Source organism: Alcaligenes sp. GCM10023179 (genome assembly GCF_042653705.1).
Lineage (GTDB): Bacteria > Pseudomonadota > Gammaproteobacteria > Burkholderiales > Burkholderiaceae_B > Alcaligenes > Alcaligenes phenolicus.
The window spans coordinates 1785271-1900613 of the sequence record NZ_JBHSIQ010000001.1 but is presented as its reverse complement, the minus strand read 5'-3'; the positions used below and the strand labels follow the sequence as shown (position 1 = coordinate 1900613).

The 115343-nt window shown below is 56.4% G+C and carries 106 protein-coding genes and 1 tRNA gene (2 of these 107 only partly in view); 34 read left to right on the top strand and 73 right to left on the bottom strand.

Annotated elements, in window-relative coordinates; genetic code table 11:
- Positions 1-591 carry the 3' portion of an RsiV family protein gene (locus tag ACFPDR_RS08580; RefSeq protein ID WP_035271694.1) on the top strand. The gene continues 201 nt to the left of window position 1, outside the view, so 591 of the gene's 792 nt are visible here — the last part of the coding sequence; its start codon lies off the left edge, out of view; its stop codon occupies positions 589-591.
- Between the two features lie 167 nt (positions 592-758).
- Positions 759-1598, top strand: a complete 840-nt coding sequence (locus tag ACFPDR_RS08575) for a DUF2789 family protein (protein WP_336974367.1) — start codon at positions 759-761, stop codon at positions 1596-1598.
- A 163-nt stretch (positions 1599-1761) separates the two neighbouring features.
- Here the strand turns inward: ACFPDR_RS08575 and ACFPDR_RS08570 are convergent, their stop codons facing one another.
- From ACFPDR_RS08570 to holB, 3 genes are all read right to left on the bottom strand, one after another.
- Positions 1762-2658: an ankyrin repeat domain-containing protein gene (locus tag ACFPDR_RS08570; RefSeq protein ID WP_239054276.1), complete on the bottom strand. Its 897-nt coding sequence runs from the start codon at positions 2656-2658 to the stop codon at positions 1762-1764.
- 349 nt (positions 2659-3007) lie between these two features.
- The gene (locus ACFPDR_RS08565) at positions 3008-3778 is read right to left on the bottom strand and encodes a TatD family hydrolase (RefSeq protein ID WP_376910989.1); all 771 of its coding nucleotides are present in this window, start codon (positions 3776-3778) and stop codon (positions 3008-3010) included.
- Between the two features lie 17 nt (positions 3779-3795).
- On the bottom strand, positions 3796-4845 hold the full coding sequence (holB, locus tag ACFPDR_RS08560) for a DNA polymerase III subunit delta' (protein ID WP_060185098.1): 1050 nt from the start codon (positions 4843-4845) through the stop codon (positions 3796-3798).
- A gap of 136 nt (positions 4846-4981) precedes the next feature.
- Here holB and ACFPDR_RS08555 point away from each other — a divergent pair, with 136 nt between their 5' ends.
- Positions 4982-5791 carry a deoxynucleotide monophosphate kinase gene (locus tag ACFPDR_RS08555; protein WP_035271701.1) on the top strand — a complete coding sequence of 270 codons (810 nt, stop codon included), beginning with the start codon at positions 4982-4984 and terminating at the stop codon, positions 5789-5791.
- An 87-nt stretch (positions 5792-5878) separates the two neighbouring features.
- Here ACFPDR_RS08555 and mltG read toward each other — a convergent pair whose 3' ends face one another.
- The gene (mltG, locus tag ACFPDR_RS08550; RefSeq protein WP_060185099.1) at positions 5879-6886 is read right to left on the bottom strand and encodes an endolytic transglycosylase MltG; all 1008 of its coding nucleotides are present in this window, start codon (positions 6884-6886) and stop codon (positions 5879-5881) included.
- A 269-nt stretch (positions 6887-7155) separates the two neighbouring features.
- Between mltG and ACFPDR_RS08545 the strand changes: the two genes are divergently transcribed.
- The gene (locus ACFPDR_RS08545; RefSeq protein WP_230940537.1) at positions 7156-8007 is read left to right on the top strand and encodes a YgfZ/GcvT domain-containing protein; all 852 of its coding nucleotides are present in this window, start codon (positions 7156-7158) and stop codon (positions 8005-8007) included.
- On the opposite strand, the gene mmsB is transcribed toward ACFPDR_RS08545, so the two are convergent.
- The 5 genes from mmsB to ACFPDR_RS08520 all read right to left on the bottom strand — a co-directional run bounded on the left by mmsB (position 7982) and on the right by ACFPDR_RS08520 (position 12139).
- Entirely contained in the window at positions 7982-8878 is an 897-nt protein-coding gene (mmsB, locus tag ACFPDR_RS08540; RefSeq protein WP_060185101.1) for a 3-hydroxyisobutyrate dehydrogenase, read from the bottom strand. The genes ACFPDR_RS08545 and mmsB overlap by 26 nt on opposite strands.
- A gap of 58 nt (positions 8879-8936) precedes the next feature.
- The gene (locus tag ACFPDR_RS08535; RefSeq protein WP_376910988.1) at positions 8937-10064 is read right to left on the bottom strand and encodes an enoyl-CoA hydratase/isomerase family protein; all 1128 of its coding nucleotides are present in this window, start codon (positions 10062-10064) and stop codon (positions 8937-8939) included.
- On the bottom strand, positions 10061-11209 hold the full coding sequence (locus tag ACFPDR_RS08530) for an acyl-CoA dehydrogenase family protein (RefSeq protein WP_021446562.1): 1149 nt from the start codon (positions 11207-11209) through the stop codon (positions 10061-10063). Before ACFPDR_RS08530 ends, ACFPDR_RS08535 begins: the two co-directional genes overlap by 4 nt.
- 149 nt (positions 11210-11358) lie before the next feature.
- Entirely contained in the window at positions 11359-11712 is a 354-nt protein-coding gene (locus ACFPDR_RS08525; protein ID WP_060185103.1) for an RnfH family protein, read from the bottom strand.
- A complete protein-coding gene (locus ACFPDR_RS08520) occupies positions 11705-12139 on the bottom strand; it encodes a type II toxin-antitoxin system RatA family toxin (protein ID WP_009454121.1) in 435 nt (144 codons plus the stop codon). Before ACFPDR_RS08520 ends, ACFPDR_RS08525 begins: the two co-directional genes overlap by 8 nt.
- 59 nt (positions 12140-12198) lie before the next feature.
- Between ACFPDR_RS08520 and smpB the strand changes: the two genes are divergently transcribed.
- Complete coding sequence (smpB, locus tag ACFPDR_RS08515) at positions 12199-12663, top strand: SsrA-binding protein SmpB (RefSeq protein ID WP_003799781.1); 465 nt, start codon at positions 12199-12201, stop codon at positions 12661-12663.
- Positions 12664-12695: 32 nt separating this feature from the next.
- Here the strand turns inward: smpB and ACFPDR_RS08510 are convergent, their stop codons facing one another.
- Complete coding sequence (locus ACFPDR_RS08510) at positions 12696-14006, bottom strand: NAD(P)/FAD-dependent oxidoreductase (RefSeq protein WP_009454122.1); 1311 nt, start codon at positions 14004-14006, stop codon at positions 12696-12698.
- 341 nt (positions 14007-14347) lie between these two features.
- Between ACFPDR_RS08510 and ACFPDR_RS08505 the strand changes: the two genes are divergently transcribed.
- Positions 14348-14989, top strand: coding sequence for a TetR/AcrR family transcriptional regulator (locus ACFPDR_RS08505; protein ID WP_226349376.1), 642 nt, complete (start codon positions 14348-14350; stop codon positions 14987-14989).
- Between the two features lie 490 nt (positions 14990-15479).
- On the opposite strand, the gene ppsA is transcribed toward ACFPDR_RS08505, so the two are convergent.
- Positions 15480-17846, bottom strand: a complete 2367-nt coding sequence (gene ppsA / locus ACFPDR_RS08500) for a phosphoenolpyruvate synthase (protein WP_021446560.1) — start codon at positions 17844-17846, stop codon at positions 15480-15482.
- A 169-nt stretch (positions 17847-18015) separates the two neighbouring features.
- On the opposite strand from ppsA, the gene ACFPDR_RS08495 reads away from it, so the two are divergent.
- Positions 18016-18849 carry a pyruvate, water dikinase regulatory protein gene (locus tag ACFPDR_RS08495; RefSeq protein ID WP_035271714.1) on the top strand — a complete coding sequence of 278 codons (834 nt, stop codon included), beginning with the start codon at positions 18016-18018 and terminating at the stop codon, positions 18847-18849.
- Positions 18850-19048: 199 nt separating this feature from the next.
- On the opposite strand, the gene ACFPDR_RS08490 is transcribed toward ACFPDR_RS08495, so the two are convergent.
- The 17 genes from ACFPDR_RS08490 to rpsB form a co-directional block, all read right to left on the bottom strand.
- Positions 19049-20497: an amidase gene (locus ACFPDR_RS08490; RefSeq protein ID WP_203144564.1), complete on the bottom strand. Its 1449-nt coding sequence runs from the start codon at positions 20495-20497 to the stop codon at positions 19049-19051.
- Between the two features lie 258 nt (positions 20498-20755).
- Positions 20756-21538 (bottom strand): TrmH family RNA methyltransferase, encoded by a 783-nt coding sequence (locus ACFPDR_RS08485; protein WP_060185106.1) that lies wholly within the window; start codon positions 21536-21538, stop codon positions 20756-20758.
- A gap of 10 nt (positions 21539-21548) precedes the next feature.
- A complete protein-coding gene (gene rnhB / locus ACFPDR_RS08480) occupies positions 21549-22154 on the bottom strand; it encodes a ribonuclease HII (protein WP_137430328.1) in 606 nt (201 codons plus the stop codon).
- The gene (lpxB, locus tag ACFPDR_RS08475) at positions 22151-23332 is read right to left on the bottom strand and encodes a lipid-A-disaccharide synthase (RefSeq protein ID WP_060185108.1); all 1182 of its coding nucleotides are present in this window, start codon (positions 23330-23332) and stop codon (positions 22151-22153) included. The genes rnhB and lpxB overlap by 4 nt, the downstream gene beginning before the upstream one ends.
- 77 nt (positions 23333-23409) lie before the next feature.
- On the bottom strand, positions 23410-24198 hold the full coding sequence (gene lpxA / locus ACFPDR_RS08470) for an acyl-ACP--UDP-N-acetylglucosamine O-acyltransferase (protein WP_203144562.1): 789 nt from the start codon (positions 24196-24198) through the stop codon (positions 23410-23412).
- A 3-nt stretch (positions 24199-24201) separates the two neighbouring features.
- Positions 24202-24657 carry a 3-hydroxyacyl-ACP dehydratase FabZ gene (fabZ, locus tag ACFPDR_RS08465; RefSeq protein ID WP_003799758.1) on the bottom strand — a complete coding sequence of 152 codons (456 nt, stop codon included), beginning with the start codon at positions 24655-24657 and terminating at the stop codon, positions 24202-24204.
- A 12-nt stretch (positions 24658-24669) separates the two neighbouring features.
- Positions 24670-25803: a UDP-3-O-(3-hydroxymyristoyl)glucosamine N-acyltransferase gene (gene lpxD / locus ACFPDR_RS08460; protein WP_247966787.1), complete on the bottom strand. Its 1134-nt coding sequence runs from the start codon at positions 25801-25803 to the stop codon at positions 24670-24672.
- Between the two features lie 6 nt (positions 25804-25809).
- Positions 25810-26364 (bottom strand): OmpH family outer membrane protein, encoded by a 555-nt coding sequence (locus ACFPDR_RS08455; RefSeq protein WP_003799754.1) that lies wholly within the window; start codon positions 26362-26364, stop codon positions 25810-25812.
- Positions 26365-26425: 61 nt separating this feature from the next.
- Positions 26426-28768 (bottom strand): outer membrane protein assembly factor BamA, encoded by a 2343-nt coding sequence (gene bamA, locus ACFPDR_RS08450; protein WP_088450081.1) that lies wholly within the window; start codon positions 28766-28768, stop codon positions 26426-26428.
- 52 nt (positions 28769-28820) lie between these two features.
- On the bottom strand, positions 28821-30143 hold the full coding sequence (gene rseP / locus ACFPDR_RS08445) for an RIP metalloprotease RseP (protein ID WP_115633732.1): 1323 nt from the start codon (positions 30141-30143) through the stop codon (positions 28821-28823).
- An 11-nt stretch (positions 30144-30154) separates the two neighbouring features.
- The gene (locus ACFPDR_RS08440; RefSeq protein ID WP_302356827.1) at positions 30155-31357 is read right to left on the bottom strand and encodes a 1-deoxy-D-xylulose-5-phosphate reductoisomerase; all 1203 of its coding nucleotides are present in this window, start codon (positions 31355-31357) and stop codon (positions 30155-30157) included.
- 40 nt (positions 31358-31397) lie between these two features.
- A complete protein-coding gene (locus ACFPDR_RS08435; protein ID WP_035271728.1) occupies positions 31398-32252 on the bottom strand; it encodes a phosphatidate cytidylyltransferase in 855 nt (284 codons plus the stop codon).
- A gap of 13 nt (positions 32253-32265) precedes the next feature.
- Positions 32266-33030, bottom strand: coding sequence for a polyprenyl diphosphate synthase (gene uppS, locus ACFPDR_RS08430; RefSeq protein ID WP_247966872.1), 765 nt, complete (start codon positions 33028-33030; stop codon positions 32266-32268).
- Positions 33031-33055: 25 nt separating this feature from the next.
- The gene (gene frr, locus ACFPDR_RS08425; protein ID WP_009457015.1) at positions 33056-33616 is read right to left on the bottom strand and encodes a ribosome recycling factor; all 561 of its coding nucleotides are present in this window, start codon (positions 33614-33616) and stop codon (positions 33056-33058) included.
- 19 nt (positions 33617-33635) lie between these two features.
- Complete coding sequence (gene pyrH, locus ACFPDR_RS08420) at positions 33636-34352, bottom strand: UMP kinase (RefSeq protein WP_003799741.1); 717 nt, start codon at positions 34350-34352, stop codon at positions 33636-33638.
- Positions 34353-34445: 93 nt separating this feature from the next.
- Positions 34446-35324, bottom strand: coding sequence for a translation elongation factor Ts (gene tsf, locus ACFPDR_RS08415; protein WP_009457016.1), 879 nt, complete (start codon positions 35322-35324; stop codon positions 34446-34448).
- A 111-nt stretch (positions 35325-35435) separates the two neighbouring features.
- Complete coding sequence (gene rpsB / locus ACFPDR_RS08410; RefSeq protein WP_021446553.1) at positions 35436-36185, bottom strand: 30S ribosomal protein S2; 750 nt, start codon at positions 36183-36185, stop codon at positions 35436-35438.
- Between the two features lie 609 nt (positions 36186-36794).
- On the opposite strand from rpsB, the gene map reads away from it, so the two are divergent.
- The 4 genes from map to ACFPDR_RS08390 are packed head-to-tail and all read left to right on the top strand — an operon-like array spanning position 36795 to position 41399.
- A complete protein-coding gene (gene map, locus ACFPDR_RS08405; RefSeq protein ID WP_009457018.1) occupies positions 36795-37598 on the top strand; it encodes a type I methionyl aminopeptidase in 804 nt (267 codons plus the stop codon).
- 3 nt (positions 37599-37601) lie between these two features.
- Entirely contained in the window at positions 37602-40181 is a 2580-nt protein-coding gene (locus tag ACFPDR_RS08400) for a [protein-PII] uridylyltransferase (RefSeq protein WP_268378430.1), read from the top strand.
- Positions 40181-40894: a MarC family protein gene (locus tag ACFPDR_RS08395; protein ID WP_035271732.1), complete on the top strand. Its 714-nt coding sequence runs from the start codon at positions 40181-40183 to the stop codon at positions 40892-40894. Before ACFPDR_RS08400 ends, ACFPDR_RS08395 begins: the two co-directional genes overlap by 1 nt.
- A gap of 4 nt (positions 40895-40898) precedes the next feature.
- Positions 40899-41399: a disulfide bond formation protein B gene (locus ACFPDR_RS08390; RefSeq protein WP_052159392.1), complete on the top strand. Its 501-nt coding sequence runs from the start codon at positions 40899-40901 to the stop codon at positions 41397-41399.
- A gap of 66 nt (positions 41400-41465) precedes the next feature.
- Here the strand turns inward: ACFPDR_RS08390 and ACFPDR_RS08385 are convergent, their stop codons facing one another.
- From ACFPDR_RS08385 to aceE, 8 genes are all read right to left on the bottom strand, one after another.
- Complete coding sequence (locus ACFPDR_RS08385) at positions 41466-42683, bottom strand: serine hydrolase domain-containing protein (protein ID WP_321216445.1); 1218 nt, start codon at positions 42681-42683, stop codon at positions 41466-41468.
- 262 nt (positions 42684-42945) lie between these two features.
- On the bottom strand, positions 42946-44430 hold the full coding sequence (gene purF, locus ACFPDR_RS08380) for an amidophosphoribosyltransferase (RefSeq protein ID WP_009457026.1): 1485 nt from the start codon (positions 44428-44430) through the stop codon (positions 42946-42948).
- Positions 44431-44453: 23 nt separating this feature from the next.
- The gene (locus ACFPDR_RS08375) at positions 44454-44942 is read right to left on the bottom strand and encodes a CvpA family protein (RefSeq protein ID WP_009457028.1); all 489 of its coding nucleotides are present in this window, start codon (positions 44940-44942) and stop codon (positions 44454-44456) included.
- Positions 44939-45784, bottom strand: coding sequence for an SPOR domain-containing protein (locus ACFPDR_RS08370; RefSeq protein ID WP_035271734.1), 846 nt, complete (start codon positions 45782-45784; stop codon positions 44939-44941). The genes ACFPDR_RS08375 and ACFPDR_RS08370 overlap by 4 nt, the downstream gene beginning before the upstream one ends.
- Before the next feature lie 38 nt (positions 45785-45822).
- Complete coding sequence (folC, locus tag ACFPDR_RS08365; RefSeq protein ID WP_088450091.1) at positions 45823-47214, bottom strand: bifunctional tetrahydrofolate synthase/dihydrofolate synthase; 1392 nt, start codon at positions 47212-47214, stop codon at positions 45823-45825.
- Positions 47215-47306: 92 nt separating this feature from the next.
- Positions 47307-49085: a dihydrolipoyl dehydrogenase gene (gene lpdA, locus ACFPDR_RS08360; RefSeq protein WP_009457034.1), complete on the bottom strand. Its 1779-nt coding sequence runs from the start codon at positions 49083-49085 to the stop codon at positions 47307-47309.
- Between the two features lie 9 nt (positions 49086-49094).
- Positions 49095-50795 (bottom strand): dihydrolipoyllysine-residue acetyltransferase, encoded by a 1701-nt coding sequence (gene aceF, locus ACFPDR_RS08355; RefSeq protein ID WP_268378432.1) that lies wholly within the window; start codon positions 50793-50795, stop codon positions 49095-49097.
- A gap of 11 nt (positions 50796-50806) precedes the next feature.
- The gene (gene aceE / locus ACFPDR_RS08350) at positions 50807-53515 is read right to left on the bottom strand and encodes a pyruvate dehydrogenase (acetyl-transferring), homodimeric type (RefSeq protein ID WP_060185117.1); all 2709 of its coding nucleotides are present in this window, start codon (positions 53513-53515) and stop codon (positions 50807-50809) included.
- A 267-nt stretch (positions 53516-53782) separates the two neighbouring features.
- Between aceE and ACFPDR_RS08345 the strand changes: the two genes are divergently transcribed.
- From ACFPDR_RS08345 to ACFPDR_RS08325, 5 genes are read left to right on the top strand one after another with little or no spacing between them, the layout of a single operon-like run.
- Positions 53783-55540 carry a PAS domain-containing sensor histidine kinase gene (locus ACFPDR_RS08345; protein WP_035271741.1) on the top strand — a complete coding sequence of 586 codons (1758 nt, stop codon included), beginning with the start codon at positions 53783-53785 and terminating at the stop codon, positions 55538-55540.
- Positions 55537-56160, top strand: coding sequence for a response regulator transcription factor (locus tag ACFPDR_RS08340; protein WP_042480818.1), 624 nt, complete (start codon positions 55537-55539; stop codon positions 56158-56160). Before ACFPDR_RS08345 ends, ACFPDR_RS08340 begins: the two co-directional genes overlap by 4 nt.
- Complete coding sequence (gene folD / locus ACFPDR_RS08335; RefSeq protein WP_137430319.1) at positions 56161-57024, top strand: bifunctional methylenetetrahydrofolate dehydrogenase/methenyltetrahydrofolate cyclohydrolase FolD; 864 nt, start codon at positions 56161-56163, stop codon at positions 57022-57024.
- Between the two features lie 15 nt (positions 57025-57039).
- A complete protein-coding gene (locus ACFPDR_RS08330; protein WP_035271744.1) occupies positions 57040-59112 on the top strand; it encodes a M3 family metallopeptidase in 2073 nt (690 codons plus the stop codon).
- Between the two features lie 15 nt (positions 59113-59127).
- Positions 59128-59739 (top strand): SCO family protein, encoded by a 612-nt coding sequence (locus ACFPDR_RS08325; RefSeq protein ID WP_239054290.1) that lies wholly within the window; start codon positions 59128-59130, stop codon positions 59737-59739.
- A gap of 192 nt (positions 59740-59931) precedes the next feature.
- Here ACFPDR_RS08325 and fusA read toward each other — a convergent pair whose 3' ends face one another.
- Entirely contained in the window at positions 59932-62049 is a 2118-nt protein-coding gene (fusA, locus tag ACFPDR_RS08320) for an elongation factor G (protein ID WP_060185120.1), read from the bottom strand.
- Between the two features lie 204 nt (positions 62050-62253).
- On the opposite strand from fusA, the gene ACFPDR_RS08315 reads away from it, so the two are divergent.
- Entirely contained in the window at positions 62254-62607 is a 354-nt protein-coding gene (locus ACFPDR_RS08315; protein ID WP_035271750.1) for an ArsR/SmtB family transcription factor, read from the top strand.
- A gap of 133 nt (positions 62608-62740) precedes the next feature.
- Here ACFPDR_RS08315 and ACFPDR_RS08310 read toward each other — a convergent pair whose 3' ends face one another.
- The gene (locus ACFPDR_RS08310) at positions 62741-64126 is read right to left on the bottom strand and encodes a dihydrolipoyl dehydrogenase (protein WP_268379842.1); all 1386 of its coding nucleotides are present in this window, start codon (positions 64124-64126) and stop codon (positions 62741-62743) included.
- A 128-nt stretch (positions 64127-64254) separates the two neighbouring features.
- Between ACFPDR_RS08310 and ACFPDR_RS08305 the strand changes: the two genes are divergently transcribed.
- Positions 64255-64671, top strand: coding sequence for a MerR family transcriptional regulator (locus ACFPDR_RS08305; RefSeq protein WP_088450105.1), 417 nt, complete (start codon positions 64255-64257; stop codon positions 64669-64671).
- A 138-nt stretch (positions 64672-64809) separates the two neighbouring features.
- On the opposite strand, the gene ACFPDR_RS08300 is transcribed toward ACFPDR_RS08305, so the two are convergent.
- From ACFPDR_RS08300 to ACFPDR_RS08190, 23 genes are all read right to left on the bottom strand, one after another.
- Entirely contained in the window at positions 64810-66096 is a 1287-nt protein-coding gene (locus ACFPDR_RS08300; RefSeq protein WP_088450107.1) for a TRAP transporter large permease, read from the bottom strand.
- Positions 66097-66114: 18 nt separating this feature from the next.
- Positions 66115-66645 (bottom strand): TRAP transporter small permease, encoded by a 531-nt coding sequence (locus ACFPDR_RS08295; protein ID WP_045929918.1) that lies wholly within the window; start codon positions 66643-66645, stop codon positions 66115-66117.
- A 54-nt stretch (positions 66646-66699) separates the two neighbouring features.
- On the bottom strand, positions 66700-67677 hold the full coding sequence (locus ACFPDR_RS08290) for a TRAP transporter substrate-binding protein (protein WP_045929919.1): 978 nt from the start codon (positions 67675-67677) through the stop codon (positions 66700-66702).
- A 39-nt stretch (positions 67678-67716) separates the two neighbouring features.
- Positions 67717-68250: a type II 3-dehydroquinate dehydratase gene (locus ACFPDR_RS08285; protein WP_060185124.1), complete on the bottom strand. Its 534-nt coding sequence runs from the start codon at positions 68248-68250 to the stop codon at positions 67717-67719.
- A 26-nt stretch (positions 68251-68276) separates the two neighbouring features.
- Positions 68277-69032: an SDR family NAD(P)-dependent oxidoreductase gene (locus ACFPDR_RS08280; RefSeq protein ID WP_042480846.1), complete on the bottom strand. Its 756-nt coding sequence runs from the start codon at positions 69030-69032 to the stop codon at positions 68277-68279.
- 33 nt (positions 69033-69065) lie between these two features.
- A complete protein-coding gene (locus tag ACFPDR_RS08275; RefSeq protein ID WP_125304422.1) occupies positions 69066-69812 on the bottom strand; it encodes an SDR family NAD(P)-dependent oxidoreductase in 747 nt (248 codons plus the stop codon).
- Positions 69813-69820: 8 nt separating this feature from the next.
- Entirely contained in the window at positions 69821-70654 is an 834-nt protein-coding gene (locus ACFPDR_RS08270; protein WP_268379849.1) for an alpha/beta fold hydrolase, read from the bottom strand.
- A complete protein-coding gene (locus ACFPDR_RS08265) occupies positions 70651-71877 on the bottom strand; it encodes a CaiB/BaiF CoA transferase family protein (RefSeq protein ID WP_060185127.1) in 1227 nt (408 codons plus the stop codon). Before ACFPDR_RS08265 ends, ACFPDR_RS08270 begins: the two co-directional genes overlap by 4 nt.
- Complete coding sequence (locus tag ACFPDR_RS08260) at positions 71874-72680, bottom strand: IclR family transcriptional regulator (RefSeq protein WP_080723684.1); 807 nt, start codon at positions 72678-72680, stop codon at positions 71874-71876. Before ACFPDR_RS08260 ends, ACFPDR_RS08265 begins: the two co-directional genes overlap by 4 nt.
- Positions 72677-73822 carry a thiolase family protein gene (locus ACFPDR_RS08255; RefSeq protein ID WP_060185128.1) on the bottom strand — a complete coding sequence of 382 codons (1146 nt, stop codon included), beginning with the start codon at positions 73820-73822 and terminating at the stop codon, positions 72677-72679. The genes ACFPDR_RS08260 and ACFPDR_RS08255 overlap by 4 nt, the downstream gene beginning before the upstream one ends.
- 1 nt (position 73823) lies before the next feature.
- Positions 73824-74261: a Zn-ribbon domain-containing OB-fold protein gene (locus ACFPDR_RS08250; RefSeq protein ID WP_374698115.1), complete on the bottom strand. Its 438-nt coding sequence runs from the start codon at positions 74259-74261 to the stop codon at positions 73824-73826.
- A gap of 18 nt (positions 74262-74279) precedes the next feature.
- Positions 74280-75110: an alpha/beta fold hydrolase gene (locus tag ACFPDR_RS08245; RefSeq protein WP_374698116.1), complete on the bottom strand. Its 831-nt coding sequence runs from the start codon at positions 75108-75110 to the stop codon at positions 74280-74282.
- A gap of 219 nt (positions 75111-75329) precedes the next feature.
- Positions 75330-75899 carry a nitroreductase family protein gene (locus ACFPDR_RS08240; protein ID WP_042480868.1) on the bottom strand — a complete coding sequence of 190 codons (570 nt, stop codon included), beginning with the start codon at positions 75897-75899 and terminating at the stop codon, positions 75330-75332.
- A gap of 50 nt (positions 75900-75949) precedes the next feature.
- Entirely contained in the window at positions 75950-76687 is a 738-nt protein-coding gene (gene pdxJ / locus ACFPDR_RS08235; RefSeq protein WP_009457072.1) for a pyridoxine 5'-phosphate synthase, read from the bottom strand.
- A 55-nt stretch (positions 76688-76742) separates the two neighbouring features.
- Positions 76743-78206 (bottom strand): efflux transporter outer membrane subunit, encoded by a 1464-nt coding sequence (locus ACFPDR_RS08230; RefSeq protein WP_060185131.1) that lies wholly within the window; start codon positions 78204-78206, stop codon positions 76743-76745.
- Positions 78206-81400 (bottom strand): efflux RND transporter permease subunit, encoded by a 3195-nt coding sequence (locus ACFPDR_RS08225; RefSeq protein ID WP_060185132.1) that lies wholly within the window; start codon positions 81398-81400, stop codon positions 78206-78208. The genes ACFPDR_RS08230 and ACFPDR_RS08225 overlap by 1 nt, the downstream gene beginning before the upstream one ends.
- 5 nt (positions 81401-81405) lie before the next feature.
- Positions 81406-82644, bottom strand: a complete 1239-nt coding sequence (locus ACFPDR_RS08220) for an efflux RND transporter periplasmic adaptor subunit (protein WP_060185133.1) — start codon at positions 82642-82644, stop codon at positions 81406-81408.
- 307 nt (positions 82645-82951) lie between these two features.
- Entirely contained in the window at positions 82952-83746 is a 795-nt protein-coding gene (locus tag ACFPDR_RS08215; RefSeq protein ID WP_009457077.1) for an ABC transporter ATP-binding protein, read from the bottom strand.
- Positions 83746-84642: an ABC transporter permease gene (locus ACFPDR_RS08210; RefSeq protein WP_009457079.1), complete on the bottom strand. Its 897-nt coding sequence runs from the start codon at positions 84640-84642 to the stop codon at positions 83746-83748. Before ACFPDR_RS08210 ends, ACFPDR_RS08215 begins: the two co-directional genes overlap by 1 nt.
- Positions 84643-84721: 79 nt before the next feature.
- Positions 84722-85690 (bottom strand): ABC transporter substrate-binding protein, encoded by a 969-nt coding sequence (locus ACFPDR_RS08205; RefSeq protein WP_009457081.1) that lies wholly within the window; start codon positions 85688-85690, stop codon positions 84722-84724.
- Between the two features lie 98 nt (positions 85691-85788).
- Positions 85789-86550, bottom strand: coding sequence for a spermidine synthase (locus ACFPDR_RS08200; RefSeq protein WP_035271766.1), 762 nt, complete (start codon positions 86548-86550; stop codon positions 85789-85791).
- Between the two features lie 186 nt (positions 86551-86736).
- The gene (gene bktB, locus ACFPDR_RS08195; RefSeq protein ID WP_060185135.1) at positions 86737-87909 is read right to left on the bottom strand and encodes a beta-ketothiolase BktB; all 1173 of its coding nucleotides are present in this window, start codon (positions 87907-87909) and stop codon (positions 86737-86739) included.
- A 258-nt stretch (positions 87910-88167) separates the two neighbouring features.
- A complete protein-coding gene (locus ACFPDR_RS08190) occupies positions 88168-89349 on the bottom strand; it encodes an acetyl-CoA C-acyltransferase family protein (RefSeq protein WP_060185136.1) in 1182 nt (393 codons plus the stop codon).
- 193 nt (positions 89350-89542) lie between these two features.
- On the opposite strand from ACFPDR_RS08190, the gene ACFPDR_RS08185 reads away from it, so the two are divergent.
- The gene (locus ACFPDR_RS08185) at positions 89543-90004 is read left to right on the top strand and encodes a universal stress protein (RefSeq protein WP_009457090.1); all 462 of its coding nucleotides are present in this window, start codon (positions 89543-89545) and stop codon (positions 90002-90004) included.
- 61 nt (positions 90005-90065) lie between these two features.
- Complete coding sequence (locus ACFPDR_RS08180) at positions 90066-90851, top strand: isocitrate lyase/PEP mutase family protein (RefSeq protein WP_376910985.1); 786 nt, start codon at positions 90066-90068, stop codon at positions 90849-90851.
- Between the two features lie 69 nt (positions 90852-90920).
- Here the strand turns inward: ACFPDR_RS08180 and ACFPDR_RS08175 are convergent, their stop codons facing one another.
- Positions 90921-91061 carry a hypothetical protein gene (locus ACFPDR_RS08175; protein ID WP_021446543.1) on the bottom strand — a complete coding sequence of 47 codons (141 nt, stop codon included), beginning with the start codon at positions 91059-91061 and terminating at the stop codon, positions 90921-90923.
- A gap of 285 nt (positions 91062-91346) precedes the next feature.
- Between ACFPDR_RS08175 and ACFPDR_RS08170 the strand changes: the two genes are divergently transcribed.
- Entirely contained in the window at positions 91347-92240 is an 894-nt protein-coding gene (locus ACFPDR_RS08170) for a LysR family transcriptional regulator (protein WP_376910984.1), read from the top strand.
- 191 nt (positions 92241-92431) lie between these two features.
- Here the strand turns inward: ACFPDR_RS08170 and ACFPDR_RS08165 are convergent, their stop codons facing one another.
- Entirely contained in the window at positions 92432-94699 is a 2268-nt protein-coding gene (locus tag ACFPDR_RS08165; protein WP_021446542.1) for an arginine/lysine/ornithine decarboxylase, read from the bottom strand.
- Between the two features lie 165 nt (positions 94700-94864).
- Between ACFPDR_RS08165 and ACFPDR_RS08160 the strand changes: the two genes are divergently transcribed.
- The 6 genes from ACFPDR_RS08160 to ACFPDR_RS08135 all read left to right on the top strand — a co-directional run bounded on the left by ACFPDR_RS08160 (position 94865) and on the right by ACFPDR_RS08135 (position 99852).
- Positions 94865-94938 (top strand) — tRNA-Cys (locus ACFPDR_RS08160).
- A 564-nt stretch (positions 94939-95502) separates the two neighbouring features.
- Positions 95503-96285, top strand: a complete 783-nt coding sequence (gene xth, locus ACFPDR_RS08155) for an exodeoxyribonuclease III (RefSeq protein WP_115633750.1) — start codon at positions 95503-95505, stop codon at positions 96283-96285.
- 15 nt (positions 96286-96300) lie between these two features.
- Positions 96301-96630 carry a hypothetical protein gene (locus ACFPDR_RS08150; RefSeq protein WP_009457104.1) on the top strand — a complete coding sequence of 110 codons (330 nt, stop codon included), beginning with the start codon at positions 96301-96303 and terminating at the stop codon, positions 96628-96630.
- 37 nt (positions 96631-96667) lie between these two features.
- Positions 96668-97312, top strand: a complete 645-nt coding sequence (gene gmk / locus ACFPDR_RS08145) for a guanylate kinase (RefSeq protein WP_021446541.1) — start codon at positions 96668-96670, stop codon at positions 97310-97312.
- 35 nt (positions 97313-97347) lie between these two features.
- Positions 97348-97551: a DNA-directed RNA polymerase subunit omega gene (gene rpoZ / locus ACFPDR_RS08140; protein ID WP_003799665.1), complete on the top strand. Its 204-nt coding sequence runs from the start codon at positions 97348-97350 to the stop codon at positions 97549-97551.
- Between the two features lie 21 nt (positions 97552-97572).
- Entirely contained in the window at positions 97573-99852 is a 2280-nt protein-coding gene (locus ACFPDR_RS08135) for a RelA/SpoT family protein (protein ID WP_009457108.1), read from the top strand.
- Between the two features lie 90 nt (positions 99853-99942).
- Here the strand turns inward: ACFPDR_RS08135 and ACFPDR_RS08130 are convergent, their stop codons facing one another.
- Both ACFPDR_RS08130 and ACFPDR_RS08125 read right to left on the bottom strand, forming a co-directional pair.
- Entirely contained in the window at positions 99943-100896 is a 954-nt protein-coding gene (locus tag ACFPDR_RS08130; RefSeq protein ID WP_179136421.1) for a LysR substrate-binding domain-containing protein, read from the bottom strand.
- A gap of 4 nt (positions 100897-100900) precedes the next feature.
- Positions 100901-101908 (bottom strand): LysR family transcriptional regulator, encoded by a 1008-nt coding sequence (locus ACFPDR_RS08125; protein ID WP_115633752.1) that lies wholly within the window; start codon positions 101906-101908, stop codon positions 100901-100903.
- Between the two features lie 39 nt (positions 101909-101947).
- Here ACFPDR_RS08125 and ACFPDR_RS08120 point away from each other — a divergent pair, with 39 nt between their 5' ends.
- The 3 genes from ACFPDR_RS08120 to ACFPDR_RS08110 are packed head-to-tail and all read left to right on the top strand — an operon-like array spanning position 101948 to position 104234.
- Positions 101948-102844 carry a fumarylacetoacetate hydrolase family protein gene (locus ACFPDR_RS08120; RefSeq protein ID WP_376910983.1) on the top strand — a complete coding sequence of 299 codons (897 nt, stop codon included), beginning with the start codon at positions 101948-101950 and terminating at the stop codon, positions 102842-102844.
- 29 nt (positions 102845-102873) lie between these two features.
- Complete coding sequence (locus ACFPDR_RS08115; RefSeq protein ID WP_115633753.1) at positions 102874-103221, top strand: RidA family protein; 348 nt, start codon at positions 102874-102876, stop codon at positions 103219-103221.
- A 32-nt stretch (positions 103222-103253) separates the two neighbouring features.
- A complete protein-coding gene (locus ACFPDR_RS08110) occupies positions 103254-104234 on the top strand; it encodes a tripartite tricarboxylate transporter substrate-binding protein (protein ID WP_376910982.1) in 981 nt (326 codons plus the stop codon).
- A 112-nt stretch (positions 104235-104346) separates the two neighbouring features.
- Here ACFPDR_RS08110 and ACFPDR_RS08105 read toward each other — a convergent pair whose 3' ends face one another.
- From ACFPDR_RS08105 to ACFPDR_RS08090, 4 genes are all read right to left on the bottom strand, one after another.
- Positions 104347-104691, bottom strand: a complete 345-nt coding sequence (locus tag ACFPDR_RS08105) for an AzlD domain-containing protein (protein WP_009457110.1) — start codon at positions 104689-104691, stop codon at positions 104347-104349.
- Between the two features lie 9 nt (positions 104692-104700).
- Positions 104701-105384, bottom strand: coding sequence for an AzlC family ABC transporter permease (locus ACFPDR_RS08100; RefSeq protein WP_009457111.1), 684 nt, complete (start codon positions 105382-105384; stop codon positions 104701-104703).
- Positions 105385-105405: 21 nt separating this feature from the next.
- The gene (locus ACFPDR_RS08095; RefSeq protein ID WP_203145790.1) at positions 105406-106278 is read right to left on the bottom strand and encodes a M23 family metallopeptidase; all 873 of its coding nucleotides are present in this window, start codon (positions 106276-106278) and stop codon (positions 105406-105408) included.
- Positions 106279-106348: 70 nt separating this feature from the next.
- Complete coding sequence (locus tag ACFPDR_RS08090) at positions 106349-108307, bottom strand: SurA N-terminal domain-containing protein (protein ID WP_035271790.1); 1959 nt, start codon at positions 108305-108307, stop codon at positions 106349-106351.
- Between the two features lie 170 nt (positions 108308-108477).
- Between ACFPDR_RS08090 and ugpQ the strand changes: the two genes are divergently transcribed.
- Together ugpQ and ACFPDR_RS08080 are read left to right on the top strand one after the other, a co-directional pair.
- Positions 108478-109224 (top strand): glycerophosphodiester phosphodiesterase, encoded by a 747-nt coding sequence (ugpQ, locus tag ACFPDR_RS08085; protein WP_257113636.1) that lies wholly within the window; start codon positions 108478-108480, stop codon positions 109222-109224.
- A 25-nt stretch (positions 109225-109249) separates the two neighbouring features.
- Complete coding sequence (locus tag ACFPDR_RS08080) at positions 109250-110104, top strand: 23S rRNA (adenine(2030)-N(6))-methyltransferase RlmJ (RefSeq protein WP_009457117.1); 855 nt, start codon at positions 109250-109252, stop codon at positions 110102-110104.
- 15 nt (positions 110105-110119) lie between these two features.
- Here ACFPDR_RS08080 and ACFPDR_RS08075 read toward each other — a convergent pair whose 3' ends face one another.
- Positions 110120-110854, bottom strand: a complete 735-nt coding sequence (locus ACFPDR_RS08075; RefSeq protein ID WP_009457119.1) for a pseudouridine synthase — start codon at positions 110852-110854, stop codon at positions 110120-110122.
- 36 nt (positions 110855-110890) lie between these two features.
- Between ACFPDR_RS08075 and ACFPDR_RS08070 the strand changes: the two genes are divergently transcribed.
- Together ACFPDR_RS08070 and ACFPDR_RS08065 are read left to right on the top strand one after the other, a co-directional pair.
- The gene (locus ACFPDR_RS08070; protein ID WP_060185146.1) at positions 110891-111466 is read left to right on the top strand and encodes a chorismate--pyruvate lyase family protein; all 576 of its coding nucleotides are present in this window, start codon (positions 110891-110893) and stop codon (positions 111464-111466) included.
- A gap of 50 nt (positions 111467-111516) precedes the next feature.
- On the top strand, positions 111517-112725 hold the full coding sequence (locus ACFPDR_RS08065; protein WP_060185147.1) for an MFS transporter: 1209 nt from the start codon (positions 111517-111519) through the stop codon (positions 112723-112725).
- An 89-nt stretch (positions 112726-112814) separates the two neighbouring features.
- Here ACFPDR_RS08065 and ACFPDR_RS08060 read toward each other — a convergent pair whose 3' ends face one another.
- The 3 genes in view from ACFPDR_RS08060 to ACFPDR_RS08050 are tightly spaced (at most 50 nt apart) and all read right to left on the bottom strand, a layout consistent with a single transcriptional unit that may run on beyond the window.
- Positions 112815-113657, bottom strand: a complete 843-nt coding sequence (locus ACFPDR_RS08060) for an aldo/keto reductase (RefSeq protein ID WP_088450131.1) — start codon at positions 113655-113657, stop codon at positions 112815-112817.
- Between the two features lie 50 nt (positions 113658-113707).
- Complete coding sequence (locus ACFPDR_RS08055; protein WP_003799650.1) at positions 113708-114046, bottom strand: P-II family nitrogen regulator; 339 nt, start codon at positions 114044-114046, stop codon at positions 113708-113710.
- A gap of 19 nt (positions 114047-114065) precedes the next feature.
- Positions 114066-115343 carry the 3' portion of a mechanosensitive ion channel family protein gene (locus tag ACFPDR_RS08050; RefSeq protein WP_060185150.1) on the bottom strand. 33 nt of this gene lie beyond the right edge of the window, so the window shows 1278 of its 1311 coding nt (coding positions 34-1311); the start codon falls outside the window, past its right edge; its stop codon occupies positions 114066-114068.

Genomic DNA, 115343 nt, shown 5'->3' with positions numbered 1-115343 from the left:
GTGAAATCTCTGATTTTCCCCGGCAATGCCGAGCTGACCAAGCTGGTCGATGAAAGCCTGGCTCATATGACGGTTATCTCTGAGCGCCATCCTGGTTATCGCGGTTTGAAGGAATTCGAGAACTACTACTGGGCCACCGCCAATAATCGTGACGAAGTGCATTTATCCGCCCGTACGCGCTACCGGAACCGGGATCTGACGGTCGTAGAGCTAAGCTCGGGCATCTACATGACAGGTGCGGCTCACGGCATTACAGCAACCCAGTTCATCAACTGGGACAATCGCCTGAAGACCGCTTTGCCTCTGGACCGCATTATTGCCCCCGGCAAGATCAAGCCTTTCCAGGAACTGGTACGCCAGGCGCACAACAACTGGGTTTCCAGCCTGAGTGAGGCACGTGAAGACCGAGCCGGTTGGGACAGAATGTGGCCCTTCCAGCCCGCCCAGAACATTGCTCTGACCGATCAGGGCTTGCTGGTGAAGTACAACCCGTACGAGGTCGCCCCGTATTCCTTCGGTCAGCCAGAGCTACTGCTGCCCTACTCGGAACTGCGTGGCATTCTGCGTCCTGACTACCTGCCCGCCAATTAGGCGTTTGGGTCACCGTAAATAGACAGGCAGCCTATATCAGGCTGCCTGTTAATAAAAACAGTATTTTTTTGTACGCTACTCAAAGCCCGGAACCTTTAGCCATACATACTGGAGCCGCGCCCGCCCTTAGCGTCCGATCATCCCCTCTTCCAAGCTCCCCTACCACCATGTCTGATAACTTGTTCCGCTTTCACGACCTATTTGCTCAACTGGGTCTGCCCAACACCCCCGAGGCGATTGCCAGCTTTCTGGAAAAACACCGCCCTTTGCCTAATGACGTGCTGCTGGCTGACGCTCCCTTCTGGAACGAGTCTCAAGCCGAGTTCATTCGGGAAAAACGACTCCAGGATTCCCCGGAATGGATCCAGATCATTGACCAGTTAAGCGAGGCCCTGCGTCAAACGACCGGCGTGGTGAATCTGTCCGGCCCTTGCCGCGTTCTGGCTTTATCAGGCAGCCTGCGCCAAAGCTCCTTCAACACCGCTTTGGCACACGCCGCTCAAGCCCTGGCCCCCCAAGGCATGGCGATTGAAGTCGCCACCCTACACGGCATCCCCCTGTATGACGGCGATCTCGAAAGCAAGGACGGCATTCCAGAAGCCGTACTGGCCTTGAAAGAAAAGATCCTGAACGCCGATGCTCTCTTGCTGGTTACCCCGGAATACAACAATGGCGTACCCGGTGTGTTCAAGAACGGGATCGACTGGCTCTCTCGCACAGACATGAAAGCCATCTTCTCGGGCCGTATCACCGGGCTGATTGGCGCTTCCATGGGGGGCTTTGGCACGATCTCCTCCCAGGCAGCCTGGTTACCTACGCTGAAAATGCTGGGTGTGTCCCTGTACAGCGGCGGCTCGTTGCTGGTGTCTCGTGCGCAGAATTCCTTTGATGCGGAAGGCAAACTGCAAGATGAGAATATCCAGAGAATGCTCAGCAACTACCTGCAAGGTTTCCAGACCTTTGTGCATGCCTCCCATATGGCCAAGGCGCAAGAAAAGGGCAATTAAGCGGCAATAGATAAAAAGGGTTTTGGTTTCCTGCCTGTAGAAATACTGAGTCACCACAGCTGCGAACGCAGTGCAGGACGTCAGTATCACTACAACCATTCCCGATTATTGCCGTAACAAAAAAGGAGCCCTCAAGGCTCCTTTTTACATCCTGCCCCCAGACTTAAGGCTGTACAGGCTTGTCGAAACGATCCAGGTCAAAATAGCGACTGGTACTGCTGGACGAAGCCGGTTTCGAACTGGAGCTGTCTTCTGCAGGAGCTGGCTCGGGCTCTACCGTCACCGTTTGCACCCGATTCAGATCAGGCTGCTCTACCCGCTCTGGCACACCATAAGTCTGTACCGCTCCACCGGAGTGAGTCCCCGCTGCGGCTGGTGCAGCGGCCGCTTTACGAGCGACAGCTTGATCCAGATAACTGGCCAATTGTTCATGATTGGCTGAACGCGCCCAGTCTGCCGGACTCAAACCTTGGGCATTTTGCATACTCGGATCCGCTCCGGCAGCCAATAGCACATCCACCACCGCCCGTTTGCCCGACAAAGCCGCCATCATCAAGGGGCTGGTTCCGTCTGGTGCAGGTGCATTCACAATCGCTTTCTGAGACAGCAGATAGCGCACCGTCTCTTCATGTCCTTTGGAAGCGGCATAGTGCAAAGGTGACCAGCCCACCCGATTCACCTGCCCCCCTCGTGCTTGCAGATCACGCAAACGAGCGGTCTCCCCCATCAGGGCCAGATACATCATGGGAGTTTCGCGGGCCTCGTTCTCGATGTTCACATTGGTTTGTCGGTTAGCCAGCAAAGTGTCCACCACTTTCCAGGACTTGTTGCGGATCGCCAGCATCAAGGAAGGATTGCCCTTGGAATCGACTGCGTTGGGGTTCGCCCCCTTGATGAACTCCTGCTCGATGATGTTGGGTCGGTCATTTTCCAGCGCCAAATACCAATTTCGGCTTTCAAGCTCCGGTTCCTGCGCCGACACAGGGGCTGACAGCAGAAAGGCCAAAGGAAGCACCACAGAAAGGATGGTTTTATTGGGTATTTTTCTTTTAAAAATCATGCTGTTAAATCCTTTTCATAAAGTGCTTTATCAGGTTATGAAAGTACAGATAGATGCCGCTTCAGAAATTGCTTCTCTCTATCCAAGCAGGAAGCATTTAACTATAAACAGGTTTAAGAATAATCAATAAACCTTTGATTACTAACAAAAATTGAATATTTTAAGTGAATCCCAACCAAGCCCGAAAGACGGAGAAAATACCATAAAATTCTATTTTTACGCTTAAAATCAAATAGTTAAATCATCTTCTTAAAGTTTTAAATCAACTTTAAACCGCCCTTGTGCAAGATCCTGAATATTGGCTCAAACAGTCACAAAAGCCTTACCAGAACCTCTAAACGAGATTAACTTAAAGCTGTACCTTACTGAATAATTTGATGAAATTCTCTGCGCTAGCCTCTTCCACTTCCTTTACCGATATCCCACGAAGCTCCGCAATCTTCTCAGCCACATGAATGACCAGAGAAGGATTATTGGTTTTGCCTCGATACGGCACAGGAGCCAAAAACGGCGAGTCCGTTTCGATCAACAAACGATCCAGCGGCACGCGTTGCGCCACATCCTGCAGCTGGGTAGCGTTCTTGAAGGTCACAATCCCGGAGAAGGAAATGTAGAAATTCAGATCCAAGGCCGCTTGTGCCACTTCCCAGGTTTCAGTGAAACAGTGCATCACGCCCCCGGCAATCTGCGCCTGCTCTTCACGCATGATGGCAATGGTGTCCTCACTGGCCGAGCGAGTATGGATGATCAAAGGCAGGCCCGACTCGCGACTGGCACGGATGTGGGTGCGGAAACGCTCACGCTGCCAATCCAGGGGCTCTTGCAAACGGTAATAGTCCAGACCCGTTTCGCCAATAGCCACCACTTTGGGATCTTGAGCATGTTTGATCAGCTCCTGGACGGTAGGCTCGGTGACTTTCTCATAATCCGGATGCACGCCAACCGAGGCAAACAAATGGCCGTGGGGACGCACCAGCTCCATCAAACCGGGCCAGTCGTCCATATCCACGCTGACCACCAGCGCACAGCCCACCTGGTTCTGGCGCATCTTGTCCAGGATGTCGTCCAGATTTTCAGCAAGTTCAGGGAAATTAAGATGGCAATGCGAATCAACAAACATGATTAGACGGTACTTTTTTAAACACGACGACATGCCTGGTGCAAACGGTCCAGGGCATGATGAATAAACAATTTAGCATTGAGCGGATGATTCCCCAGCCGCTTTTGCTGCACCAGCCACTTCAGAGCTTCCGTCACCGCTGTGGTGTTGGATTGGGCTGCCAAGGCATCAATGCGCTTTTGCAGGGAAGGATAGTAACGCGCCGGTTGGGCAAAACCACCCAGCTGAATATCGACAAACAAGCGTTGCCAATGGTCAATCCACTCTTGAGCAGGCAGTTTTTCCAGCGTATCGGCCAAGGACAAATCCGCCTCACGGCCTGCTTTCAATACCCCATCCATCCAGACGCTTAACCAATCGGGGCACGGCGCATTCATATCCTGGCTGGCGCTTAACGCTTTTAGTGGGGCACCACCCCAGGCAGCCAACCAGTCCGAGGCTTGATCCACCCCTTGTTGCTCCAGCCATTGCACCGATTGCTGAGCATCCGGTGCGGGCAAAGGCAAACGGCGGCAACGCGATACCAGTGTAGGCAACAGCCGATCTGGCGCATCGGCTACCAGCAGAAAAACCGTGCGGTCCGCAGGTTCTTCCAGCACCTTCAGCAAGGCATTGGCCGATACCAGATTCAGAGCCTGAGCCGGATAGAGCACCGCCACTCGCCACCCGCCTCTATGAGTGGCCGTATTGAACCAGTGCTGCAACTGCCGTAATTGCTCCACCCGGATTTCCCGGGAAGGATTTTTGCGGGCAGCCGACTCTTTGGCCAAGTCCCCTTCCTGGGTGTCTGGCCCCTGCTCTTCCAGCGCAACCGCATCCGGGCGCAGCAGGCGCAAGTCCGGGTGATTTCCCCCCCGCACCCACTGACAGGCCTGACAGTGGCCACAAGCCAGACCCTGCACCGGCTGGTCGCACAATAAACTGGCGGCGGCCGCGCGGGCGAATTGCGTCTTGCCGATGCCCGGCAGACCGTGGATCAGCCAGGCATGGGCAAAACGCTCCTGATTGCCCAGCCAATTTTTGGCGGTCGCGATTTGCCAAGGTAGAAAAGTCAAACTATCAGACACCGTATTGCCTCAAGGTTGCACATCAAAAGGCCTGATTCACGCAGGAAAGACCAGGCAATCGCCCCCGCTTGAACAGCTCAGCGCACATTGTAATATGAACCGGTAAAATGCCTGCTCCACTACCAAGGATGATGAAGTGAGCTTATTGATCGGGCTGGCCGCCAAAGCGCGTTCAGGCAAAGATACCGTCGCCAATCTACTACTGGCACAAAACCCTTTATTGGCCGCCTATGCCTTGGCCGACCCCGTGAAAATGGGCTGTGAAGTGCTGTTTGGTCTAAGTCCGGCTCAAGCCTGGACAGACGACAGCCTGAAAGAAGTGCCTATTGCCCTGTGGCAGCGCTCCCCCAGACAGTGTTTCCAGCTACTGGGAACAGACTGGATGCGCCAGCGCGATCCCGATCATTGGCTACGCCGCGCCCAACATGTGCTGGAGTTTGGACCGGGCTCCCCCCTTGCCAGGAGCATTCAGGACTACTCGGTCTGGGCGCTGGCTCTGGCCGCGATTTACGGCATGGTGCCTGAGCACCTGGATGATGAGCGGGCGGATCATGTGGATGCCTTTTGGGGTTTGAGTCCGCGTCAGGCGGCCGAACATCTACGCAATCAGGTTCTGGCCGAATACCCGGATTACGAGCAGCGTCGCCAAACCTTGCCCCTGTTCCTGCCCAGCCACCAGCTTCCTGATATGAGTCAGGCCCGTTGTCTGCTGATTAAAGACATTCGTTACGAAAACGAGGCCAATTTCATCCGTGAACATGGTGGAGAGATCTGGCATATCGAACGCCCTGGCAATCCAGTGATCAGCCAGCACTCTTCCGAATGGGGTGTAGAACGCGCCCCCCAGGACTATCTGATTCGCAATGACGCAGGCTTGGAAGAACTGGCCAGCAAGGTCCATGATTTGTGGACGGGCTTCACGCAACGGCACGGCTTGAAGCTTTGACTCCCTGGCCTTGGATAGCGCTCAGCCATACAAGTGTCACCAAACCGCCCCCAAAAACCATTCAGGCCCCGTTAGGGCCTGAATGGTTTAGCGTTTCAGAATATATTTGGCGACGGCCCGGTTATGTGCAGCCAGATTCGTCGAGAACTCGCTGGTTCCATCGCCACGCGATACAAAATAATAGAAATTATGCTTTTCGGGATGCAAAGTCGCCATCAAGGAAGCCTTGCCAGGACTGGCTATCGGCGTGGGAGGCAATCCATTGCGCGTGTACGTGTTCCAAGGGGTATCCGTCGTCAAATCGCGCTTGCGAATACGGCCGTCATAGGCTGAACCCATGCCATAAATAACCGTTGGGTCTGTCTGCAATGGCATGCCTACGCGCAAACGGTTCATGAACACCCCGGCTACACGCGCTCGATCCTGACTGTGGCCCGTCTCACGCTCCACGATGGAAGCCATGATCAAGGCTTCATACGGGGTCTTCAAGGGCAAATCTGCATCCCGATCCGCCCATAGCTGCTCCAGCAGTTCCTGCTGAGCCTGAAACCCGCGCCGCAGGATATCCACATCTGCCGTACCCGGTACAAAAACGTAGGTATCGGGATAGAACAGACCTTCAGGATGTACAGCGTCCAAGCCAAAACGCTGCAGCAAGTCTGCATCACTGATATCACTCAAGGTTTGGCGAACCTGGGGATTGCTCGCCAACGTCTCGCGAATGCGTTGATAGGTCCAGCCTTCAGGAATGGTCAGGCGGGTTTGCAGCATATTGCCGCTGGACATGCGCTCCATCACCATCCATGGCGTATCACCACGCACGGCCTCGTAGGCCCCCGCTTGCAAGGAGGTATCCAGGCCAGAGAGACGCGCCATCCAGACAAACGCATCTTCCTGAATATCAATCCCGGCCTGCTGCATGCTGCGTGCAATCGCACGGGGGCCTGAGCCTGCAGGCACCACATAGTCGATGCGTTCAGCACTCATCGTCACGGGCTGCTTCTTGGCCCAATACCAGGCGCCACCCGCTATCACACAGGCGACGACCACCAGAAGGCCCAACAGGGCAGAGAAGATCTTGACAGTTTTTTTCATGCGAGCGCTATTGTAATCAGAATAAGGCGGCATATTCCTGAATATGTGTCACAGTCAAACACAGAAACCGGGACAGGCCCGCGCTACCGGATTGCGCTATCCAGCTCATGCCCTGATCCCAGCGGGGATATGCCCCTGAAACCGGCCTCACACACGGTATCATTGATGTTTAAATTTATTTTTTTCGCTCAGCCATGACCGGAATGCCAGCCCCCTCCTCTTTCGCCCTGCCTGATTTGTGCGTCCTCCAGTTTCAGGGAGCCGATGCCGTGTCCTTTCTCCATGCTCAAGTCAGCAATGATTTGGAGCATCTGGCAGCCGACCGCGCCTGCATCGCGGCCTATTGCACCGCCAAAGGTCGCAGTTTGGCGACCATGGTCTTGTGGCGCGAACAGGACGAGACCGTCTATGCCCTGGTGCGCCGTGACCTGAGCGAGGCCCTGATCAAGCGCCTGCGCATGTTCGTGCTACGCAGCAAAGTGACGATCAGTCTGGCCGAGTTGCAGGTTTACGGTGTGGCAGATCAATCCGCTGCCCAAGCGGTCTGGAATTTGCAGCGCGATGGTGACGACACCTTAATCCAAGCCCCCGGCGAGCTGGACGGCTTGAATCGCTACTGGCGGATTTCTCCCCAGCAGGACACGAACGCTCAGGCTTCTGAGGGCCGTTGGGAAACGGCGGATATTTTGGCGGGCTTGCCCTGGATCAGCGCCGACACGCAGGATCTGTTCATTCCCCAGACTCTGAACTTGGACCTGATCGACGGCATCAACTTCAAGAAAGGCTGCTATCCCGGCCAGGAAGTGGTGGCGCGCAGCCACTATCGAGGCACGATCAAGCGCCGCATGATGGCCGCCCGCAGCGCCATTCTGGACACGGCACCACAGGTGCAAGAAGCCGCCGATGTGCTCCTGGTCTCGCAAGGCGCAGAGCCGGTTGCGGCTGCGCGCATTATCAACCGCGCCTGGCAAGCCGAGCAGCAGCGTCTGTATGTCTTGATGGAAGTGGTACTGGCGGACCTGGAACAAGGCCAGTTTCAACTGGAGCAAGGACAGGCGCTGGAATTGCAGCCCCTGCCCTATGCTCTGCCAGAACTTAGCTCTTCTGACGGTACAAATTAAGAATGCTGGAGAAATCCAGCCCGGCATTCTGACCCTGTGCGGCATGCAAGGCGAACAGGTTACGGGCCAGTTCGCCTAAGGGTGTCGCACTGTTTTGGCTCACGGCTGCATCGGCCGCCAAACCCAGATCTTTCAGCATCAAACCTGTTGCAAACCCACCCTGATAATCACGCGAAGCCGGTACATCCGGCATCACGCCAGGCCAGGGGTTGTACAGCTCGGTCGCCCAGTTACGGCCAGAGCTGCGCGCCATGATGGACGATAGCACTGCCGGGTCCAGACCGTGAGCAACGCCCAGAGCCAGGGCCTCGGCGGTACCCGCCATCAAAATCCCCAAGAGCATATTGTTGCAAATCTTGGCAACCTGGCCCGCACCGGCTTTACCAGCATGAAAAATGTTCTTGCCCATGGCTTCCAGGTAAGGACGCGCCTTTTCCAGCGCTGGATCCTCGCCCCCGACCATAAAGGTCAAGGTGCCGGCCATTGCGCCACCAGTACCACCGGAAACAGGCGCATCCAGCATCAACAGACCCAGCTTGGCCGCCTTGGCCGCCAGATCCTGGCTGGTTTGAGCATCAATCGTGCTGCAATCGACCAGCACTGTGCCGGGGGCCACGGCCTGCAACAAGCCGTTCTCGCCCTCGTAAACCTGACGAACGTGGCGGCCAGCAGGCAGCATGGTAAAGACCATCTGCGCGTCTTTGGCGACCTGCACCGCCGACTCGCCCACTTGCGCCCCCGCTGCCTGCAGCTCCTTCATGGCTTCTGCATTCAGGTCAAAGACCTTCAGGCTATGGCCGGCTTTGAGCAGATTCAGCGCCATGGGTTTGCCCATATGGCCCAGCCCGATAAATGCAATTGTGTTACTCATTTTGTCTCCTCGTCATTATGAAAACGGCGCCGTCAGGCGCCGCAGCGGTCTGCCTGGATCACAGGTCAGCCAAGGGATGAGTCGTTTCTGCAGGCCAGGCGGGAACAAAAAAACGTTCCACCCAGCGGGCATCAGCCTGTTCCAGCGAGGCCGGATTCCAACGTGGCTGTTTGTCTTTATCAATCAGCAGTGCGCGTATGCCTTCCTGGAAGTCACCCTGTACGCCACATTGCAGCGACACAATGTATTCCAGGCGGAAGACATCAGCCAAAGACAGGTGGTGTACACGCTCCAGCAGTTCAAAGGACAAACGAGCCGAACCTGGAGCACCTTTGGCGAAGGTCTGTGCGGCACGGGACAGCCAGGGGTCGGCACTGTCCTGCCACTGCTGCAGAGCCTGTGTAATGCGTTCAAACTCACGACTGGCGCAGACATCACGCAGCATGGCGTAGTTTTGCTCCAGCGGGCCGGTATCGGGGCGAGCGCCCTCTGCCAGACTACGCAGGACCTGATGCACGCTGCTATCACGAGCGTCACGTTCATCAGACCAGTTCGTGGCTTGCAAGGCCTTGAGCAAGGCATCGAAATGCACCCGTGGCAAGTAGGCATCGGCCAAGCCCAGGAACAAGCAATCCGAGGCGTTGATTTGCGCGCCGCTCAGCGCCAGGAAATGGCCGATACCCGCAGGCAGATGTGACAGCATCCAGGTGCCACCCACATCGGGGAACAGGCCAATGGAGATTTCGGGCATGGCAAAACGCGTGGTATCGGTCACCACACGATGGCTGGCGCCGTTGAACAAGCCCACGCCCCCACCCATTACAATCCCGTCACCCCAGCACAGGATAGGTTTTGGGAAGGTGTGGATCAGATAATCCAGGCGGTATTCCACATCGAAGAATTCGCGGGCGTACTCGTTATCCCAGGCCGAACCACCCTGGTTCTTTTGCATGGAGGCATACAGCGAATGCAGATCGCCCCCGGCACACAGGGCCTTTTCGCCGGCGCCATGCAACACGATAATGGCAATACTGGAATCCTGCGCCCATTCCTGAAACTGCTTGAACAGCAGCTGGCACATCTCCAAATTAAGCCCATTCAGGGCTTGCGGGCGGTTCAGCGTAGCAACACCAATCGCCTTTCCGTTCTGGCCGGGCAGGCGATCAAACAAAACAGAATCCGTCATCGAATATCAGCTCCAAGATCTATGATTTGTCGTGCAATGATGACACGCATGATCTCGTTTGTGCCTTCCAGAATCTGGTGCACCCGAGTATCGCGCACCAATCGCTCAACAGGATAATCCTTCAGGTAACCATAACCGCCAAAGAGCTGTTGTGCATCCACGCAGGCCTGAAAACCCAGATCCGTGGCCATACGCTTTGCCATGGCGCAGTAGGTGCTGGCCTGACTGCTACCGGCGTCCAGGTGCGAAGCGGCCAGGCGCACCATTTGGCGGGCGGCAACCACGCTGGTCAGAATGTCGGACAACTTGAATTGCAGAGCCTGGAACTGGTCCAGATGCTTGCCGAACTGGCGGCGCTCCTGCATATATTGACGGGCAGCATCATAAGCACCCTGGGCGGCTCCTACCGAGCAGCAGGCAATATTGATGCGCCCACCGTCCAGGCCCTTCATGGCCAGTTTGAAGCCCTCGCCCTCCTGGCCCAGCATGGCCGAGGCAGGAACGCGTACGCGCTCAAAGGTAATGCCCCGTGTGGACTGGCTATTCCAGCCCATCTTCAACTCTTTACGGCCGTAAGTGATACCGGCGGCATCGGCAGGTACGGCAAAAGCGGAAATCCCCTTTGCGCCATCCCCTCCGGTACGAGCCATAACCACCAACAAGTCCGTGTCCCCGGCACCGGAAATAAAGGCTTTGCTGCCGCTGATCAGGTAGTCGTCGCCATCACGCTCGGCACGTGTCCGCAGCGAGGCGGCATCCGAGCCTGCGCCCGGTTCGGTCAAACAGTAAGAGCCTAGTTTCTGGCCGCTGCTCAGCAGCTCGCCCCATTGGGATTTGACTTCGTCCGTACCCCAGGTGCCGACCATCCAGGTAACCATATTGTGGATAGTCAGAAACGCGGTGGTTGAGGGATCAACTGCCGCCATTTCTTCGAACACCAGGCTGGACTCCAGACGCCCCAGGCCCAGGCCGCCGATGGATTCCGGGGCATACAAGCCGCAAAAACCCAACTCGCCGGCTTTACGGAACGCCTCGATCGGGAAAATCTGTTCCTCATCCCAACGTGCCGCATGCGGTGCCAGTTCCCCTTGTGCAAACTCGCGAGCCGCTTGCGCAAAAGCGTTCTGATCGTCTGTCAGTATCATGTCTGTCTCCTTATTTTTACCCACCATAATGTGAGCCGCCCCCTTTAGTTGTCGTGCTGATGACAATCAGCCGTTTCATAGGGGGCAGTGCAAGGCAGGAGGCGACAGTCTAGCTGAAAGTAGCAGCCTGATGATCAGGCGCAGACGAACTAGGCGCGGGCGGGTTTGCGGCGGGGTCTGGCGGCAGCGCGGGCGGCCAGCTTGTGCGCATAACGGCGACGGCGGGAATCCATGGGGTCAAAGACCAGCTCGCGATAGACTTCTACCCGGTCCTGATCCTGCAAGAGTTGGTCCAGCTGGCAGCGCTGGCCGTAGACACCGACGTGCAGCCCGTCCAGGCCCTGTTCATCGTCCAGCGTCGGCAAGCCGCATTCACGCAGGCCTTCGGCAATGCCAGCTTTTAACAGGGCATCACGTACACAACTGCCCGCAGGCAAACGCAGGGCGGCTTTCCAGACCTGCGCCTGGGTAGCGACAATCACGCTGACGGATAATTCAGTCACCGTAGACCTCTTGGGCGCGGCGGGTGAAGGAATCGATAAAGCTGTTGGCAACGCGGTTAAAGATGGGACCGACCACCATTTCCAGCGCGCGGCTGGAGAACTCGTACTCCATGGTGAAGACGATCTTGCAACCGTCTTCGCCCAAAGGAGTAAACTGCCAATCCCCCGTCAAGGCCGAGAATGGCCCTTTGACCAGGCGCAAGACAATACGATTGGGATAATCGTGTTCGTTACGTGTGGTGAAGGTTTGACGAATACCCGCAATGCTGATGGTAACCGAGGCTTCCATCCCCTTTTCGTCGCGCTGGTTGACACTGGCGCCACCACACCACGGCATGAATTCAGGGTATTTTTCCACCTCTGCAACCAGGTCAAACATCTGTTCGCAGCTATAAGGAAGGAGGACGGAGCGTTTTACTGTATGCATCAGGTCTGGTTAATAGATAGAATGTTCTGATTTTACAATCTATGGTTGGCAATTAATTCATGAGTATTGTTGATAATCGCAAGGCTACCCACGAATATTTTATCGAAGAGCGCTTTGAGGCCGGTCTGGTCTTGGAGGGTTGGGAGGTCAAGGCGATCCGAGCTGGGCATGTTCAGCTCAAAGAAAGCTATGTCATCGTACGCGAGGGCGAGCTGTTTATTTTAGGGATGCACGTCAGCGCTTTGCCGACAGCGTCCACTCATATCCGGCCCGATGCCACTCGTACACGTAAACTGCTGCTCAAAGCCGAAGAAATCAGCAAGCTGATCGGCAAGGTTGAACAACGTGGTTACGCCCTGGTTCCCCTGAACCTCCACTACAAGAAAGGTCGTATCAAGCTGGACTTCGGTCTGGGACGCGGTAAAAAACTGCACGATAAACGTGATGTTTCCCGCGACAAAGACTGGAAGCGCGAACAAGAACGCTTGATGAAACACGACACCCGCCGTAAGACGAATGAATAAAACGGGCTAAAAAGCCCGTTTTGTTCCAAATCTCAATGTAATTTAACACGAGGGGCGGCCCGTTTGCTGAGCAAGCGGCCCAAAGCCAAGGTTGCCGTTCGCGCAACCCCTAAAATCGCCATGTGGTGCATCAGGTGCAGACTCATGTACATGATGCGAGCCAGCAAACCTTCCACAAACCAGCTCTTGCCGGACAAGACCCCCATCAGGCTCCCTACCCCACGGCTGTGGCCCACGGAAACCAGCGAGCCGTAATCCTTATAGACAAAGGGTGCTTCATCCACAGGCTTGCCCTGGATGCGAGCGGCCAGACGTTTGCGCAAGTAACTGGCTTGCTGGTGCGCGACCTGGGCACGTGCAGGCAGGAACTGACCTTCCTTGTCCCAGGGCACTTGTGCGCAGTCGCCCAAGGCCCAGATATAAGGGTCGGGCGTGGACAGACAGGAATCCAGCACCAGCTGATTGATGCGGTTGACGGGCAAACCCAACTGCCCCAAAAAGGCAGGGGCTTCAATCCCCGCCGCCCAAACGCACAAATCGTTGGGATATTGGCCGCCGTTCGCGTCCTCGATATGATCCGCCGCCAGACGGCTGACCCGCACCGAGGTCCGTACCGCTACGCCACGCTGCTCTAGCAGACTTTGAGCGGTAGCGGACAGCTTGGGCGGCAGAGCAGACAGAATGCGATCGGCGCCTTCCAGCAAGGTAATGCGCACTTCGCGGTCCGAACTGCTGCCCGGAATGCTGTAAATGCTTAAATCGGCACGGGCTTCCAGCAACTCGGCAGCCAGTTCCACCCCCGTTGCCCCGCCCCCGACAATATTGATGTACAGCGGTGCCCCCGGTTCACGCTGCGCGCGGCGTGTCACACTGATCAGTTCATTGAGCAATTTCAAACGGAAACGCTCTGCCTGATGGGTCGAGTCCAAGGCCAGTGCGTGTTCATGGGTACCAGGCGTATTGAAAAAATTGGATTTGCTGCCCACGGCCATCACCAGGGTGCCATAGGACAGGCTGCGTTCCGGAAAGACTTCTTCATGATCGGGCCCCAGGACAGGAGCCAGCGTAATGCTGCGCTGCTCGCGATCTATACCGGTCATTTCACCTTGAATAAAAGTGAAACCACAGTCTCGTGCCAGCATGAAATATGACAGCCCTTCGCGGTGAATATCCAAGGTGCCGGCGGCCACCTCGTGCAAGGACGGTTTCCAGATATGGTCACTGTCTTTGTCGACCAGAAAGATATGCTGACGCCCGAACTGACGTCCTAATTTGGCAGCCAGCTCCAGGCCACCTGCCCCGCCCCCCACGATCACCACTTGATACGACTGCGTAGTAGACATCCAGAACTCCTTGGGACTTGTCTTGAGCAAAGAGAGTATCAGAACCGCCACCTTATACTTTAAATCAAAACAGATAAGGACTATAGCGATCTGTAGACGCCGCCAGGCGCGCCCAGAAGCGCCCGCCTGTGCTACCACCCGAATATGTGGCTCTTTTGCGCTTTAATAGGCCTTAGATCAAAGACCGGCGCAAACAAATAGGTCCAGCAGCAGTGCATGTCGTAAAATCAAGGGGTTTGGTCTTGCTTCCCCTTAACGATCGAAATAGAGCAGCAGCACAGCAGCTATTGATACGGTATGATGCTGACTTTGTCCTATTCACTTATTTTTTGCCTGCCATTATGCACGACGATGTTCCCCGAAAATCCCAACGCGCGACTCGAAAAGGGCGCGAACGCCGCGACAAAATCCTGGAAGTGGCTTCCGAGGTTTTTCGCGAGAATGGTTTTGAGGCCACATCCATGTCCCAAATCGCTGCATTGGCAGGCGGCTCCAAGGGCACACTCTACAACTACTTCCCCTCCAAAGAAGACCTCTTGCTGGCTGTCCTGCTGACAGGCGCCCAGGAATTTACCGAACAGGTCTTGACCAAGCTGGACTGCGAAGGCGATATTCGCGAAGAACTGAAGCGCTTTTTGCTGCCCATGCTGCGCAATCTTTACTCCAAGCAAACCGCCCAATTGTTGCGTATCGTCGTCTCTGTAGGTGGCCACAGCGATATCGGCAAGCGTTTCATGGAGATGCTGGATGACCAGATCTGGGACGGCGTAAAGTGCTTTTTTGCCCGCCACATCGAACGCGGCACCTTGCGCAAGCTGGACCCGGCATTGATGGTGGAACACTTCCGCTGCCTGAGCGAAGGCGAAATTATTCTCCTGCTAATGGGTGCTATGGAACCCTGGAGCGAAGAACACATTCAAAGCGAAACCGAACATATTCTGGATATGTTCTTGCACGTTTATCAAAACGACACAGCAAACTAAGGCTGTATCAATCGGCGGCAAGCGCTGATTGCCATCTTCCTACGGTTCCCGGCTTTTATGCTCTACAGCTGACAGCGAACCCTTCAAGACAATCTGAATCCATGCCGCCCGATCCAGGGCGGTGACGACGATTCCCTTTTCCCCATCACTACCTTTCACCAGCTCCCTGCCCCTGATCGGTGCCGATCGTCAGGATTGAACCTGTGCTTCTCCCTGCCCTACACCACGAGCACTCGGCGATACCTGTACAAGCTCGCACACCGACTCCAGCCTGCCAATACGGCAACATAGTCGCACTATCAGGCTAAAAGAACCACAAAACGAAATCGCCTGAGCACGGGCAAGAGCCAGAACAGAAGCGCAGGCAAAAGATGCGCCCGAAAACGACAACACCCCGACATGGAAGCTCCATGTCGGGGTGTTGAGTTTTGACTGGCTTGACCAGCGTACTGCCAGAGACGTTTCCCTGGCAGTGGCTTAGGTCTTGGTCTTAGGCCTTGGCCAGACGCTGCCAGGTGTCCACAACCGTGTCAGGGTTCAGCGACAGCGAAATAATGCCTTCTTCGCTCAGCCACTTGGCCAGATCGGGGTGGTCGCTAGGGCCTTGGCCACAAATACCGACGTATTTGTTTTGTGCCAGACATGCCTTGATGGCACGGCTCAACATGAACTTCACGGCTTCGTCGCGCTCGTCGAAGTCAGCAGCCAACAGTTCCATACCGGAGTCACGATCCAGACCCAGGGTCAGCTGAGTCATGTCGTTGGAACCGATGGAGAAGCCGTCAAAGTACTGCAGGAACTTCTCGGCCAAAATAGCGTTGGAAGGCACTTCGCACATCATGATCAGGCGCAGGCCGTTTTCGCCACGAGCCAGACCGTGGGAAGCCAGCAGCTCAACCACACGCTCTGCCTGACCCAGGGTACGCACGAATGGCACCATGATTTCGACGTTGGTCAGACCCATTTCGTCGCGCACTTTCTTCAGGGCTTCGCATTCCATCTTGAAGCATTCTGCGAAGTCTTCGGACAGGTAGCGAGCCACACCGCGGAAGCCCAGCATTGGGTTCTCTTCCTCGGGCTCGTAACGCGAACCACCCACCAGTTTGCGGTATTCGTTGGACTTGAAGTCCGACAAACGCACAATGACGGGCTTGGGGTAGAAGGAAGCGGCCAGAGTCGCAATACCTTCAGCCAGTTTTTCCACGAAGAAAGCACGTGGGCTGGCGTAGCCACGAGCCGCCGATTCCACCGCCTTTTTCAGGTCGCTATCCACATTGGGGTAGTCCAGAACGGCTTTGGGGTGAATCGCGATGTTGTTGTTGATGATGAATTCCAGACGGGCCAGACCCACACCATCGTTCGGGATTTGCGAGAAGTCGAAAGCCAGTTGTGGGTTACCCACGTTCATCATGACTTTCAGGCCGATCTCGGGCATTTGGCCCCAGCTGACTTCTTCGATCTCGGTTTCCAGCAGACCGTCGTAAATACGGCCTTCGTCGCCTTCAGCACACGATACCGTCACTTCCTGGCCTTCTTTCAGCACGTCTGTGGCGTTGTTGCAACCGACCACGGCAGGGATGCCCAGTTCGCGAGCAATAATCGCCGCGTGGCAGGTACGGCCGCCACGGTTGGTGACAATAGCCGAAGCCAGCTTCATGATGGGTTCCCAGTTAGGGTCCGTCATGTCGGTCACCAGCACGTCGCCGGGTTTGACCAGATCCATCTCGGAGGCATCCGCCACAATACGGACTTTGCCCGAACCGATCTTCTGGCCAATGGCACGGCCTGTGACCAGCACGTCGCCGGTGGCTTTCAGGCGGTAACGCTCTTGCACATCGTTGCTGCCTTGCTGGGACTTAACCGTCTCAGGACGGGCTTGCAGAATGTAGATCTTGCCGTCGATACCATCACGACCCCACTCAATGTCCATGGGACGCTGGTAGTGTTTTTCAATAATGGTGGCGTAGCGAGCCAGTTCGATCACTTCTTCGTCGCTCAGGGAGTAACGATTGCGCTCGGACACAGGCACGTCCACGGTACGTACAGCGTGATCGGTGGTACGACCTTCGTCAAACTCCATCTTGATCAGCTTGGAGCCGATACGGCGGCTGATGATGGGGTAGTGACCGGAAGCCAGCGTTGGCTTGTAAACGTAGAACTCGTCCGGATTGACCGAACCTTGCACCACGGTTTCGCCCAGGCCGTAGGAGGAGGTCAGGAACACCACGTCCTTGAAGCCCGATTCGGTGTCCAGGGTGAACATCACGCCGGCGCTGCCCTTGTCGGAGCGCACCATACGCTGGATACCAGCGGACAGAGCCACTTCAGCGTGGGCGTAGCCCTTGTGCACACGGTAGGAAATTGCGCGGTCGTTGTACAGGGAAGCAAACACGTGGTGAATCTTGCTCAGCACCTCGTCAATGCCCACCACGTTCAAGTAGGTTTCTTGCTGACCGGCAAAGGAAGCGTCAGGCAAGTCTTCGGCGGTTGCGGAAGAACGCACGGCAAAGGAACCTTTGCCATCGGCGTCCAGCTCAGCAAACGCGTCACGTACGGCTTGTTCAAACTCGGCTGGGAACGGAGTGTCGATGATCCACTGACGGATTTCGGCACCGGCAGCAGCCAGTTCACGCACGTCGTCGGCGTCCAGCGCGTCCAGACGCTGCTGAATGCGCTTGTCCAGATCCTTGTTTTTCAGGAAAACGCGGAATGCTTCGGCTGTTGTGGCAAAACCACCTGGCACGCGCACACCGGCATCAGCCAGCTGGCTGATCATTTCACCCAGCGAAGCGTTTTTACCGCCCACTGTGTCGACGTCCGTCATGCGGAGCTTGTCGAAACCAATTACGTAAGACATAAGTCACCTTGAATAGAAAAAAAAGCGTGTTTGCTTAAGGCAGTGATCCCAGCAGCGCTGTCTGTGTGATCTGTCCTAAGCAAACCTGCCTTTCCATCCCCCGATTCGAGCGGTAAATGGTAATCTTGCAAATTGTACCGTTTCCCGAGCATTGTGCACGACTTATTCCATGTCTTCTTCTCCTATTGAGCGTACCGTCTTTGTCGTTTCCGACAGCACGGGCATTACCGCCGAAACTTTCAGCAACTCCGTCCTGTCGCAATTCGCTCAATTCGAATTTCAGGCCATCCGGATCCCCTTCATCGATACCATCGAGAAAGCCCAGTCTGTTGCTGATCGCATCAACCAATGCGCGCAGGAACAGGGCCAGCAGCCTCTGGTCTTCAGCACCCTGGTTGACCCCAAGATGGCGCACATCATTGGCGCAGCCAATTGCACCTTCCTGGACTTGTTTGGTGCCTTTGTACGACACATTGAACGCGCCCTGGGGGTGAAATCCAGCCGTTCCGTGGGCCGTTCGCACTCCGGTGGCATGTCCAAGCGCTACAACAGCCGCATCGAGGCCATCAACTTCAGCCTGGCGCACGACGATGGTCAGTACGTGAATGGTCTGGAACAAGCCGACGTGATTCTGGTGGGTGTGTCCCGCTGCGGAAAAACGCCTACCAGCTTGTACTTGGCAATGCAGTATGCCGTCAAGGCCGCCAACTACCCCATCATTCCCGAAGACTTCCAGCGCGGTACCCTGCCCGCCACGCTGGCTCCTTACCGGAAAAAGATTTTTGGCCTGTCCATTCATCCAGACCGCCTGTCCGAAGTGCGTAATGAACGCCGTCCAGGTAGCAAATACGCCACCATCGAACAGTGCCGCATGGAAGTGGCCGAAGCCGAGCGCCTGATGCGTATGGAAGGCATTCCTTGGCTGTCCACCACCACCAAATCCATTGAGGAAATCTCCACCAAGATTCTGGATGATGTCGGTTTGGACCGCCGCTCCTACTAAGGATTGAACCCCTGGTCCAAGCGCCCCCCTTCGGGCGTATTCGGACAGCCTCAACATCAAGGCCTGGACCCGGTGTGATACCTGGCTCAGGCCTTTTTGTTTGCCGCGGGTACGGTATCAGGTCTGCTGCGCATCCGCTTGCGCCTCTACGGGTGTCGGTTTGCCTATACCGGTTTGCATCCATTATTGTTGCCCCCTCTTAGTCCAGCTTGCCCACCCAAACCTGCGGGTGCTGATCGGCCCAAGGCAAGGCTTGCTCCAATTGCCCAGCCAGCCCGAACAAAAGGCATTCCTGGCCATAGCCGGCTGTAAACATCATCCCTATGGGTAAAGAGGTGGCCACATCCTGCCCAGCAGGCACGGACATGGAGGGCGAACCGCTGATATTGGCCAAAGCAGCAAAAGGCGCTTGCCGGAAGACATGGGCAATCCAGCCCAGGCCATCCACCTGATCCTGTACCTTGTTGTACTCGCCCACCTTCATGGGCAGCGTAGGCACGGTGGGTGTCATCAGCACATCGTACTTCTGGAAATACGCCCCTAAATTCCGTGAGACTGTATTGCGCACGGCAATCGCCCCCAGAATATCAATCCCGCTAATCTTCTTGCCGTAGGCGTAGGCCGCCAGCGTGGCCTGTTCCAGATACTCCTCGTTCACCGGTCGTCCTGTCGCCGCGGCAATGCTGTCTATCCATGCAGCCGTATTCACGTTCCAGAACTGAGCATTGGCGTGCACAAAAGCCTCCCAACTGACGCCGGAGTCAAACACCAGGGGCTCCACCTGATGGCCCAAGGACTCCAACACCGAGGCCATATCAATCGCCTTGGCCGCTATGGCAGATTGGGTTTTATCGCCGCTGGGCGGGTCCATCATCAAGCCGATACGCAAGGAACCCGGATTCTTCTTGACGGCCGATAAAAAGCTCTGCGGGGGCGCCGCGGTGTAATAGGGCTCGCCGATACCGGGGCGACTAATCGCATCCAGCAAGGCCGCACTGTCTCGCACACTGCGGCTGACACCCAGGTGGGCCAGCAGACCACTCCACACTTCATCTTGCTGAGGACCGCTGGAGACGCGCCCCCGAGTGGGCTTCAAACCAAACAGGCCGTTCACTGCTGCAGGAACACGAATAGAACCGCCGCCGTCGGTTGCATGCGCCACCGGCACCATCCCTGCCGCCACTGCAGCGGCCGAACCGCCTGTAGAGCCGCCAGCATTAAAAGCCGGGTTCCAGGGGTTCAGCGTAGGGCCTACGCAGCGCGCCTCCGTCGTAGTACTGATGGCGAACTCCGAGGTGGTCGTGCGCCCCAGCGTAACCAGTCCCGCCTCCTTGTAGAGGCTCATCAAGGTGCTGTCTGCATCCATCACCATATCTTGCGCCAGCTTGCTGCCCAACTCGTAGCGCTTGCCCTTCATGGTGATCGCCAAATCTTTAATCAAAAACGGGACGCCGTAGAGTACGGAGTCCCGGTCGGCATGGGGATCAACTTCCCCGTCCCAGCTCTCTACAACCGCATTAATTTTACTGTTCAAGGTGTCGACGGCTTTTTTGCCAACTTGGCTTAATTCTTGAACACTGATTTGTTTCTTGGCGACCAGCTCAGCCAGAGCCAGGGCATCATAGGTCGCGTATTCGCTAAGTTTCATTGTTGACCTCATCTGAAAAAGATTAGGAATCCAGCCGGATACAACGATGCAGCGATAAAGGGAGGGAAAGACGACTCTGCACGAGCCGCTAGCAGACAAGCGTCTACTGCCCCAGGCACTCCGTGTTAGCGTACCGATAAGCAGGCGCCTTACTAGATGATTTACTTGATTTTACAAGTGGAGACAAGTGCTAGATCAAGACAGAATTAGCGCATACAGGCTAACTCTGCGTGATGCTGTGCAATAAAGCCGCTGGAACTAGCGGCTATGCTGACGACGTTGCTCGTACAGGCACAGTGCGGTGGCAATGGCCACGTTCAAGGACTCAACACCGGGCGCCTGGGGAATGAACAAGCGTTGATTCGCCTTGGCCAGCAAGGCCGGGCTGACACCTTGGCCCTCATTACCAAAAACCCAAATCCCTTGGTCTGGCAGGCTGGACTCGTACAGATCCTGGGTATTCGGGCCCAGAGAGGTCACCAGCACCGGCAAGGCCGCTTGTTCAAGCAATGCTACTCCATCGACCTGCTCATGGATTTGAATGGAGAAATGAGCGCCCTGCGCACTACGCAGCACTTTCTGCGACCAGACGCTGGCACAGCCCGGTGTCAGATACACCGCTTCCAGGCCCACCGCCACGGCGGTGCGCAGCACCGTGCCTACATTGCCCGGATCTTGAACCTGATCCAGCAAGATGGCGCGTTTCGTGGGAGCCGTCCAGGTCTGTCCACGAGGCACGCGGACAATAAAGCCTATGCCCTGCCCCTGGCCGACCTGGGAGACTGCATTCATCAAAGTGGCATTGAAGGTGACGCTGCTATGGCCTGGCAAGAAACGCGCCAGTTCCAGCAGCTCGTCGGAGTGGCGGTCCATCTCGAAAACAGCCAGTTCCGGCAAACCACGGCGTTCCAGCCACATTTGGCACAGATGAATGCCTTCCAACCAAATCAGTTGATCGCCCCCGTCCAGCTCGCGTTTATCGTGAGCCAAGCGCTGTACTCGTTTGAACAGCGCATTATCTTTGGATTCAATCAGCCTCATTGTCTTGAACTTACCTAACTAAAGATGCGCGTACCGGCGCGAAACTTCGACGATGCTCGGGACAAGGCCCGTGCTGGGACAAACGATCCAAATGCAAGGCCGTCCCGTAGCCTTTATGCTGGTCGAAACCGTATTCGGGATAGTCTCGGTGCAATTCCAGGCAGACCGCATCCCGCGCTGTTTTGGCCAAAATCGATGCGGCCGCAATGGCGGCATGGCTGGCGTCACCCTTGATGATGGCTTCTGCGGGGCAACACAGGCCGCCTGGAATGCGATTGCCATCCACCAAGGCTTGTTCGGGTTTGACGCTCAGGCCATTACAGGCTCGTTGCATCGCCAACATGGCCGCGTGCAAGATATTGATGTCATCAATTTCTGCCACACTAGCGCTGGCAATTTCCCAGGCTAAGGCTCTTTCCTTGATCAACACAGCCAGGGCTTCACGTCGCTTGGCGGTCAGCTTCTTGGAGTCGTTCAGGCCTTCAATGGGATTGTTCGGGTCCAGAATAACGGCAGCGGCAAAAACGGGACCGGCCAAGGGACCACGCCCTGCTTCATCCAGCCCCGCCACCAAACCTGCCGAGACCTCACTGACTAATAAATCCAGCTGCTTCATGCACGCGCCATATTCAAAATGACCTCGGCCGCCAAGGCGGGGGTATCCCGACGCAAGGTTAAATGCATCTCGGTAAAGACCTGCTCGATATGAGCCACATACTCCTGATCGCTCAAGGCTTTCCAGCACTCCTGCGCCAGCTTCTGAGGTTCGGCATCTTCTTGCAGCAGCTCGGGCACGACAAAATCGCGAGCCAGCACATTAGGCAAGCCCACCCAAGGCACATACGGCCTGTCCTGGCCGGACTTCCAACGTATGATGCGCTCCATCATGGGGCTGAGCACATACGAAATAACCATAGGACGCTTGTACAAGGCCGTTTCCAGGCTGGCGGTACCGCTGGCCACCAGCACCGCGTCGCTGGCCTCCATCACCGTCCAGGCGGGTGGACGGACCACTCCTTCCGAATCCGGCTGACGAATACCCGCTGTGTTGGCATCAATAATGTGCAAGTTACGGATAGGATGCTGAACCAGAGCCTCTTCAAATTCCTGACGGCGCTTGGGATTGACCATGGGCACCAGAATCATCAGATCCGGGTCCTGGTCCTGCAAAATCTGTACGGCCTGCAAGAAGCGCGGCGACAGCATCTTGACCTCGGAGGAGCGGCTGCCAGGCAACACGCCCAGAATACGACCCGTCTCGGGCAAACCCAGGCGACGACGAGCGTCGGCCTTGTCCGGCTGCAAAGGGATATTCGCTGCCAAGGGATGGCCCACATAGGTCACCGGAATGCCTTCCTTTTCATAGATCTCCGTCTCGAAAGGAAACAGCACCAGCATATGGGAAACCGCTTCGCGGATTTTGTGGATACGCTCGTAGCGCCAGGCCCAGATCGAGGGCCCTACAAAGTGCACCGTAGGCACACCAGCCTGCCGCAAACGATGCTCCAGGCGCAGATTGAAGTCCGGGGCGTCAATGCCCACAAACACATCGGGACGTTGCCGCAACCATTGATTGCGCATGCCCAAATAGGTGGAGACCAGACCCGGAATACGTTTGAGCGCCTCGACGTAACCAAATACCGTCAAGGCATCCATGGGATAGTATTGGTGGAATTGCTGGGCGGCCATCTCGGGGCCACCTATGCCTTCTACCTGCACGCCAGGATTGCCCTGGCGCAGCCCTTGAATGATGCGAGCCGCCAGTAAATCGCCAGACGGCTCCCCGGCCACCATTCCTATACGCAGATCCCGCTTGGCCCCTGTTTGCCCCGACCCGTCTGAACGTGCCGCTAATGGGCTGGAGGCGCTGCTCATGGTCGGCAAATACCCCGGCTGGAGTCATTCAAGAAGTCGATCATGACCTGAACCGCGGCACGGCAGTCAGGCTGCGTTTCCTGCAAGGCTTGCATGTGCTCTACCGCCTGCTCCACCGTCAGCTTGCGACGATACAGCAGCTTGTAGCTTTCCTTCACCGCCGAAATCGCTTCAGCCGAAAAGTTGCGACGGCCCAAGCCTTCACTATTGACACCGACAGGACGGAAAGGATCGCCTGCACCGATGACGTAAGGAGGAATATCCTGACGCACCGAGCTGGTACCACCAATCATGCTGTGCGCACCGATACGACCGAACTGGTGCACGGCAGTCAAACCGCCCAGAATGGCCCAATCGCCAATATGTACGTGGCCGCCCAGCTGGACGCTATTGGCAATAATCGTGTGATTGCCAATCTGGCAATCGTGAGCAATGTGGGTGTAAGCCATGATCCAGTTGTCATTGCCAACACGGGTCACGCCCACATCCTGCACCGTGCCGGTGTTGATGGTGACGTATTCACGAACCATATTGCCATCGCCGATTTCCAGGCGAGTCGGTTCTCCAGCGTACTTCTTGTCCTGCGGCATGCCCCCGATGGAGCAGAAACGGTAGAAATGGTTGTTGCGACCAATCGTGGTCACGCCATCTATCACGCAGTGAGGGCCCACTTTGGTGCCCGCCCCTATCGTGACATTGGGCCCGATAATGCTGTAAGGCCCGACCTCGACATCATCTGCAAGCTGAGCGCCTGCTTCGATGATGGCCGTTTCATGAATACGCATAAACTATTCTTCCAATTGACGGATAGCACACATAATTTTGGCTTCGGCAACCACTTGGCCATCGACCAGGGCGCGGCCTGTGTACTTGCACAAAGCGCGGCTGATGCGGTCAGCCGTCACTTCCAGACGCAACTGATCGCCTGGCATCACGGGCTTGCGGAAACGCGCGCCATCCACACCGACCAGGTAATAGGCCAGTTTGTTGTCCACTTTGGCGTACGGATCCTCGGGATCGGTAAAAGAGAACAGTGCGGCTGCCTGAGCCATGGCTTCAATGATCAAGACCCCAGGCATAACCGGCATGTGCGGAAAGTGACCTGTAAAAAAGGGTTCATTCATCGACACGTTTTTAATGGCGACGATGCTCTTGCCGGGCACCAGTTCCAAGACGCGATCGACCAGCAGCATCGGGTAACGATGAGGGAGGCGATCCATAATTTGTCGAATGTCGAGTTCCATGTCCTGTCCTGCTTATTTTTGTTTATTGATATGTTCAGATGATTCATTCGCTCCATCCGCCTGCTGACGTTCCAAAGAACGCAGGCGACGGCGCAAACCGCTCAATTGTCCCAACACGGCAGCATTTTTCTGCCAGTCCTGGTGTCCTGCAAAGGGATAAACCCCGGTATAACGTCCGGGCTGGCTGATGTTGGAGGTAACAGCCGTACCGCCAGAGACGTGCACGTCATCCCCCAGAACCAGGTGTCCCGAGAGCATCGCTGCCCCGGCAATCGTACAACGTGCCCCAATCTGGGTAGAGCCGGCCACCCCCACACACGCCGCCATGGCGGTATGTTCACCGACCTGCACGTTATGACCGATCATGATCTGGTTATCCAGCTTGACGCCGTTGGCCAGCACCGTGTCGTCCAGTGCGCCACGGTCCACCGTCGTATTGGCACCGATTTCAACATCGTCACCAATACGTACATGACCGATCTGCGCGATCTTGGCCCACGCCCCCTTCCCTTTCACGGGATCCGGTGCGAAGCCAAAACCATCCGCGCCCAGCACCACACCCGAATGCAGAATGGCGCGTGCACCAATATGCACCTGATGGTAAAGAGTGACGCGTGCGTGCAGCAAGCAGTCCTGACCCAAGGTGGAGCCTGCGCCAATTACGCAATGCGCGCCCAAACGGGTGCCCCGTCCGATCTTGACACCGGCCTCGATCACACAGAATGGCCCGACCGACACACCTTCGCCCAACTCAGCGCTGGCATCAATCACCGCACTGGGATGAATGCCCTGGGGCAAATCCGCCATGCGTACCTGATCAAAACGTTGCGCCAGCAGCGCGTACATCAGATAAGGTTGCGAGCACAAAACCGGGATAAAAGACGGTGCAAAGCCCAGACCTTCATAGACTTGTGGTGTCAGAATCACCACCGCAGCAGAGGTCTGCTCCAGCAGATCCTGCATCTTGGGATTGGACAGAAAGCTGATTTCCTCCGGGCCCGCAGAAAGCAAAGAGCCTAGGCCCCGAATCCGGGGCATAGGCTCTTTAATGCCTTCTGGCAGCTTGCAATCCAGTCCGGTCTTGTTGATGGCGTCTATGAGTTCAGACAGCTGTACAGCCTGATCAACGTTCAGCAATACCGGCATAGTGCATCAACCGCCCAGTGCTTTCAGAACTTCCTCGGTGATGTCCACACGTGGGCTAACCGTAACGGCGTCCTGAATGATCAGGTCGTAGCCTTGGGAGTCAGCAATACGCTTGATGGCGGCATCAGCCTGCTCAACAATGGCCGAGAACTCTTCGTTGCGGCGACGGTTGAAGTCTTCCTGGAATTCGCGACGCTTGCGCTGCAAGTCGGAATCCAGATCAGCCAGCTGACGCTGACGCTTCACACGGTCGGACTCGGACAGCACAGGAGCGTCCTTGTCGAACTTCTGAGCTTGCGAACGCAGGTTGTTGGCCATGCGCTCCAGTTCTTCGTCGCGACGCTTGAATTCTGCTTCGATTTTGGTCTGGGCAGCTTTGGCGGGCTTGGAATCACGCAAGATACGCTCTGTGCTGACAAAACCGATTTTGGTCTGTGCCTGAACAACAGGTGCAGCGGTCATGGCGCCGACACCCAGCGCGGCAGCCAGAACGAGCGCTTTATTGCCACGCGACAAGCTGCGGGCGATGTTTGTAAGTTTTAATGCGATGTTTGACTTCATGAAAAATCTACCTTGCTAATTAGGCTGCAGAATAGTGCAATTGTGCCACTAAACACGAACATCAGAAAGCGGTACCAATCTGGAACTGGAAGGCTTGTTTGTCGTCACCTTCCTTGGCGCGCAAGGCGCGACCGTAGGACAACTGCAGAGGACCGAGTGGGGATTCCCACGACAAGCCCAGACCAGCAGCGTACTTCCAACCGCATGGGTCTTCCGACAGACGATCAGGGCGACCCATTGGGCAACCACCGCTGGTGTTGTCCACTTTGCCGGCATCGGCAAAGACGAACCAACGCAACGTGCGGTCACGTGAGGCACCGGGGAATGGCAGGTACAGCTGGGCGTTGGCGATCATTCGACGCGAACCACCCAGGTAGTCACCCGTCAAGGTATCGCGACCACCCAAGGATGCGCCTTCATAGCCACGTACCGAACCGATACCACCGGCATAGACGTTCTTGATAACCGGGAAGCTCTTGCCACCAATGCTGCGACCATAATCAATGGCACCATTCAGAGCCAGCGTGTAGGCACGGCCCAAGGGAATGTAATGCTGGTGGCTGGCGCGCAGCATGTAGTAGCGCAGGTCCATCGTCCCCATATCCGCCGACAGGCTGGTCAAGCTGCCCTTGTTGGGAGCAATTGCGCTGTCACGGGTGTCCTTAGACCAACCCAGGTTGAAAATAAAGGTATTTGTGCCTTCACCGTACTCATTCACGTAATCCTGGTAGGCACGTGGCGTGTACTGGGGGCTGAGGCGAGAGAGCTTGTTGTGCTCGAAGTTCACGCCCATGAACACACGGTCGAACTCGGAGATTGGCACACCGAAGTTCAAGCCGGCACCGATGGCGGTGTTCTGGTAATCACCCCAACCATCATTGGACTGGTAAGGCGTGGTACGACGGTAGTAAATCGAGGTGGTTTTGCTGATGCCGTCGCCAGTCCAGAAAGGATTGGTGTGGCTGATCACCGCCGCACGGTTCACCTTACTGGTATTGACCTGCAAGGACAGACTATTACCACTACCGAAGATGTTGTCCTGGCTGATACCTGCCGACAACATCAACTTGTCAGTGGAGCCGTAACCAATACCCAGGTTAACCAAGCCGGTGGGCTTTTCTTTCACGTCCACGTTTACGTCGACCTGGTCAGGCGAACCGGGCACAGGTTTGGTGTTCACGTCCACTTCATTGAAGTAGCCCAGACGGTCAATACGGTCACGCGAGAACTTGATGGCGTCCGAGTCATACCAGGCCGCTTCTTGCTGACGCATTTCACGGCGTACCACTTCATCACGAGTACGGACGTTTCCGCCTACCTCGATACGACGCACATACACGCGACGACCGGGATCGACGTAGAAGGTCAAGTCAGCTGTGTGATTTTCGCGATCCAGAACCGGATTCGGATTGGCATTGGCAAACGCATAACCCAGGCCGCCCAAGTACTCGGTAATCGATTTCACAGTGGCGCTGGTTTTGTCCGAGGAGAAGACCTCGCCTTCTTTCTGCTGGACCAGAGGCTGGATCTTGTCCTCCAGACCCAGCAGATCACCCGCCAGCTTGACACTGCTCAGCTTGTAAGGCTGGCCTTCGTGGATGGTCAAGGTGATGAAAATATCTTTGCGGTCCGGGGAAATCGAAACCTGAGGTGCCTCGGCGGAGTACTCCAGAAAGCCGCGGTTCAGGTAGTAGGAGCGGATGCGCTCCATATCGCCTTCCAGCTTCTCGCGGGAGTATTTATCGGTACCGGTGTACCAGGTCATCATGCCCGAAGTCGTCAACTCCATCTGATCGAGCAAGTCACCTTGCGAGACGGCTTCCGTACCGACGATGCGGATTTCCTTGATCTTGGCCAGACCGCCTTCAAAAATGTCAAAGCTGACACCGACGCGGTTACGTGGCAAAGGCGTGATGATAGGTGTGATTTCCACACCGTACTTGCCCTTGGACAAGTATTGTTGTTTCAGCTCGAATTCGGCCCGTTCCAGCATGGAACGGTCAAAAACCCGGCCTTCTCCAAAGCCTACCTGAGCCAGGGAGTTGGTAATATTCTTCGCATCGAACTCGCGCATGCCATTAAAGGACACCGACGCGATGGTTGGACGCTCTTTGACGTTGACGATCAGCACGTTGGTGCTGGTGTCAATTTGCACGTCGCTGAAAAAGCCCGTGGCGTACAAACGCTGAATCGCGTCTGCGGCCTGCTCTTCCGAGAAGGACTCACCGACCTTGACAGGCAGGGACGAGAACACGGCGCCGGGGTCGACCCGCTGGATGCCGTTGACTTGAATATCGCGCACGACAAACGGTGCAAATGCATTCGCCAAGGCGGGAGCAAGCAGACTTGCCACCAATACGGGCAGAACACGCAACGCAAAAGTAGGTTTCCGGCTAAACGACATCCTGGACAATCCTTGGTCGGTCAAATGGTTGGAAATTGTATGCCACCCGCCCTCAACTGAAAAGGCGGGTGATGTCATTAAAAAAAGCAATACTCATCAGCAGGGCCAACAAGGCCAGGCCCAGGCGCTGACCGATAAGCATCATACGCTCCGAAGCGGGCTTGCCGCGCACAGCTTCGATGGCATAGTACAGTAGATGCCCCCCGTCCAACATAGGTACGGGTAACAAATTCAGTAAACCGATGCTAATACTGATCAGGGCCAGGAAATTCAGGTAGGCGATCAAGCCAATACGTGCTGTCTGGCCCGCATAATCCGCAATAGTAACCGGCCCGCTGACATTACGTACAGAGACTTCCCCCGTAATCATGCGCCCGATCATCTTCAAAGAGAACCAGAAGGTCTGCCCGGTACGGGTAAATCCGCGTTCCACGCTCTCGATCGGCCCATAACGCACCAGTGTCATGGGCATATCCATAGCCACTTTTGCACCGATACGCCCCTGCGCATTGGCATCACCTTCAGGAGTGAGGAGCAGGCGTTGAATTTCGCCGTCCCGCAGCACGTCAAGCTCCAGTGTCTTGCCTGCGGATTGTTGCACCTTTTGAACGAAAGCCGTGATATCGGGCTCGATCAAATCATCCAGCCGGACAATAAGGTCATCCTCCCGCAGGCCTGCCTGTTCGGCTGCCGTATCTTTAAACACCTCTTGGACGATGGATCGCGCCGGACGCAGTACCAATCCTGCCTGGGCCATCAAGTCCTGCCCGTCTGGCAAAATCTCGCCCGCCGGTAATCTCAAGTAACGATTTTGTTCCTGTCCAAGCGTGTCCTTGACGCCCACTTCCAGCTCACCGCCCGAGGACAAGGCGTCCATAAAGGCCCAACGCGCCTGCAACCAGGAGTCCACCGGCTTGCCATCGACAGAGATCAGGCGATCTCCAGCCTCGAAACCAGCTTGTGCGGCGGGTGTCCCTTCTGGAACGGGGCCAATTTGCGCAATAGGTTCTTGAGTACCCAGCAAACCCACAAAGGCATAGATCACCACGGCCAGAATCAGGTTGGCCATCGGGCCGGCCAGCACAATCGCGGCGCGTTGTCGCAGGGGTTTGTGGTTGAAAGATTCGTCGATCTGGGCCTGCGTGGCATGAGCAGGCGGATCATTCTGCATGGCGACGTAGCCGCCCAAGGGCAAGGCCGAGACGGCCCATTCGGTACCATTCTTGTCAAAACGGCGGTACAGCACCTTGCCAAAACCAATCGAAAACCGCTCTACCCGCACCCCGCAACGACGGGCCACCCAGTAGTGGCCCAGCTCGTGAAAGGTCACCAGCACGCCCAACGCTACCAAGAAAGCCAGCACGGTAAAGAGCATGTTAATTCCTGTTAAATACGCGCAGAGCTTCGGCAGTAATCCAGCGCCAGCGAACGGGTTTCGCTATCGAGCTCCAAAACCCCGTCCAGAGCATCCAAGGCCTGGCTGGCACGGCCATTGAGCTTGTCCAGACAATGCTCGATCACAGCCGGAATCTGAGTATAGCCAATCTGCCGTTCCAGGAAGCGGTCTACGGCGATTTCATTGGCGGCGTTCAAGGTCACGCAGGCGGCCTGACTGCTGCGCAAGGCATCATAGGCCAGTCGCAGACAGGGGAAACGCAGAAAATCAGGCTGCTCAAAATCCAGACGTCCCATTGTGGCCAGATCCAGCAAGCCTACGCCGCTATACAAACGCTCCGGAAAGCCCAGACCGTAGGCAATCGCCGTACGCATGTCAGGCTGACCCAATTGCGCCATGACGGAACCGTCTATGTACTCGACCATGGAGTGAATCACGCTTTGCGGATGCACCACCACATCAATCTGGTCAACAGGCACTGAAAACAGCCAATGCGCCTCGATGACTTCCAGACCTTTATTCAGCATGGTGGCCGAGTCCACCGAAATTTTGCGGCCCATGCTCCAGTTAGGATGCGCGCAGGCCTGCTCGGGGGTGACTCCCTCCAGCTCGGACAGGTGGCGCGAGCGGAAAGGTCCGCCGGAAGCGGTTACCAAAAGACGGCGCAGAGCCGCAACTGGCTGACCAGGTTCCGGCGGCAGCTCACCCGCCAGGCATTGGTAGATGGCGCTGTGCTCAGAGTCAATGGGCATCAACTGCGCCCCGCCCTCTTGCACGGCTTGCATGAAGATACGACCCGCAGCAACCAGCGCTTCTTTATTAGCCAGCAGCACACGCTTGCCGGCACGTGCAGCGGCCAGGGCCGAGGGCAAACCTGCGGCGCCGATAATCGCGGCCATGACGGTAGTGACTTGCGGATCGGCAGCCGTGTCGGCCAGCGCCTGAGCACCTACCCGAATCTCCGGCAAGGCACCGCCCTGCCACGCGGCCAGAAAGCGGCTACGCGCGGCTTCATCCGGCACGAGGACAACACGGGCTGCGCTGTCACGAGCTTGCTCGGCCAACAGCTCCATACGAGTGTGGCCGCTCACGGCATAAACCGCCATCCGATCGGGATGACGAGCAATCACATCCAGTGTGCTGATACCAATAGAGCCAGTGGCTCCTAACACACAAACATGCTGGAAACTCATGAGTTCTTCCTTGACGCAAACACTTTGAATCCACGCAGGACTAAAAGAGCCACGCCCCACTTAGCAACAAGGCCACGGGAGCAACCGGCAGCAAGGCGTCGATACGGTCGTACACCCCACCATGGCCGGGCAATAATTGACTGGAATCTTTAACAGCGGCACGGCGCTTGAGCAGGGACTCAAACAAATCACCCACGATAGAGAGGGCCGCCAGAGCAACACCCAAAGCAGCCGTGGCCACCCAGCCCCAGCGCTGCAGCACGTCGGCGCCGAAACTGCCGGCCCAATTTGCGCTGATCAACATCCATGCAGCAGCGGCAACCATACCACCGAGCGCTCCAGCCCAGGTCTTGCCCGGACTGACACGCGGGGCCAGCTTGGCTTTACCGAAGGCACGTCCAGCGAAGTAAGCTGCGATGTCTGCCACCCAGATCAGGACCAGCAAGGAGAGCACGTAAACAATGCCCTGTGTATGCAGAAACAGATACAGGCTGGCCCAGGCGACCAAAGGGGCGAGCACACCCATCACGCTGAGCAAGACGCCTTGTGCACGCTGTGTGGCCTGACCTTGCAGTACCAGCCCGGTAGCGCCTACGACCCACAAGGCCGCCATCAGGGGCACCAGACCACGGTAGACCAAATCAGCCGCCTGCCCTTGCGGGCCGGTGTGATACCAGTGCACGCTTAGCCACAGCATCAAGGCACCGTTGAGCAAGGCCAGGGGCCAGGCCCAACGCTGCTGCTCCTGGGACAGGCTCAGGCGCTCCCATTCCCAGCAAGCCAGCGTACTCATCAGAACAAAAATAGCCAGCAATGGCCAGCGCACGGGGGCAAGCATGGCCGCGCCCAGAATGACCAGCAGGATCAGGGCGGTGATGACTCGTTGTTTCAACATAGATAAGGCTCCGTCAAGGCGCGGGGCTACCCTGCACCTGGGCACTGGTGCGCCCAAAGCGCCGCTCGCGCCCACGATACCACTCGAAGGCCTGCTCCAGCTGCGCCCGGTCAAAATCCGGCCAGTACGCGTCTGTAAAGTACAGTTCGGTATAGGCCATCTGCCAGATCAAAAAATTGGAAATGCGGCGCTCTCCGCCCGTGCGGATGAACAAATCCGGTTCGGGGGCGTAAGACATCGCCAAATAGGGACTGAACATGGCCTCATCCAGTTGTTCGGGATGATCGACCAAATGGGGATTGGCAACCAAGGCCTTTCGGGTCGCCTGCAAAATATCCCAACGACCACCGTAATTGGCGGCAATCGTCAAATGCAAGGTGTCGTTATCACGCGTTTGTTCTTCTGCGTCGGCAATCAGCCCGCGCAATTCTTCGCTAAATGCGGATAGCTCACCAATAATATGAAGTCGGACGCCGTTTTTTTTCAGTGTTGCCACTTCTTTTTGCAGCATCTTGACGAACAGCCCCATCAACAGGGACACCTCTTCAGGAGGGCGTCGCCAGTTCTCGGAGCTGAACGCAAACAGGGTCAAATAACGCACGCCGAGCTCGCCACAGGCCTCGACAATACGCCGGACGGTTTGCACACCACGCAAGTGCCCTGCCGTGCGTGGCAAAAGACGACGGGTTGCCCATCGTCCATTGCCGTCCATGACAATCGCCAGGTGGCCAGGAACCTGACCGTGTTCCGGAATAGTTTGGGTAGAACTGAAAGAAATCACCTAGCCACCTGTGCAAAAGCCGTTAGACCGTCATGATCTCGGCTTCTTTCTGGGCGATCAGCTTGTCGACTTCAGCCACATACTTGTCGGTCAGCTTCTGGATTTCGTCCTGGGCGCGACGCTCGTCGTCCTCGGAGATTTCCTTGTCCTTGACTTGCTTTTTGAGCGTGTCATTGGCGTCACGACGCAGGTTGCGAATGGCGACCTTGGCATCTTCGCCTTCGCCACGCACCACTTTGGCCAGATCGCGACGGCGCTCTTCGGTCAGCGCAGGCATGGGCACACGAATGCTCTCGCCCATCGAGATGGGGTTCAGACCCAGCTCGTTATCACGAATGGCTTTTTCAATCGGGCCAGCCATATGCTTTTCCCACACTTGCACGTTCAGCGTGCGAGCATCCACCACCGTGATGTTGCCCACCTGGCTGACCGGCACCATGGAGCCGTAGTACTCAACCTGAATGTGATCGAGCAAGCCTGCAGTAGCACGGCCAGTGCGAATTTTGGCCAGGCCTGTCTTGAGAGACTCGAGGGACTTACCCATCCGGCTGTCGGTCGATGCTTTAATCTCGGAAAGACTCATGGACTAAATTCCTATAACTTTAAACGTGAACCAGGGTGCCTTCATCTTCACCAGAGACCGCGCGCGTCAAGGCGCCGGGCTTGTTGATGGAGAACACTTTAATCGGCAGTTTCTGATCGCGACACAAGGCAAAGGCGGTCGCGTCCATCACTTCCAGACGGCGTACGATAGCCTCATCAAAGCTGATACGCGAGTAACGCGTCGCACCTGGATCTTTATTGGGATCGGCACTGTAGATGCCGTCGACTTTGGTCGCTTTCAGTACGATTTCCGCACCCACTTCGGCGCCGCGCAAGGCTGCTGCCGTATCGGTAGTAAAGAACGGGTTGCCCGTACCGGCTGCAAAAATAACAACTTTGTTTTCTTCCAGGTAACGCAGTGCCTTGGGACGAATGTAAGGCTCTACGACCTGCTCAATATTCAGGGCAGATTGCACACGGGCATCCAGGCCACGGTGCTTCAAGGCATCTTGCAAGGCCAGCGCATTCATGACGGTAGCCATCATGCCCATGTAGTCGGCTGTCGCACGATCCATGCCCTGGGCACCTGGAGCGATGCCGCGAAAGATATTGCCCCCGCCAATCACGATAGCCAGCTGTACCCCCAACTGGGCAACCTGGGCGATCTCCTCCGTCATGCGAATGATTGTGCTGCGATTAATACCGAACGAGTCCTCGCCCATCAGCGCTTCGCCGGAGAGCTTCAACAGAACACGTTTGTAATGAGGGGTAGTCATGGGTGGGATTCCAAGTGACGAAGACAGAAGAGAGTGTAAAGCAGCAGGGCAGGCATCGCCACTACGGTGCCTGCCCTGAAAAAACAAGCTAGATTAGGCTTGGCCGGCAGCAGCAGCTACCTCAGCGGCGAAATCTTCAACACGCTTCTCAATGCCTTCACCCACAACGTACAGGGTAAAGCCAGCGATCGATGCTTTTTTCTCGTCCAGCATTTGCTGCACGCTTTGCTTGTCGTTCTTGACGAAAGGCTGGCTCAGCAGAGTCACTTCTTTCAGGAACTTGGCAACAGCGCCGTCAACCATTTTGGTGACGATGTCAGCAGGTTTGCCGGATTCAGCGGCTTTCTGAGCAGCCACGGAGCGCTCGGCTTCGATCTCGGCAGCGTCAACACCCGAAGCGTCCATTGCTTTAGGACGAGTCGCGGCGATGTGCATGGCCAGGTCTTTACCCACTTCTTCGTCGCCACCGGCGAAATCAACCAATACGCCGATCTTGCCACCGTGAACGTAGCTGGCCAGTTGGCCGGCTGTTTCGTAGCGCTGGAAGCGACGGATCGAGATGTTTTCACCAATTTTGCCAACCAGAGCAGCGCGCACGGTCTCGACATTGCTGTCGGCCAGTGGCAGTTCAGCCAAAGCGGCCAGATCTGCCGGGTTGTTCTTGGCGACCAGTTGGGCGACGTCGTTGATAAAGCCGATGAAGTCATCGTTCTTGGCAACAAAGTCGGTTTCGCAGTTAACTTCAACTACGGAGCCGGTCTTGGCATCGTCAGCGATGTAAACAGAAACCAGGCCTTCAGCGGTAACGCGGGTAGCTGCTTTGCTAGCCTTGCTGCCCAGCTTCACGCGCAAGATTTCTTCAGCACGTGCCATATCGCCGTCGGCTTCGGTCAGTGCTTTTTTGCATTCCATCATGGGCGCGTCGGTTTTCTCGCGCAATTCTTTAACCATCGATGCGGTGATTTGAGCCACGGTTTTCTCCAATTCTGTAGAACATGCCCCGGCAAGCCGGGGCGATACGAAGGGTCACTGTAGCTGTCTGCCATGACAACTGATGGTGTCTGGCAGACAGCGGTGAGCCTGTTACTCCTGGGTGTCAGCCTGAACTTCGACGAACTCTTCGTCAGCGGCGATTTCTTCAACCAGACCATTCAGGTTCTGTTCGCGGCCAGCCAGCACGGCGTCAGCCATGCCACGGGCGTACAGAGCGATAGCCTTGGCCGAGTCATCGTTACCAGGGATCACGTAATCCAGACCTTCTGGCGAGTGGTTGGTATCAACTACGGCCACCACGGGGATACCCAGAGTGCGGGCTTCAGCCACGGCAATCTTGTGGTAGCCAACGTCGATCACGAACAGGGCGTCAGGCAGGTTGTTCATGTCCTTGATACCGCCGATGGCCTTGTTCAGCTTTTCCAGTTCGCGTTCGAACATCAAGGCTTCTTTCTTGCTCATGGTTTCCAGACGGCCTTCAGCCATCTGAGCTTCCATTTCCTTCAGACGCTTGATGGAAGTCTTGACCGTTTTGAAGTTAGTCATCATGCCACCCAACCAGCGGCTGTCGACGTAAGGCATGCCGCAACGTTCGGCCTCAGCAGCCACCAGTTCGCGAGCAGCGCGCTTGGTGCCTACAAACAGCACGTTGCCACCACGGGCAGCCAGTTGACGCACGAATTTGGTTGCTTCTTCGTACTGAACAACCGTTTTTTCCAGGTTGATGATGTGGATGTTGTTACGCTGGCCGAAGATGAACGGAGCCATCTTGGGGTTCCAGTAACGGGTTTGGTGGCCAAAGTGCACACCAGCTTCCAGCATTTCACGCATTAAAGACATAAAGTTCTCCAAGGGTTTGGTCTTGTAACTGCCCGGTATCCGGTAAGGGCCGCAGCCTGTGCTGCATTCCAGACACCCCGAGACGGACAGTCACGCGATTTACAACTTAAAACATAAAAACGTTGCCCAACATGAGCGAACGCCTGCACTGCAACGGACTCACGCCTGCAGGCAGACAAGATATCTGCCATCCGGGCCCGAGCCTGAAACTTTTCTGGCTACCGCCTGCATACAGGGTACTGTTCGCAGGTGTATCCTAGAGGATTGCTTGGTCAGCATCACCTGAACAAGAACCGGGCTGCTGCCCTGTTGCTTTCGCAACGCTTGTCATCGTGCTGACCCTGTATGTGTTGTGAATTCTGCTTGTTTTTGCTGGCTGGCCATGGCCCGAGGCTTCTTCCAATCTTGGGACACGATTTCCTGATACCTGGCTTGGCTCGTCCAGCCTGAAAATTCAAGCGGCCCAAGAAAAGCCGGTCAAATCAGGAAAGCCCAGATTTGGCGCGGTGTTCCGCGACACGTGATCGCCCCAAACGGGACGGCACGTAACTGCAAAATTCACAAAAGCCTATAATTCTACTATTTTTCAATAGACCTGTTCAAGTTGCTATGAGTATTCTCGTCACAGACCCCACTGATCTCGAAAAAATGCGCGCTGCTTGCCAGACCGCGGCATCCATCCTTGATTACCTGACTCCCTTTGTCAAAGCAGGTGTCACGACCGGCGAACTGGATCGCCTGTGCATGGAGCGCATCAATGAACTGGGGGTCAAATCTGCCACCGTAGGCTACGCGCCTCCTGGCTACCCACCCTTTCCAGGCTCTATTTGTACCTCCGTCAACCACGTTATCTGTCACGGCATCCCCGGCGATAAAGTGTTGAAAAATGGCGACATTCTGAATATGGACGTCACCATTATTCAAGACGGCTGGTTTGGCGACACCAGCCGTATGTACTACGTGGGCGAGCCCAGCATCCTGGCCCGCCGCCTGACTGAAACCACCTACGAATGCATGTGGCTGGGTATTGATCAAGTCAAACCCGGCGCCACCCTGGGTGATGTCGGCCACGCCATTCAGCAACACGCTGAAAAACAAGGTTTTTCCGTTGTGCGCGAATACTGCGGCCATGGTGTGGGCCAGAAGTTTCACCAGGATCCGCAAGTGCTGCACTACGGCAAACCCGGCACCGGCGTAAAACTGGAACCCGGCATGATTTTCACCATCGAGCCCATGATCAACGCCGGTCGTCGCGAACTGCGCACGCTGGCTGACCAATGGACCGTGGTGACCCGCGACCACAGCCTGTCGGCCCAATGGGAGCACGCGGTGCTGGTAACCGATACCGGCTACGAAGTGCTGACCGTCTCACCCGGCATGCCTGCCCCTCCAGCCATCATCAACAAGGCCTGAACCATGTCTTTCCTGGCCCAGCTTCGCGACAGAATTGCTTGCCGCCGGGCTAGGGCCTACGAGCGCTTCAGGCAAGACCTGCATTGCGATCGCCTGCTCAAAAGCCTGTGCCAGATTTGCGACCAAGGTCTGCGTGAGCTTCTGGTCCGTTACCCCCTGCCCCGCCAAGCCAGCCTGGCGGCCTTGGGGGGGTATGGTCGCGGGGAGCTGTATCCGCATTCGGATGTGGACTTGCTGATCCTGTTGCAGCGCGAGCCCAATGCAGAGGATATAGACCGGATTCAGGCACTGGTCGCCGCCTTGTGGGATATAGGTCTGGCTCCCAGCCATAATGTGGCCACGCCCGCCCAATGCCTGGAACAAGCCAGCCAGGACATCACCACCGAAACCGCCTTGCTGGAAAGCCGCTGGCTGGCGGGTTCCCGATTGCTGCTACGCCATGCCCAACAGCAACTGCAAAGCCAGATGGACCCGCAGGCCTTCTTCCTGGCCAAACAGGCCGAACAGCAGCAGCGTCATGCGCATCTGCAAGACACCCCCTACTCCCTGGAACCCAATTGCAAAGAGTCTCCTGGCGCCTTGCGCGACCTGCAGGTGCTGCTCTGGATGGCACGGGCAGCCGGTTTGGGTCGCAGTTGGGTGGATGTCGCGCAATCCGAACTGCTGACGGAATCCGAGCTGAAAGCTCTGCAACGCGTGGAAGAAGCTTTCAAGCGTCTGCGCATTGAGCTTCATCTACTGACCGGCCGCGCCGAAGACAGACTGCTGTTTGACCTGCAACCACGTCTGGCTGACATTTACGGTTTTCAACCCACGGCCACCCGACGCGCCAGTGAACTGCTGATGCAGCGTTACTACTGGGCCGCCAAGATTGTCAGCCAGCTCAATCTGATCCTGATGCGCAGCATCGAGGAGCACCTGTTCCCGCAAACCGATCAGGAACCGCTGATTCTGGACAGCCACTTCCAGATTCATCATGGACAGCTGGAACTGCGTCAGCCTGATGGCTTCGAGCAAGACCCCTCTTTGATTTTTGTGGCCATGCTGCATTTGCAGCAACAGCCCAATCTGCGTGGTCTGAAAGCCGATACCTTGCGAGCCCTCTGGCACGCCCGCCGCCTGATCGATGCCAAGTTCCGGGCCGAGCCCCGGAATCGACGTCTGTTTCTGGAAATCCTGCAGCAGAACAAAGGCATCGTGCATACCTTGCGGCTGATGAATCTGCTGAATCTGCTGCCGCGCTATCTGCCAGTCTTTCGACGCGTCGTCGGACAAATGCAGCACGACCTGTTCCACGCTTACACCGTGGACGAGCACACGCTAAAGGTCATACGCAACCTACGCCGCTTCACCATGGCCGAGCACAGCGAAGAGCTGTCCATGGCCAATCAGCTGATGAGCGGTTTTGATCGCCACTGGCTGCTGTATATCGCCGCCCTCTTTCACGACATTGCCAAAGGACGTGGCGGCAATCACTCCGAGCTGGGTGCGCAGGACGCCTTGGCATTCTGTCAGGATCACGGCTTGATGCCGGTGGACGCAGAGCTGGTGGTGTTTTTGGTGCGCGAGCACCTGACCATGTCGCAAGTGGCTCAGAAACGCGATTTGAGCGACCCGAATGTCATTTTCCAGTTCCTGCAAACCGTAGGTACGGAACGCCGCCTGACTGCCCTGTACCTGCTGACTGTCGCCGACATTCGGGCCACCAGCCCAACGGTATGGAACTCCTGGAAAGGCAAGCTGCTGGAAGACCTGTACAAGCTGTCACTGGCAGCTTTAGGACGGCAGGCCAAGGATGGCGTGTCCGTACTGGATCAACGCAAGCGTGACGCCGCTGGCGAAATTCGTCTGGCTGGTCTACTGGATGAAGCCCGCGAGGACTTCTGGCAATGGCTGGACAAGCCCTATTTCCTGCGCCACGACGCCAGTGAAATCGCCTGGCATACCATCCAGCTCTACCACCAGTCCCACAGCCTGACACCCATCGTACGCATACGCCCTGCCGGCCAAACCGACGCCCTGCAGGTGCTGGTCTATACCCAGGACGCCAGCGGCCTGTTCTTACGTATCTGCCGCTACTTTGATAGCCAGGCCGTCAGCATTCAGGACGCTCGCATTTACACGACTCGCCACGGCTGGGCGCTGGACAGTTTCATCGTCATGCTGCCCGCCTACGACCACGCCCTGCGGCGCGACCCTTTGCTGATCGAAACCGAGTTATGCCAGGCACTCCAGCAAGACCTGCACCCTAGCGAGCCCCCGCACGACCACTACCGCGACATCCGCTCCCGCCGGGCTCGAGTCTTTCCCATTCAGCCCACCGTGGATCTGCGTCAGGAAGAGCAAGGGCAGGACTGGATTTTGACACTAAGTGCTACAGACCGGCGCGGTTTGTTGTACAGTCTCGCCCAAGTATTCGAGCACCACGACGTGCGACTGCGCTCGGCCAAAGTCATGACCCTGGGCGATCGCGTGGAAGACGTCTTCATCCTGAGCGGTGCCGCACTGGAACAGAACCGTAATCAATTGCGCCTGGAGCGCGATGTACGTTTAGCCCTCTCTCAACAAGCCACCCCGTCTTAATGGAACTCTCCTCCGTATTTGCTGATGTCAGCCGCAGCTTCCTGTTTGCATTGGCGACGCTATTGCCCATGCTGAACCCGCCTGCGGCCGCTCCCATCTTTCTGACCCTCACCGAAGGCGCCAGCGTGCCTGATCGCGCTCGCCTGGCCAAGAAAGTTGCCATCAATATTTTCATCATGCTGGCCATTGCCATGGTCGCGGGCAATATCGTGCTGAATTTCTTTGGCATTTCCCTGCCCATCATCCGAATTGGCGGGGGCCTGCTGGTGATTGCCACAGCCTGGCGCCTGATCAACGCCTCGGACTTTGACGCAGCCCATGCGCAGAACATGGCCGAGTCCTACTCCTGGGAACAGATCCGCTCCAAAGCCTTCTACCCCCTGACCTTCCCCATGCTCTGCGGCCCCGGCTCCTTGTCTGCGGCACTGACGGTAGGGGCGACCTTGCATGACAACTCGGTCACCGGCACCATGAGCAAGCTGGCTGGCGCGCTGCCTGCTATTGCTGCGGCCAGTTTTATCGTGTTTCTGGCCTTACGTTTTGCATCGCAATTCCTGTACAAACTGGGTAAAAATGGCACGGCTGTCGTGATGCGCCTGTCCGCCTTTATTCTCTTATGCCTGGGCGTGCAGATTACCTGGGCCGGTTTCCATGAACTTTTCCTGGGTTTGCTGCACGAAGCATCTACCTTTCATTCTTTAAGTTCCTCTTGATACCATGGCCGCATCCTCCCGCCAGTCCGCTGCACCCTACTATCTGATCGCCCTGCTCGCCTTTTCCGGCGTAGGCATTGCACTGCTTTCCCAGCATGTATTCAGCATCCCGCCTTGCGCCTGGTGCGTCCTGCAACGCCTGATTTTCATTGTGTTGGGCGTGTTCAGCCTGGTTGCTGGTGTGTTGCGCCAACTGGGGCATCAGCGCAGTTCTACCATTGCCAGCTTGCTGGGTCTGGCTACCTCAGTAGGTGGCATTCTGGCTGCCTGGTATCAGGTATCGGTCGCGCAGCACCTGTTCAGCTGCGACCAGACCTTTGCCGATCGCTTCATTACCCAGTCCGGCCTGGAAAGCGGCTTGCCTTGGCTATTTGGTATTTATGCCTCCTGCATGGATGCACGCCAACCTTTGCTGGGGATTGAATACGCTTACTGGAGCCTGGCGCTATTTGTGATCCTGGGCCTGGGTTTGTTGCTGACGCTGTTCAAGCGACGAGGGGCCTAAGCGCCTGGGCAGCCACTACAGCCATAAAGCCCTGCCTTCCAGCAGGGCTGTTTTGTTCCACCCTGCTCAATCAGGCATCAAACCCAAATCGGTATAAACAGCGTCACGCACCTGATCCGGAAATGCACCAAACAGGCCCTCTGGAGCGGTATTGGTCATGCTGACAATGATGAGGTCCTGCTGTCGATCAAACATCCACTTCTGCCCGAATGCACCGACCCATTGCAAGCTTCCAGCAGACATCGGCATGGTCCGCTCAGGCAGCTGTCGTGAAATGGCGGCCCCGTAGGTATAGCCCCAATTTGGCCACATGCATTTGGCAGAATATGGCACATGATCGGTAAACAGCGCTTCGCAATACGGCTTGGAAAGCAAACTCCCATTTCGCAAAGCCAGAAGTATGCGCATCAAATCTGCCCCGGACCCAAGCATGGATGCCCCCGCATAGATCGGCCTGGAGCGCTGTGACAGGCTCTGCTCATCAAACCGCAGCACGCCGATACCCAGATCCAACGCACCATCCACCCGCGTCAAGCAAGCCTCATGATTTCGATATGGCACGGCCATCTGAAAATCATCGCGCTTGTAAAAGGAACAATGTCTCAAGCCCAAGGGACGACTAATGCTGTCCTCCAGTAACTCCGACAAGCCCCGTCCCGAAGCAATTTGCAAAGCCTGCCCCACTACATCCACTCCCAAGGAGTAACGCCAGCCTGTACCCGGTGCAAAACGTAGTGGTACGGAGCAAATACGTCGAAAATTCTCTTGCCAGCTCAGTTCTGGATCATCCAGCCCATCACTGACCTGAGCCTGAGCGTAGGCACTCTCCTCACCATCAATAAAACGATAACTAAGCCCCGATGTGTGAGTCAGCAATTGATGAATGGAAATAGGCGGGCAAATAGAATTAAAACTGGGGCCGAAATGGGGAAGATAGCGCGTGATTCTATCTTTCAAAGAAAGCAGTCCCCGCTCAATCAAACGCAAGGCCAGCCAGGAACTGATTGTCTTGCTCAAGGACCCCAAACTGAAGACTGTATCTTCATGCATGGCTTGGGCCCGCTCCTTATTCGCCCAGCCACCACTAAAACGAAATATCAGTTCACCTTGGTAAGCGACCAGCACCACGGCACCCATCACCCGGTTTTGCTCCAGGGCCTGCTCCAGCAAATAATGCAAGGCCGGAAAGTCGATACCAGATTGAATACTGACAGGAATCTGCTCTGTGGGATCAGGATCAGTTAATACCTGATCAGATTCCATATCTTTGCTTGGGTTTTTCATCTTTGATTCCAGATAGAATGCGCACCAAGGCGCATGATTTATCGAAAGAAACAAAGAAAAATATAAGCTGATTATTAAATAATATGAAATTAATCCGTAGATTATAAAATCATCAAAAATTAAAAAATAATAGGTTTAATTTATATAAGAGACTGATAATTAAAGCCTGAAAATAAAATATCCAAAACCACCCAGCAATCATAAATTCAAAAAAAACCCGCTATAAAAGCGGGTTTTTCCAATCGGGCACAAGATCAAGCTATCAGTCCGTTACGTCAGGCACCTCACGGCCATTCTTGCGGCCTTCTGCCAACAGATTCAGATAAGCCTCGTCCACATCCCCTGTCACGTACTCGCCGCTAAAGCATGAGGACTCAAAGCCGGCAAAGCGTGGGTTCAAGTCACGCAGGGATTGTTCCAGATCGTGCAGGTCCTGATAAACCAGACCGTCCACACCAATTTCCTTGGCTACCTGATCTACATCGCGACCTGTTGCGATCAGCTCGGAAACCGTAGGCATGTCGATGCCGTACACGTTCGGAAAGCGGACCGGTGGTGCTGCCGAAGCAAAGAACACCTTGTTCGCACCCGCGGCACGGGCCATATCCACAATCTGGCGGCTCGTTGTGCCACGCACGATAGAGTCATCCACCAGCAGCACGTTCTTGCCACGGAACTCCATGGGAATAGCACTCAGTTTCTGACGCACCGACTTCTTGCGCACTTCCTGACCGGGCATGATAAAGGTGCGGCCCACGTAGCGGTTCTTGATGAAGCCTTCGCGGTAGTTCAGGTTCAAGTGTGCTGCCAACTGCATGGCCGAAGGACGGGCCGAGTCAGGGATAGGCATGACCACATCGATATCGGCCAGACGCAGGTTCTTGGCGACGTTCTCGGCCAAGTACTCACCCATTAGCAAACGGGCGTCGTAAACCGACACACCATCAACGGTGGAATCGGGGCGGGCGAAGTACACGTACTCAAAGACACAGGGATTCAGGCGCGGGTTCTCGGCGCACTGGCGGCTGCTGAGATTACCGTCCAGATCCACAATGATGGCCTCGCCGGGCTCAACGTCGCGGACCAGCTCGAAGCCGCAACCGGTCAAGGCAACGGACTCGGAAGCAATCATCCATTCTTCACCCTTGGGCGTCACATTACGACCCAGGCACAAAGGACGAATCCCGTTCGGATCACGGAAAGCTACCAGACCGAAATTGGCGATTTGCGAGACTACCGCATAAGCCCCACGCGCACGGCGGTGCACAGCAGCGACGGCTTCAAACACTTCGTCCTGAGTCAACTCAGGACCCGTGGCAGCGCGTTGCAGCTCGTGGGCATACACATTCAGCAGAACCTCGGAATCCGAGTTGGTGTTGATGTGGCGACGATCAATGGTGAACAGTTCTTCACGCAGCTCACGCCAATTGGTCAGATTGCCGTTGTGCACAAAGCTCAGACCAAAGGGGGCGTTGACGTAAAACGGCTGCGCCTCCTCCACGCTCTGGCTGGAGCCTGCCGTGGGGTAACGCACGTGGCCAATACCGCTATTGCCCGGCAAGGAGCGCATGTTGCGGGTACGGAATACGTCCCGCACCAGGCCAAATGCCTTGTGCATGCTGAAGAACTGGTCGTGCCAGGTCGCCAGCCCCGCAGCATCCTGCCCGCGGTGCTGCAGCAAGAGCAAACTGTCATAGATCAACTGATTTACAGGGCTGCGCGCAACAACCCCTACAACTCCACACATGATTGGTTCCCGTTAGTGTGTTCTCAATAAGGCAGCCATTCTGCCAGAGACGGCGGCAGCATGGCCTTAATCGACTGCACCGCGCGGATCGCAGGCTCGGCCAGCTTGGCCTGCTCCCACCACGGTTCCTTAGGTAAATCGGTATGCCCGGCCAGGATGACCAGAATCAGCACCAGCAGCACCCCGCGAGCCAGTCCGAACAGGCCGCCCAAGCCGTGATCGGCGGGCGTCAAACCCGTTTGCTCGATCAAGCTGGCTAACAGCATGTTCAACAGGCCCACCAGTAGCAAGACCATAAAAAAAACGGCTCCGTAGGCCAAAGCCGTACGTAATAAGCCGTTTTCTACCCAGACTTGTATCCAGCCTGATGTGCGTGGCCCCCACCAGATTGCGGCCATGAAGGCCAGCAAATAGGCGCTGAGCGAAAGAACTTCCTTGATCAATCCGCGTATCAGGCCCAAAAGGCCTGACACACCCACAATTCCAAGGACGATATAGTCGAAGCTGCTCACTTAGCCGAGATAAAACTGTTCTCGTAACCGAGCGAGCGCAAGCGGGCCTGGGCTGCCTGAGCCGCTTCACGGGTGGGGAATGGGCCCACACGCAAACGATAGGTTGGCTTGCCACCACTTTGTGCCGTCTCTACATAGGCATTGGTCACACCGGCCGATACCAGCTGATCACGACGCGACTGGGCATCGTTCTGGTTGGAATAGGCGACAATCTGCAAAATGAAGTTGCCTTGTTGCGTAGCCGGTTTAGCGGCAGCAGCAGGGGCTGGTTTACTCGGGACACGGCCTTCCAGCAGGGCCAGCGCGTAGGAGCCGTCATCGGTACGGCCATTTTGTGCAGGCGCTGGGCTTGGCTTGGGTTTTTCGACTGGCTTGGGCTTCTCAACCGGCTTGGGCGTCTCTGGACGTGTGGTCACAGGCGGCGGCGCAGCGGGAGTGCTAGGTGTCGTGACAGGAGCAGGATCGGTTTCCAGACCGGGATTGACCACGGCCAGACCACCGTCGGTACTGGTGGAAGGATCAGTGACCAGCGGCTCGTCAGGTTGTTCGATGACAGGAGCAGGCGTGCCTTCTTGCACCACCAGCTCGCCAGGACGAGTCTGCACTGTGCCCTGCCCCGTTGTCTGACCGATGGGACCCAGGGCCAAAGACTGCTCGGGCTCAGGTGGGGTCTTGTCGGCGGTCAGCATGGGCACCAGCACGACGACGGCCAGAACCAGAGCCAGCGCACCGATCAGACGGCGGCGAGCCCGTCCACGCAGTTCCGATAATTGTGAATCGCTGGAAGCACTGCCGCGGCGACCCGACGATGAGGAAGTATCGTTACGTGAAAATAAACCCATGAGCCCTAGACCTATGAAATAAGCAGTCTTACTGATATTCAGGAAGATGAACGGTCGTTTGCGGCTTCAAGTATTGGTCCTACTGTCGCAAACGAGCCAAACACGACAATTCTATCATTGTCACTGGCCTCTTTTAACGCCGCCTCGTAAGCGAGCTGAGGACTGTTGTAACTGGATACGACCGCTGACGCTTTACTGACCGAAGCGCGGGCAACCGGCCGAACACCTGGGCGATGCGAGCCGGATTCGGCCTCGGGTGCCAACACATCATCAGGCGTCTGACCACTGGCCAGAACCGCGCGTACATGATTGGCCAATTCTTCACCCGACATGCTGCGTGGACCTTCCAGACTGGCACACATCCAGTGGTCGATACGGGTAGCCATGCGGGCGATCACGCCGTCCACATCCTTGTCCTTGTACATACCCACGACGGCAATCGTCTTGGGGTAAGGCGGCATATTGTCCAGGTTCTGCGCCAAGGCAGCCGCCGCATGGGGGTTGTGGGCCACGTCAAAAATCACACAAGGCTGGCCAGGTTGAATCTGGAAGCGGCCCGGCATGTGAGCACGCAGCAAGCCGGCACGTACAGCTTGCGCAGGCACAGCCAAACGTGGGTGCAGCGACTCCAGCGCAGCTAATGCCGCAGAAGCATTCAGCAGCTGATTCGCTCCACGCAAGGCCGGGTAAGCCAGGGCAGCGCGGCGCTGATTGCGGCCACCGTAAGCCCATTGCTGACGGTCGCCGGAATAGTTGAAATCTTTGCCAAACAGCCACAATTGGGCACCAATTTCCTGGGCGTAATCCAGCATGGTCTGTGGCGGCACGGGATCGGCACAGATCGCAGGACGATCGGCACGGAAAATATGGGCTTTCTCCCAGGCCACCTGTTCACGGGTATTGCCCAGGTACTCAGCATGGTCGATATCAATGCTGGTAATGATGGAACAGTCCGCATCAATGATGTTGACGGCATCGAGGCGACCACCCAGGCCCACTTCCAGCACCGCGACATCAACACGCTGCTCCTGGAACAGCAACAAGGCTGCCAGCGTGGAAAATTCAAAATAAGTCAGCGTCAGATCGCCACGAGCTTCGTTGATACGGGCAAATTGCGCCGTGATCTGCGCATCTTCGGCCATCTCGCCATTCAAGCGAATGCGTTCGTTATAGCGCACCAGATGCGGAGAGGCGTACACGCCTACCTTGTACGCGGCGGCCAGCAAAATCGCTTCCAGCATGGCGCAGGTCGAGCCTTTGCCGTTGGTGCCCCCCACCGTAATGACGACAGAATCCAGTTTGATGTTCAGACGTTGGGCAACCTCGCGAATCCGGCCCAGGCCCAGATCAATGGCCGAAGGATGCAAAGTTTCCAGATAGGACAGCCAGTCACTCAGCGAGGAGTCGGCTTTCAGAACAGGATGAGTCATGGACAACACCAATTACAAAATAAAAACGGCAGGCGCTGATGATAGCACCTGCCGTGATCCAATACGCCTTAACTATCAGGCGAATACTGGTATTACTTGCGACGCGTTGGAGGCAAGTCCGTGCACGTCCCTTCTGCGACGGCAGCAGCCTTGCTGACCGACTCGCACAAGGTGGGGTGCGGATGGATGGATTTAGCCAGATCGACCGGGTCCACACCCATTTCGATAGCCAGAACCAGCTCACCAATCAGCTCGCCCGCATTGGTACCGACGATACCGCCACCCACGATACGGTGGGTTTCAGCATCGAACAGAACCTTGGTAAAGCCTTCATCACGGTTGTTCGCAATCGCGCGACCAGATGCAGCCCAGGGGAACACGCCCTTCTCGACCTTGATGCCGTCTTTCTTGGCCTGATCTTCTGTCAGACCCACCCAGGCGATTTCCGGATCGGTGTAAGCCACCGAAGGAATCACGCGAGCGTCAAAGAAGGATTTTTCACCGGCGATGACTTCAGCAGCCACGTGCGCTTCGTGCTCAGCCTTATGTGCCAGCATGGGCTGACCCACGATGTCGCCAATCGCATAGATGTGCGGCACGTTGGTGCGCTGTTGCTTGTCAACCGGGATGAAGCCACGATCTGTCACCTGCACACCGGCCTTCTCGGCACCGATCTTCTTGCCATTGGGCGAACGGCCCACGGCTTGCAGAACCAGGTCGTAACGCTGCGGCTCGGCCGGAGCATTCTTGCCTTCGAAAGTCACCCAGATGCCATCTTCGCGCGCTTCGGCGGCCACAGTGCTGGTTTCCAGCATCATGTGATCAAAGCGGTGCTTGTTCATCTTCTCCCACACCTTGACCACGTCGCGGTCTGCTCCTGGCATCAAGCCAGTTTGCATTTCCACCACGTCCAGGCGTGCACCCAGAGCCGAGTACACCGTACCCATTTCCAGACCGATGATGCCACCACCCACGATCAGCATGCGCTTGGGCACAGACTTCAGTTCCAGCGCGCCGGTGGAGTCCACCACGCGTGGATCGTCAGGCAGGAACGGCAGTTTTACCGACTGGCTACCGGCCGCAATAATGGCCGAGCCGAACTTGATCACTTTCTTGGTGCCGTCGTTGGCGGTCACTTCGATGTGGTTGGGGTCCAGGAACTGGCCGTTACCGACCACAACCTGCACCTTGCGGCCCTTGGCCATACCGGCCAGGCCACCGGTCAACTTGCCGATCACCTTGTTCTTGTAATCGCGCAGCGCGTCGATATCGATTTGCGCTTCACCGAACTTGATGCCGTGTGTTGCCAGGGACTTGGCTTCCTCGTAGACCGCTACGGTATGCAGCAAGGCCTTGGAAGGAATACAACCCACGTTCAAACACACGCCACCCAAGGTGCTGTAGCGCTCGACCAGAGCCACTTTCAGGCCCAGGTCAGCCGCACGGAAGGCCGCGTTGTAACCGCCTGGGCCCGCGCCCAGAACGACCACATCCACGGAATCATCCGCGCCGCCCTGATGGCTGGCCGCCTGCGGAGCAGGTGCCGCAGCCGGAGCGGCAGCGGCCGGAGCCGCCGCTGCTTTAGGCGCTTCTTCTTGTTTAGCGGGTGCTGCAGCGGGAGCGGCTTGGCTCTCCGACGCTTCAATCTTGGCAATGGCCGAACCCTGGGAGACTTTGTCACCCACTTTGACCAGCAACTCCTTGATCACCCCTGCCTGAGCGGCAGGGATTTCCATGGAGGCCTTGTCGGACTCCACGGTGATCAGGCTTTGCTCGACCTCGACCGTATCGCCGACTTGCACCAGCACTTCGATGACATCTACTTCACCGGAGTCGCCGATATCCGGGACCGTCAGATCAATCAGACTCATGACAACTCCTTACAGTGCGATGCGACGGAAGTCGGCCAGCATCGTTGCCAGGAAGGCATTGAAACGGGCGGCGGCGGCACCATCGATAACGCGGTGGTCGTAGGACAGGGACAGAGGCAGCATCAGACGTGGCTCGAATTCCTTGCCATTCCAGACTGGCTGCATGGAGGAACGCGACAGACCCAGAATGGCCACTTCTGGCGCATTGATAATGGGTGTGAAGTCCGTACCGCCAATACCGCCCAGCGAGGAAATGGTGAAGCAACCGCCTTGCATCTGAGCGGCGCTCAGCTTGCCATCACGGGCAGCCGCAGCCAGTTCGCCCGTTTCGCGAGCGATGTCCAGAATGCCTTTCTTGTCGGCATCACGGATAACCGGCACAACCAGACCGTTAGGCGTGTCAGCTGCAAAACCAATGTGGTAGTACTGCTTGAGCACCAGATTGTCGCCGTCCAGCGAAGCGTTGAACTCGGGGAATTTCTTCAGGGCAGCCACGGCAGCCTTGATGACGAAAGCCAGCATGGTGACGCGAGCGCCGGACTTCTTGTATTCCTCGTTCAGCTCTTTACGCAGGGCTTCCAGAGAGGTGATGTCAGCCACATCGTTATTGGTGACATGAGGAATCATGACCCAGTTGCGATGCAGGTTGGCACCGGAAATCTTCTTGATGCGCGACAGGGCCTGAGTTTCGACTGGGCCAAACTTGGCAAAATCGACCTTGGGCCAGGCCAACACATCCAGACCACCCACTTGAGCAGCGGTACCGGCAGCAATAACCGGAGCAGCGCCGCCCGCCATGACCTGCTTCACAAAGCCACGCACGTCGTCAGCCGTAATACGGCCTTTATCGCCCGAGCCATGAACCTTGGTCAGATCCACACCCAGCTCGCGAGCGAACTTGCGTACGCTAGGCGAAGCATGCGGCAGATTGCGCAAGGAGCCTTCGGTTTCCGCAAAAGCGGCAGTGGGCGAAACACGCTCTGGAGCCGGCGCACCAGCACCGACCACCACCGAGGAGCTGGCAGCAGGAGCGGCCGCTGCTGCAGGAGCAGGTTCGGCTTTAGGGGCGGGAGCGGCCTCGGCCTTGGCGGGTGCAGGGGCTGCAGCAGCTCCTTGCACTGTCAGTTCCAGAATGTCGCTACCCTGGCTGACCTTGTCACCCAGTTTCACTTTGATGGCCGTCACCACACCGGCGTGGGAGGACGGCACTTCCATGGAAGCCTTGTCCGACTCCACGGTGATCAGGCTTTGATCCACTTCAATGGTGTCACCCACTTGCACCATGATTTCGATAACGTCCACATCGCGGGCGTCGCCAATATCAGGCACTTGGACGGTAACTTGCTGTTCACCACCGTCCGGGGCTGCCGCGGCGGCGGCAGGAGCCGCTGCGGGCGCAGCTTCAGCTTTAAGAGCGGGAGCAGCTTCGGCCTTGGCAGGCTCAGCGGCAGGCGCGGCCTGCGCGCCTTCGGCGGCTTCCAGTTCCAGAACCAGACTGCCTTCCTTAACCTTGTCGCCCAGCTTGACCTTGATCGACTTGACCACGCCAGCATCGGACGAGGGGATTTCCATGGAGGCCTTGTCGGACTCCACAGTAATCAGACTTTGCTCGACCTCAATGGTCTCGCCTTCCTTGACCAGGATTTCGATCACTTCGACAGCGTCGTCAGCACCGATATCCGGGATTTTGACTTGAATGATATTGCTCATGGTTCAGTCCCTTATGCGTGCTGCGGGTTGGCCTTGGAAGGATTGATGCCGTATTTGGCAATCGCCTCGGACGCTTTGCTGAACGGAATCTTGCCGTCTTCAGCCAGCGCGCGCAGAGCAGCCAGCACCACGAAGTGACGATCAACCTCAAAGTGCTCGCGCAGCTTGAAGCGGTAGTCGGAGCGACCAAAACCATCGGTGCCCAGCACTTTGAAGGTGCGATCCTTAGGCACGAACGGACGAATCTGGTCACCAAAGGCCTTGACGTAGTCGGTGGAGACCACGATAGGACCGTCCGTTTTAGCCAGTTGAGTCGTCACGTAAGGCACGGGCAGATCCTTTCCTTCAGGATTCAACAGCGCTGCACGTTCGCAATCCAGACCATCACGACGCAGTTCGGTAAAGCTGGTCACGCTCCAAACGTCGGAGCCAATGCCCCAGTCTTTTTCCAGCAGTTCTTGTGCTGCGATCACTTCGCGCAAAATCGTGCCCGAACCCATCAGCTGAACGCGCAGCTTGCTGTCCTTGGCCACGGACTTGAACTTGTACATACCGCGCAGGATGCCGTCTTCGTCGCCTTCGACCAGACCGGGCTGAGCGTAGTTCTCGTTCATCAGGGTGACGTAGTAGTACACGTCTTCCTGGTCCTGAACCATGCGCTTCAAACCATGCTGCATGATGACAGCCACTTCGTGAGCGAAGGTGGGGTCGTAGGATACGCAGTTAGGAATCAGCGAGGACTGAATATGGCTGTGGCCATCTTCGTGCTGCAAACCTTCACCGTTCAAGGTGGTGCGACCGGCAGTGCCGCCCAGCACGAAACCGCGTGCCTTCATGTCACCCGCTGCCCAGGCCAGATCGCCAAAGCGCTGGAAGCCGAACATGGAGTAGTAAATGAAGAACGGAATCATGATGCGGTTGCTGTTGGAGTACGACGTGGCCGCCGCAATCCAGGAGCTGAAAGCACCCTGTTCGTTAATACCTTCCTGCAACAACTGACCATTGGCCGTTTCGCGGTAGTACATGACCTGGTCTTTATCGACCGGGGTGTACTTCTGGCCTTCCGGTGCGTAAATACCGATCTGACGGAACAGACCTTCCATACCAAAGGTACGGGATTCGTCAGCCAGGATAGGTACGGCACGAGGACCGACTTGCTTGTCGCGCAGCAAGGTGTTGAAAAAGCGCACAAACGCTTGCGTCGTGGAAATCTCACGGCCTTCAGCAGTGGCTTCCAGCATGGGCTTGAATGCGTCCAGAGTCGGCACGGTCAGCTGTTCATCGGCCTTGGTGCGACGCTTGGGCAAGTAGCCGCCCAATGCCTGACGGCGGGCGTGCAGGTATTGCATTTCCGGAGAGTCATCAGCTGGCTTGAAGTAAGGCAGCTCTTCCAGTTTGTCATCAGGAACCGGGATGTTGAAACGGTCGCGGAATTCGCGCACGGCGTCCAGATCCAGGCTCTTTTGTTGGTGCGATGGGTTCTTGGCCTGGCCCACGTGGCCCATGCCGTAGCCCTTGATGGTCTTGGCCAGAATAACGGTAGGCTGACCTTCGTGCTTGGTGGCAGCGTCAAACGCAGCGTACACCTTGTGAGGATCGTGACCGCCACGGTTCAGACGCCAGATGTCCTCGTCGCTCATGCGGCTGACCATTTCCAGCAGCTTGGGGTGCTTGCCAAAGAAGTGCTCGCGAACGTAGGCACCGTCGTTGGCCTTGTAGGCCTGGTATTCGCCGTCCACGGTTTCTTCCATGACCTTGCGCAGGATGCCTTCCTTGTCACGGGCCAGCAATGGATCCCAGTAACCGCCCCAGATCAGTTTCAGCACGTTCCAGCCTGCACCACGGAAGGTACCTTCCAGTTCCTGGATGATTTTGCCGTTACCGCGCACAGGACCGTCCAGACGCTGCAAGTTACAGTTCACGATGAAAATCAGGTTGTCCAGTTTTTCACGTGCAGCCAGACCGATGGCGCCCAGGGATTCGGGTTCGTCCATCTCGCCGTCCCCCAGGAATACCCAGACTTTACGGCCGCTGGTATCAGCAATGCCACGGGCATGCAGGTACTTCAGGAAACGAGCCTGGTAGATCGCCATCAATGGGCCCAGACCCATGGATACGGTGGGGAACTGCCAGAATTCGGGCATCAACTTGGGATGCGGGTAGGATGGCAGGCCTTTGCCATCAACTTCCTGACGGAAGTTATTCAGTTGATCTTCGGAGATACGGCCTTCCATGAAGGCGCGGGCGTAAATACCGGGCGAGGAGTGACCTTGGAAAAACACCATGTCGCCGCCGTGATCTTCGGTTTCAGCGTGCCAGAAGTGGTTCTGACCGCAGCCAATCATGGTGGCCAGCGAAGCAAAGGAGGCAATGTGACCGCCCAGACCACCGCCATCAGGAGGGGTTTCGCGGTTGGCGCGCACCACCATGGCCATGGCGTTCCAGCGAATGTAGGAACGGATACGCTCTTCGAGCATCAGATTGCCAGGGTGGGCAGGTTCCAGACCGGGAGGAATCGTGTTCTCGTAAGCCGTGTTGGGCGAGAACGGGATGTGAGCACCGGAGCGACGGGCCAGATCGATCAGCTTTTCGATCAGATCATGAGCACGGGCCGGGCCTTCACGGTCCACCACCGCTTCCAGGGCGTCAAGCCACTCTTTTGTTTCTAGGGCTTGGTCTTGACTGACCTGAGCCGAACTATTGTCTTGGGTTGAGGACATATAGTGTCTCCATATATGTGGTAGTAGTCCGGTCTTGCTCGACGCTGAGCCGCCCATCTAATAAGAAATAAAGCGATCCTGACCGAAGCGGGTTTTGCGGACTGTGAGCGTTCAAGGCGGGGTACGCCTGCACCAAACCATTCTAGGAAAGAACACAGAAACGCTCAAGCAAAATTTCATTTTATGGTATGTGTTTTCATAATACGAAATATCACTAAAAAAAATAGCCCTACATTACAATCCAGCCATACTTCTTTTCTTGCTGTTATGGCTACTCATCCCAAAAAGTCTCTGATCCCTTCAACCTTCTATGATCAGGCCAAGCAGAATCGGCGTGGATTCTATTGGCTGACACCGGTTGTCGTGCTGTTTCTCTACCTGTGTGTCATGGGGGTATTCCTGTGGCTGCAGCGTTTGCAAAACGATAGCGTCATGTTTGTGACCATCGACCAGGAAACGCGCCAGCAACGCCTGATGATGGTAATTCTGGCCCTGTCCCTGGTGATTGTGGTCAGTTTGCTGGCCCTGTGGCGCTATACCCGCTTCCGGACCCATGCCGAGGCAGCCCAGACCGCCGAGACGGGTTTCCGGCGTGCCATGGAAAACTCCATGTCCACGGGGATGCGCGTGTTTGACATGCAGGGCCGCATTGCTTATGTGAACCCGGCTTTTTGCAGAATGATTGGCTGGAATGAGGCCGATCTGGTCGGTCGCACCGCCCCTTTCCCTTACTGGTTACCCGGTCGTCATCAACAGCACCAGGAAACCCTGGATCTTTTGCTGTCCGGCCGCACGCCCAGCAGTGGTCTGGAAGTGGAGGCTCAGCGCCGCGATGGCTCACGCTTTACAGCCCGTATGTATGTCTCGCCCCTGCGTGCCCCCAATGGAGAGCAGATCGGCTGGATGACTTCCATGACGGACATTACCGAACCCAAGCGTATTCGCGAAGCCCTGACCGCCGCGCATGAACGCTTCATGACGGTGCTGGAAGGTCTGGATGATGCCATTTCCGTGGTGGCCGATACATCGGACGGTCTAGAACTGCTGTTTGCCAACCGCACCTATCGTCGCTTCTTTGGCGCCCAATCCAATGGTCACGCTGAATTGCTGGGTGGCCGCCTGGGTCGCTTTACGGATGAAACCGTAGAGATTTACTCCGAATCGGCGGCCCGCTGGTTTGAAGTCCATCACCGCATGCTGGCCTGGACGGATGGCCGTCGTGTGCGTCTGCAAGTGGCGCGCGATATTACCGACCGCCGCAAGCACGAAGAAGCCTCGCGCATTCAGCAGGAAAAGGTGCAGTTGACCAGCCGCCTGACCACCATGGGCGAAATGGCTTCCTCGCTGGCGCACGAATTGAACCAGCCGCTGACGGCCATCAATAACTACAGCATGGGCGCAGTTGCCATGCTGAAATCTGGTCGCTACCAGCCTGAAACCCTGCTGGCCGCGCTGGAAAAAGCGGCCCAGCAAGCCGAGCGCGCGGGCAAGATCATCAGCCGCATTCGTGAATTTGTGAAGCGTAGCGAACCGCGCCGCGTCCGCGTCAAGGTCATGCGTATTGTGGAAAATGCCGTCGGCTTTGCCGAAATCGACGCCCGCAAGCGCCAGATCGAAATTGAATTGAGCATTCCTGATCCGGTTCCTGACGTCATTGCCGACCCCATTCTCATAGAACAGGTATTATTGAATCTGCTCAAAAATGGGATCGAAGCCATGGAACACAGCGAGCATCATGTGCTTCAATTGGTGATTACCCAACAAGAATCGCTTTTGGAGATGGCCGTCATCGATCGCGGTCATGGCTTGAAAGACCCCGAGCGCCTCTTTGAACCGTTTTACAGTACCAAGTCCGAAGGCCTTGGGATGGGCCTGAATATCTGCCGCACAATTATTGAATCGCATCACGGCCGCCTGTGGGCTGTCGGCAATCCAGAGGGTGGAACGATTTTCCGTTTCAGTCTACCTTGTGCGGCACCGGATGTAACGGACACCCTTGATAACAAACTGGAGATACCCGAATGACCAGCCCGCAAATGCCATGCACCATTTACGTAGTCGATGACGACGAAGCCGTACGGGACTCCTTGCGCTGGCTCCTGGAAGCTAACGGCTATCGGGTCCGCTGCTTTGCATCGGGCGAAGAGTTTCTGGGCGCCTACGACCCGGCCCAGGTGGCCGTCCTGATTGTGGACGTGCGCATGCCCGGCATGAGCGGCCTGGAGTTGCAGGAAGCCCTGATCGCTCGCAAGTCGAACATCCCGATTGTGTTCATTACCGGCCACGGTGACGTGCCCATGGCTGTGAGCACCATGAAGAAAGGCGCTATCGACTTTCTGGAAAAACCCTTTAACGAAGCCGATCTGCGCACCATTGTCAGCCGCATGATCGAACAGGCTACGGCTCGTGCCTCGCAAGCGCAGGCGCAAAAAGATCAACAAGAAGTCCTGGGCCGCCTGACAGCGCGCGAACAGCAAGTGCTGGAACGCATTGTTGCCGGTCGCCTGAACAAGCAGATTGCTGGGGACTTGAACATCAGCATTAAAACTGTCGAAGCGCATCGCGCCAATATCATGGAAAAACTGGAAGTCACTACGGTTGCCGACCTCATGAAAATCGCCCTCACCAAGTCCGAGGATGCGTAAATGAGTGCTCGCATTATTGATGGAAAAAAGCTGTCCACCGCCATCAAGGCGGACGTTGCAGAACGCGTTGCCAAGCTGAAACAAACCCACGGCATTCAAGCCGGTTTGACCGTGGTGCTGGTCGGTGAAGATCCGGCCTCCCAGGTTTATGTACGCAACAAGGGCCTGGCATGCGAAGCCGCCGGCCTGAAGTCCGAAATCATCCGCCTGCCGGCTGACACCACCGAAACCAAGCTGCTGGCCCTGATCACCCGCTTGAATCAGGACAACTCGGTGCACGGCATTCTGGTTCAGTTGCCCCTGCCCGCCCATCTGGACGAGCACAAGGTGATTGAAACCATTGCACCGCACAAGGACGTGGATGGTTTCCACGTCAGCAATGCCGGCATGCTCATGACGGGCAAGCCGCTATTTGCACCTTGCACGCCCTACGGCGTCATGAAAATGCTGGAATCCGAAAGCGTGGCACTGCGCGGTGCAGAAGCCGTAGTCGTGGGCGCCAGCAATATCGTGGGCAAACCCATGGCCATGCTCTTGCTGGCTGCGGGCGCTACCGTCACCCTCTGTAACTCCAAAACGCGCGATCTGGCCGCCCAGACACGCCGTGCCGATGTGCTGGTCGCTGCCGTAGGCCGCCCTGGCATCATTACCGGCGATATGGTCAAGCCCGGTGCCGTCGTGATCGACGTGGGTATCAACCGCGGTGCAGACGGCAAGCTGTGCGGCGACGTGGACTTTGCCAGTGCCAGCGAAGTGGCCTCGGCCATTACGCCCGTACCCGGCGGTGTCGGCCCCATGACCATTGCCATGCTGCTGGTCAACACCTTGGAAGCGGCCGAACGTTCGGCCAACATCAGTCTTTAATTTAATCAACGGTTTATGACGACAAATCCCTTACTGGTTCCTATCGACAGCCTTATTGACTATCCCGCCATCCAGCCCGAGCACATCGAGCAGGCGGTGGACCAACTGCTGGCCTTGGCCCGCCAAGCCGTAGACACAGTCTCCAACGACGATAGCGAACCCAGTTGGGACAACATCGTCGAGCCCATCACCGACGCCACCGAAACCTTGTATCGCGCCTGGTCGGTGGCCGGTCACCTGAACTCGGTCATCAATACGCCCGAACTGCGCACGGTGTACAACCAATGCCTGCCGCGCATGAGCGAGTTCTCAACCTGGGTGGGCTTGAACCGTCCTTTGTTCCTGCGTTATCAGGCGCTGGCCGACAGCCCGGCCTTTGCCACCCTGACGCCCCAGCGCCAACGCATCATTACCCTGGCCCTGCGCGATTTCCGCCTGAGCGGCGTGCAACTGGAAGGTCAGGCGCGTGAAGACTACGCCCGTATTTCCGAAGAGCTGGCGCAAACCTCGCAGCAGTTCTCCGAGCATGTACTGGATGCGATTGATCAGTGGCATTACCTGGTCACCGACCAGGCCGAACTGGACGGCATCCCGGACGACGTGCTGGCCGCCGCCCAACGCGCTGCTCAGGAAAACGATCAGCAAGGCTGGCGTCTGACATTGAAAATGCCTTGCTACCTGCCTGTCATGCAATACGCACGCAACCAGACCTTGCGTGAGTTGATGTACCGAGCCTACACCACCATTGCCTCCGATCAAGGCGATGCCCAGTTTGATAACTCCCAGGCCATTGAAACGCTGCTGGACCTGCGTGCCCAGGAAGCCAGCCTGCTCGGTTTTGCCAGCTACGCCCATATGCGTCTGGAAACCCGCATGGCTGACACCCCGGAACAGGTGATGAGCTTCTTGCGCGATCTGGCTGCCAAGGCTCGCCCTTACGCCCGCCAGGACCTGGACGAGCTGCAAGCCTTCGCCAAAAAGGAGCTGGGCCTGGACACCCTGCAAGCCTGGGATGTGCCGTTCAGCGCTGAACGCCTGCGTGAACAGCGCTACGCCTACTCGGAAGACGAGGTCAAACAGTACTTCACGGAACCCGCCGTTCTGAACGGCCTGTTCAAAGTCATCCAGCGCCTGTTTGACGTGACACTGCGCGCCGCTGACGTGCCTGCCTGGCATCCTGCCGTACGCCCCTTTGAAGTCATGGCTTCCGACGGCAAAGTTCTGGGCTATCTGTACATGGACCTGCACGCCCGCCAAGGCAAGCAAGGCGGTGCCTGGGTGGACAGCGAACGCAGCCGTCGCCGTCTGGGTGAAGAACTGTGCCTGCCTATTGCCTACCTGGTATGCAACTTTGCCGAACCCCAGCCCGGTCGCCCCGCCCTGCTCACGCATGACGATGTGATCACCCTGTTCCACGAGTCCGGCCACGCCCTGCACACTCTGCTCTCGCGTGTGGATGATCCAGCCGCCTCGGCCTTCTCCGCCGTGGAATGGGACGCCATCGAATTGCCTTCGCAGTTCATGGAAAATTTCTGCTGGGAATGGCCTGTGGTGCAAATGCTGACGGCCCACGTGGAAACCGGCGAGCACCTGCCCCGTGCGCTCTACAACAAGCTCAATCTGGCCCGCAACTTCCAAAGCGGCATGCAAATGGTGCGCCAGCTGGAGTTTTCCCTGTTTGACATGCTGATCCACTCGCGTGACAGCGGCCTGAGCATTGAAGCCGTCATGGAGATTCTGGATCAGGTTCGCCAGGAAGTCGCCGTGCTGTTCCCCCCTGAGTGGCACCGTTTCCCGCATCAGTTCTCGCACTTGTTTGCGGGTGGCTACGGCGCGGGTTACTACAGCTACAAATGGGCTGAAGTCCTTTCCGCCGACGCCTACTCGGCCTTTGAGGAAAAAGCCTATACCCACTCGGATGGGGCACGTGATACCCTCGACAGCAATACGGGCCATCGCTTCTGGCGCGAGATTCTGTCCGTAGGGGGCGAACGCCCGGCTGCCGACTCCTTCCGTGCATTCCGTGGCCGCGATCCTTCCATTACCGCCCTGCTCCGTCACAGCGGGCTCACTCCAGAGCCTGCTTAAACTCAGAGGACGTCCATGACACCCAGCCCAGTAAAGTCCATTCTTGTCTTGTTAAAACAGTTTGGCCTGACACTGGCGCTGGGCTTGTTCCTGCTAGGCAGCGCTGCCGCTGCCAATCTGCATCCCGTACGTGGCTTTCTGCCCGATCTGCGTTTTTCCCTGCAAGCCGCTGGCCCCAAAACCGTCACCCAGGATGACTTCAAGGATAAAGTCGTCATGATGTTTTTTGGCTATGCCAGTTGTCCGGATATTTGCCCTACCACCTTGGCCCAGCTGGGCCTGGTCATGGAAGAGCTGGGGAACGATGCCGAGCAGGTGCGCATCATCTTTGTCAGTGTGGACCCCCACCGCGATACGCCCGACTCCCTGGCCCGTTATGTGGCGGCCTTTGATGGCAAGCACACCACAGGGCTGACAGGCTCTGAAAAGCAGATTGCCGATCTGGCCCGTCGTTACCGGGTAGCCTTCCAGATTGAAAAGCCCGATCCCAAAGCGCCCGAGAACTACGAGGTCTCGCACAGCCGTGGCGTATATATCTTCGATCAGCAAGGCCGAGCGCGGTATCTGGCACCGGACACCGAGTCGGTGCAGGTTCTGGCGGATGGAGTACGCAGTCTGCTGAACTAAGCGGGCTTGGGCCTGAATCAAACCTCAGATCAGACTGGCCAACAGCGCCCTCAGAACAACAACAACAACAACAACAACAACAACAACAACAACAACAACAACAACAACAACAACAACAACAACAACAGGCAAAGCATCGGGGCGGGTGTTCCCGTGCCTGGTTAGACACAGGAATACCCGCCCCCTTTAGTATCAGCCTCCGTGTCGTGCGCTCTGACGTTCAGCCACCAGATCCTGCACCATGGACTTGGGCACTTCCGCGTAGCGTTTGAACTCCATGGAGTACGTTGCACGGCCCTGGGACATGGAACGCAGCGTAGTGGCATAGCCAAACATCTCGGACAAAGGCACTTCCGCCTTGATCAGCTTGCCCGCCCCCACCATGTCATCCATACCTTGCACCATGCCCCGACGGCTGGACAGATCGCCCATCACATTGCCGGCATAGTCTTCAGGCGTTTCCACTTCCACCGCCATCATGGGCTCCAGGATCACGGGTGATGCCTGTTTGGCCGCTTCCTTGAAACCAAAGATCGCCGCCATCTTGAAGGCTTGCTCGGACGAGTCCACGTCGTGGTAAGAACCAAAGGTCAGTGTCACTTTCACATCCACCACGGGATAGCCCGCCAACACACCGCTGTTCAGGGCCTCCAGCACACCTTTTTCCACTGCCGGAATGTACTCACGCGGAACCACCCCGCCCTTGATGGCGTCGACAAACTCAAAGCCCTTGCCCGCCTCTTGCGGCTCCAGGGTGAAGACCACATGGCCATACTGTCCTTTACCGCCAGACTGACGAACAAACTTGCCTTCAATATCACGCACGGTCTTGCTGATGGTTTCGCGATAGGCCACTTGCGGTTTGCCCACATTCGCTTCCACGCCGAACTCGCGCTTCATGCGATCCACAATGATCTCCAGATGCAGCTCGCCCATACCGCCAATAATCGTCTGGCCCGACTCCTCGTCCGTGCTGACACGGAAGGACGGATCTTCAGAAGCCAGGCGCGAGAGCGCAATCCCCATCTTTTCCTGATCGGATTTGGTCTTGGGCTCCACAGCCTGACGAATCACCGGCTCGGGAAACTCCATGCGCTCCAGGGTGATAATGGCCGAAGGATCACACAAGGTTTCCCCTGTGCTGACCTCTTTCAGACCAACGCAAGCGGCAATATCACCCGCATGCAGCTCATCGACCTCATGCCTGTCATTGGCATGCATCTGCACAATCCGGCCAATACGCTCTTTCTTGCCACGGCCGGGAATATAGACGCTATCGCCCTTGGCCAGCACACCGGAATACACTCGCACAAAGGTTAACTGGCCGACATACGGGTCCGTCATCAGCTTGAAGGCCAATGCCGAGAACTTCTCATTGTCGTCAGATTGGCGAGTGACGATTTCGCCAGCCTCGTCCACGCCTTGCACTGCAGGCACATCTACGGGAGAAGGCAGCAGCTCCACCACCGCATCCAGCATGCGTTGCACACCCTTGTTCTTGAAGGCCGAGCCACACAGCATGGGCTGAATCTCCCCAGCAATAGTGCGCAAGCGCAGGCCCAACGTAATCTGGGCCACGCTCAGATCACCCGTTTCCAGGTACTGATTCATCAGCTCTTCATTGGCTTCGGCCGCCGCTTCCAGCATGCGCTCGCGCCATTGCCTGGCCGTAGCGAGCAAATCCGCAGGGATGTCCTCAAAACTGAACTTCATGCCCTGAGAGGCCTCGTCCCACACAATCGCTTTCATCAAACGCAGGTCGATCACGCCCTTGAAGCCATCTTCAGCCCCCATGGGAATCACCACAGGCACGGGATTGGCCTTGAGGCGGTCCACCATCATCTGACGTACGCGAAAGAAATCCGCCCCGACGCGGTCCATCTTGTTGACGAAGGCCAGGCGCGGAACCTTGTACTTGTTGGCCTGACGCCAAACCGTTTCAGATTGCGGCTGTACCCCACCGACCGCGTCATACACCATGACCGCGCCGTCCAGCACGCGCATGGAGCGTTCAACCTCGATGGTGAAATCCACGTGGCCGGGGGTGTCGATGATATTGATGCGGTGCTCGGGCAGCGAGCCATCCATGCCTCGCCAAAAGCAGGTGGTGGCCGCCGAGGTAATGGTGATACCACGCTCCTGCTCCTGGCTCATCCAGTCCATAGTGGCCGCCCCGTCATGCACTTCCCCCAGCTTGTGACTGACGCCGGTGTAGAAAAGAATGCGCTCGGTCGTGGTGGTTTTGCCAGCGTCAATATGCGCCGAGATACCAATGTTCCGATAGCGAGTGATGGGTGTATGGCGAGCCATGATGATTGTCCTTGGAGTCGTCCTGCCTTGCAGTGCAAGGCACCTGGGCTCCTGTTGTTTCAGTGGTTGATAACAATCAGATAGTACGCCTACAATCGTACTATTAACAAGATTTTTTCCACGCGCCGTGCATCCACACCACAGCGCGAAAACGGTACGTGGACACAGGTACAATCACCGCGACGAATAATGACAGGACTCGATATGCTTCCCAATCATCCCGAGCGCGCACAGATTCGCTTGGAAAATGTACTGACTGCCCTGGGCAATCCCTTGCGTCTGGCCGTTGTGCGTGCTTTGGCCTCCGAAGGCGAACGCGCCTGTGGCTCGCTACTGCAAGGCCAAACCAAATCCACCATGACGCATCACTGGCGCGTCCTGCGTGATAGCGGCGTAATCTGGCAGCGACCTTCTGGACGAGAGAACCTGCTGTCGCTGCGCAAGGACGATCTGGAGGACCGCTTTCCCGGCCTGCTGCATTCCTTGCTGGGCGCATTGGAAAATGACCCGGTAACCGAGGCGACCACCGCGCAGCATCTACAAAACGCCGCTAAATAATAAAAGCACCCTGAAAATCAAACTGCCCGCCAAAGGTCGGATCAATGTCCAACTTTTGGCGGGCAGCTCACATACAGGGTCAAGACTCTCGGGGCCAGAGCCCGAACACGGGATCAAACCCGTGCAGGCTGACTTATTTGCCTCGCAAAGCAGATTGCGCACCGCGCAAGGCCGTACGCAAGCCCTCTTCCAATACGGGATGGTAGAACGGCATGGCCAGCATCTGATCCAGCGTCAGTCCCATCTGCAAGGACCAGGCCAGCAAGTGAGCAATATGTTCAGCTTGAGGCCCCACCATCTCGGCCCCCAGAAACTTGCCCGCCTTGTCCGCATAAACGTGCAACAAGCCACGGTTGACCAGCATCACGCGGGCACGGCCCTGATTGCCGAAGTTCACACTCCCTGTCACCGCGCCTTCTGGCAGGGATTTAAAGGGCGTGCCAACCACGGCCACCTGTGGATCCGTGAACATCACTGCCATGCGCGCACGACGCGCCATGGGCTTGTCCTGGCCATTGCTGACGGCCTGCAAAGCGGCCAGACGACCATCATCCGCTGCCTCGTGCAAGATCGGCGCACGCTGGTTCACATCACCGGCCAGATAAATGGAAGTGCCTTTCAGCTGCAGGCTGGCAGGGTCATACACTACTAGTCCTTTGCTATCCCACTGTGCAGGGGTATTGTCCAGCCCCAAATTATCCAACTGTGGTCTGCGGCCTGCGGCACCGAGAACGTAGTCGTAATCCTCGACCAGTTCCTTGCCATCCACCTGCAAGCGCACGCGCGCCTTGCCATTGACGACTTCGCTGCCCAACACGGTTACGTCAGCGCGAATGTTCAGTTCCTGATTGAAAATCGCTCGTCCGGCTTCACGCACTTCGGGATCCGAAAGCCCAGCCAGGCTCTGGCTGCGGTTGATAATGGACACCTTCACGCCCACACGCGCCAGCGCCTGACCCAACTCCAGGCCAATCACGCCCGTACCGACAACCAGCACGCTTTCCGGCAAATCCGTCCAGTCAAAAACATCCTCGTTATTGATCAGCAAAGCCCCCAGCGGCTCCAGCTCCTTGGGGCGCACGGGTGTAGAGCCAGTGGCGATAATCACGTGCCCTGCGGTGATACGGGTATGGTCATCCACTTCCAGCACATGCTCGGACACAAAGCGGGCATGACCACGCACTTTGTCTTCGGCATCAAAGCCTTCCACATCGTCCACCACAAATTGCACAAAGCGATCCCGCTCGCGACGCACGCGATCCATGACCTCTTTGCCTTCAATGCGGATATTGCCGTCTACGTGAACACCGAAAGGAGCGGTATGGCGGGCATGATGGGCAGCGTCCGCTGCTGCGATCAGCAATTTGGATGGCATGCAGCCAACACGTGCGCACATGGTGCCATAGGGGCCTGATTCAATCATCAGCGTTCGTTTACCGGCACGTTTGGCCGTACGATACGCTGTCATGCCTGCTGTCCCCGCTCCAATCACGGCAACATCACACTGAATTTCTTTCATAACCGCTCCTTGAGTCCATACTAAGGCAATCAGGGGCCTGATGACCTGCCCGACCACCCGTTCTACAATGTGCAGAATTGACTCTTTCAATCATAACGCAGTCCCCTTGCACTGCCCGAGGAAAGCCCATGCTGATTAGTGAAGCGGCCCGCGTAACCGGCCTGACACCCAAAATGATCCGGCACTATGAAGATCTGGGACTCTTGAATAGTGACCGTGCCCCCAATGGCTACCGCGTCTACCAGGATCAGGACCTGGATACCTTGCACTTTATTGTTCGCGCCAAGGACCTGGGTTTCAATCTGGCGGACATTCAGCAACTGACCAGCCTGTGGCGCGACCAGCAACGTCCCAGCAGCGAGGTCAAGCAACTGGCTCAGGCACATATCAAAGCACTGGAAAGCCGCGCTGCCCTCTTACTGGACATGGCGGCCAAGCTGCGGGTGCTGGCTGAACAATGCCAGGGGGACCAGCATCCTGATTGCCCCATCCTGGATGGTTTGGAAGGCGGCCATTGCTCCGGGTCGGTAAAAACCACAGCCTGAGCGCGGGCTCCTCCAGACACGTGCCCCGCTCGTCGGCATACTCCCTCGAATCTCTTAAACAAAGCGGTTAAAAAAATGCCTCTCAAACCTTCCACAAGGCTTGAGAGGCAGCGGCATCGTGCCAAATCTCCAAATAGGCTAGGAACCAGCCACCACATTAGGCAGCCACACCGACACTTGCGGGAACAGGGTCAAGATAATGAGTACCAGCAAGGCCGTGAACAGGAAGGGAGCAATCCCCACCACACCCCGCTCCAACGAGATGCGAGCCAGCAAGGACGAAATATTCAGGCACAAACCGGCTGGTGGTGTAATCAGACCAATACACAGGTTCACGACGGCAACCACGGTAAAGTGAGTCGGATCAATCCCCAGCTTCATCGCAATGGGATAGAGCACAGGAATCAACATCACCAGGGCGGCGTTGGTTTCCAGGAACATACCCACGATCAGCAACAGCACATTGACGAACAGCAGGAACACAAGCGGGTTGCTGATGTTTTCCAAAACGAAAGCTGAAATGGCTTCGGGAATACTGACGTACGCCAACAGCCAGCTAAAGACACGCGCTGCTGCAACGATGATCATGATTACAGCAGTGGTATGGGCGGCGCCAACCAGGCTATCTACAAAGATTTTCCAGGTGATCTGACGGTACACCAGCGTCCCGACGACCAAGGCATAAATCACCGCCATGATGGCCGCTTCGGTAATGTTGAAAATACCGCTGCGAATGCCGCCCAGAATAAAGACTGGCAGCAACAAGGCAAAGGCCGAGTTCTTAAAGGTAATCCAGATTTCCCGGCCTGAGGCTTTGCCTTGCGTTGGGAAATTATTACGCTTGCTGATCCACCAGCTCATCACCAGCATGGACAGCATATAAAGAATGCCTGGTACCACACCGGCCAAGAACAAGGTCGTGATGGACTGGCCTGTCAGTACGGCCACCACAATAAATGGGATGGAAGGCGGGATGATGGGAGCCACCACGTTCGCGGCTGCAATAACGCCGCCCGCAAAACCGGGTGGATAGCCAGAGCGGATCATGGCAGGAATCATGATACGGCCCAGAGCACTGGTATCTGCCACGGCCGAGCCGGAGATCCCGGCAAACATGCCCGAGGCCAGCACGCCGCTCATCGCCAGACCACCTTTGAAACGGCCCAACAAGGCATTGGCAAAATCCAGCAGTCGACTGGTCAGGCCACCGGAGGTCATCAGGCTACCGGCCAGAACAAAGAACGGAATGGCCAGCAAGGAAAAACTGTCCAGTCCGCTGAACAATTGCTGAGGAACCGCCATCAAGCTGATATCACCCAGTGCCACCAAAGCAGCCAGAACGCCCGCCGTGATGGCAAAGCCGATCGGCATGCCAATCAGCATGAGAATGAGCGTCAGAAGGGTAATTAAGGTTACGGTGATCATAAAAAGTGTTTTCCGTACTTAGGGATGCTCGTCGATGCTGCCAGATGTCCAATCAGGCTGACTGCCCAAGCGGATTAACAGCAAAATCACCACGCACAAGCCCATTCCCAGCCACAGGGACGCATAGACCCAGGACATGGGGATATCCATCGCTGCCGAGAGCTGAACCGCGTTGATTTGCGCAAACTCCCAACCGTAGTAGGTGATGCTGAGCAAGGTCGCCAGCATCAGCAGGTCGCGAATAATCAAGACGCGTCGTTTGAGCTTGCTTGAGATGTGGTCCAGAAAGATCGTGACTGTCACGTGACCACTGCGGCGCAATACCGCTGCACTGCCCAGCAAGGAAATCCAGACCATCAAGAAGCGAGCAACTTCCTCACTCCAGGAGGACATATCTTTCAGGACGTAGCGAGAGAAGATCTGCCATGCAATAACCGCACACATCACAAACATCATGCTGCCGATAATCCAATCCAGCGCCTTTTCAATAACAGACGCGCTTTTATCGGCCCAATTTTCTGTTTTGGTCGGTACGTTGTTAGTTGTCATAACTTTTACCTGTGGGGTCGGGACATGAGGGTGACGCATGTCCCGATCTTTTCATTATTGAACGGCGCGGATTTTATCCAGCCAAACCTGCAGCTCGGGGAACTCTGCATCCATGGCTTTAATCTTGGTCGCAAAGGCTTCACGGTCGACCGCGTTAAATGCCATGCCTTTTCCGATCAGGAACTGCTTCATGTTTTCTTCTTCCACGATCATGCGATCCGTGGCTTCCTTCATGACACGCTCGCCCTCTTCCTGCAGAATCTGACGTGTTTCCTCGGGCAATTTCTTGAAGTAGGCGTCCGAGTAGATCAAGGTCATGGCACCGATGGTGTGCTGGGTTTCAGCCACGTTCTTTTGCACCTCGAACAGATTGACGTTCTTGATCACTTCCAGGGGGTTTTCCTGACCATCAATCATGCCGTGCTGCAGGGAAGTGAACAGCTCAGCCATGCCCATAGGCACCGGGCTGGCACCCAGCGTGGTCCAGGTGCTGCGATACATGCGCAGTGGCGGGACACGCATTTTCAGGCCATGCAAATCGTCCGGGTTTTGAATCACACGGTTCGAAGTCAGATAGCGAGCGCCACGATAGGCCGCCCCCACCAGCTTGAACCCGCTTTCCTTGGCGATCTGGTCATACAGTTCCTGGCCGACTGGGCCGGTATAAACCGCACGGTAGTGATCCATATCGCGAATCAGGTAGGGGTAAGCTTCGACACCGGCCGATTTTGCGTAGCGGTCCAGTGCTCCTACACTTTGCAGCACAATGTGGTTGGTACCCATGCGCAAACCTTCGATGGACTGAGGCCAGTCACCGGTCAAGCCATTGGCGTCGATATTGATCTTGATTTTCCCGCCCGAACGCTCTTCAACAGCAGCCTTGAAGCGCTCTGCTGTTTGCCCCCAGTGGTCCTGGGCAGCATAAATATGCGCAAACTTCAGCGTAACGGGTTTAATTTCTGCCTGAGCGGCAACACTGCTGAACAAGCCAACAGCGGCAAAAACGGTAGCGAGTAGAGAAAACTTTTTCATGTCTTCCTCCGTATTAATCGTTATATGAAAAGAGGTGGACTACTGACCTGAAGGACGGCCCAAGAAGCTCTGATCATCCAGAGCCAGGGTCATGGCGGTCAGGGCAGCCAGATAGCTGTAATGACGCATGCCCATGCAAATGCCAGTAGCGGTATGGGTGAAGCTGGACTGAATGCTGCCACCACCCAAACCACGGGCCGCGCCTGCACTTGCAGCAATATTCGAGAAGTGAACTTCCATCACGGGCAACTCAGTGTCTTCCAGGGCATGACGCACACCTTCCCCAATCGTGGTCAGGCCAGCGGGATTGATCAGGTAGCCATCTACCCGATGAGCGGACTCGTGGATGTATTCCAAAATATCGCCCATGTGGTTGGATGAAAAACTTTCTACCTCTACACCCAACTGCTCACCAAAGTTGCGCACACACTCCTTGAGCTCGTCCAGGGACTGAATGTTTCCATAGACTTTTTTGCTGCGCTTACCCAGGCTCGACATGTTCGGGCCATCAATCACAGCGATAAGGTGTTTGCGGTTGGAAGAACGGGTGATGGTGAAATTATGTGCACTCATGTTTGGAAGCCTCTTGCCAAGTGGAATTAGTTAAAACGCAGACCAGCATCCACATTCAGTGTCTGACCAGTGATGTATTTGCTTTCATCGGAAGCCAGGAACATGGTGGCGCCGATCATGTCGCTGACATCCCCTTTGCGCTTCAGGGTTTGGGCAGCGATGATGGCGTCCCATTGCTCTGGACGAATGGTGTCGCGTGGCACTTCGGTCACAATGCCGTGCGGGCTGATGGCATTGACGTTGATGCAGTATTCACCCAGCTCGGTAGCCAGGGCGCGGGTCAAAGCGACAACCGCCCCTTTGGAGGCCACGTAGTGCGCGTAATTCGCACGGCCCGTGACCACAACGCTGGAAGAAATATTGATGATCTTGCCGCTTTGCTGTTGCTTCATGAAGGGCGATACCGCCTTGATGCAGTTAAAGACACCACGGGCATTGACGCCCATCACAAAGTCCCACTCGTCTGCGTCGATTTCTTCAAATGGCTTCATTTTCAGAGTCGAGAAAACGGCCGCATTGTTAATCAGCACGTCTACTGTGCCGAAGGCTTTGACTGCCTGCGCAACCATCTCGGCCGTACTCTTGTCATCGGACACATCAACTTTGACGGCCAGGGCCTGACCATTTTCTGCCTGAATTTCTGCTGCAACAGCCTGTGCTTTTTCGATGTTCAAATCAGCAACCACCACCGCAGCACCTGCCTTGGCAAATTCTTGCGCGTAGGCACGACCAATCCCTTGGCCTGCTCCGGTGATAATCACTGTTTTATTTTCAAATCTCACGATAGTTCCTTATTGGTATGGGTATGAATGTGTTCAGGCAGGCATACGCAAGGTAGCCATACCACCATCAATATTGATGATGGTGCCGGTGTAAGACAGCGCGCCCGGATGGGCAACGTGGGCAACCAGGCGAGCCACCTCCTCGGGCTGAACCATTTGCCCGGTGGGTTGGCGACGGTGAAACTCATTGCGCTTGGCCACCGGATCGCTAGTGCGATTGGCCAGCTCGGTCATGAAGGGGGTGTCTACGGTGGCGGGGGCAATGCCCACTACGCGAATCTGCTCGGCAATCAAATCGGCGGACATGGCCAGCGTCATGGACTGGATCGCCCCTTTGCTGGCTGAATACAGCGCACGCTCGGGCAAACCATTGATCGCGGTGCAAGAAGACATATTGACGATCACGGCATTTTTCGACTGACGCAAATACGGCAAACACGCACGCGTACTACGCATATAGCCCAGCACGTTGATGTTAAAAATCCGCAGCCAGTCTTCGTCACTGCCATCTTCTATCGTGCCCACAAAGCTCACACCGGCGTTGTTGACCAAGACATCAATACGACCCTGTTCCTGGGCAAACCCGGCCAGCGCCCGATTCAAGGACTCCTGATCGGTCACATCGGCAATCAAAGCCGTAACCCCTTCCGGGATGCCCTCAGGCTGACGGTCAATGCCGCCAACAATGGCGCCCAGTTCCAGCAGGTGCTGGCATACAGCCTGGCCTATGCCTGCTGCGGCACCTGTGACAACAACAATTCGGCCTGTAAAGTCTGACATAAGCGTTCCTAGCGAAAATGTGTGGTGCCAGATGCCTTGAAATGCGCCAATAACAAGGCCATCAAGGTATCGGGCGGGGTCAGTGGCAACATGTGCCCTCCCCCATCAAGAATGTGCAAGGCTGTCTGTGTCCTGCCCGCCTTGTGCAAGGCATTCAGGATGATCTGCATGGCACTGGCGGGCGTAGACAGATCGTGACTGCCCGTCAGCAGCAAAGTGGCCGGCAAGTGCGCCGCCAGCTCACCGTACCCGGAAAACTGGGCAAGACTTTGCCAACTGCTCAGCAATGTCTGCACCGGAACCAGGCTGAGCTGTTGCTTTGCGTACTGCATGGCCTGGGCTAGCTCAGGGCTGGTCTCCAGGCCACCAAACCAGCGCTGCATGGTGGTCTCTACAATGGTTTGACGACTTTCATGCTGCATGGCCTGGGCCCGCTCACCAAACACCGCCAAGCCCATTGGCGGGCTGGCAATAATGCTCAGGCTTTGCACCTTTTTAGAGGGAAGATTGGCCAGCCTGGCCGCTGCCAACGCCGCAATCACCCCACCAATCGAATGCCCCAGCAAATGAACCTTGTCAAAACGGCAGGACTCCACCACCTTGACGGCATCATCCACCAAGGTATCCAGGTCGAACTGCGACAACGCAGCGGCCGAGCCATGGCCTCGCAGGTCGTAACTCAGACACGGATAATCGGCAGCCAAGTGGCTGAACAGTGCGTTAAAGGAACGCGCATCAACCCCGATGGAGTGCAAGGCAATGACACATTCATCGCCGCTCGTGCCCTTCTGCGCAACGAGCAAGGAGCCGGGGTAAGGAAGCCTGGCCAATGGGGTCGTCATGCTTGGCTACACGTGCTGTTCAACAAAACGCCTTTACTTTGTAAAGACGACACGGCCTCAGCAGACAGGCTTAACCATTCACCCAACACGCGTGCATCATCCTCGCCCTTCCTGGGAGGGAAACGAGATGGAGTGGCTTCGGCGCCCACAAATTTGATGGGGTTTCCAACGACCTCAATACTGTGATCTTCATTTTGAAGGGCCAGAATCATGCTGCGTTCTGAATCGCGTGCATGTGCCAATGCCTCTGGCACGGACTGGATCAGCGCAACCGGGACACCATGCTCCTCCAATAATGGAATCCAATGTGCAGCCGCCTGTGTCGCGAAAGCGCTTTCAAGCTGCTCCCACAAGGCATGTTTGTTTTTCAGGCGACTGGCACCAGTCTGGAAGCGTTCATCATCAAGGAGCGACTCCAGGCCCAGTACACGACACAAGCCTTGCCACATTCTCTCGGTATTGGCCGTCACCACCAACTCGCGGCCATCACCCCCCCGGAAAGAGCGGTAGGTAGGAATAGAGTCATGCTTGGCCCCCTGGGGAGCGGGCGTCACTCCCGCAATCAAGGCATAGGCACTTTGATAAGACAGCATGGCCAACTGGCAATCCAACATCGCCACATCCACAATCCGGCCTTTACCGGTACGTTCCCTGTCGGCCAGGGCGGCATTGATGGCGATAGTCGCGTACAAGCCAGCGACCGTATCACCGGCTGGAATGCCCAAACGTACGGCTGGTCTGCCTTCTTCGCCGGTCAGGCTCATGACGCCTGACAAGGCTTGCACAATCATGTCGTAAGCAGGTTTGTCACGGTCCGGGCCGGTTTGCCCAAAACCACTAATGGACGCCCAAACCAGACCGGGGTGTTCTTCACACAAGGCTTGTGGGTCCAGGCCCAGACGGGCCGCCACGCCCGGGCGGTAATTTTCCACAACCACATCCGCTTTCAGGATCAGTTGTCGAACCAGGTCCAGCCCTTCAGCGGTTTTCAGATTCACCGCCAAACTGCTTTTATTGCGATTAATACTCAGATAGTAAGCACTATCCTCACCCACAAAATGGGGGGGAATACTGCGACTGGAGTCACCTTCCGGTGCCTCGATCTTGACCACTTCAGCCCCCAGGTCCCCCAGCACTTGTGTGCAGAAGGGGCCGGACAAAAAGGTAGTGAGGTCGATGACCTTATAGCCTGCCAGGGGCTGCGCGGTAGCGGTATGACTCATAATTTGGTTTTTCTATGTCGGTATCCGAACATCTCGGACAGTTTTTCGGCATGATGAATAACGGCAGCGGTAATGGCACTCAAACCTGCGCTGGGCACACGGGTGGTGGGCATGGTCAAACAAATACAGCCCACAATGCCGTGGTTATCAAAAACAGGGGCAGCAACCCCGCGTGCATCAGGCAACTTCTCGCTCATGCTGTGGGCATAGCCGTTCTGGCGCACTTCGCTCAGCTCTGCCAGGAGCGACTCCAAAGCAGGCAAAGGTGCATCTTGCGCCGGAGAGGTCTCGGCCTTGGCATACACACGCTCTATCGTGTCCTGATCCAAATACGCCAAAATAGCCTTGCCGGAAGCCCCCCAGACCAGGGACATGGGCTTGTGCAAATCAATCTGATATTGCAGCTTGTGCTCGCCTCGTGCGATGGCGGCAAAACTCATGGCCGACTCGCTGACGGCATACGTGCCAAACAGGACCGTCTCGTTGAACTCGGAAGCAATCTCGTCCAGCGATTTTTGTGCCAATGCAGGCTTGGATTCAGCGCTCATCACTTGCGCCGCTACTCGATAAAATTCAGGCCCGATGCTGTACAAACCACTTCCACCACTGACCACCGCAACAAAATCATCTTTACGCAGCAGATTCAGCAAGCGGTGAGCTGTTGAAGGGGCCAGGCCCATTTGCTCGGACACTTGCTTGACGGTTACCGGGCCGTTGGACTCTGCCAAGACAGCCAATAACTGAAGCGCACGGCTTACGGTTCCGGTTGAACTAGTAGAGGTGGACGTGTTTTGTGTGGTCATATCTGGGCTTCAAAAATATGGATTGCACAAGCACCATGATCAAGGCCCGCAATACCGCCACCCGTGACGTGAGTCATGGCGTAGCGAGCATCAGGAACCTGACGTTCTCCGGCTTGGTGTGTCAGTTGCCAGTACATTTCCACGGCTTGGGCCACACCGCTTGCTCCCACTGGGTGACCCTTGGCCAGCAAACCGCCACTGGGGTTCACCACCACATCACCGCCGTAGGTACTACGGCCATCCAGCAGAAACTGAGCAGACTGCCCGACCTCACACAAACCTAGTGCTTCGTAATAAATAAGTTCGGCGATTGTAAACGCGTCATGCAGCTCAACCGCATCCAGATCCTTGGCTGTAATCCCCGCCATCTTGTAGGCGTCGCGGGCGGATTCCGCCGAAATCTCGGGACGAGTCATGTCGCGAAAACCGCTGGTCGCCTGACCGGAATGCAGCACCGACGCAGCGACCCGCATGGCAGGTTTCTGCAAACGTTTCAGGGCGCGCTCGGACACCATGATCAAGGCTGCCGCGCCGTCACCCGTAGGGCAACATTGCAGCAAGGTCAGCGGGTCACAAATGGGACGGGATGCCAGCACCTGTTCCACCGTCAACGGATCACGATACTGTGCATAGGGATTATGTTGACTGTGTGTGCGAGCCTTGATGGAGACTTGCGCCAGAACTTCTGGCCCCAGATTGCGTTCATGCAGGTAACGACGAGCACGCATGCCATACACTGCAGGCATCACCAAGCCCTGCTGGACCTCGGGATCCTCCTGCACCAAAGGCAAGGTGCCTCCGCCAAACTGCGTCAGCTTGTCCACACCGATCACCAGCACGATATCGTGTCGACCAGCCTGGATATCTTTCCACGCCAAGTGAATGGCCGTGGCCCCACCCGAGCAGGCGTTATCGCAATTGACGACAGGCACTGTACCAATACCGATTTCCTTGACCAGACGCTGTCCCGTCAACATGCCACCAAAGGCGTGGCCGCAAACAACAGCATCAATATCCTGAGCCTGTACACCGGCACTGGCCATCGCGTTAAGGATTGCGGGCAAGGCCAAACCGGTATAGCTGGATTCTTTATGACGAGCCATGGGAATCATGGCCGCACCGACTACATATGCTTCACTCACCTTACTTCTCCGCCGACATAGGAGTTACAAACCAGTCATTGCCATCGGTGGCAGTACTGACAGGCATATCGCAATACAAGGCGCTCAGGTCTTCACAACGTACGTGTGCCAAAACACGAACTCCGTTAGGAAAATCTACATATCCCAAGGTGTAAGGCGTGGGACGCGACGCGGAAACATAAATGGTGGAAAAACTGTAGAGCTTTCCAAATGGGCCAAAAAACATGTCTTGCATGTCTCGAGCACCCGTTTCCATACACACTTCACGGACAGGAAAAGCCTTGCTGCCGCTGGAACGGCTCTGGCTGCCACGCAACAAGACCGCTCCATCTTCAATAACAAACTGGCTAGCCTGGTCTGACGCAATATCTCGTATCGGCTTTGCATTTGCACCGAAAGCCATCGCCGTCGGCAGCTCAGTAGATTCAGTAACTGGCATGAATTAATCCTTGCAGCATTAATTAACTTGATTCCAAAAATTCTCAATTTGCAGTGCGAAGGCTTCGGGCACTTCAACCGGCGCCGTGTGACCGGACTGCTCAAATACCGTATGTGTGCTGTGTGGAAGCAAGCTGTGCATATGCTCCATATCAGCGGGCTTTTTAGCTCTGTCCAAAGCACCGCTGATCAACAAATGAGGGGTGGTATTGCCTGCCAAAAGAGACTGATAGTCAGGACGGGCAAACACGCCATTGACTGAGTTGGCAATGCTGGGAGGCAAGTGTGTGAAGTAGTCGCGCCACTGCTCCTGCTGAGCCTGAGCAGCTAGGTCTGTGCTTGCCAGAAAGGCGTCTCCAAACATGGTTTGCAGCAAGGCCGAGACATAAGGCGCACCGCCATCCCGACGCAGTTGCGCTTCCAGTTGGTCAAAGCGCTCTTTCTGCTGTTCTGCCATCGAGGTGCAGCAAGACAGGACAGCAGAACGGACCAACTGAGGTGCGCGCTGCATCAGCTCCTGAGCCACGTAACCTCCCATCGAGCTACCCACTACATGCAAGGAAGAAATCCGCAGTGCTTGGGCCAGGAACCCGTAGTCCTGTGCCAACTGATGCATGGTGGCGGGCTTCTGGCCTGCGGTGCTCAAGCCCTGATTACGATGATCCGGGCAAATAATGTGCCATTCGTTTTGCAACGCCTGAATCACGGGCAGGAACATGCCTCCATTGAAAAACAGGGAGTGCAGCATGAGCACGGATGGACGAGATGCGCTGGGCTGCCCAATTTCTGCGTAATGCAGTTCGGCCCCATCGGGAAGCATCAAGTGCTGTGTGCTGACTTTTTTCATCATTTTCCTGTTTATATTCCGTTTAACGGAATGTCATTCTAATATATGGAATAATGATAAAAGCGTGGTTAGGTTCATGCCTATCAGTACAAACCCTAGGGCACAAAAAAAGCCCGAATCCAGAAAGGATTCAGGCTATTTAAAACGTTCCAAAGCAATCACCACTCCGGGTGATGCCATGGAAACAGCGCTATTTTAGAACCGATTCATCATCAGCCGGACTCAAGCAGCTTGCCACTCCGTCACAAACTTTTGTGGCTCGGGACGCTGGGCAGGACCCAGATTGTGAATAGGCGTACCCACCGACACAAAGCCCAGGAATTGGTAATCCAGGGAATCGAAGCCCAGGGCTTCCGGGACTTCTTCACCATAGGTGCCCAGGCCAGTGCTCCAGAAAGCGCCAAAGCCCAGTTGGTGAGCCGCATGCAGCATATTGCTGACGGCTGCGCCCGTTGCCAGAACACGCTCCAGTTCAGGGATTTTTTCTTCACCATGATCGATGTGGCTGGCTACAGCAATCAGCATGGGCACTTTGGCCAGCCAGGCGCGGACGCTGGCAGCTTTCTGCTCGGTCAAGGGATTACCGGCGCGCTCATTGGCGGCAATGGCCAGTTCGCCCAGAGCCTGCACGTTTTCACCGCGGATCAGGCAAAAGCGCCAAGGCTGCAAACGACCATGGTCAGGAGCGACCATGGCAGCGCGCAAAATCAGGTCCAGCTCTTGCTCGTTCGGCCCGGGGCCTTGCACCAGCTTGATGGAGCGGCGGGACAATAGGGAATCAATGGTACTCATAGTGCTTCCAGAATCAGTTAAGAGTGCCCTGCCCAGATGGCAGGGCTCAGTCAGGCTTGAGCAGGAGCGCCCGCTTGCACCAGCAGGGCTTTCATGTCGCGCACGGCTTTTTCCCAACCGTCAAAGACAGCCTGGGCAACAATGGCGTGACCAATATTAAGCTCCGTCAGCCCCGGCAAGGCGGCAATCGCTTGTACGTTGCCGTAGTGCAGGCCATGACCCGCATTCACACGCAGACCTTGCGACACACCTTGAGCAATACCGGCACGGATACGTTCCAGTTCGCTGGCGGCCTGCTCGGGCGTTTGAGCATCCGCATAGGTGCCGGTGTGCAGTTCGATCACGGTGGCACCCACGTCGCTGGCGGCTCGGATTTGCGCCGGGTCGGCATCAATGAACAGCGAAACGCGAATACCGGCAGCCTGCAATTGCTGCACAGCAGCCTTGACCTGGTCCAGATGACCGACCACATCCAGACCACCTTCGGTCGTCAGTTCAGCACGGTGTTCGGGAACCAGGCAGACATCGTCCGGTTTGATACGGCAGGCAATGTCCAGCATTTCGGTGGTGATGGCGCATTCCAGATTCATCCGGGTACGCAGTACGGGGCGCAGGGCCTCGACGTCGGCATCCTGAATATGACGCCGGTCTTCACGCAGATGTAAGGTGATCAGGTCCGCTCCGGCTTCTTCTGCTCGCAAAGCGGCCTGAATTGGATCAGGGTATGTGGTCAGACGCTGCTGGCGCAGCGTCGCCACATGATCGATATTGACGCCCAGTTCTAACATTCCCCAAGGACCTCCGTAGTTTCAGGGATGAATGACCAGACGTATTATCGCCTGTTTACTCCGGTGCTGTCCCAGTGGCCTGGGTCTTTGTTTCAGGCTTGACGGTTTCAGCTGTCCAGCCGCCACCCAAAGCCTTGTACAACTCGACCCGGTTCATCAGGGATGCCAAGCCAGTCTGAATATAGGCTTGACGCGTACCGTACAGGCTGACTTCCGCCGTTTGCACCTGCAGGAAGCTGTCTATACCCACTTCGTAACGCAGCTTGGCCAGACGCAAGCTTTCGCTGGCAGCCTGATCAACCTCTTGCAAGGCGTCGATCTGCTGACCGTAGGTGGCTTCGCCCGCCAAAGCATCAGCCACTTCGCGGAAGGCTTCCTGAATGGTTTTTTCATACTGGCTGATCGCAATGTCACGACGAGCCTCGGCCAGATCCAAATTGGCCCAGGTACTGCCCGAGAGCAGCGGCATGGTAATTTGCGGCTGGAACTGCCAGTAACGGTTACCCGAACTGAACAGACCACCCAGCTCGGGGCTCATGAAGCCCAGCAGACCGGTCAGGCTCAGACGCGGGAAAAAAGCAGCGCGTGCTGCACCGATGCTGTAGTTGGAACCACGCAAGACGTGCTCGGCGGCCAGGATGTCAGGACGACGCTCCAGCAACTCGGCCGACAACCCTACAGGCAAGCTAGGCATCAGCTGAGCACGGGTAAAGGGCAAGCCTGCTGGCAAGTCAGCCGGTATTTCACCGCCCAACAAGACCTGCAAGGCATTGAGTGCACGCTGACGATCACGCTCGACAGCCTGCATATCGGAACGCACGGTGTTGTATTGCACCTTGGCCTGGTTCAGGTCCAGCGCCGACACCGTACCGGCATCGTAAGAAGACTGCACCAGGCGCAATGTCTCTTGACGGCTGCGCAAGGTATTGCTCATCAAAGCATGCAGTTCTTCGGCAGTACGTACCTTGAAGTAGGCTTCGGCGGTGCCCGCCACCAGGGCGATATGGGCGGTACGTTGAGCCTGCTCGGTGGCAAAGTACTGTTCTTGAGCAGCACGGGCCAGATCACGCACTCGACCAAAGAAGTCCAGCTCGAAAGCAGTGATACCGACACCGGCCTGGAACGTACGGGTTACGGGGGCCGAATTTGGGCCACCAGGACGCAGTTCAGCCGGTGTGTGGGTGGCCTGCTCGGCCGCCTGCACACCAATGCTGGGCAACTGGTCACTGCGTGCCACGCCGTATTGCGCGCGAGCTTCCTCGATGCGCTGGGTGGCAATACGCAGATCGCGGTTATTCTCCAGAGCCTGCTCGATCAGGGCATGCAGACGCGGATCCGTAAAGAATTCACGCCAGCCCAGATCAGCAGCCTGTGCCGCATCCGCCTGGCCCTGCTGGGCCAGAGGGAATTGTGCGGGCACGGGAGAATCAGGACGCTCGTACTTCGGTGCCAAGGAGCAAGCCGACAAGGCAAACGCCACGGCCAGCACCAAGGGGCTACGTAAAAACATGCTAGACATCAGTGCTGTCCTCCTTGCGAACCGGCCGGCTGTGCAGCTTGTTTGGCCTGTTCTTCCTCGTGCAATTTAGCGGCTTCGCCAAACAGACGGGGTTTAGTTTTAAAGAGCTTGAGGATCACGACAAAGAAGGTCGGCACCATCAAGACAGCCAAAGGCGTTGCGGCCAACATACCACCCAGCACACCCAGACCCACGGCGTTCTGGCTGGCAGCACCCGCACCAGTGGAGGTAGCCAGAGGCACCACACCCAGCACAAAGGCGAAAGAGGTCATCAAGATAGGACGGAAACGCAAGCGAGCGGCTTCCAGAGTGGCGTCGATCAAGGTAGCACCACGTGCGTAGGCATCCTTGGCAAACTCCACAATCAGAATCGCGTTCTTCGCTGACAGACCGATCACCGTCACGATACCCACCTGGAAGTACACGTCGTTAGGCATACCCAGACCGGAGACCAGCAAGACCGAACCCAGCATACCCAGCGGTACGGCCAGCATCACCGACAGCGGAATCGCCCAGCTTTCGTACAAGGCAGCCAGCAGCATGAACACCACCAGAACCGCCAAGCCCATCAAGATAGCGGACTGGCCTGCGGCCTGACGCTCTTGATAAGACAGACCTGTCCAGTCCACACCAAAGCCGCTAGGCAACTGCTTCATCAGGTTTTCCATCTCGATCATGGCTTCACCCGAGGTATAGCCTGGAGCGGGGCCACCACCGATACGGACAGACTCGTAGCTGTTGTAGCGCACGATCTGTACCGGACCCTGTTCGGTCGTCTGGCTGACAAAGGCCGACAGCGGAACCATCTTGCCTTCGCTGTTGCGAGCGTTGAGCTTGAGCACATCGTCGATGGTCATGCGATATGGCGCATCAGCTTGTACCCAGACACTTTGCACACGTCCCTGGTTGGTGAATTTACCCACAAAAGACGAGCCCAGGGCGCCACTGATCAAGGCAGAGGCTTCGCTGAAGTTCACACCCAAGGCAGCCGCCTTGTCACGGTCAATTTCCAGACGGATCTGTTTGCCAGGTCCCAAGCCCGTGATACGTACACTCTGTGGATCGAACACAGGGCTTGCCTTGGCCAGGGCCAGCAACTGATCCGCTGCTGCCATCAGGGCATCGTGCCCCATGCCACCGCGGTCTTCCAGACGCATATCAATACCCGAGGAGTTACCCAGAGCAGAAATAGCGGGGGGCACAATCGCGATCACCATGGAGTCGGGCAAACCGAACAGCAATTGGCCCATGGCCTTGCCGGAAATAGCTTGAGCCGAGTTTTCCTTGCCTTTACGTTCGTTGAAGTCTTTCAAGGGCACAAAGGCAATCGCCGAGTTCAAACCACTACCGTTAAAGCTGAAGCCTTGCACAGCAATGATGTTTTCAACCTGAGGCTGCTCTTTGAAGTAGTCCTCTACCTTGGAGATGGTTTCAATCGTACGGTTGGCCGTCGAACCGGCAGGCAGTTCGATGTTGGCAATCACGTAGCCCTGATCTTCCTCGGGCAAGAACGCGGTTGGCATACGCATGTACAGGAAGCCCAGCACCAGCACCATGATCAGGTAGATGAACATCATCCGACCGCCACGACGCAAGGTCTTGCCAATAAAGCTTTCGTAACCATTAGTGGTACGCGTAAAGACACGGTTGAACCAGCCAAAGAAGCCACGCTTGGTTTCGTGATGGCCCTTGGGGATAGGTTTCAACAAAGTCGCGCACAAGGCAGGTGTAAAGGTCAGTGCCAAAAAGCCGGAGAAGGCAATCGACACGGCCATGGCCACCGAGAACTGACGGTAAATCACCCCCACCGAACCGGCCATGAATGCCAGGGGCAAGAACACGGCCGACAGCACCAGCGTAATACCCACAATAGCGCCACTAATTTGCGGCATGGCTTTCTTGGTCGCTTCCTTAGGCGAGAGCCCGTCTTCCACCATGATACGTTCGACGTTCTCCACCACCACGATCGCGTCGTCCACCAAAATACCAATGGCCAGCACCATCGCGAACATGGTCAGCACGTTCACTGACATACCCAGCACCTGCATCACCGCGAAAGCCCCCAAGATAGCCACCGGCACCACCAGTGCGGGGATCAGGGTGTAGCGCACGTTTTGCAGGAACACGTACATCACGATGAACACCAAGACCATGGCTTCCAGCAAGGTGTAAACCACCTGGGTGATGGACTTGTCCACGTAGGGCGAGGTGTCGTAAGGAATGTCGTAGCGGATGTTTTCCGGGAAGAACTCGGCCAACTTCTCCATTTCGACTTTAATTGCCGCGGCAGTATCCAGCGCGTTCGCCTCAGGCAACAAGGAGATAGCAAAAGCCGCTGTCGGCTTGCTGTTCAGACGGGCACCAAACTGGTAGTTGTCCGCCCCCACTTCCACACGAGCGACGTCTTTAATACGCACGGTCGAGCCATCAGGCTGCGAGCGCAGAATGATGTTTTCAAACTCTTCCACGGTTGCCAACTGACCGTTCACCGTAATGGGTGCGGCCACACGCTGACTGTCCTGATTGGGTGGGCCACCCAGAATACCGGCAGACACCAGCATGTTTTGCTGACGAATGGCGTTGGTCACGTCCGCTGGGCTCATCTGGTAACCGACCAGCTTGGCAGGGTCCAGCCACACACGCATGGCGCGACCGGCTGCAAACAGCTGGAAGCGAGCCACACCAGGAACACGAGAAATCGTGTTCTTGATATTGCGTTCGATGTAGTCAGCCAGAGCTGTCTGATCCAGACTGCCGTCCGTGGAGGACAAGGTCACCACTTGCAGAAAGCCGGTACTGGACTGCTCCACGTGCAGGCCCTGCTCCATCACCGCTGTCGGCAAGGACGCGGTAATGTTGCTGACCCGGTTCTGGACGTCCACCTGAGCCATGTCAGGATTGGTACCAGGACGGAACGTGGCGGTGATTTCGGTCGAGCCGTAGGAGTCACTGACGGACTCGTAGTACAGCAGGCCTTTGGCACCGTTCAGCTGATCTTCGATCACACTGGCTACCGTACTGGCAACGTCTTCCGCCGTTGCACCTGGGTAGGTCGCCCGGATGGTGACCGAAGGGGGTGCCACATCGGGATACTGCGCTACAGGCATATTGGGCAAAGCCAATAAGCCAAATAGCGTGATCGCCAAGGCAACGACCCATGCAAAAATGGGCCTTTCAATAAAAAACTGAGGCATGTCGCTTACTCGCTAGACTTGGCTTCGTTTGGCTCAGCAGCGGCGGCCGGTTCCTGTGCGGGGGCCGCATCAGGAGCAGGTGCAGCGGCTGACTTGTTGCCCTTCCAAGGCATCGTCTGGACAGGGGCACCGGGACGAATCTTCTGGAAGCCTTCGACAATGATCTGGTCGCCGGCTTGCAGGCCTTTGTCCACTACATACTGACCATCGCTTTCGGGTCCCAACACGACAGGTACAGACTGGGCTTTCTCTTCACGAACCACGTAAATATTAGAAGCGCCATCCGAGGTGTACTGAACAGCCTGCGCGGGCACCAGCAAGGCATCCGGAATCACACCTTGTTCCAGACGAACGCGTACGTACATACCGGGCAAGAGAATTTCATCAGGGTTCGGGAACACGGCACGCAAGGTTACTTGCGAGGTGGAAGGATCCACGCTGACACCGCTAAACAGCAAAACGCCATCTTGATCGTACAGGGAGCCATCTTCCAGCACGGCCTTGGCTTTGGCCTGGCCTTCACCAGCCGACTTCAACGTACCAGCAGCCATGGCACGACGCAGTTGCGTCAGCTCAGCGGTGGAACGCGTCACATCAATATAGACACGGTCCAGTTGCTGCACGGTGGCCATATGGGTGGCGTTGGCGGCAGAAACCAGAGCACCTTCGGTAACCAGGGACTTGCCGATACGGCCCGACACGGGCGACACAATCTTGGTGTAGCCCAGATCAATATTGGCGCTGTCCAGGGTCGCCTGTGCAGCGGCAATGGCGGCATCGGCCTGCATGGCGCGGGCCTTGGCGTTGTCGTAATCCTGGCGGGAAACCGCATTTTCCTTGATCAGACGCTCGTAACGCTGCGCCAATTGCTTGGCACTTTGTGCGTCAGCCTGGGCGTTTTTCAGCTGGGCTGCTGCTTGATTACGAACTGCACGGTACGGAGCCGGGTCAATGGTAAACAAGAGCTGGTCTTGTTTGACATCAGCGCCCTGCTCAAAGTTGATCTCTTCCACAATCCCGGAAACACGGGCGCGGATTTGTGCATCTTTAATTGCTTCGACTCGTCCAGGCAGCTCGGAGAACAACTCGGTAGAAGTCGGTTGGACGGTAATCACACTGACCGGGACCTTCATCCCGCCGGCCGGAGCTTGAGGCTCTTTGTTGCCGCAAGCGGCGAGCAGAACCAAGGAAGAGAAGGCAGCAATACGAAAAGTCTGCCGACCCAACAAGCTTTGAAATGACATGAAGAACTCCTGAGCTAAGCGTTGCATGGGAGTTTAACGCTTAAACTGACTGGATTGTATGGTTTGGACAAGCAGCAAGTATATGTCGAAAAAGCGCAAATCAAACAGGAAAATTTGCGATGAGACTCATTTCGATCCTGCCATTATTTGGCGACTACGATTAGCCAGCTACCCCCTTGCACCCGCTCCGCTGTCTGCCTATGCCAAAAGAACACGTATTATCATATACCTAGGGTTTTTTGAATATAAAAAAACCGCGTTTAACCCCTAGAGTTCACGCGGTTTTCCAAATCCGGGATAGTGCTTTCTAACCTAGCAATAAACTATCGTCGGCTAAAGTCTCACCCCGAACCCGCTCGAACATCTCCAGCAGATCTCGCACATCCAGGCCTTGACGCTGTTCACCACTGACATCCAGCACCACCTTGCCCTGGTGCAACATGACCGTGCGATCACCCACATCCAGAGCCTGACGCATACTGTGCGTGACCATCATGGTGGTCAGGCCACCTTCACGCACAATACGATTGGTCAGTTGCAAAACAAAGTCAGCCGTACGCGGGTCCAGCGCAGCCGTATGCTCGTCCAGCAGCAAGATCTTGGAAGGACGCAAGGCCGCCATCAACAGGCTGACGGCCTGACGTTGGCCACCGGACAACAAACCGATGCGGTCTGTCAGACGGTTTTCCAGACCCAGACCCAAGGTTTCCAGACGCTCTGCAAATTCAGCGCGCATGGAGTGACGCACGGCACGGCTCAGCCCACGGCGGCTGCCACGGCAGGTGGCCAGCGCCATATTTTCTTCAATGGTCAGATCTTCACAGGTACCGGCCATCGGATCCTGAAACACACGTGCTACCCAATTGGCTCGCTCCCAGACCGGGCGGCGAGTCACGTCTACCTTGTCGATCATGATTTGGCCATCATCAACAGACTGGTCGCCCGAGATCGCATTCAGAAAAGTAGACTTGCCCGCACCGTTGGAACCGATCACGGTCACGAACTGCCCTTCGGGAATGGTCAGGGACAAACCGCGCAAGGCACGGGTTTCAATGGGCGTACCTGGATTAAATGTCAGGGACAGATCTTTTGCTTCTAACATTACTGGGCCCCCTTCTGTTTACGAGCACGCTTTTTCTTGAGCAATGGAATCACCAGTGCCACGGTAACCAGCAAAGCGGTGACCAGGTTCAAGTCCTGCGCTTTCAGGCCGATCACATCGGCATTCAGAGCCAAAGCAATAAAGAAGCGGTACAGAATCGCACCCAGCACCACGGCCAAGGTGGCGTAGAACAGTTTGCGTGCGGGCAAGATGCTTTCACCCACAATCACGGCAGCCAGACCAATCACGATGGTCCCGATGCCCATGGAGATATCCGCCCCACCCTGCGATTGTGCAAACAAGGCACCGGCCAAGGCGACCAGGGCATTGGAAATAGCCATGCCCAGCAAAAGCATATTGCCAGTTGCCACACCTTGAGCACGGGCCATACGCGCATTGGCGCCGGTAGCGCGCATGGCCAGGCCAGTTTGCGTACCGAAGAACCAATCCAGCGCCAGTTTGGCAATGATTACCAAACCAATCAGCATCAAGGGACGAGCAATATAGTCAGCGATGGATTCGGGCTGCAGAATCGTGAAGACCGTCGGCTCCATGATCAGGGGCACATTGGGACGGCCCATGATGCGCAGGTTGATGGAATACAAGGCGATCATCATCAGGATACTGGCCAGCAGATCCATGATTTTCAGGCGTACGTTCAACCAGCCAGTAATCGTGCCAGCAATGGCACCAGCAAAAGTGGCCACTACCGTCGCCAGGAAAGGATCATTGCCCTGGCTGATCAGGATGGCGGCAACCGCCCCACCCAAAGGAAAACTACCATCGACCGTCAGGTCAGGAAATCGCAGGATGCGAAAAGAAATCAGAACACCCAGAGCAACCAGTCCGAAAATCAGACCAATCTCCAGGGCCCCCCACATTGAATAAATAGACATATTGTTGGACGTCTAGGATACAAAAGAAACAGGCGGGCAGCTTGTGGCAACCCACCTGCAAGAAGCAGTCAAATCAGGCTTATTCGACGATTTTTGTTGCGGACTTCACGAAGTCCTCGTTAAGCGAAACGCCTTGGCGCTTGGCAGCGCCCGGATTGACATACAGTTCCAGATTGCTGCTGGTTTCAGAAGCCATATCACCGGGTTTTTCACCCTTCAGAATACGGATGACCTGTTGACCGGTCTGCAGACCCAGGTTGTAGTAGTTCACGCCCAGAGCTGCGATAGCACCACGGGCCACACTGTCGGTGTCCGAAGCGATCAAAGGCACTTTGGCGTCCACGCCCACTTTTACCAGGGACTCGTAGGCCGACACCACGTTATTGTCGGTATTGGTGTAGATCACATCGACCTTGCCCACCAGGCTACGAGCAGCCGCCCCCACGTCCACGGTACGAGGCGCGGTGGCTTCCACCAGCGTCATGCCGTGCTTGGGCAGCAATTCTTTCATTTCTTTAACGACCACGGCGGAGTTGGCTTCGCCAGGGTTGTAAACCATACCCACGCGCTTGGCATCAGGCACGACTTTCTTGATCAGATCAACCTGGGCTTCCAGTGCCAGCGCATCGGACACGCCTGTCACGTTGGTGCCCGACGGTGCCATGCTGGGCACCAGGTGTGCCACCACAGGATCGGTCACGGCCGAATACACCACAGGGATAGTCTTGGTTGCCGACACCACGGCCTGCGCCGAAGGAGTGGAAATGGCCACAATCACGTCAGCCTTGTCACCGACGAATTTACGAGCGATCTGAGCGGCAATCGCCGGATTGCCCTGGGCGGTCTGAAACTGCCATTTGAAGCCGGAGGCTTCGTTATAACCAGCATCGGTCAGCGCTTTGTGTACTCCATCCTTAATGGCGTCCAGAGCCGGATGTTCCACAATCGACGATACCGATACAGATTGCGCATGAACTGCAGCGCCCGACATCAATCCTACACAAGCCAAAGCGGCCGCCACCTGATGCACCGATCTGATCAGTTTCATCCAATACTCCTTAGATGCAAAAAAACGAAAATTTTAGGTGTTTAGTCTAACGCGAACGACAGGACTTTGACCCTTCAGGTAATCCCTGCCCCGCTCCCCTACTGGTCCTGCATCTGGCGACGGAACGAGAGCAGTTCCCTGGCCCAACGTGTAGCCGGCAAACCATAATCGGCCTGCACTTGTTCGGCCCGACTCAGCAGCTCTCCGGCTGTCATCTCCAGCGTGCTGCCTTTGAAGGCCAGAACCACCTGATTGCCCTCGTCCATTTCAGGCAAGAGCAATACTTTGCCATTAAAGGCTTCACGAATGTTGTCAATATTATGTTTGAAGCTGGGATGGGCACCAAAAAGATTCACCGTCATGATGCCTTCATCATCCAGAACCGCGCGGCAATCCTGATAGAACTCCAGACTGTCACGTACTGGGCCTTCGGCATGCGCGTCGTACAAGTCCACCATCAAGGCGCGATACTGACTGTGCTGATCGCTATCCTGTACCCAGACACCGGCGTCAGCCTGATCAATCAGAGACCGTGGGCTGCGCGGCAGCCGGAAGAAAGCATTGCACATGCCAATCACCGACGGATTCCACTCCACCGTCTGTACCTGACTGCTGGTCTGCTTCAGGCAGAAACGCAGCAGGGAACCCGCCCCCAGCCCCAGAATAGCCAGTTTGTGCTCGGGTTTGGGGTCTTCCATAAATAGCAGCCAGGCCATCATTTGTTGTGTGTAGGCCAAGACCAATTCAGCGGGCTTGCGAATACGCATGGCGCCTTGAATCCACTCCGTTCCAAAGTGCAGATAACGGATCCCTTCGCTTTCCGACAACGTAGGACTATCGTCCCCCTGCTCACCAGCCATGAAACTCTTCCTTGCAAAGCAGTCAGGCGGCCCGGCTCACACGGGAGCAACGTGGCACCCCACATAATCCTGAACCTGGATATGGCCTGACGACAGAGAAAACAGCGCCGGAAGGCGGCATTGCGCCACTTCCGGCGTTTTTTAGCAAGGCGCCATCATAACAGCGATCACTTGATGGGGAACGGCTCACTGACGTTCGATAATCATGGCTACTCCCTCGCTACCGCCATGACACATGGTGACCAGAGCATACCGCCCCTGGATGCGCTGCAACTCATGCAAGGCCTTGACTACCAGTGCCGCTCCTGTCGCCCCCAAAGGATGCCCCATGCTAATGCTGCCGCCATTTGGATTGACTCGCTCCGGATCAAAATCCAATTCTTTGGCAACGGCGCACACCTGTGCTGCAAACGCCTCATTGGACTCGATCACATCAATATCGGCTACCGTCAGTCCCGCCCGCTTGAGCGCCAAGCGAGTCGATGGCACCGGCCCCATTCCCGCAAATTGAGGGTCCACGCCCGCATGCGCCCATGAGCGCAGCTTGCCCAGGGGCTTCAAGCCTTGACGGCGTGCCTGCCCCTCTTCCATCATCAGCACCACCGCCGCCGCATCCGCCAGGCCCAAGATATTACCGGCCGTCACCGTCCCCCCGTCGCTCTGGAAAATAGGCTTCAAGGCGGCAAGCTGCTCCAGACTGCCATCATGCCGAACATGCTCATCCTGCTCGAAGATGCTCCCATCGTGGGCCGCCAGCGGGACGATCTGCTCCTTAAAGTACCCATTTTCAATGGCACGAGCCGCTCTACGGTGCGACTCCAGGGCCAACTGATCTTGCTCACAGCGGGACACACCGTATTTTCTGGCGACATTCTCCCCCGTCACCCCCACATGCTCCCGAGTCAAAGGACTGATGAAAATCTCCGACAAGACATCTACCAAGGCCACACTGCCCATGCGACTCCCCCAGCGCTGGCTTGGCGCCAGATAAGGCATTCGACTGGTACTTTCAACACCGCCGGCCAAGGCCACCCGAGCCTCACCCAATACAATCGCTTGCGCTGCCGAAATAATGGCCTGCAAACCGGATGCACATAAGCGGTTCACATTCATGGCAACCGCCTCATGAGCCACTCCTGCTTTCATGGAGGCTGCACGCGCCACATAGACATCCTGGGGCTCGGTCAGCACCACCTGCCCCATCACTACCTGCTCCACCTCCGAGGCAGATACTCCACTTCTGCCCAACACTTCCTGCATGACCGCCGCCCCCATCTCAATGGGGGGCACATTCCGTAACGAGCCACCAAAATTACCAAAAGCGGTTCGACAAGCCTGAACCAGAACGACTTCTTGCATATGAACCTCCTTTTATTCCGTTTTATTCCGATGAGAAAAAACAAGGGCTTCATGCTCAGTCACCCAAGCCATGCATTACTTTTAAAACAATTCAATGCAATTGGCTGGATACGAAGGTCCACTACAAAAACAAATAATCAAGTCGGCGTTTTTATAAGATTTACTTGTATATGCCGAAAAAAAGCCGGAAAGTGACTCGTAGCACTTCCGGCTTTCCTGCTCTCTAAACGAAGCTTAAAGAGAAATAATCAGCAAGGTTCAAGGGCGCTCGAAAATCGCCGCAATCCCCTGCCCACCACCAATACACATGGTGACCAGCGCGTAACGACCTTGGACACGCTGCAGTTCATGCAAGGCCTTGACTGTAATAGCGGCGCCGGTCGCGCCAATAGGGTGGCCCAGGCTGATACCACTACCATTGGGGTTCACACGTGCCGGATCCAGACCCAGTTCACGCACGACTGCGCACGCTTGGGCGGCAAAAGCTTCGTTGGACTCGATCACATCCAGATCCGACACGCTCAAACCGGCGCGCTCCAGTGCCAGACGGCTGGCTGGCACAGGCCCAATACCCATAATGCTGGGATCCACCCCGGCATGCCCCCAGGACACCAGCTTGGCCAAGGGCTTCAGCCCACGCTGGCGAGCTTCTTCCGCGCACATCAGCAAGACAGCGGCTGCACCGTCATTCAGGCCCGAGGCATTACCTGCCGTAACACTGCCGCCTTCAGGCATGAACACAGGTTTCAGGCCGGTAAAGTTTTCCATCGTGGCGTCCAGACGTACGTGCTCGTCCTGATCAAACACGATCTCGCCCTTACGGCTTTTCTGGATAATGGGCACGATCTGCTCTTTAAAATAGCCCTGCTCGATCGCGCGACGGGCACGCTGGTGCGATTCCAATGCCAGCTCGTCCTGATCGGCTCGGGTCACGCCGTATTGGCGGGCCACATTTTCGGCCGTAATGCCCATATGAACGCGATCAAAAGGATCCGTCAGTGCGCCAGTCATCATATCCATCATGACCGAGTCCCCCATGCGAGCGCCCCAGCGATGAGCACTGGACATATAGGGCGCACGGCTCATGCTTTCTGCTCCGCCTGCCAAAGCCACCTTGGCATCACCGACCAGAATGCCCTGCGCGGCCGACACAATGGCTTGCAGACCAGAACCGCACAAACGGTTGACGTTCATGGCCGGTGTTCCGTGGCCCACGCCCGCCTGCACCGAAGCCACACGCGACAAGTACATATCGCGCGGCTCGGTTTGAATAACCTGCCCCATCACTACATGCTGAACGTCTGCCGCCGATACGCCACTTCTGTCCAGTACCGCGCGCAATACCGTGGCTCCCATTTCGATTGGCGACACATTCTTCAGTCCACCACCAAAATCACCAATCGCGGTACGGCATGCCTGGACTACAACCACTTCTTTCATATGAATCTCCCTCAATCCCATTGGGATATGATGACCAGCATAAAAAAGCCAAGCTGACAAAAACGTCCACTCGAATATACACGGCTGCCATGGAAAACCATAAAGCAGACACAAAGACCGTAATTCGCAGTATGGTTTGATACCTTACCCACAAGACACGTTCTTGATAACCCTTTTTATAGGATTCCCCCTCATGTACGAGCGTATCCTGGTATGTACCGACGGCTCAGAACTGTCCGCCCACGCTGTCACCCATGCCCTGAATCTGGCCAAGACCAGCGGCGCCAAATTGCTGGCCCTGCGCGTCATTCCGCGCTATCGCCAAAGCTACCTGGAGGGCGGCCCCATTATCGACCAGAAGCTCGATAGCCGTATCGAAGCCTCCTGGGTAGAGCACGCCCAATCCGAGCTGGCCGCCGTCAAGCAGGCCGGTAAAGACATTGGTGTCTCGGTCAAGGGCTTGGTGGTGAAGTCCGAACTGGTGGCCGATGCCATTATTTCTACCGCTGAAAAGCAGAAAGCTGACCTGATCGTCATGTCCTCGCATGGCCGCAAGGGCTACAAGCGCCTGCTCTTGGGCAGCGAAACCCAGCACGTTCTGACCTACTCGGAAATCCCCGTTCTGGTGATCCGCAAGAAAGCCAAGAAAAAATAAAACGCGGCCAGGCATCAAAACGCAAACTCCGGTTTGCGTTTTTTATTCTCAGGAGTCCCGCATGAACGTCAGCACACAGGAAAAACGACGCCGTTTTCGAGCCTTGCATGAAAGTGGCTTACTGATTTTGCCCAACCCCTGGGACATAGGTGGAGCCAAGCGTCTGGAACGACTGGGTGCACAGGCAATTGCCAGCAGCAGCGCTGCGTTTGCCTGGTCAAAGGGATTGGAAGATTTTGAGGTGGGCCGGGATGCCCTGTTGGCGCATTTGCGAGAACTGGCGGCCAGCACGAATCTGCCACTGAACGCCGACTTTGAAAATGGCTTTGCCGATGAGCCGGAACAGGTCGCCGAAAACGTCCGCCTGGCCATTGAAACCGGCATTGCAGGCTTGTCCATTGAAGATCGCCATGGCGACGAACTGTATGACCTTGAGTTGGCTGTGGCCCGCATACAGGCTGCCAAGCAAGCGATTCTCAACAGTGGCGAGGACGTTCTGTTAATAGGACGCAGCGAAGGCCTGCTGATTGACGCGCTGGATCTGGGACAAACCATAACCCGGCTAAAAGCCTTTGCCCAGGCAGGCGCCGATATGGTCTACGCCCCTGGATTACGCGAGCTGGACGATATTGCCCAAGTGGTCCAGGCACTGGCACCTACGCCCGTCAATGTGCTGCTGATTCATCCGGGACTGAACGTGCCCGATTTGGCCGCCATCGGTGTACGCCGTGTCAGCACAGGGTCACAACTGGCTCTGGCCACCTGGAACCGCTTTGAAGAGGCCAGCCTGCAACTGCTGGAGCAAGGGCATCTGCCGGCCACCCAAGCCCATCGCCGCTGGTCCTGATACAAGACAGGCAGGCATAAAAAAAGCGCAAGCTGCAAGGCTTGCGCTTTTTAACCCTTCAGTCAGAACTTAGCTGTCCTGAGCCTGGTCGCTGGACGCGTCCACTTTGGCTTCCTGATCGGTTTCTACGACTGCTTTCTTGGGAGCCACCCAATTCAGGGGCTCAACCTCAAAGGCCTGTTTACGACGTACTGGTTTCGATTTGCTCACGAATAACTCCTGCTCAATATCGACAGGGGGCGCTGCCCTTAGCGCCCCGATTTCTTTATTATATCAATGATTAGACCACAAATCAATTTTGGCCATAATATGGGCGCATTATGGATGCAAATTAGGCGACGTTAGAACAAAATAAAGGCAATTCAAAACAAGACTTTTCATAGACAATTCAAGCCAAAATAACTGCCCTGAATATCTTACGGCTCGCCTAGACCCCAGGCACCCTTGAAAACTCATTTTTCACCCATTTGAGTACAACAATAAAGAGACAATGGCATGCACGATTCCCGCCCCACCGATCATCTGGATCGCTCCTTGCGCTGTTTTTTACGCATTGCACAATTAGGCTCGGTCAGCAAAGCGGCTGATGATTTGGGACAAAGCCAATCCAGCCTGAGCAAACAATTAAGCTCGCTGGAACAAAGCCTGGGCCAAACCCTGTTTACCCGTACCGGGCGCGGAGTCAGCCTGAATGATGCGGGCGAGCTGCTGCGCCAAGCAATCGAACCGGCCTATAGCCGTATTGACAGCGCCATCCATGCCGTGCGTCAGGAGCACGGCGTCAATTCAGGTACTGTGCGGCTGGCCACCGTCCATACTCTGAGCTACTACTTCATGTCCGATGTCGCTGCCGCATTCATGAGTGCCCACCCTGGCGTGAATCTGTCCTTATTGGGACGCAGCTCGCCCGAGGTAGTGGCTTTGGTGGAAAGCGGCAAAGCCGATGTGGGTTTTGTATATGACTCGGCGGTGGACTGTGGCGGCTTGATCTCGCACACCCTGTTTGACGACCAAATGTGCCGCATCTCTGCCAAGCTGGAGCCTCTTCCGAGTGCAGATTTAAGCCACCAGGCCTTGCGCCTGATCGGTTTTCCGCCCCGTTACGCCCTGCGCCGCATGATTCACAGCAGCGGCCTGCACCCCGAATTTGTGGCGGAGGTCGAAACCATAGATGCCATGTTGCGACTGGTAGCGTCAGGATTGGGGGACTGTATCTTGCCGAGCCGCATTCCTGACAATCTGCTGCACGAGCACAATCTGCATAAATACCCGATTGAGCAACCTGCCCTGCAACGCCGGGTTGTGGCGATCTTGCGGGCAGACCGTGATCCCCAAGCACTGACTTCACGGCTGCTGGAATGTGCCTTGCGCACAGCGCAAAGTCTGTAACAAGCCTCTGCAACACGAACCTGTCGCAAGGATTCGTGGCAGATAGACAGCCCATAAAAAAACGGGCCTGATGACAGACACTTCAAGTCTGGAAGTCTTCCAGAACCCTGAACATCCCTCATCAGGCCCGCTTGCTTCACTGCTCTACCCAAAGGCCGATGCCCTGCCCCGGCCCTGGATAGCAAACTGCTTTACTGTGCCACGCAGTCCACGTAGTAACGCTTCTGACCGGAGGCATCCACCTCTTCCACAAAACCGTGGATATCCGTACCAAAGCCCGGACACTGGCGATGCAGTTCACGCGAGAACTTCAGGAAATCCACAATCGTCTTGTTAAAGGCTTCACCAGGAATCAGGAGCGGGATACCGGGGGGATAAGGTGTGATCAAGTTGGTAGTCACGCGACCTTCCAGCTGATCAATCTCGACCCGTTCCGTACGACGCTGCGCAATGCAGGCAAAAGCATCAGCCGGACGCATGACAGGCACCACATCCGACAGGTACATATCGGTCATCAAACGGGCAATGTCGTGCTTGGCGTACAACTGGTGCACATGCTGGCACAAATCGCGCAAGCCCATTTCCTCGTAACAAGGATACTGGCGCGCAAACTGCGGCAGAACACGCCAGACAGGCAAGTTGCGGTCGTAATCGTCCTTGAACTGCTGTAGCGCTGTGACCAGAGAGTTCCAGCGGCCTTTGGTAATGCCGATGGTGAACATGATGAAGAAGCTGTACAGGCCAATCTTCTCCACAATCACGCCACGTTGCGCCAGAAACTTGGTCACGATAGAAGCCGGAATGCCGGTTTCACCAAATGTGCCTGTCAGATCCAGGCCGGGGGTAACAATCGTGGCCTTGATCGGATCCAGCATATTGAAGCCATCAGCCAGCGGGCCGAAACCGTGCCACTCGCTATGCTCCGCATCGTCCGTAATGATCCAGTCCTCAGGCTTGCCCACACCGTCTTCTGCCAGTGTTGGCGGGCCCCAGACCTTGAACCACCAATCGTCTTCGTCAAACTGCGATTCGACCTTGCGCATGGCACGGCGGAAATCCAGAGCTTCAATAATGCTTTCCTCAACCAGCACACGACCACCGGGTGGCTCCATCATGGCAGCGGCCACGTCGCAAGACGCAATAATCGCGTACTGCGGGCTGGTGCTGGTGTGCATCAGATAGGCTTCATTGAACAAATGACGATCCAGGCTACGAGTGACCGAGTCCTGTGCCAGCACGTGGCTGGCCTGGCTCAAACCGGCTAGCAGCTTGTGCGTGGACTGGGTGGAGAACACCATGGTTTCTTGCGGACGCGGACGGTTCTTGCCCATGGCGTGAAACTGACCATAGAAGGGATGGAAAGCCGCGTGCGGAATCCAGGCTTCATCAAAATGCAGCACTTCCACGTAACCATCCACGGCATTCTTGATCACCTGGGTGTCGTAAATAATGCCGTCGTAGGTGGACTGGGTCAGCGTCAGCACACGAGGTTTGACCGTATCGGCATCCAGATGCGAGAGCAAGGGGTGCTTGCGGATCTTCTCGCGAATGGTCTCGATATCAAATTCGCTGCGCGCAATCGGGCCAATAATCCCGAAGTGGTTACGCGTAGGACGCAGAAACACGGGGATAGCCCCCGTCATCACAATGCTGTGCAGGATGGATTTGTGGCAGTTACGGTCCACGACCACCACATCGCCCGGAGCCACGGCATGGTGCCAGACAATCTTGTTGCTGGTGCTGGTGCCGTTGGTCACGAAAAAGCAGTGATCAGCGTTGAAAATACGCGCGGCATTGCGTTCGCTGGCACCAATGGCCCCGTTGTGATCCAGCAGTTGGCCCAGTTCTTCAACGGCATTGCAGACGTCGGCACGCAGCATGTTCTCGCCAAAAAACTGGTGAAAAATCTGCCCGACCGGGCTTTTCAGAAAGGCTACGCCGCCGGAATGACCGGGGCAATGCCATGAATACGAGCCATCCTCGGCGTAATCGAGCAAGGCTTTCAGAAATGGAGGCTTGACGCCTTCCACATAACTGCGCGCTTCACGCACGATGTGGCGCGCCACGAACTCGGGCGTATCCTCGAACATGTGAATGACGCCTTGCAGCTCGCGCAAGATATCGTTTGGCATATGACGAGCCGTTTTAGTCTCGCCATACACATAAATAGGCACATCGGTATTGCGACGACGCACAGCCCGAATAAAGGCACGTAGATTGACCAGCGCCGGGGCGCTGTCTCCATCTTGCGTGAACTCCTCATCATCGATGGACAAAATAAACGCGCTGGCACGACTTTGCTGCTGGGCAAATTGACTCAGATCGCCATAACTGGTGGTTCCCAACACCTCGAAGCCTTCGGCCTCGATCGCATCTGCTAATACACGAATGCTCAGACCAGACGCATTTTCAGAACGAAAATCCTCATCGATGATCACAATGGGGAATTGATATTGCATGCCATGTCCTTAATACAAGGGAGTGCCGCAGGGGCGGCAAAAAAAGGGAGGGACGTCAGTCGCTTTTGCGCAGCAGATCGTACCGTGTTTCACGTCCCGTCATGTGACACTTGCTTTTCCCTACGTCCTTGGGCATAATTCTACATGTCCCAGGACAAAACAAAAGGCGTGGTGACAGATTGGCTATGTGACGGACTGCAAATCCGTTCAGGTTGGTTCGATTCCAGCACACGCCTCCATCTTGCTTGCATTCAAGACAGACAAAACTGGCCTTCTTTCCGGTTTTGAGCACACAGAAAAAGTCGCCATTACGGCGATTTTTTTATTCCCTTTTCCTGCATATCAAATCCTTGTACTACGCGCTGCGGCCAAGCCCTTCCATCGGTTTTGGCCCACCGTTCCAACTTGGCCTGCAATTTAACACAAGCAGGCGCGTGATCTGCGCAAAAAACCCTCTTTTTCGTGCCCTAAAAACATCAATCTGCCCCAAGCGCGCTTTGGGTCTTGCCGCCTGACTTTATGGCTGTTACATGCAGATAGTTTGAGGACAAATTTATTGTCTGAAAATGTCTGTTTTTCACTACGACCTAGAACAAAACCCAGGCTCATCGGCCATTTTCATCCTGTCGGTTGCGCTGGCTTTAAAACCAGTCCCTGGCTAGCGCTGATATGATGGCGGCATTCGCGCACGCTAAACGCCATCCTGCCCGTTTCCAACACGCTGATGGCCGCCTCTGCACTACCTTTATCGGCAAAGCCCTGTACAAGCGGCTTTCTCTGATTTACCGAGATTGTCTGACACCATGAAACTCACCACCTGGAACGTGAACTCCCTGAACGTCCGTCTTCCCCAAGTTCTGGACTGGCTCAAGGCCAACCCCGTAGACGTGCTGTGTCTGCAAGAGCTCAAACTGCCCGACGAGCGTTTTCCCTTGGAGGCTTTTCAGGAAATGGGTTATCACGCTCACTGGGCGGGTCAGAAAACCTACAACGGCGTGGCCCTGATTTCGCGTGAGCCTGGCACGGATGTGCAACGCAATCTACCCAACTACGAAGACCCGCAGCAGCGTTTGCTGGCCGCCACGTACCCCTCGCCTGATGGCCCGGTGCGTGTTATCTGTGCCTACTGCCCCAACGGGCAATCGCTGGAAAGCGAAAAGTACACCTACAAGCTGGAATGGTTTGCCGCCTTGCACGACTGGCTGGAAAAAGAATTGCAGCAGTATTCCCGTCTAGCCATTCTGGGCGACTATAATATTGCCCCAGCCGACCAGGACGTTTACGACCCGGTCAAATGGGGAGTCGATGTTCTGGTATCCCCGCCCGAGCGCGCTGCGTTCGAGCGTTTGCTGGCACTGGGCCTGCACGATGCCTACCGTCTGTTTGAGCAAAGCGGCAGCCCCTTTACCTGGTGGGACTATCGTCGTTTTGCATTCCGTCGCGATGCGGGGCTGCGTATTGATCACGCCTTGTTGTCTGATGAGCTCAAGTCCCGTTGCACGGCCTGCGATATTGACCGCGAGCCGCGCGCCAATGAGCAGCCCTCGGATCACGCTCCCGTTACCGCTACCTTGTCTTTTAGCTGACACACTCTTTTCATTATGCAAATTCAAAGCCAAATCATCGAGCAGACTGACTCGGCCTATGTGCTTGAGATCACCTTGGAAGAGGAGCACAAGGTCTGGGCCTATCTGGCCATCAGCGAGCCTGATCTGGATGCGGTCGCCCATATTGTCCCGCCCGAGCAATTCGAAGCCGGTGGCGATGTGCACGTGATGGCCATTGCCCAGCCCGAAGATGCCCCGCAGGAAGTGGAAGACGTTTTGTTCTCCATGAATCCCAATGACACGGTGGTCTTTCTGTGCGCGGACCAGGCCAGCATCCTGGCCGTTTTGAATGAGTTTGGGCAAACCGACCCAAGCAGCAATTAATTCTTTTATAAAAATCTACTTCTAGAGTCTGCTCTCCATGTCCACGAGCTATCCTGGCACCGTCTTTATGGTTGTCGCCCCCAGCGGGGCGGGTAAATCCAGTCTGGTCAACGCCCTTCTGGCCAACGATTCCAACATCATGCTGTCCATCTCGGCCACTACACGTGCCCCCCGTCCCGGCGAGAGCGACGGCCAGCACTACTTCTTTGTGGACAAAGCGCGTTTTGAAAACATGGTCGCAGAAAACGCCATGCTGGAATGGGCCAAGGTGCATGACAACTACTACGGCACGCCCCGCGAACCCATTCAGAAAGCCCTGAATGCAGGCCGTGATGTGTTGCTGGAAATTGACTGGCAAGGCGCCCGCCTGGCGCGTGAACATTTCCCCGAAGCCGTCGGCATTTTCATTCTGCCGCCCTCCTTGCCCACCTTGCAGGCCCGTTTGCGCAAACGTGGACAAGATAGCGAAGAGATCATCGCCCGCCGCCTCGAGGCTGCCGAGCACGAAATCGCCCATGTTCATGACTGTCAATATGCTATTATCAATGAGGATTTTGATACGGCATTACAGCAGCTATTGAGTATTGTGCAGGCCAGTCGTTTGCGCACTGCCACTCAGTCAGTACGGCATCGCCAACTCTTTCAACAATTAGGCGCAGATGCCCTGCTGAATCAGGGCTGATCTCCTTCTTATTACTTTTTGATAACAGGTCTACTATGGCTCGCATCACTATCGAGGACTGCCTGGAGCAAGTCCCCAATCGCTTTAAGCTCACCTTGGCAGCCGCCTACCGTGCGCGCGAACTGGCTCAAGGCCACGAACCACGCCTGGAAAGCAAGAACAAGCCTACGGTTACCGCCCTGCGAGAAATCGCCTCCGGCGCGACCGGTCTGGAAATGCTGCGCAAAGTTCCTACCTGATAGGCACAGGCGGAGCACAGTATGGCATTTTCTGGTTTACGGGGCGCATCGTCTGGGCTGTTGGCCGTCCTTAAAAAAGGTTCACGGCTAGGTCGTCGCAAGCCTAAAGACAAGAACACCCCGGCACTGGCACAAGCTGCTCAGGAAAGTGCCAGTCCTCCTATTGCCTCACTGGCTCCGCTACACAAGATCATCTCGCAGTACCTGGACCCGAAAGATGTGGAACGGGTACGGGAGGCCTATCGTTTCTCCGATCAGGCCCATCTGGGGCAGTTTCGCGCCAGTGGCGAGCCCTATATCTCGCACCCCATTGCCGTCACGGAAATCTGTGCGGGCTGGAAGCTGGATACCGATGCCTTGATGTCGGCCCTGCTGCATGACGTGATCGAAGATCAGGACGTCACCAAGCAGGAACTGGCTGAGAAGTTCGGGACCGATGTGGCCGAGATTGTGGACGGCCTGTCCAAGCTGGAACGCCTGGAGTTTGCTACCAAGACACAGCAACAGGCCGACAGCTTCCGCAAGATGCTGCTGGCCATGTCGCGTGACGTGCGCGTGATTCTGATCAAGCTGGCCGACCGCTTGCACAATATGCGCACCCTGGATGCGGTCAAGCCGGAAAAACGCCGCCGCGTCGCCCAGGAAACGCTGGATATTTACGCTCCGATCGCGCATCGCCTGGGCCTGAACGCCCTGTTCCGCGAGCTGCAGGATCGCTGCTTCAAGGCTATCTACCCCAATCGCTACAAGGTGCTGCACAAGGCCTTGCTGGCAGCGCGTGGCAATCGCCGTGAAGTGCTGGGCAAGATCACCGAAGCCGTCAAGATCGCCCTGCCTGCTGCCGGAATTGATGCCGAAATTTCCGGCCGTGAGAAGTCGCTCTACAGTATTTTCTGCAAGATGGTCGAGCAGAAGAAGTCCTTTTCGGACGTGCTGGATATTTATGGCTTTCGCGTCATTGTGCATACCCTGCCCGAGTGCTATTTGTCCTTGGGTACGCTGCACCAGCTGTATCGCCCCGTACCGGGCAAATTCAAGGACTACATTGCCATCCCCAAAGTGAATGGCTACCAGTCCCTGCACACTACCTTGATTGGCCCCTACGGCACCCCTGTCGAGTTCCAGTTCCGCACCCGCGAAATGGACCACGTGGCAGAAGAAGGCGTGGCCTCTCATTGGCTGTACAAAGAAGACGACGTCACCCTGAACGATCTGCAAAAGCGCACACACCGCTGGCTGCAATCCTTGCTGGATATCCAAAGCCAGACAGGCGACTCCACAGAATTCCTGGAACACGTCAAAGTTGACCTGTTCCCCGATGCCGTTTACGTCCATACGCCCAAAGGCAAGATTATTTCCCTGCCTCGTGGTGCGACTCCGGTGGACTTTGCCTACAGCATCCATACCGATATCGGCAATCACGCTGTTGCTTCCAAAATCAATGGCGAGTTTGCCCCACTGCGCACCGAGCTGAAAAGCGGTGACTCGGTAGAGATCATTACCTCCCCCGCCGCTCGCCCAAGCGCTCAGTGGCTGAACTATGTCCGTTCGGGCCGCGCCCGTTCGGAAATCCGCCATTACCTGCGCACGGTTAAATACGAAGAATCCGTGGCTTTTGGCCGCCGTCTGCTGGATCAAGCCTTTGACCAGCTAAGCCTGCCACATGCCACCGACGACGATCCCAACTGGGACAAACTGGCCAAGGGTTCGGGCGCCGCATCCCGTGAAGAAATTCTGGCCGATATTGGCTTGGGCAAACGTTTGGCCGCCGTCGTGGCGCGCCGCTTTGCTCCAGAAAACCCCTTGCTGGAAACCACTGCGGCCGAGTTTGACGAAATTAACGCCAACACTTCTGCACCGATTCTGATTCACGGTAACGAAGGTCAGGCTGTACAGCTGGCACCGTGCTGTGGCCCCCTGCCCGGTGACGCCATTATTGGCGGCATCCGTCTGGGTCACGGTTTGGTTGTTCATATGGCTGAGTGTGCGGTGGCACAACGCGCCCAGGCCAAAGAGCCCGAACGTTGGGTTCCTGTCATGTGGGACAGCAATACCGCCCGCCACCTGTCCACCCGTCTGGATGTCACTGCGATCAACGAGCGTGGTGTTCTTGGCCGTCTGGCTGCTGAAATTACCGATGCCGACTCCAACATCCTGCATATTTCCATGCCGGACGAATCGGCTGCGACCTCCGTGTTGCACCTGACCGTTCAGGTTGATAGCCGTACCCACCTGGCACGCGTGATTCGCGCCATCCGTCACGTACCGCAGGTTCAGAAGATTGTGCGTGTGAAGGGCTAAACCCGCTTGCAAACCAGCTTTCAGCCGTACAAAAAACGCCTGCTCAATAGCAGGCGTTTTTTATGGTTCAAATACGATCAAAGCCCGCTACTAGGCCAGGGTCTCACGCACATGTTGTTCCAAGGCCCGAATAAAAATATCCACTGGCTCATGCGCATAGTCGTCCTGCGGCAAGAATAAGGAAACGGACGGCAATGCAATTCCGTCGAAAGGCAAGGGGACTACTCGCACGACGCCCTGTTCGCTGAATTGTCGGGCTGAAATAGAACCCAGCAAAACCAATGCCTGGTTCTCGCGTAGCACCGCCAGGTTCGCCAAGGTCAAGGTCGACTCCAACAGACAGCGAGGCTCCTGAAAGCCCTGACGGGCCAACCAGAAAGCCAAAGTACGACGCAAAGGAGCACCTTGAGGGGGCAGGACCCATTCATAGCTCAGGGCATCTTCCCAATCCACCGTTGATTTGGAAAAAATAGGGTGCTGCGGCTCGGCCACCATCACAATAGATTCGTTATACAAATGCAGAGTGTCAAAGTCTTCCAGGTCCTGGCTATCCAGCACCCGACCCAAGACACAATCCAGGCGCCCATCCCGCAAACGCTCCAATAAACTGGCGCTGCTACCCTCCTCGATACGCAAAACCACATCCTGAGCAGCCGCCCGCATGGCGGCCAAGGCTCCCGGAATCACCGCCCCGCAGGCTGGCGACACCCCCACACGAACCCGTCCCTTTGCACCTTGCTGGGCGACCTGAACCTCTTCGCCCAAACCATCAACTAGCCCCAGAAAGCGCTGAGCACGCAGCACCAAGGCCGCACCGGCTGCAGTGGGTAGTACTCCACGATTACTGCGTTCATACAAAGTGGCACCGACCAAGGACTCGGCCTCCAGCAAAAGTTTGCTGGCCGCCGGCTGGCTCATGCCCATCATTTCTGCCGCGTGCTTCAGGCTGCCATGCTCCCCCAATGCTGCCAGCAACTCCAGATGTCGCAAACGAATACGACGCGACAAGGGAGGAAGTTGGGGGGAAATACTTCTATCCGCCATATCTTTACTCTCCGTAAGCAGCTTCTCTGCTCCCCAGAAACTGAGCAAATTGAACCAAGGTTTGGTGCAGCGCCGGGTCACCCCGAACATGGGGGCCCGGGAGCAAGAATGCAGGGACATCAATGCCTGAGTCACCTGCTAGTTCAATCGGCCTCACCACTCCAGCCTGCTGCATAAAAGACGCCTGAGCCGCTGGCAAGCAGGCCACGGCATCTGATTGGGCCACTACTGTACTCAGACCGTGCCCGGCGGGGATCTTCCAAATGCGCGCAGGCGCTTCCATGCCGACCTTGGCCGTCCAGTCCTGGAACGCCCGGTGCCAAGAAACCGCTAACGTTGGCAAAATCCAATCCAAAGCCTGTACATCCTTGGGACTCAAAGACTTACCCGCCTTCAACAAGGGATGATGTGTTCTTAAAACAGGCACCACGCGACTGCTGATCCGTAACAGTCCAGTCCATTCAGCATTCATAGGTTCGTCCAGCAAAACAGCATCGAGGTCCGCCTGAAGCAAAAGCGGCAACACCTGTTCAAACTCCAGATCCAGCAAACGCAGCTTCAAGGATTGGGACTGACGCCAGCGCACAAAGGCATTGCCAAGCGCCATGCCGTGTAAATCCGATATATAGCCAATCTTGAGAACAGGGGCTTGTTTCTCGTGATGCCCAGCACCCCGATCAAGTACATCCAGCAAATGCCCCACACGTCGTAAAACCAACTTGCCTAGTGCTGTTGGCTCGATGCCTTGCCGACTGCGTGTAAACAAAGTCGCACCCATCTGCGCCTCGATCTCGGCCAAGGCCTTACTGACTGCAGATTGGGTCAAGGACAAATCGCGCGCAGCACTATGGATACTGGAATTCCGCCCTAAGGCGGCCAAAACCAAGAGCTGACGCGGTTCAAGCCGCTTCATCAGGCAGGGAAAAACACAAAGAAAAATTCGTTTCTGGTATTCATCATAGTTATAACAAGACGTGAATTTTTCATTAACTGGGAATGGATGGCCGAGCATACCATGAACTTCATGTTCAACAGTTACCCGGATTTATCTATGTTTTCCCTTAAAACCCTGCTGATCGACCAAGCCCCTGTGGCCTGTTTATCGATAGACGGAAAGGACTACTCCATTACCGCCTTGTGCCAGCGTGTGAACTCCCCGGCCTTGCCTGACAGCGTGCTTGATCTGCTGACACAGTGGGAGACGAATCTGCCCAAACTAAAGAGCTTGGCTGAGCAAGCGACAGCTCATACGGACCTGATTCTGAGCAAAGCAAACGCCACCCTGCCGCCCGTGCTGTATCCCGGCAAGATTCTGTGTGCCGGTGCCAACTACTACGACCATCTGCAAGAAATGGGTGTGCCCGCAGAGAAAAAAGACCAGCGCCTGTTCTTCTTTTTCAAGCCCGCACGCCAGGCTGCCATTGGCGACGGCCAGTGCGCCGCCATCCCCAAGAACTGCCAAAAATACGATTGGGAAATTGAACTGGCCATGGTGATCGGCAAAACCGCCAAGGACCTGACACTGGAAAATGCGATGGAGCACGTGGCGGGCTACACCATTGCCATTGACCTCTCGGCCCGGGACTTTGCCCGCGCCCCCGAGCAGTTCTATAAATTTGACTGGGTAGCCGCCAAAGCCAATGACGCCAGTTGCCCCATCGGCCCTGCCCTGATACCCGCCTGCTTTGTCAGCGACCCGCAAGATCTGGATCTGAAGCTGAAACTGAACGGCCAGATCAAACAGGAGGCCAACACCTCCGGCATGATTTTTGACCTGCGCGAGCAACTGGTGCGCCTGACAGAAATCATGACGCTGGAACCTGGCGACATCGTCCTGGCAGGAACCCCAGCGGGTGTCGGTGCAGCACGAGGCGAGTTCCTGGCCCCCGGCGACCAACTGCACGCTCACATCAGCGGTCTGGGCACCCTGAACACCACGATTGCCTAATCCTTTCTTTTAATCATCAGGAGATCAACATGAGCATTGAACGCTTTCACCAAAACAAGAACATGAGCAAGTACGTCATTCACGACAAAATTGTGTATATGTCGGGGCAAGTCGCCATGGACCCATCCGGCTCGTTTGAAGAACAGCTGCAGCAGATTCTGAGTCAGATTGACGAGCAATTTCAGGAAATCGGCATAGACCGCAGTCACATTCTGCGTGCCATGATCTGGATCGACGACTACAAGAAATGGCCCTTATTGAACGAGATCTGGAATGCCTGGATTCCCGCTGACAAAAAACCAGCCCGTTCCTGCGTTGAATCCAAGCTTGCCTTTCCACAATACCAAGTCGAAGTTGAAATAACCGCCGCACTCTGATTTCAAGGCAGAGCGCGACATCGGGAGACTTTATGAAAAAAATCAAAATAAATGTGGGCGCAGCAATCATTACTTCCTTTCTCGGCGCTGGGGGCGTGGGGACGGCTCAAGCTGACTCGGCGGCAAGCGCCAGGATTCTGGTTGGCTTTCCAGCCGGGGGAAATGTGGATCTGGTCGCAAGACTGATTGCCCCCGATCTGTCCAAAGCATTGGGACGGCCGGTGATCGTGGACAATCGACCGGGAGCCTCCGGGCGTCTGGCAATCAATTTGGCCACCACCTCGGCACCTGATGGCTCAACCTTTATTTTGACTCCCGGAGTGGCGCTCACCCTCTATCCGCATACCTTCACCGAGCTACGCTACGAGCCCTTCAAGGATCTGGCTCCTGTCAGCAATGCGGTGAACTGGAACCTGGGGCTGGCTGTGCCCAGCAGTTCGGGCATCAAGAACTTTGCGGACTATGTACAAAGCATCAAAGCCGACCCGAATCAAACCTTTTTTGCCAGTTCCTCTACCGGCAGCGGTCAGCATCTGGCCGGACTGTACTTGGGACAGACTCTGGGCGTAGCACTGGAACATGTAGGCTACAAAGGAGCCAGCGAAGCCATCGTGGCTCTGGTTGGCGCACAAGTCCCGGCAGCGGTACTGAATATTGGAGAGCTGATCCAGCAATCCGAAGCAGGCAAGATCAAGGTACTGGCGCTATTTGACAGCAAGCGGGCCCCCTTGTTGCCGGACACCCCTTCCATTGCCGAGCTGGGTTATCCGCAATTGGAGATCAATGGCTGGCTGGCCTTCTATGCGCCTGCAGGCACCCAGCCTGAGCTTGTACAAGCAGCACAAGCGTCCATTGCCACGACCTTGAACAATGCCGCGGTAAAAGAAAAGTTGCGTTTGGCGGGCATGCAAAGTGCCAGTAGCACCCCCGAGGAGCTGGACGCCAAAGGCAAGAAAGAGTTCGAGCATTGGCAGACAGTCATCCAAAGCCTGCCAAACTTCAGCAAGTTTTAAACAGGAATCAAACCGCCCTCGAAAAGGCCCAGGCAGGCAGCGGCAAGCTCAGCAATCCACTTCCGACCTGCCTTCAGCCTGCAACCTGCTTCAAGGGCAAAATAAGGCCTAGCTAAACGCCAACGTAAGCCACGCACAGGCCGTAGGCCAGCACGCCAGTCAGTGTTGAACCCGCAATGCCACCTGGCCAGCGCCGGCCCAGCAGCACCCCAGCCAGACCTGCCAGCAAAGGCGGCAAGTCCAGGGACATATGTTCAGGGCGCAGCAAGGAGATCAGGGACACAACCAGCAAGGACACCACACCTGCCGGGCCAATGGCCCCAAACAGGCGTGGCCAGATCGAAACGCGGCTGGGGTCCACCTTGCCTTGTCGTCCACCCAGACGCAAGGGCAAGTAACGAATCAAAAATGTGCCCAGACCCGCCAGCACAATCATGAGCAGAAAACTCCAATCCATCTCCACTCCTTAAGCGCGGCGCAGGGCCATCAAACCACCGGCCAGCATGCCGACAATAATCGCCAGATATGATGGCAAGAAAGCCATGGCCAGAACAGCCCCTACAGCGGCAGCCACCAACACCGGCAAAGGTGCAGATCGGCGGATTTCCAGCAACAGGGCAAAGAACAAGGCGGGCAAGACAAAACCCAGCGTCTTTTCCAGCACGGGAGATTGACCCAGCAAATCGCTGGCGAAGAAGGCCCCCACGGCGGTGCCCAGCACCCAGGACAGGTAAGAGCCCAGTTGCAAGCCGCAGTACCAGGACTCCTGCTCCTGGGCCGGTTGGCGGGCTACTCCGGCTGCAGAAGCGGCAAAGACCTCATCGGTCAGGCCAGGAGCCATGAACAGACTGGAGACAGTTCTTGGGCCGGTAAAAAAGCCCATCAAGGTTGGGCCATAGAACACATGGCGCAGGTTCATGAGCAGCACAATACCCAAAATGCTGGGATAGGCGGCGCCTGCCACCAGCAGACTGATCAAAATGAACTGACTGGCCCCCGCGTACACGATCAGGGACACCATCACTGCCAGCCAGGGTGACAAGCCCGCGTGCACAGCGGTCAAACCAAAGGAAATCGCGACGGGGACATAGCCCAGGGCGATAGAGGCGCTGTCTCGCAAGCCCCGTCGATATGCCGAACCGATAATCATGAAAAACCTTGCAGGGCCTGCCTAGGCCTGGAATGCACCAATAAAGATGGCGGGGTCCACCCGTGCGTTATTCAGACTGACATTCCAGTGCAAATGAGGGCCAGTCGCACGGCCCGTTGCGCCGGAACGCGCCACCACATCGCCCCTGCTGACACGATCACCCACGCGCACATCAAAAGCCGACAAGTGACAGAACATGGTGATCAGGCCCTGACCATGATCCACAAATACGGTTTTACCGTTAAAGAAGTAATCCGCCACGATGGTGACAATCCCGTCAGCAGGCACTTTGACCGCCGTGCCGGTAGGTGCGGCGAAATCCAGACCCGAATGCGGGTTACGCTCTTCACCATTGAAAAAACGGCGCAAACCAAACGGACTGGTCAGGCGACCCGGTACCGGCTTTTCAAAGACCACATTGCTGGGGCCTTCTGTGCGGAAGCTGGCATATGCCTGCATCTGCTCCTCGTATTCACGCTCAAAACGGGCTTGCTGTTGCGGATCCGGATTCACATGCGACTTGTTTTTCAGGGTGATGCGCTGCTCGCGGTAACGCTTGCTGCCAACCTGAAACGCCACGCCCGACTGTCCTTGCACGGATATGCTGTGCTGGCCTGGTTGGGTTTTCAAGTCCAGTCCGACTATCGCTTTCCAACGCTGATCAGCATCCTGAATCACCAGCACACGGTTGCCATTGAAGTGCACCACCGGCGCTGAGCCACCCGCTCCCAGGTCCAGCACTGCCACCCCGCCTGGCACAGGGCGATGCAAGGTGCGCTCGATAAAGGTGCCCTGCCCAGGCGCAGCATAGGCCAAGTACGGTGCCGTCAGGCCCCAAACAGTTGCGGCGCCTAAAAGGCGCCGCCGTACCAGGGAAATATCAGTGTGATTCATCAGAATGCTCTTTGAAAAACACCCCTGGAGCCTGCTGGCTCCAGGGTTACAGGCTCTGACTCAAGCCGCTTTATTCATTTTCACCTGTGGAGGTCAACTCTTTTTCTGCTTCTGGCAGAATCTGAACCTTCTCTTCCACACGCATGGCTTGCAGAACGGCTTGGGTCTCCGTGCGGGCCATGGCTTGGGTCAACTGTGCTGTCAGCATGTCCAGACCAGGGTTGCCGGACTTGCCAGGCTCATGACTCAGAATCTGCACCACAGTGTAGCCCTGGGGCTGGCGATCACCCACATAGGCAGGCAGCTTGTCCACGGGGTTGGCCAGAACCTTGTTCAGCAAGGCTTCGTCCATCTCGGGGAATTCCGCACGGCTCACGGCAAACTGGGCCGAGAAGTTCTCAGGTTCGGTACCCGCTTGCAGCTGCTTCAGGTAGTCCTCACCGGCCTGAACCGCCAAGGCAGCCGCTTTTTCACGGCGCAGGTTTTCCTCAGCAATAGTGCGTACTTTATCCAGTGCAGGCACATGAGCCTCGGTAACGTCGGTTACGCGCAAGGCAATCAAGGTGTCAGGCGACACTTCTACAACGCCTGCATTCTTGCGCGAAGCCAGAGTTTCGGCATTGAACAAGGCTTGGCGAACACGGCTGTCATCCAGCACGGCTGCATCGGGACTCTTGGCGGCAGCCAGCTCACCTTCAACTTGCGAAGCAGGAATCAAACCTTGGCGGCTGATGCCTTCAGCCTGCTTCAGAGTCAGGCCCAAGGCATTGGCGGCGGCTTCCAGATTGTCTTCGTTGTCGTAAACCAGATTAGTCAGCTTGCTGGCCATATCGGCAAAGCGCTCGGAAGCCAGTTGCTTGCGCACTTCGTCCTGCACCTTGCTGCGGGCTTGCTCGAAGGACTCGCCTTGTTCGGGCTGAACTTCGTTACTCTTGAAAATGTGGAAACCGTTGGGGCCTTCAATCACGCCCGACACATCACCTTTTTTCAAGGCAAATACAGCGCTTTCCAGCACGGACGGCCAGGAGCCTTTGCTGATCCAGCCCAGTTCGCCACCTTCACGGGCGCTACCCTCGTCCTGGGAGTTGGCACGGGCCAGGTCGGCAAAGCCTTCTTTATTGGCCTGGGCTTTTTCAGCCAGTTCGCGAGCCTTGGTCTGGGCCGCTTCACGTTCGGTATCGGAGGCACCGGCAGGCAATGTCACCAGAATGTGACTGATGTTCACACGGCCAGCTTGAACGTAACGAGCCTTGTTTTGCTCGTAGTATTGCTTGAGCTGATCGTCGGTAGGTGTCGCCAGATCTTTGGAGGCCGCTGCTTCATTCAGCAGCAGGTATTCCACTTTGACTTGCTGGGGCAGTTCCAGCGATTGCTTGTTGGCGTCATACCAGGCTTGCAGATCAGCATCGCTGATCTGAACCTTGGATTCGAAATCACGGGTCAGGAAGCTGCGTGTGCGTACACCACGCTCTTCGGTCAGGGCGATTTCCAGCTTGTTCATCACGCTGGGCAGCATGGAGGAGCTGGCAGCCACGGGACCGAGCACGCGTTGCAGGGCCATCTGGCCGCGCTGGCTTTGCTCGAAATCACGGGTATTGATGCCTGCCGAAGCCAGAACCTGGCTGTAAAGGGCGGGTGAGAAAGAACCGTTTTCCTGAAATTCCGGCATAGTGGCGATGTAGTCGCGCAGCGCAATGTCGGAGACGTTAAAGCGAGCGGCAGTAGCCACTTCAATTTGTACACGCTGATCAATCAAGGATTCCAGCAATGCACGACGGCTTTCCAGGCTGTCAGCCTGGGCCAGATCAAAACCGGAAGGATTGTTGCGCTGCATATCGTCCAGCTGCATGCGGCGCGCACGATCAAATTCCTGGGACGTAATGGCGCTATCGCCAACTTTGACAATATCGCTATCGCCCGAAACGTAGCTGGAGTAGCCGCTGACGCCGATCAGCACAAAAGACGGCAGAATCAGCACTAACAGGACCAGCTGCATGACGCGTTGGTTCTTACGGATAATCTCGAACATTAATCATCACCTACTTTCGCTTGCAGCAGGGCGCTGCGGGTGGCGCATCAGGCCGGTGAGCCGGCTCGGCCTGAAAATATACCGTATATGAAAACCGTACAGTGTACAGCCCCGGTTAAAATAGTACATTGGCTTTTTATCACGCCTCTTGCGAGTCCGCCATGTCTTCAATGAATCATCACTGGCCCTACCCCGCTTTGATCGCCCACCGTGGCGCCGGCAAGATTGCCCCGGAGAACACCCTGGCCGCCATTCGGGTCGGTGCCCAGAACGGTTTTCGCATGATGGAGTACGACGTCAAACTAAGCCGTGATGCGGTTCCCGTGCTGCTGCACGATGACGAGCTGGACCGTACTTCCAATGGTCAGGGTATTGCCTCCAGGCTGAGCTTGGCCGAGCTGTCCGCCCTGGACTTCGGTGCCTGGCATTCCTCGGCCTACGCCGGGGAGCCCATGCCCACATTAAGTTCGATAGCCGCCTTCACCCTGGCCAATCAGGTTCACAGCAATATCGAAATCAAGCCGACCACCGGGGACGAAGCCGAAACAGGCCGACTGGTCGCCCTGGCCGCCCAAGCCTTGTGGGCGCAGGCCAGCTTGCCGCCGCTGCTGTCGTCCTTTTCTGAAGAGGCTCTGGAAGCAGCCCAACAAGCCGCCCCCACCCTGCCCCGTGCCCTGCTGATTGAAGAGGAGGTTCCGGCCGACTGGCCCGATCGTCTGGAGCGTCTGGGCTGCATGGGTCTGAATTTGAATGACCGCTTTGTCACTCAGGCTTTGGTTCAGGCAATTCGACAAAAAGGCTATACCGTGGCTGTCTGGACCGTGAACGATGCTGAGCGGGTGCGCGAACTGCTCGATTGGGGGTGCAATGGCATTTTCACTGATAAAGTCACCACCATTCGCCCCGACACTCTTTAATTAAACCGCAACACCAGGATTTCTCTTGTTCAGTTACCGTCACGCCTTTCATGCTGGCAATCATGCAGACGTGCTCAAGCACGCCACCTTGCTGCATATCTTTAATTACTACGCTCAAAAAGACAGCGCCTTCAGCATCATCGATACCCACTGTGGTGCCGGTATCTATGATCTGGAGCACGACTGGGCGCAAACCAAGGGCGAGTTCTACGACGGCCTGGACCGGGTCTTGCAGCAGGACGACTACCCGGAGCTGGTGGAACACTATATTGATGCCATTGCCGACCTGAACCCGGACGGTACCGCGCGCTACTATCCCGGTTCGCCTTGGCTGGCGCTGGAGCGCTTGCGCACGCAGGACAGCTTCCACGGCTTTGAACTGCACCCATCTGAATTCGAAGTCTTGAGCGACAACGTGGCGCAACTATTCCCCCAGGGAAACCGTCGGGTGCGCCTGTATCCGGAAAATGGGTTTGAACAGTTGGGACGCCTGCTACCGCCGCCCTCGCGACGTGCCATCGTGGTAATGGACCCCTCGTACGAGGCCAAATCCGACTACCAGCAGGTCTTGAACAGCGTCAAAAACGCGCTCAAGCGTTTTGCTCAAGCCTGTATTGTCGTGTGGTATCCCATTGTGCAGCGGCCCGAAGTACAAGCCTTGCAACGCAAGCTGGAGCAACTGGATACGCCCTGGCTGCATGTCAGCCTGTCGGTTCGTGCTCCGGCCAAAAATGGTTTGGGTTTGCATGGCAGTGGCCTGTTCATCAGCAATCCTCCCTGGACGCTGCTCAAAGCTCTGGAACAAAGCATGCCGTGGTTAACAAAAACGCTGGCCCAGGATGACAAGGCCAGCTTTCAACTTCGTCACTCGGGGCTGTAAGCCGCCCCTTTGCCTTTAGGCCAGGCTCTCGGATTCTTTCATGTAGCGCCACTGGCCCATAGGCAGGTCGCCCAGCACCAGATCGCCAATACGCACGCGCTTCAAACCCACCACTTTCAGACCGACCAGTTCACACATGCGGCGAATCTGGCGTTTCTTGCCTTCGCGCAAGATGAAACGCAGCTGGTCATCGTTCTGCCAGGACACCTGGGCGGGCAGCAAGGGCTTGCCATCCAGGCTCAAACCAAAGTTCAGCAGTTCCAGGCCACGCTCGCTCAGCTTGCCGGTTACACGCACCAGATATTCCTTGTCGATGACCGAGTCTTCACCAATAATCTGCCGCGCAATACGACCATCCTGAGTGAGAATCAGCAATCCGGTGGAGTCGATATCCAGACGACCAGCCGGCGCCAGACCGCGCAAATGCGCCGGATCAAAGCGCTGGCTGCCGCGACCACCCTTGTACTGCGTGGAAGCGCCGATCAGGGAAACCGCATTGCGATAACCAGCTTCGGCTTGCCCCGACACATAGCCCACGGGCTTGTGCAGCAAGATAGTGGCACGTTGGGTCTGACGCTGACGCGCTTGTTTTTCCAGTGTGATTTTCTGATTGGGGTAGGCTTTGCTCCCCAGTTCAGAGACGATTTGACCGTCCACACGAACCCAGCCGCGCTCGATGAAAGCATCCGCCTCACGGCGTGAACACATGCCGCGCTGGGCCATTAATTTTGAGATACGTTCTTTTTCCATGAGCGCTATTTTATGGCTTTGGCGATAATACAGGACATGAAATTTCCCTCCAGCACAAAAAAACCCTGGCATGAGCACGTTCACCCCTCTGCCACCCCCGCTCAAAAGTACTGGCTACACCGTCCCGGCGCCCTGACTGGCGGTCTGCGCCGCTTGGGCAAGGTCGATCTGGAAGTGGTCAGCGAATACGCTTGCCGCTTGAACCCGCAAGAAGCCGCTTTGATTCAAAAGCCGCCAGGCACGCTGGCCTGGATACGCGAGGTATCCATGGCGGTGGACGGAATCCGCTGCGTGATTGCCCGCAGTTTCACTCCCCTGCCCGCCTCACACAGCGTCTGGCAAGGCATACGGCGGCTGCGCAGCCGTCCGCTGGCCGACATGCTTTATAACGATGCCCAGATACAACGTTCCGCCTTTTTAAGCTGCCGTTTGAATCGCGGCATGAGCTTTTTTCGCACGATTGAGCGCGCCCTGAATCCCTGTGGCGAGCCGGTTCCGCAGGCTCAGCAGATTCTGTCGCGCTGCTCCGTCTTCTGGCGGCACGGTCAACCCCTCCTGGTGGCCGAATCCTTTATGCCAGCCTTCTGGGCACGCGGTGCTACACTGGTTTAGCTCAAATTCAGCATTAACTAATAAAACAAAGTTATATACAGAACCTGACCATGTCCACGCAAGCCGATCCAAGCCGACGCAACGCCTTTATTCTTTCCGGGATGCAAGCATTAGGCGGGGCAAACCCGGCCTTGGTGGTCGCACTCAGCAGTCTGGTGGGCCAAAAAATGGCCAGCAGCCCGGATCTGGCAACCTTGCCGGTAGGCATTTTCAACCTGGGTCTGGCTGTGGGCATTTTGCCAGCGGCCTACCTGATGCGCCGCTTGGGACGCCAGGGTGGCTATATCATCGGTGCCTTGCTGGGCATAGGGGCGGGCCTGCTGGCCGCCGCCGGGATCTACAGCCTGTCCTTTGTCATGTTCTGTGTGGGCACTCTGCTGGCCGGGCTGTATGCCTCTTACGTGCAAAGCTATCGTTTTGCCGCGGCCGATGACGCCAGTGATGCCTTCCGTCCCAAGGCCATTTCCTGGGTCATGGCCGGAGGGCTGCTGGGCGCGATTATCGCCACGCAGACGATTATCCATACCCAGGACATTTGGCCGGAGCACCCTTTTGCCGCCGCCTTCCTGGCACAAGCAGGCTTGGCAGCCCTGGTCCTGCCCTTCGCCTTTGGTCTGCGCCTGGCACCAGGCACACGGAATCAGCAAGAGAAAATCCCCTACACCGGACGTCCCCTGCGCGAGATTGCCTCCAACAGTTACTTCATTATTGCGCTCCTGGCTGGAGTCGCTTCCTATGTGCTGATGAACTTTCTGATGACGGCTTCGCCCTTGGCTATGGTCATGCACGGCCATAGCCTGAAAGAGTCAACCTTGGGGATTCAATGGCATATTCTGGCCATGTTCGGCCCCAGCTTCTTTACTGGCAATCTGATCAAACGCTTTGGCAAAATCCCCGTCACCTTTGCGGGCGTGCTCTTGCTGGGACTGGCCAGCATTGTGGCGCTGCTGGGCATGACGGTGCCGCATTTCTGGGTGAGCCTGATTTTGCTGGGTCTAGGCTGGAACTTCGGGTTTATTGGTGCCACCAATATGGTGGTGGACTGCTACCGCCCCGAAGAGCGTGGCCGTGTGCAGGCCTTGAATGACTTCATCATCTTTACCTGTGTGGCCTTGTCCTCCTTCACCTCGGGCCGCGTGCTGGCCGTGTATGGCTGGTATGGGGTCAATACCTGGACGCTGCCGATCTCGGCGGTGGTCATGCTGGCTTTGGCCTGGTTGTACTTCAAGAATAAGCGTCAGCCCTACTTCGCCAGTTAAGCAAAGCGACAGCCGCAAAGCAACGGCTCATGAAAAACGGCCCCCAAGCCTTGGATTTCATCCAGGCTTGGGGGCCGTTCCTCTTGCGTTCAAATCATCGGTAAATAAGCAGGCTTGGGGCCGCGTGGAAACTGAGCGTCCAATGCCTGAATATGCTCGGGCTGCAGCACCAGATCCCCGGCAGCGGCATTTTGCTGGGCATGAACCGCGCGCGAGGCCTTGGGAATCACAAACACATTGGGGTCACGCAGCAAAAAAGCCAAAGCCACTTGCCGCGCAGTAGCCTGATAATGGCTGGCAATCTCGGCCAACAAGGCCCCGCCTTGAGAGTCCGGCTCGGGAAAATCATCGTGACCGAAGGGACTGTAAGCCACCACGCTGACTTGATGCTCCTGACACCAGGGCATGACCGCGTGTTCAATCGCGCGCTCGTTCAGGTGATACAAGACCTGATTGCAGGCAATTTCACCCGGCCCCACGATGTCGTACAGCTCTTCCAGATCCGGCACATCAAAATTGCTGACGCCCCATTGCTTGATCTTGCCTTGCTGAACTAGCCTGTCAAAGGCTGCGCAGGTTTCTTCCAAAGGAACCTGACCGGGCCAGTGCAATAAATACAGATCCAGGTAGTCCGTACCCAGACGCTTCAGGCTGGCCTCGCAAGCGCGGATTACACCCTGACGGCTGGCATTGAAGGGCAAGACCTTGGACACCAGAAACGCCTCGTGCCGACGACCTTGCAGGGCCTGACCGATCAAGGTTTCTGCTTGCCCGTCACCATACATCTCGGCGGTGTCGATATGGTTCATGCCAGCGTCCAGCCCGGCCTGAAACGCGGCCACGCTCTGCGCCCAATCGGCCTGCTCCACATACCAACTGCCTTGGCCTACACGCGAAACACGTGGTGCCGACCCTAGTTTTTCATATCGCATCAGCTTGTCCTTCCATCACTACTGTCCAAACCAGCCCAACTGCGACCCCCTTACAAGGCGTCGCGACCGCTCTCCGAAGTACGGATACGGATAGCCTGCTCGACCGGCGTCACAAAAATCTTGCCGTCGCCAATCTTGCCCGTATGGGCGGCTTTGATAATGGCTTCGATAATCGCGTCACAGCGATCAGCTGCCACCACGATGTCCACACGAATCTTGGGCAGAAAATCCACCACATATTCGGCACCGCGGTACAGCTCGGTATGCCCCTTTTGGCGACCAAAGCCTTTCACTTCAGTCACGGTCAAGCCATTAACGTCCAGCTCTGCCAGGGCTTCGCGAACTTCATCCAGCTTGAAGGGTTTGATGATGGCCGTAATTTGTTTCATGGTTACTCGCACGTCAAATTTAAAGAGGATCTTTGGCAGCGCCCGGCAAGGACGGACGATGACTTTCTGCTGCCAGACTCAAGCCCAGGCTCAAGTCGCGACCGGTAGGCGACTGGAACAGACGCAAGCCAAGCTCAGGCAGCACAGCCAGAATGTGGTCAAAAATATCGCCCTGGATGCGCTCGTGGTCCACCCAGGCGGTTTTATTGGTAAAGCAATACACCTCGATAGGGATACCATCTGCCGTGGGCTCCATCATGCGCACCATCTGAATCATGTCCTGATGGATTTCAGGATGGCGCTTGATATACGCCATGCAGTAAGCGCGGAAGGTGCCCAGGTTGGTCAGGCGACGGTAATTGACCGCATCCAGACCGGCACGGCTCAGCTCCTGGTTGGAGCGCTCCAGATCTTCTTTTTTCTCGTTCAGGTAATCGCGCAGCAAGGCAAAGCGCGACAGGCTATCGACTTCAGTCGGCGTCAAAAAACGAACGCTGGAGGCATCAACGCTCAACGTGCGCTTGATACGGCGGCCGCCTGACTCAAACATCTGACGCCAGTTGCGATAGCTCTCGGAAAACAGCTTGTAAGTGGGAATGGTGGTAACCGTCTTGTCCCAGTTCTGGACCTTGACCGTGTGCAGCGCCATATCAATAACAAAACCATCCGCCCCGGCCTGCTTCATTTCGATCCAGTCGCCGATGCGCAACATGTCATTGGTGCTCATCTGCGTGCTGGCCACCAGCGACAGCAAGGTGTCTTTAAAAACCAGCAAGAGCACCGCTGACAAAGCACCCAGACCGGAGAGCAGCAGAACAGGCGATTGATCCAGAATGATGGAGATCATGACAATAATGCCAATCGCCCACACCGCTATCTTGGCCACTTCCACATAGCCCTTGATGGACTTGGTGCGCCCTTTGCTGGAATTGGCGTAGACCTCTTGCCAGGCCCCCAACAGGCTGACAATCGCCATGATGAGAAAGACCAGAAAGCCCAGCAAGGCCACCCGCTCTATGATTTCCAGCAAGGTCTTGGCCAGGGGCAGCAAGGTCAGATTGGAGCTGACCACCAGCAAGGGCACGGCATAGCCCACATTGCGCACAAAGCGCTTCTTGACCAGGGCACGCGCCCAATCGTCCTTGCCCGCCACTTTCAGCAAGCGCCGCACCAGACGTGAGAGTACGGAACTGGTCAACCAGCTGACAATCCAGACCAGCACCGTCAGCATGGCCAAACCGGCCAAAATCTGTACCCAGCGATCCTGCGGTAAATACGCTTCGATCCATTGCCATCC

Bases quoted from the DNA above. Each gene is read 5' to 3' on its own strand.
- ACFPDR_RS08575 (WP_336974367.1), top strand. From the start codon at position 759: ATGTCTGATAACTTGTTCCGCTTTCACGACCTATTTGCTCAACTGGGT.
- ACFPDR_RS08570 (WP_239054276.1), bottom strand. From the start codon at position 2,658: ATGATTTTTAAAAGAAAAATACCCAATAAAACCATCCTTTCTGTGGTG.
- ACFPDR_RS08565 (WP_376910989.1), bottom strand. From the start codon at position 3,778: ATGTTTGTTGATTCGCATTGCCATCTTAATTTCCCTGAACTTGCTGAA.
- mltG (WP_060185099.1), bottom strand. From the start codon at position 6,886: ATGAAAAAAACTGTCAAGATCTTCTCTGCCCTGTTGGGCCTTCTGGTG.
- mmsB (WP_060185101.1), bottom strand. From the start codon at position 8,878: ATGAGTAACACAATTGCATTTATCGGGCTGGGCCATATGGGCAAACCC.
- ACFPDR_RS08535 (WP_376910988.1), bottom strand. From the start codon at position 10,064: ATGACGGATTCTGTTTTGTTTGATCGCCTGCCCGGCCAGAACGGAAAG.
- ACFPDR_RS08530 (WP_021446562.1), bottom strand. From the start codon at position 11,209: ATGATACTGACAGACGATCAGAACGCTTTTGCGCAAGCGGCTCGCGAG.
- ACFPDR_RS08520 (WP_009454121.1), bottom strand. From the start codon at position 12,139: ATGCATACAGTAAAACGCTCCGTCCTCCTTCCTTATAGCTGCGAACAG.
- smpB (WP_003799781.1), top strand. From the start codon at position 12,199: ATGAGTATTGTTGATAATCGCAAGGCTACCCACGAATATTTTATCGAA.
- ACFPDR_RS08510 (WP_009454122.1), bottom strand. From the start codon at position 14,006: ATGTCTACTACGCAGTCGTATCAAGTGGTGATCGTGGGGGGCGGGGCA.
- ACFPDR_RS08505 (WP_226349376.1), top strand. From the start codon at position 14,348: ATGCACGACGATGTTCCCCGAAAATCCCAACGCGCGACTCGAAAAGGG.
- ppsA (WP_021446560.1), bottom strand. From the start codon at position 17,846: ATGTCTTACGTAATTGGTTTCGACAAGCTCCGCATGACGGACGTCGAC.
- ACFPDR_RS08495 (WP_035271714.1), top strand. From the start codon at position 18,016: ATGTCTTCTTCTCCTATTGAGCGTACCGTCTTTGTCGTTTCCGACAGC.
- ACFPDR_RS08490 (WP_203144564.1), bottom strand. From the start codon at position 20,497: ATGAAACTTAGCGAATACGCGACCTATGATGCCCTGGCTCTGGCTGAG.
- ACFPDR_RS08485 (WP_060185106.1), bottom strand. From the start codon at position 21,538: ATGAGGCTGATTGAATCCAAAGATAATGCGCTGTTCAAACGAGTACAG.
- rnhB (WP_137430328.1), bottom strand. From the start codon at position 22,154: ATGAAGCAGCTGGATTTATTAGTCAGTGAGGTCTCGGCAGGTTTGGTG.
- lpxB (WP_060185108.1), bottom strand. From the start codon at position 23,332: ATGGTGGCCGGGGAGCCGTCTGGCGATTTACTGGCGGCTCGCATCATT.
- lpxA (WP_203144562.1), bottom strand. From the start codon at position 24,198: ATGCGTATTCATGAAACGGCCATCATCGAAGCAGGCGCTCAGCTTGCA.
- fabZ (WP_003799758.1), bottom strand. From the start codon at position 24,657: ATGGAACTCGACATTCGACAAATTATGGATCGCCTCCCTCATCGTTAC.
- lpxD (WP_247966787.1), bottom strand. From the start codon at position 25,803: ATGCCGGTATTGCTGAACGTTGATCAGGCTGTACAGCTGTCTGAACTC.
- ACFPDR_RS08455 (WP_003799754.1), bottom strand. From the start codon at position 26,364: ATGAAGTCAAACATCGCATTAAAACTTACAAACATCGCCCGCAGCTTG.
- bamA (WP_088450081.1), bottom strand. From the start codon at position 28,768: ATGTCGTTTAGCCGGAAACCTACTTTTGCGTTGCGTGTTCTGCCCGTA.
- rseP (WP_115633732.1), bottom strand. From the start codon at position 30,143: ATGCTCTTTACCGTGCTGGCTTTCTTGGTAGCGTTGGGCGTGCTGGTG.
- ACFPDR_RS08440 (WP_302356827.1), bottom strand. From the start codon at position 31,357: ATGAGTTTCCAGCATGTTTGTGTGTTAGGAGCCACTGGCTCTATTGGT.
- ACFPDR_RS08435 (WP_035271728.1), bottom strand. From the start codon at position 32,252: ATGTTGAAACAACGAGTCATCACCGCCCTGATCCTGCTGGTCATTCTG.
- frr (WP_009457015.1), bottom strand. From the start codon at position 33,616: ATGAGTCTTTCCGAGATTAAAGCATCGACCGACAGCCGGATGGGTAAG.
- pyrH (WP_003799741.1), bottom strand. From the start codon at position 34,352: ATGACTACCCCTCATTACAAACGTGTTCTGTTGAAGCTCTCCGGCGAA.
- rpsB (WP_021446553.1), bottom strand. From the start codon at position 36,185: ATGTCTTTAATGCGTGAAATGCTGGAAGCTGGTGTGCACTTTGGCCAC.
- map (WP_009457018.1), top strand. From the start codon at position 36,795: ATGAGTATTCTCGTCACAGACCCCACTGATCTCGAAAAAATGCGCGCT.
- ACFPDR_RS08400 (WP_268378430.1), top strand. From the start codon at position 37,602: ATGTCTTTCCTGGCCCAGCTTCGCGACAGAATTGCTTGCCGCCGGGCT.
- ACFPDR_RS08395 (WP_035271732.1), top strand. From the start codon at position 40,181: ATGGAACTCTCCTCCGTATTTGCTGATGTCAGCCGCAGCTTCCTGTTT.
- ACFPDR_RS08390 (WP_052159392.1), top strand. From the start codon at position 40,899: ATGGCCGCATCCTCCCGCCAGTCCGCTGCACCCTACTATCTGATCGCC.
- ACFPDR_RS08385 (WP_321216445.1), bottom strand. From the start codon at position 42,683: ATGAAAAACCCAAGCAAAGATATGGAATCTGATCAGGTATTAACTGAT.
- purF (WP_009457026.1), bottom strand. From the start codon at position 44,430: ATGTGTGGAGTTGTAGGGGTTGTTGCGCGCAGCCCTGTAAATCAGTTG.
- ACFPDR_RS08370 (WP_035271734.1), bottom strand. From the start codon at position 45,784: ATGGGTTTATTTTCACGTAACGATACTTCCTCATCGTCGGGTCGCCGC.
- folC (WP_088450091.1), bottom strand. From the start codon at position 47,214: ATGACTCATCCTGTTCTGAAAGCCGACTCCTCGCTGAGTGACTGGCTG.
- lpdA (WP_009457034.1), bottom strand. From the start codon at position 49,085: ATGAGTCTGATTGATCTGACGGTCCCGGATATCGGCGACTCCGGTGAA.
- aceF (WP_268378432.1), bottom strand. From the start codon at position 50,795: ATGAGCAATATCATTCAAGTCAAAATCCCGGATATCGGTGCTGACGAC.
- aceE (WP_060185117.1), bottom strand. From the start codon at position 53,515: ATGTCCTCAACCCAAGACAATAGTTCGGCTCAGGTCAGTCAAGACCAA.
- ACFPDR_RS08345 (WP_035271741.1), top strand. From the start codon at position 53,783: ATGGCTACTCATCCCAAAAAGTCTCTGATCCCTTCAACCTTCTATGAT.
- ACFPDR_RS08340 (WP_042480818.1), top strand. From the start codon at position 55,537: ATGACCAGCCCGCAAATGCCATGCACCATTTACGTAGTCGATGACGAC.
- folD (WP_137430319.1), top strand. From the start codon at position 56,161: ATGAGTGCTCGCATTATTGATGGAAAAAAGCTGTCCACCGCCATCAAG.
- ACFPDR_RS08330 (WP_035271744.1), top strand. From the start codon at position 57,040: ATGACGACAAATCCCTTACTGGTTCCTATCGACAGCCTTATTGACTAT.
- ACFPDR_RS08325 (WP_239054290.1), top strand. From the start codon at position 59,128: ATGACACCCAGCCCAGTAAAGTCCATTCTTGTCTTGTTAAAACAGTTT.
- fusA (WP_060185120.1), bottom strand. From the start codon at position 62,049: ATGGCTCGCCATACACCCATCACTCGCTATCGGAACATTGGTATCTCG.
- ACFPDR_RS08315 (WP_035271750.1), top strand. From the start codon at position 62,254: ATGCTTCCCAATCATCCCGAGCGCGCACAGATTCGCTTGGAAAATGTA.
- ACFPDR_RS08310 (WP_268379842.1), bottom strand. From the start codon at position 64,126: ATGAAAGAAATTCAGTGTGATGTTGCCGTGATTGGAGCGGGGACAGCA.
- ACFPDR_RS08305 (WP_088450105.1), top strand. From the start codon at position 64,255: ATGCTGATTAGTGAAGCGGCCCGCGTAACCGGCCTGACACCCAAAATG.
- ACFPDR_RS08300 (WP_088450107.1), bottom strand. From the start codon at position 66,096: ATGATCACCGTAACCTTAATTACCCTTCTGACGCTCATTCTCATGCTG.
- ACFPDR_RS08295 (WP_045929918.1), bottom strand. From the start codon at position 66,645: ATGACAACTAACAACGTACCGACCAAAACAGAAAATTGGGCCGATAAA.
- ACFPDR_RS08290 (WP_045929919.1), bottom strand. From the start codon at position 67,677: ATGAAAAAGTTTTCTCTACTCGCTACCGTTTTTGCCGCTGTTGGCTTG.
- ACFPDR_RS08285 (WP_060185124.1), bottom strand. From the start codon at position 68,250: ATGAGTGCACATAATTTCACCATCACCCGTTCTTCCAACCGCAAACAC.
- ACFPDR_RS08275 (WP_125304422.1), bottom strand. From the start codon at position 69,812: ATGTCAGACTTTACAGGCCGAATTGTTGTTGTCACAGGTGCCGCAGCA.
- ACFPDR_RS08270 (WP_268379849.1), bottom strand. From the start codon at position 70,654: ATGACGACCCCATTGGCCAGGCTTCCTTACCCCGGCTCCTTGCTCGTT.
- ACFPDR_RS08265 (WP_060185127.1), bottom strand. From the start codon at position 71,877: ATGAGTCATACCGCTACCGCGCAGCCCCTGGCAGGCTATAAGGTCATC.
- ACFPDR_RS08260 (WP_080723684.1), bottom strand. From the start codon at position 72,680: ATGACCACACAAAACACGTCCACCTCTACTAGTTCAACCGGAACCGTA.
- ACFPDR_RS08250 (WP_374698115.1), bottom strand. From the start codon at position 74,261: ATGCCAGTTACTGAATCTACTGAGCTGCCGACGGCGATGGCTTTCGGT.
- ACFPDR_RS08245 (WP_374698116.1), bottom strand. From the start codon at position 75,110: ATGATGAAAAAAGTCAGCACACAGCACTTGATGCTTCCCGATGGGGCC.
- ACFPDR_RS08240 (WP_042480868.1), bottom strand. From the start codon at position 75,899: ATGAGTACCATTGATTCCCTATTGTCCCGCCGCTCCATCAAGCTGGTG.
- pdxJ (WP_009457072.1), bottom strand. From the start codon at position 76,687: ATGTTAGAACTGGGCGTCAATATCGATCATGTGGCGACGCTGCGCCAG.
- ACFPDR_RS08230 (WP_060185131.1), bottom strand. From the start codon at position 78,206: ATGTCTAGCATGTTTTTACGTAGCCCCTTGGTGCTGGCCGTGGCGTTT.
- ACFPDR_RS08225 (WP_060185132.1), bottom strand. From the start codon at position 81,400: ATGCCTCAGTTTTTTATTGAAAGGCCCATTTTTGCATGGGTCGTTGCC.
- ACFPDR_RS08220 (WP_060185133.1), bottom strand. From the start codon at position 82,644: ATGTCATTTCAAAGCTTGTTGGGTCGGCAGACTTTTCGTATTGCTGCC.
- ACFPDR_RS08215 (WP_009457077.1), bottom strand. From the start codon at position 83,746: ATGTTAGAAGCAAAAGATCTGTCCCTGACATTTAATCCAGGTACGCCC.
- ACFPDR_RS08210 (WP_009457079.1), bottom strand. From the start codon at position 84,642: ATGTCTATTTATTCAATGTGGGGGGCCCTGGAGATTGGTCTGATTTTC.
- ACFPDR_RS08205 (WP_009457081.1), bottom strand. From the start codon at position 85,690: ATGAAACTGATCAGATCGGTGCATCAGGTGGCGGCCGCTTTGGCTTGT.
- ACFPDR_RS08200 (WP_035271766.1), bottom strand. From the start codon at position 86,550: ATGGCTGGTGAGCAGGGGGACGATAGTCCTACGTTGTCGGAAAGCGAA.
- bktB (WP_060185135.1), bottom strand. From the start codon at position 87,909: ATGCAAGAAGTCGTTCTGGTTCAGGCTTGTCGAACCGCTTTTGGTAAT.
- ACFPDR_RS08190 (WP_060185136.1), bottom strand. From the start codon at position 89,349: ATGAAAGAAGTGGTTGTAGTCCAGGCATGCCGTACCGCGATTGGTGAT.
- ACFPDR_RS08185 (WP_009457090.1), top strand. From the start codon at position 89,543: ATGTACGAGCGTATCCTGGTATGTACCGACGGCTCAGAACTGTCCGCC.
- ACFPDR_RS08180 (WP_376910985.1), top strand. From the start codon at position 90,066: ATGAACGTCAGCACACAGGAAAAACGACGCCGTTTTCGAGCCTTGCAT.
- ACFPDR_RS08170 (WP_376910984.1), top strand. From the start codon at position 91,347: ATGCACGATTCCCGCCCCACCGATCATCTGGATCGCTCCTTGCGCTGT.
- ACFPDR_RS08165 (WP_021446542.1), bottom strand. From the start codon at position 94,699: ATGCAATATCAATTCCCCATTGTGATCATCGATGAGGATTTTCGTTCT.
- xth (WP_115633750.1), top strand. From the start codon at position 95,503: ATGAAACTCACCACCTGGAACGTGAACTCCCTGAACGTCCGTCTTCCC.
- ACFPDR_RS08150 (WP_009457104.1), top strand. From the start codon at position 96,301: ATGCAAATTCAAAGCCAAATCATCGAGCAGACTGACTCGGCCTATGTG.
- gmk (WP_021446541.1), top strand. From the start codon at position 96,668: ATGTCCACGAGCTATCCTGGCACCGTCTTTATGGTTGTCGCCCCCAGC.
- rpoZ (WP_003799665.1), top strand. From the start codon at position 97,348: ATGGCTCGCATCACTATCGAGGACTGCCTGGAGCAAGTCCCCAATCGC.
- ACFPDR_RS08135 (WP_009457108.1), top strand. From the start codon at position 97,573: ATGGCATTTTCTGGTTTACGGGGCGCATCGTCTGGGCTGTTGGCCGTC.
- ACFPDR_RS08130 (WP_179136421.1), bottom strand. From the start codon at position 100,896: ATGGCGGATAGAAGTATTTCCCCCCAACTTCCTCCCTTGTCGCGTCGT.
- ACFPDR_RS08125 (WP_115633752.1), bottom strand. From the start codon at position 101,908: ATGCTCGGCCATCCATTCCCAGTTAATGAAAAATTCACGTCTTGTTAT.
- ACFPDR_RS08120 (WP_376910983.1), top strand. From the start codon at position 101,948: ATGTTTTCCCTTAAAACCCTGCTGATCGACCAAGCCCCTGTGGCCTGT.
- ACFPDR_RS08115 (WP_115633753.1), top strand. From the start codon at position 102,874: ATGAGCATTGAACGCTTTCACCAAAACAAGAACATGAGCAAGTACGTC.
- ACFPDR_RS08110 (WP_376910982.1), top strand. From the start codon at position 103,254: ATGAAAAAAATCAAAATAAATGTGGGCGCAGCAATCATTACTTCCTTT.
- ACFPDR_RS08105 (WP_009457110.1), bottom strand. From the start codon at position 104,691: ATGGATTGGAGTTTTCTGCTCATGATTGTGCTGGCGGGTCTGGGCACA.
- ACFPDR_RS08100 (WP_009457111.1), bottom strand. From the start codon at position 105,384: ATGATTATCGGTTCGGCATATCGACGGGGCTTGCGAGACAGCGCCTCT.
- ACFPDR_RS08095 (WP_203145790.1), bottom strand. From the start codon at position 106,278: ATGAATCACACTGATATTTCCCTGGTACGGCGGCGCCTTTTAGGCGCC.
- ACFPDR_RS08090 (WP_035271790.1), bottom strand. From the start codon at position 108,307: ATGTTCGAGATTATCCGTAAGAACCAACGCGTCATGCAGCTGGTCCTG.
- ugpQ (WP_257113636.1), top strand. From the start codon at position 108,478: ATGAATCATCACTGGCCCTACCCCGCTTTGATCGCCCACCGTGGCGCC.
- ACFPDR_RS08075 (WP_009457119.1), bottom strand. From the start codon at position 110,854: ATGGAAAAAGAACGTATCTCAAAATTAATGGCCCAGCGCGGCATGTGT.
- ACFPDR_RS08070 (WP_060185146.1), top strand. From the start codon at position 110,891: ATGAAATTTCCCTCCAGCACAAAAAAACCCTGGCATGAGCACGTTCAC.
- ACFPDR_RS08065 (WP_060185147.1), top strand. From the start codon at position 111,517: ATGTCCACGCAAGCCGATCCAAGCCGACGCAACGCCTTTATTCTTTCC.
- ACFPDR_RS08060 (WP_088450131.1), bottom strand. From the start codon at position 113,657: ATGCGATATGAAAAACTAGGGTCGGCACCACGTGTTTCGCGTGTAGGC.
- ACFPDR_RS08055 (WP_003799650.1), bottom strand. From the start codon at position 114,046: ATGAAACAAATTACGGCCATCATCAAACCCTTCAAGCTGGATGAAGTT.